The organism is Dinoroseobacter sp. S76, assembly GCF_049801095.1.
Classification (GTDB): Bacteria; Pseudomonadota; Alphaproteobacteria; order Rhodobacterales; family Rhodobacteraceae; genus Dinoroseobacter.
Window position 1 is genome coordinate 1 of sequence record NZ_JBNAGH010000011.1, and the last position, 82746, is coordinate 82746.

Here is an 82746-nt window from a genome sequence, read left to right on the forward strand (position 1 = left end):
GCGATAGCTCCGTTTCCTTCAGCGCAAGATCCACAACCTTGCGCTTCACGTCAGAGGGCACCCGATTCCAGACGTGATTGGGCTTGGGAGATTGATCCGCCAGCCCAGCCTCACCGCGCTGCAGTATCGGTCATACCAACGGTAGAACGTGGTGCGAGGGATACCCAGCTTAGCCAGTGTTCGACGCGCCGACAGATGGCTTTCTTCCACCAGCCGAATGATCTCCAGCTTCTCTGATGCGGCATACCTCATTCGTGGTCGCCCCCATCCCCGAGCATGCTTTTTTTGAGAAGACGCAGCTCAAGCGTCTGTTCAGCGACCACTTCCTTGAGGTCCTTTGCCTCGCGGCGCAGTTCTTTGACCTCATCACTGTTCGCAGCCCGCGCTGTGTCCCCGGCCAAACGCTTCTTCCCGGCCTCCATGAAGTCCTTGGACCATTTGTAATACAGGCCCTGGGATATGCCTTCGCGACGGCATAGCTCCGCGATACTGTCCTCGCCGCGCAGACCATCCAGCACGATCCGGATCTTCTCTTCGCTCGAATACTGCTTGCGCGTGGCGCGCTTGATGTCTTTGACGATCTTCTCGCCAGGGCTCTTCGTTGTCTTTCTCATCGTCCACTCCTCGGTGGTTACGATGAGCAACAAACTCTCTCTTAGCAAATGACCCTGTTTGGACCCATAGGCACTGACGTCAGACAGGCGGGCGGGATCCTGAACGTGGGTGGTTCCGCGGTCGGGGCCATCGAGCATTTCTTGGCCGTTCAACTCGGCAAACTGACAGGCAAAAAGGTGAACCGCATTCCCTTCGACGGAGATGGCGAGGTTGTTGCCGCATACTGTCGAATTGGACCGGTTTTGCGATCACCAATCCGGGGCCGGTCCCCGACTTCATCGATACCGGGCAACTGGCAGCGCTTGCTATCCATACGGCGGAGCGTTCCGAAACCCCGCCCTATGTGCCGACGTTCTCGGAACAGGAAATCACCCACAGCCCTTTCAGCGGCGTGACGGCACCGGTCAACATCTCGGACGAGGCGAAAGCTTATCTCGTCGAGCCGATGACCGACCTCAATTACAACGCGGCATGGAAGACCCAGAATCTGGCGCCGAACTCGGTCTCTCCCGGGCTTCTGACTGGCACCGAGTTCGGAACCTACTTCGTCGAAGCCAAGGCGGTTTACTGCGAGACGCTCAAAGAGGTTGGTTTGATCAACTGATCATCGATTGAACGAGGAACTCCCGATGAAATGGTCGGAACTCATTCCGCGTGCAGGCCTCGTCGTATTCTCGGGGGGCTTCTCAAAGACTGTCTCGCACTCGATTACAACTCTGATGGTGGCTTCGGCCAAGGCTTTATCCGGCTGAAGCTTGCGCTCATAACCATCTTTCTGGCTGGTGCTGTCGGTCCCCAAATCCGTCCTGCGCAAATGCGCAGGACGCGGAGGATGACACAGGGCCAACCGATCTCGGATCGTTCATGCCCCTGTCGGAACCATGGTCCTGCTCTTTGTTGCTCCCCCTTGCTGCTCTGACAACGGTGGTTTCGGCAGTGTTTTGAAACACGCCCCGCTCAAGGCAGCAGGCTTGACGGCGATGACGCTCGCAGTCATCGCAGCGACCTTCAGCCTGTGACTGAGCATCCCGGTAGTCTGAGCAAAGCGCCCAATACATGTTTGATGCTCTCTCACGTCTGGTCGGCGGCTTTGCAGAATTTTTTTTCACTCTACAAAGTGCTACTGATCCTTGACGTAGTGCCGTCCTTCGTTGCCTGTTCAGCGTAGATTCCCAGGAAGTATTTCCGATGCATCGCCTTCTGCTTGAGCTGCGGCAACACGGGAGTGTCCCGGATCGTTTTCAAGGGGTACTCGCCTCTTCGGAAGCCGTTTGACTTGGCGGCATCGAGGACGGCTTTGATCCGCTGTGCGCGACGCTTGGCCGTCTCGCGCTTTTCAGTCCAGGTAGGGAGCAGGACTTGGAGCACTTCTGGCTGGCTGGCTACTGAAATCGGCAAGCGTCAATCTTGGGGAGGCATACTCGGCGAGCGTATTGACCCGCTGTTGGCCGTTCGTTGAGTTCGCGCCAGCTTCTTTGTCAGCTTTCCGCTTAGGGCATCCACGCAGTACCGCGTTGTCTACCACGCAATGATTTGGATGAAGTTGGCATGCGGCGGAGACGAAGTCCGCAATTAATTCAGCGTAAAAAACGGAAAATATTTTAAAATATCATAGTGCGATGTACTTCATGCCACATTTCATACCACCCTCTCTTTCCCTGAGTTGCGCTGCTTTTCTTCAAGACAAATGGTGTCCAAATGAAACAGTGTGGAGCAGAGTAATCACCCGCGCCTAATCGTGGACAAGGTTCGTTTTGCCGCTTTCTCTAGCTGACCTGCTTAGAGCGGAAGTGACCCTGCGAACCGGTCAATAGATCAAGCGTGGCAAGCTGGATTTAGGCTCGGTCTATATTGCAACAAGATCGCTACCTACTCCCGACGCCCGATACGCGTTCAATCGTTGCGGTGCAGACGGCTCTCCATTGCGCCGAGAGCACAATCCTTCAATCCAAGCCGCACTCCCTACTGCTGCGCCTGGATGGTCCAGAATTGCTTGTCGAATTGGGTCGTGGCTTCTCTCAGTGGCTTCAAGAGTAAGACGCCAGCCGCCAGTATATGTCGGCAAATACTGCCTGACATGTGCCGCCTTTGCGCGACAAAGAGCGCGCGCCAAATTAGTTTGATCTCGCTCACCTCTTTGGTGAGGAACAACAAGCCAAGGCTTGCGCGCAGACAGGACCTGAGAAGCCGCCACTGCGCTCGCTGTCGAAACCACGATATCGGCAGCTGCCAGCTGCTCTGCGATCGGTGCCTCCTTGGCAAGGACCTTTAGGGGGTCCGGCCGTTCTCTGTGCAGTTCGGACATCCCAGATCCAGCGACAATCCAGAGATGATCTGGAGTTGCAGCAGCACCAGCTGCAAGCGCAGCTTTAGACGGGAAAGACATGCTCGTCTCCGCAAGGGCGAGAACAACCCTTTTGTCCATCGGAAGACCGAGACGCTCTCGCGCGACCCGGCGCGCGGGTCCTTGGCCAACACGTTCGAGACCGGCGGCAAAATGTGTCTTCCAATACAGGTGCGTCGGCCAGACATCTTGCGCGAGCGCCTCGTGACACGGGACCAAAATTCCAACGGCATTCAGATGTGCTTCCTGATGTGCGGACCCCAAGCGCAGGTCGGCTGGGGCAAATGTCACATAGGGGACAGAAAACGCCCGCGCAAACTGGACGATCTGAGATCCGGCTTCGGCGATAACGAGCCCGGGTTTCGCGCAGGCGAACCAACTGGCGATCTTTGCCAGGCCGTACGATACATTAGAGGATTTGAATTCTTCGATATTGAGGGTCCACAGCCCTTTTGATCCTGTAGCGACGTGCTCGCATGGCTTGGTAAGCCTTGGCACTTCGACAATCTCTGCCCTGCCCGCGATCCCAGACACACGCGTTGCATCTGAACAGAACACGGTCGCTGGCTGGTGCGCGGGGAGCGCGTCAATGATCCGGCACGTGCGGAGGACTTGCTCAGGCCGTTCCGGACAGAGGAAGAAGCCAACCGGGCGGGTGGTGGAAGGCAAGGGGCGCACGGGGTGATTGTGGAAGTCACGCATTTCGATGCTCCGTATTTGGATCGCAAATGTTTCGGACAGGCTCAGGCTTCGGCGTGAGTACGGTCGGGAGGTGCTTCTCAAGACGATCCCCCTCTTGCGGCCACAGCAGAGCGAGGAGGTTGTGACCGGTTCTGAGGCGTTGATTACCTGATGCTCGGCTGCAGGGGCGGAAGGAGGGCGAGTCTTTTCTCTGACAGAGAAAAAGAGGCCCTTGCTCGCCCGAGAGACGGGGACTGTGGAACAATCGGCTTTTCGTGGCCATCCACCCTCTGGGCGGCTTTTGTCTGCGACCATCTGATCTCACTCTGTCGCGCTAATGCGATGCGCATCGCGCCTGTGAGACGTGAATGCCTGTCGGCGGGGAAAGGTTCCCGCAAAATGGCTAATTCGTCGAAAGGGTAAAACTAGATCAGCAAACCCGCATCCTGCGTTTGACGCCCTTCGCAATAGGCTTAGGCCTGATCATTCCCCAAGGCCGACGGAACTTGTCACACGACATATGCGTTAACTGATCATGAACCGTGTCAAACACATCCGACCCGCTCCGGAGCGCCCCGACCAGACAACGCGCCCGGCTCTGTCCGCTGCAAGAACCGAGTGCGCCAGGAGCAAGTCTCGCTCAGCATTTGTTCTGTTGCCGGTATAGGAGCAAGCTCGTGTTTGCCCAACGCAGTTCCACAAATGACAGTTGCCTTGCGACCCGCTTGAGCCGGTATGTTGCGCTGACCCAAGACGAGGCCAAGTTCGTGGCCCGTATGGAGCGGGATGCCCGCCCCATGACACGACGGCAGAGCATCTTCGAGATCGGTGATGTCACCAACGAGTTGCACGTCATCAAGTATGGATGGGCCCTCGTCTATGGCCAACCTGTGCGCGGGCGGCGGCCAATCATCCATATCTACCTGCCTGGTGACGTTATGGGCATGGCTGAGCTGTCCCAACCCCACGCAAAACATGCGACCGTGATGCGAACCGACGGTATGGTTTGCCCTTTTCCGCGCGCAGCACTTGTCCGGATGTATGAAGAGGTGCCTCGTCTCGCGGCGTTGATCATGGCGTTGAACAGCCTTGAGCACCATGGGCTGCGACAAAGGTTTGCCGCGTCCACGAGCCTGACCGCGGAGGCACGGCTGCTGCAGTTTCTGGTCTCGCTGAAAAACCGCCTCGATGCGGCTCAGACCCTGGCGACGTCGCGGTTCTACATGCCGCTCACCCAGTCTGAAATTGGCGATCACCTTGGGCTGACCTCGATCTACGTCAACCGGGTGCTCAAACGTCTGAGTGACCGGGGGGTGCTGACCCTTCGGGACAAACACGTACAGCTTTTGGATATGCAGAACGTAGCGCAGGACGTAGACCTTCAGAATGAATGGCGTGAAATCGACCAATCCTGGTTTCCCACTTAAACCAGTTTAATAGGTTGAGCAAAAGCGCTGGCGCGCGCGCGCCGGGGTCTAGCAAATCAGAGGATGACCACTTTGATGACCCCGCGGCCGCAACGTCGGCGCTGGCCTAGCGCGCATGACAGCTTGCGACAGCGGCTCAAGCGGGACACGTCCAACCTCCACATGGATCTCGATAGGGTCGTCGGCGCGATTGATTTCGCGTCAAAGGCTGGCCTGACACGGTTTCTCGTTATGCAGAGGATCATGTTGGGCATGCTTGGTCGCCACGGATTGGGTGACCTGGCTAAAGGGACCATCGTGGAACTGGCGCTCAGAGCGAAATTCGATCTCCATCGGCTTTCGGCCAGGATCCCGTTTCAACCGAATTTGCTAAGCAATGACCTTGCCGATCTTCACTCGGAAGCCGTGGACTATGTCGTGCTTGGGTCACGCATTGGCGCAGAGCATCTCAAGCGCCGTTGGAAGGTCTCACGAGATCCAGAAGTCCAGGCCGCACGGAGTTTTTTGACTGCACCGACCGATACAGAGCTTTGGCGCAGCTGTGTACGTGACTTGCAAGGCAAGGCAGCCCAAGGGGCCCATGCAGACCGGGTCGTGGATGACGCCCGTCGGCTTTTCAGCGGTTTCGCTCAAACTGCAAGTTGCGATCCCCATTACAAGGAGACAGGCAATGACCGATCCTGTTGAGCTTTATGCGAAGGGTGGCGTCGATCTGACGACGTGTGATCGCGAACCCATCCACCTTCTGGGCCGTGTTCAGGATTTTGGCTGCCTGATCGCAATCTCTTCGGACTGGATCGTTGCCCACGCCTCAGAAAACTGCAGTGACATTCTCGGGCTGGAGCCCGCGCAGTTGCTCGGTGCGAGCTTCACGGACATGTTCCCACGGGACACCGTCCATGCTCTGCGCGGTCGGATGCAGGCGCTTACGCGGGGCGAAGGGGTAACCCATCTCTTTGGTCTCGACCTGCTGGATGATGGTCGGATCTTCAACGTCTCCATCCACCGTGCGAACCGCTACCTCGTGCTCGAGTTTGAGACGGCGGACCCGGATGAGGCGGGGGCGCGGCAAGACGCTTTTTCGATGGTCCAGGCGTTGATCGGCCGGGTTCAGAGACACCGTGATCTCGACAAGATGCTGAAGGAGGCGGCGACCTGCCTGCGGGTGCTGCTCGATATCGACCGGGTGATGGTCTACCGCTTTGAGGCGGACGGCTCTGGGCGTGTCTTGTCGGAATCGCTGCAAAACGGGGCCGAGTCGTTCCTTGGCCTGCGCTATCCCGCGTCAGACATCCCCAAACAAGCCCGGGCGCTCTACACGCGCAACCTCTTGCGACTGATCAGTGATGCGCAGGCAGAAGGGCATGCCATCGTGCCCCCCAGCAGCCCGGATGGCGAAATTCTTGACCTCTCGCTCGCCCAGACGCGGGCGGTGTCACCGATCCATCTCGAATATCTGCGCAACATGGGGGTGCGGGCTTCACTATCAGGGTCGATCCTGCGGCGCGGCGAGCTTTGGGGGCTGTTCGCGTGTCACAATATGACCCCCTTCCATATCGGATTTGCTAAGCGCAACGCGGTCGAACTGTTCGTTCAACTCTTCAACTACGAGCTGGCGCAGCTCGAGGTGGAGACCGAGCGCGAGGACGAGGCGCGCGCGCGGGAGCTGCATGATCGGCTCATGGCGCAGATGTCCTCGGGCCAGAACCTCGTGGACGTGTTTGACCCTTTGGCACAGGAGCTGCAGGACGTGATCGCCTATGACGGGATCGCGATCTACTCGGACGGGACCTATATCTCGCGGGGATCGGCACCGACCGAGGAGGAGTTTCTCGGTCTTGTGCGTTTCCTCAACCGGGCCCAGTCCTCCGAGGTGTTTTTTACGGACCATCTCATCGGCGGGTACCCGGAGGCCGAAGGGTTCCTCGACCGCTCAGCGGGCTTGATGGCGATGCCGATCTCGCGGACCCCGAGAGACTACCTCGTGATGTTTCGGCGTGAGGTTGCACAATCCGTGCTCTGGGCTGGGAACCCGGAAAAACCGGCAGAGCTTGGCCCCAACGGGATACGCCTGACCCCACGCAAGAGTTTTGCAGCCTGGCGCGAAACGGTCCGTGGCCATTGCGCCCCTTGGCTGTCGGCGGAACGGCGAGCGGCAGAGACCTTGCGGGTTACCTTGCTCGAAGTGGTTCTGAAAATGTCGGATGCCATGAATGAAACCCGCAAGAAGGCAGATGAGCAGCAGGAGTTGCTGATTGCCGAGTTGAACCACCGGGTCCGCAACATCCTCAACCTCATCCGTGGTCTTATCTCTCAGAGCCGGGGCGAAAGCCGGGATGTTGACGCCTTTAGCGATGTTCTGGACCACCGGATCCACGCGCTCGCGCGCGCTCATGATCAACTGACGCGCAAGAACTGGGACTGGGTCCCTATCCGCAGCTTGGTGGATACGGAAGTCGAAGCTTTTCTCAGCAGTGAATTTCACCGGGTGACCGTAGCGGGCGACCCCGTGGACCTTTCGCCGCCGGCATTCACCACCATGGCGCTGGTGCTCCACGAGCTTGTCACCAACTCCGTAAAGTACGGCGCTCTGAGCGTCGATTCCGGGACGGTTGGGCTGGATATCGCGCTGTCCAAGGATGGCGGATGCAGTCTGCATTGGCGCGAGATCGGCGGTCCCGTTGTGCAGCCGTCGAAAAGCCGGGGCTTCGGGACGACAATCATCGAGCGTTCGGTGCCCTTCGAGTTGCGTGGCAAGGCCGAGATGCGGTTCAAGGTGACTGGGTTGGAAGTCGACTTCTGGCTGCCATCAAGCTACGTCCGCGCGAGTTCGGTAGAGACGGCAATGCCTCCTGAACAAACCTCTCAGCCACAGGTCGATGTGGCCTTGATGGGCGAAGTGCTCATTCTCGAGGACAATATGATCATCGCTCTGGACGGGGCGGATATGTTGACGGAGCTCGGGGCGGAGCAGGTCCACACGGCTTCGCGTGTGGCCGAGGCCCTGAACATCCTGAAGACGCGCGAGATCACCTTTGCGATGCTCGACATCAATCTTGGCAATGAGACGTCCATTGCGGTGTGCAAAGCGTGCGAAGCGGCGGGAGTACCGTTTGTCCTCGCCACTGGATATGGCGGTGCCGTGGACACTATCGACGCCTTCCCCGAGGCTGCCCTCGTCACCAAGCCTTTCAGCCTCGATGCCTTGCGCATGGCCATACCAAAATCACAGGACCTGGCCGCCCGTCACAGAGGCTGACGACGAAAATCGAGCGCTTGGAGGTGCCGGCTTACCAGCCTGAAGCGTGCGGCATCTCGTGCGCGGACCGCCTCGCTGCGTCGCGCGCCTGTTCGGTCAGGTCCTCCTTTAGGAGGGCGACATTCCGCTTGTTGGACTTGAAGCTCGCATCAAAAATGTCCCCGAAGATCGGCACGCTGCCAACAAGCAGGTCGAGACCACTGTTCAGCCCCATGCGCGCGAGGGTGGACTTGCGGGCGCCCAACCTGTGCCCCTCATAGATCACGTAGATCGCGGGGCCGATGGTGACCAGATCACCCATCCCCGGGAGCAGGCCAAGCACACTGTCCCACCCGAACCGCCAGCCCAGCCCCGGGATCCGGAACCGCGCATCCAATGTATCGGCCATGCGATCCAGACGCGCAAAACGCATGTCACCGGGATCAGGCACGACCATGCTCGCCCGTTCGCGCAATAATCCAGACGGCGTGGACGATGCCGGGGATGTAGCCCAGCAGGGTCAGAAGGATGTTCAGCCAGAAATGCTTGCCAAACCCCACCTGGGTAAAAACGCCCAAGGGCGGTAAGAGGACTGCGAGAATGATGCGTACAAGGTCCATGGGTCACTCCTCTGTTTTGGGAACGTTCAGAAGGCAAACGCCTGAAACAGGACACGGGTTCCCGCGCGATCCGTTCTGACGCTTTCGTTGAAAACGGGCGCGTGGCTACGCCTGAGTGGTCAAGTCGAGCACCCGGTGTTGCCCGATATTGGGAGACATCCTGTCCGTGGACAGCGCCGCACGTACCATCTTTGCCCCCAGAAGGACCGGGTTGGCGTCGCTGGCCCAGATGGCGGCTTCGCGGGGGCTGAATTTCAGCAAGGTCACCTTTGGATCATCGCGGCCTTGTTCGAACCAGGCGGCGACGGCAATGCTCCAATAAGCATCAAGTTTTTCGTCGCTATCATAGACCACGAGGCTCCCGGTGAGGCTCGCGTGATAGTCGAGCTTCTCGGACTGCAGCACAAAGCGCGCCAACCCGCCATGACCGACAGCCGCAACAAGATCCGTGTCGGCTGAGGTGATGAACCACAAGGCCTCGGCCTCGCGATCGGCAAAATGCGTCATGGGTTGGGGGTGCTGGCCGCTATCGGGCAGCCACAGCATCCCGACCCGGTTGTCTTCGAGTTGGGACCAGAGCGTTTCCAGCGCGTCCTGCGGAGTTTCAACGAGGTCTGACATGTCTCAACCCTCGGCTTTGCGCGTTTGCAGTTCCTTTTCGGCGACGGGTGCGGCCGCTCCGTATTTTGCCTCCAGAAGGCTCTGCCATTGATTGCGGTCGGCTGCGGCACGTGCGTTGAGCCGTGAGGTGGCCTGGATCCGGTTCTTGATCTTGCTCCATTCGCTTTGAATCTGGTCCCAGTTCATCTTGCGCTCCTTTGCGTAACGTGACTGAGATACCAACCCCGCAGGCACGCGGGCGGTTCCATCATCCGCGGTCAGACAATGTCCTCGGTCACGCCGGGCAGGGGAACACGCATGTCGGGCAGTCGGTTCGGATCATGGGGGACAAGGAAGCCGAGCCTGTTGCGCGGGGCTCGCTCCGCGTTCTCCTCTGCAGCGGTTTGCCACCAGGTTTGAGCCTGTCCCAGATCCAAGGCCTGGGGCGGGGCTTCATCGCTCCACCAATGGGCTGAAATCGCCTTGCGTAGGCTCAGAATCCGCTTAGGCTCCCGGAGCGCGACAGCTGCTTCCGTGTCCCAGCGCAGGGAGCGGCCATTGAGATTTGCCGAACCGACCAGAGCAAACCGGTTGTCGGCGATGAAGATCTTCGAATGCACATAGATGATCGGTGCCCCAGCCAAGACATGCAGACCCTCATGCGTCGTTCGGGTTTGGCGCACCGGGCTCAGAATGCTCATGCGCGGACCGAAGGCCTCAGAAACACGTTTCAGCGCCTGATGGCTGAGCCAGAGCCCATATCGCGCATCGAGATCCCGGTTCCCTTCAAATGCGACGTCATCGGGCAAGGCAGGCAGAACAAGGATCAACCGCAAGTGGGGCTTTTCCATTGCCGCGCGTGCCAGGGCGCGCGCGATCCTGCTGGAGCGGAGGAACTGGGTTTCGATATAGATCAGCTCCTCTGCATCCCGAATGCCTGCCAGGTGGTCCGCCTCGATTTCCCGGAGCACTGTGCGAGGAGAGAGGTGAAAGCTCTGCAACGCCCGCGGTTTGGACAATGTCCGCCGGATATGGCGCAGCCGGTTGGGCGGGGTTTGCCCGTGGGTTTGCGCGACAAAGCCCGCGAGATGATCCGCCGCTTCCGCCGCCTCCGGGCCGCGCATCAAGAGCTGCACATCGGTCCAGGTGTCTTCGGAAGCGCGGTCGTGGTCTTTCGTGTCAAACCGCCGCTCATTCAGGTCAAGCCCACCTATATAGAGCCAGTCGCGGTCGACCACCGCGAGTTTTTGATGCTGAGTGACGGTGGCGAAAGGGGGTGTCTTGCCCGTTGAGCGCTTGGCCAGAGGGCCCAGCACGGCGCGCCATAGCGTTCCCGCCCGAGCAGGGTGCAACGCCGCCCGGACAGACAGCGGCGCATCCGAGCCCGCGACCTCGCGCAGACCTGCGGCTATTCTCAGGGTCGCCATGGAAAGCGCGTGCAGGTCGGCTCCCATCACCGGGTCAAAGTCACTGACAACCAGATCGATTTTCACGCCCTGGGACAATTTGTGAGCCAACAGGTCGAACCAATCCTCGCCAATCTCCTGTGCCGCAGGGCTGCGCAACTTGGTCCTCAGGTCGAAGATGCGAAAGCCCATCGAGATCTCGCGGTCCGCGCCTAGCACCACGGTCTCGAAGGCAGGCCAAGCCTCCTCGGCGGTGATGAGCACTTGGAAGGGCGGGATCGCCTCGCCGGGCTCAGACATCGTCCCGAACGAACTCTGTCGGTTGGAACCGGACAATCATACGGTAGCGCGCATCGTCCTCGACGACCTCTTGCTGCCCTTCGAGTTGGGTGACAAAGGCGCGCATCAGGCGGGACCCGATCCCGGTGCTCTTGCTGTGATCCACATCCACCAGCGCAGCTCCCTTGGTGTTTTCGACAGACAGAAGAATGTCTTTGGGACCGTCACGCTCAAGACGGATTTCGATCTCAGGATCGCGACCTTCCGGCGCGCCAATATACTTCACTGCATTCGTCAGCATTTCCGACAACACCATGGACAGGGGGACCGCCTGATCCGGGTAAAGCTCCATCGGTTCCAGATGCCGGACGATCCGGACCTTCTCTTGCCCGGTGCCAGCCAGACTGGCGACTTCGCGCACCATCTCTTCCGCCAGACCGGCAACGTCGACCGTTGTCATATCCGGGGTCGTGTAGAGCGTCCGATGAATGGCGGCGAGGCCCTGAACCCGCCGCTGCAAACCTTGCAAGACCCTTTTGGCCTCGGGCGTTTGGACCGCCCGAGCTTGCATGTTCATCATGGAAGCAATCAGCTGAAGGTTGTTCTTCACGCGGTGATGGACCTCGCGCAACAGAACCTCCTTGTCATGCAAATCCTGTTCCCGTCTTGCTTCCGCTTCGGTCAAGATACGGGTCATTCGATTGAAGGCGCGCTGCGCTTCCTCGAATTCCTGCGACGGGTTGTCGAGGTTGAGCATGGCCATGTTTCGCTCACCCAAGGCGAACCGGCGCATGGCATCGCGCAGATCTCGGAGATGCCGGATGACCAGGCGATGGAGGCCGAAAAAAGCGACGATTACCCCCGCGCACCACATCAGTATGGGAAAGAGGATGGTCAGCAGGCCCTGCCCGGGACCTTGACCGATGCTCAAGGCCTTCACGGGCCAACTTCCGACCACAACGACTTCCTCTTCCAGCAGGGTGAAGGTCGCGAACACCCGCGGGTCTCCGTCCTGGGTTGTGCCACGGAACGTGGTGCCTGCCATCGCGCGCAACTCGGCCAGGGAGTAGTCTTGGGGCAAGTAGCTTTCCGCCCCTTCCAGCCCGCCGCTGGCGGAAATGATCTCATCGTTCCTGTTCAGGACAAGTGTGCGTGCGGCGGTGTCACCTTCAGTCTCGGGAAGCAGATTGTTGACGATCCGATGCGGGATCGACATGGAGATGTACCCCAGGAACGCGCCTTTTCTGACGATCGGAACATTGGCGATCATGACGGACTGCCCGCTCACCTCGCCGGACTCGTTGACTGCAAAATTCAGCCTCTGCGAGGCCATGGCCTTTGCAAAGCCGGGAAACCCGGAGAAATCGAAGCTGCGATCCGCGCTGGAACACTCCATGATGCCATCAAGGGGCAGATAGCCGACAAAGGCGAAATGCGGGTTCTGCGCAATGAAATCACCCAAGATCTCGTTGCATTGATCCATATCTTGAGAGAGTGGCCCGATCGCAGCGCCGAGACCGTTGCCCGCGCTCACAGCTTCGATCAGGATCCGGCGTTCAGCGGCCACGGCCCGCTCGGTTTCCGCAATTAGAGCCGAGCGCGCGAGATCATCCGCGCGCTCCACCACGCTGCGGGTCTGGTAGAGCGAGATCATGCCCAAAGGGAACAGCGCCAAGGTGACCAGCGCAATGAGGCGCGCCGGAAGGCCACCGAACAGGGATTGCAATGTCATGGTCAGGCGGCGCTTTGGTTCCCGGCCACGATACCATGGGTGACGCTGTCGGTCATTTCCAATGCGTCCTCCTCGGAGATTTCAAGGAGATCCGTCAAACGGTTCCGCGCCCGGTTAACGCGGCTTTTTACAGTGCCGACCCGGACACCGCACATCTCGGCAGCTTCTTCGTATGAAAACCCACCGGCACCGACCAGGATCAGCGCTTCGCGTTGTTCATCGGGCAATTGCGCGAAAGCTTCGTTGAATTCCCGCATCTGCAGGCGACCGTCATGATCCGGCTTTTGCGCCAGAGTTGCCGCAAGTTCGCCTTCACCATCTTCGACCTCGCGCTTCCGCTTGCGCCGCATGGAATAGAACGTGTTGCGCAAGATGGTGAACAACCATGCGCGCATATTTGTCCCCACCTGGAACTTGTCGATGTTCGACCAGGCCTTCACCAGGGTGTCCTGCACGAGGTCATCCGCCGTCGCGGAGTTCCGCGTCAGGCTATAGGCAAAGGCGCGCATCGCACCAAGGTGCTCCACGAGTTCATCGCGCGGATCCGGCTCTTGAGTGGTGCTCATGACTTATCCTCCGGCTCGGAGGGCGCTTTGTCCTGAGCTTTCAACTGCTCAAGCAATTGCGTCAAACGATCGGGGACCTGTTCGTTGAGCACATCGCTATATGCCTTCTTCAGGTTCTCATCGATCTGAGCGTCCAACGTTGAATTTCGTCTTTTCTGCATCAGGTTTTGCTGTGTCACAATATATGGCCCATGCGCTTTTTCATGGAACCACAACGCTGGGCCGCGCGTTTGGTTCCAGACCTAGGTCAAAAAAATAGCACGCCCTGTGGCGCTTTCAAAAGATGAGGGGATCAATGTCTCAGACCGCAGACACTTCGCTGTCAGACCAAATCGGTGCAAACCTGCCTTACTTGCGGCGCTATGCCCGTGCCTTGACCGGCAACGCGACGTCCGGCGACACCTATGCGGCCGCAACACTCGAGACCATCCTGGCCGACCCATCGCTCTATGATGCGGAGTTCGGGGCCAAAGCGGCGCTGTTTCGGGTCTTTCATGCAATCTGGTCCAGCAGTAGCGCTCAGATAGAAGACACCGAGATCGATGGAGGACCGGCTGGCACGGCATCGATGCGTCTCAATCGGTTGACCCCGAACACCCGCGAGGCTCTTCTGTTGCATACTGTCGAGGGGTTCGACTTTACGGCTCTGGCCTCGATCATGGGCCGGCCACAGGACGAAGTGAGCGAGCTGGTCAATATCGCCTACTCGGAGATGGCCAAACTGATCAGCGGCAAGGTCATGATCATCGAAGACGAGGCAATCATCGCAACGGATCTCGAGGGCATCGTGTCCGAAATGGGCCATCAGGTGACAGGGGTTGCCCGCACCGAAACGCGCGCGCTGGATTTGGCGGCGATGGAAAAGCCCGACCTTATTCTGTCGGATATCCAGCTTGCGGATCATTCCAGCGGCATCGATGCGGTCAATCGCATCTTGGAACGCGATGGCGACATGCCGGTGATCTTCATCACGGCCTATCCCGAGCGGTTGTTGACGGGCGAAGGGCCCGAACCTGCATTCCTGATTTCAAAACCGTATACGGAGGAGCAAGTGCGTTCGGCTGTCAGTCAGGCGATGTTCTTTGCCTCAACAGAGACGTTGAAGGCCTAAGTCACGGACAGCCCACCTTCTGAAAAGCCCCGCCATCTGGCGGGGCTTTGTTCGTTTCTGGCGCTGTTACTTGCTAAGCGCCCGCAGCATCCAGGCCGCTTGTTCGTGGAATGCACTGCGCTCGGTCGCGAGATCCTCGGTCACAGGATCGTGGCGCCCTTCCACCAGCTCCACCAGAGCGTGAAGGCGATGTGCGAGCAACTCATGGTCTGCGGCAAGGCTCTCGACCATCTCCTGCGCCGACATCTTCTCATGTGCATCCTCGACGCGGGACCGCTCCATCAGCGATTTGAGCTGCATGGGAGCGAATTCGCCAAGGGACCGCATGCGCTCGGCCAGCTCGTCTGCGGCCGAGAACATGTTTTCATATTGCTCCTCCGTCAGCTTGTGCACGGAGTAGAACATCGGCCCTTCGACATTCCAGTGGATCGCGTGGGTCTTGAAGATCAATCGGTACGTGTCGGCGAGTACATCAGCGAGGGCGCTCGCGATCGTGTTCGTGTCGCGCACGCCGGTGGACACCTCATCGCTTGTGGGGATGACTTTCAAAGCTTCGGTCATTTTGGTCTCCTTTCCGTGTTCGGGGAGACAACGTGCAAGACTTCCGCAAGTTCCGAGCTCAGGCCGCCTTTCTCGCCCTCGGAAGTCCGCCCCCGGCATCGTAGTCAACCTTGACCGAAATCAGGGTGGGACCGGCACTGTCATGCGCGGCTTTCAGCACCTGTGCGAGATCAGACACGCCGCTCACAGGAGCATGGCTCCAGCCAAAGGCTTCCGCGAGCTGTCCCCAATCGGGCGTCCCAAACCGAAATTGCGGGGCATCGGCACCCGCCTTTTCTTGGTGCGCGTCGATCAGACCATAGCCACCATCCTCCCAAACCATGACGGTCAGATCGAGCCCGAGACGCGCGGCGGTTTCCATGTCCTGCACATTCATGAGCACATCTCCATCGCCGCAAATCGCGAGCACACGCCCCTCGGTTTGCAGTCGCGCCGCGGCGACCGCCCCGGGCAGAGCCAGTCCCATACCTGCGAGCCCGTTGGGAATGATCACCTGTCCGGCCCGTTTCGGCGAAACGTGACGCGCCACCCAGAGCTTGTGCAATCCGACACCCGACAAGACCGTGTCCCTTGGCCTGAGCTGCGCTGTGATCTCTGCGCAGATGTCCTGCGGTGCAATGGGGCCGGTCTCCGTCTCGGTTTGGGGGCGACGCAAGGTTCGCCGCATGCCCTCGCGCACAGCTGAGAACGTTCCCGGCATGTCCCAACGCTGACCCCTCAGGCGCGTGCGCAAGCCTTCAAGGGTTGCAGGCAGCGCTCCTGTCACCTCCGCAACGAGAGGCCATCCTGCATCGGCGGGGGCCGGGCTTTGTCCGAGGTGGACAACCGGAGTTACCCCATCCCGCGTGAGGTGATCGACGGGGTATTCTATGGGGTCGTAACCGACCGACAAGATAAGATCGGCAGCGTTGAGCCCCATATCGACATAGTCCCCTTCGGGTTGCCCAACCGTGAACAGCGTGAGGGGATGATCCGCCGGAAGGATCCCCTTGGCCATGAAGCTTGTCACAACCGCAATCCCCGTCGCTTCGGCAAAGACGCGCACCTGATCGGCCGCTTTTGCGCGCAAGGCCCCTGCACCGACAAGGATGACCGGCCGTTCCGCTGCGCGCAGCCGGTCAGCGGCGAGGGCGAGGGTCGCGTTGTTCGCGAGCGGCAGAGCGGGGAGCGCCACGGGATGGAGAGGTACTGAGGTTTGCGCACTGGCGACATCCTCGGGCAGACAAAGATGCACGGCGCCAGGCTTCTCCGCTGTCGCAACGCGGACGGCCTCGGCCACTGCGCCGGGGATGGCATCCGCGTCGAGCAGGGTTCTGCTCTGCTTCGTGATCGGAGCAAAGAGCGCTTCAAGGTCGATGATCTGGTGGCTTTCCCGCCCCAAACGGCTCAGCGCCCCTTGGCCGGTGATCGCGACCAAAGGAACAAAGTCCAGGGTCGCATCCGCCACCCCGGTGACAAGGTTGGTCGCACCGGGCCCGAGGGTGGCGAGACAGGCCGCAGGCTGTCCCGTCAGGCGACCATGCACCCCGGCCATGAACGCCGCGGCCTGTTCATGGCGACAGAGAACGAAGTCCAGATCGCTTTTGGCCAGAGCCGCCATCAGGGATGTCGTTTCTTCGCCGGGCACTCCGTAGACCGTGGTCACGCCTGCCTCGCTAAGAGCTTCGATCAGGGCAGCCGCGCCGGTTCGCGTTTGCGGTGTTGCCTGTCCCACTACACCACCCCCTGTGCCGAGATCGCCTTGGCCAACCTGCGGAATCCGGCGATATTTGCCCCCCGTCGGTAATCGATCCCACCGGGCACGCGACCCTCGTGTGCGACCTGTCGGTGGATCTCCGTCATGATGTCCCGAAGCGCCGCGTCCACCCGTTCGGGGGTCCAGCTCTGCCGCATGGCATTCTGGCTCATCTCGAGACCGCTGACGGCAACGCCCCCGGCATTGGCCGCCTTGCCCGGGGCGATGATCACGTCCTTTGACTGCAGGGTCGTTGCCGCCTCATGGGTCAGGGGCATGTTGGCTCCTTCCGCAACAATCGTGACGCCCGAGCTGACAAGCTGCGCGGCCTCCGCGCTGCCGATCTCGTTTTGGGTGGCGCATGGAAGCGCGATATCCGCCTCGATTTCCCAAGGCAGAGCGTCGGCCTTGTAGCGCGGGCCCAGGGACGCGGGCGGATGCGCGATGTCCTCACCCCGCGCTTTGCGTATCCGAACCCAGTTTACGGCCTCTGGCGTCAAACCATCCGGCGCGTAGAGGGTGCCGCCCGTATCCGACAGTGTCAGTACCTTTGCGCCCAGCGACATCGCCTTGAGTGCGGCATGGGTCGCCACATTCCCTTTGCCAGAGATCAGGACGCGCTTGCCCTCAAGCGTCTCCCCGCGGTCATGGAGCATACAGGACAGGAAGTAGATCAGCCCAAACCCCGTCGCCTCGACGCGGATTTCGGATCCTCCAAAGCTCAGGCCCTTGCCGGTCAAGGCACCACCAAAGGACTGGCGGTGCTTGCGCCAAGCGCCAAAAAGCCAGCCAATCTCGCGCGCGCCCACATTGATGTCACCCGCCGGAACGTCCTGATCCGGGCCGACGAATGGCGCCAACGCGCCCATGAAGGCTTGGCAAAATCGCATAATCTCACGCTCTGATCGACCCCGCGGATCGAAGTCGGCGCCGCCCTTGGCGCCCCCCAAGGGCAGCCCGGTGAGCGCGTTCTTGAAGCATTGCTCGAAGCCCAGGAACTTCAACGTGTCGAGATCCACGGAGGGGTGGAAGCGCAAACCGCCTTTGTAGGGCCCAATCGCATTGGAGGTCTGAACCCGCCAGCCACGATTGATCTGTACCTGACCGGTGTCATCCTCCCACGTGATGCGGAAGGACAAAACGCGATCGGGCTCGGCCAGACATGCCAAAACCCGCGCAGCGGCATAGTCTGCATCGTTCTTTTCGACCGTCAGCACATCCCGCGCGACGCCCTCGACCGCTTGGTGAAAGTTCGGCTCCGCTTCGGGCTGTGCGGCGAGGCCGCTCATGAAGACTTCGGTGAGCGCATCTTTGCGGTTCATGGATACTCCGTTCCTGAAGTTAGGTTTCGTCCGATGGCTGGCGCTGGATGGATTGCCTTTTGCGCCAGTTGGCGACGTGCAGGGCGATGGCGAAAACCGAGAGACTTGCAAAAACTGCACAGAGAATTCTTGCAATGCCTGCGGAAGCTTCTGCGATCTCCGTGAAACCGAAGATCGCCGATACAATCGCTGAACCGGCAAACAAAGCGGCCCAAATCAACATCTCTCTTCCTTTCCGAGCACCCGACACTCTGCGTCGGCAACGCGGGAAAAGAACGATGGTTCCGGGAACTCTCACGGATGTCGGGCGTTGCTTCCTCAAAGGAGATTGCAATGACCTTGGTTCGCCTCAGGTGGCCGCCCGCATCTCGGCGCGATCCACCGGATGCATTTTCTGCGCCTGCGTGCGCTCAGTCACCTGTTCTCGAGGGCTTCTCGAACATGCTCGGCCGAAAAGGGTCGCAAGAGTGATCTGAGACCTTGCGCCTGCGCTGAGACGGGCTCGGCATCGATCAAGACAATCGTGCTTTGGCTGTCCCGGAGAGACCCGATCAAACCGCTCAGGTCCGTGGCCTGAATGGAGGCACCCAAGAAGGCGACTTCCAAGCTCGTCCGGTTTGCCCGTGCGACGTCGAGCGCGGCGTCAATGCTCCTGCATATTGCGCTGGTCATGCCAAAAAAGCTCTCCAGCATTTCCGCAAGGTCCTGCGCCTCCAGGGCATTTGTCGACAAGATCAGTGCGCGCGGCGCAGGTGACATCGGGCTTCTCCAGATCGCCGTCCGTCTCGAGTTTCGCAGATCCCCAAACACCTCGCATTAAACTATGACATACAGGAACGCTCAAAATGACCATCGATTGCACGGCCTGTCCGCTTCGCAAAAAACCGCTCTTCACCAAGATCGGCGCGGATGAAGTCGCGTTCATGCGGAGATTCAAGACCGGTGAGATGAAGGTGTCCGCGGGAACACAGCTGCTGATTGAAGGGTCGAATGCTGCACAGCTCTATACCTGTCTTTCGGGCCATGGCCTACGTTACAAGACACTCGCCGATGGCAGTCGCCAGGTTGTCAGTTTCGTGCTGCCCGGTGACTTCATCGGGTTGCAAGCCAGCGTCATGGGACAGATGCATCATTCGGTGGAAAGCACCACGGATATGACGCTTTGCGTGTTCAATCGCACGGAGATTTGGACCCTGTTCAAGTCCTACCCCGAGCGTGCCTATGACATGACCTTCCTGGCCGCGGTCGAAGAACGTTTCCTTGGCGAGGCCCTTGCCAGCGTAGGACAGAAAGGGGCGCTGGAAAAAATCGCGTGGGCGCTGTTCCGATTCTTCTCGCGCGCAAAAGCGATTGGTCTTGTCCAAAAGAGTCAATGCGCGCTGCCCTACAAGCAGCAGGACCTGGCCGACGCTCTGGGGCTTTCGCTGGTCCATACGAACAAGACCTTGGCAGAGTTGCGCCGCAGGGGGCTCGCGGATTGGCGGGAGGGCAAATTGACGGTTCAAGATGAAGACGCGCTTGCCGCCTGTGGCATGGTGGACGAGATGGATGTCCCCGCGAGGCCACTTATCTGACCCCCGCGGCTGCAAACGCGCGTCAGGGCCATCGAGACGTGGGCTGGCTGCACGCCACGAAAAAGACCTCCCCCGAGGGGGAGGCCAAGTAGAAAGGCAGATGATTGGAAGGGGATGTACCATCTGCCAATGGGCGGCTGAAGGGCAGCGCAGCCGCAACCTGTGAAACCGTTCCTAGGCAGAGCGCTGCGCGCTGCGCGGACCGAAGAACAGCCAGATGAGAAAGCCGAGCAGCGGCAAGATCAGAACCAACAAACACCACAAGACTTTAGCGCCAGTGCTCGCGGTTGATCCGATGATCGACACGAAGGCCCAGATATTCAGGATGAGGAGGATCAACCCTCCGATGCCGGTGATTTCGATACCCATAAGGGGCTCCTTTCTTGGATGTCAGGCCGCGCTCAGTTCGGTGCTGCTCTTGAGCACCTGACTGCCATCGGCTTGTTCGATCAGCAGGGCCGGGTCCTCGTCGTACCCGTTGCGCGTCACGTCAGTGCCCTTGATCGTTTTGGTGATTTTGCGGGTGTAGATCTGGGTGACTTTGCCTGTGGCCGTGCCATTGCCCCAGTTCCACTCAACGCTCTGTCCAACTTGAAACGCCATGGCTGTCCTCAATGATTTCGCAGAGCGTCGATCAATTCCGCCTTGCTCATGTCCGAGCGCCCCCTGATGTCGAGGTCCTTGGCCCGGTCATAAAGCTCGGCTTTGTGCCACTCCTCATAGGGAGGGGCGGTCCCGCCTTTGGACGCGGGGTTTTCCATGTGACCCTTGTCACTCGCGGCTTGTGCATTCGCGATGCGCGCGGCTTTTTCCTTGGACGCACCTTCGCGGCGCAGCGCCTCGTAAGTGTCATCGTCCTTGATCTGATGTCCGTGTTTCGACATTGGGGTCCGATTTCTTTCGCAGGGTGATGCCCGGCACTCGGGTAACCAACGCGCGCAAGCGCCAAATGGTTCCCCTAGGCGCAGTCGAAATGCTTTGCGGCGAGCGCGTCCAGGGCGTCGGGCGGACCGGCGATCAACAGGCAATCGCCCGGCGCGAGCTCCGTATCGGGAGCGGCCAGCGTTTCCTGCCCATCTCGGATCAGCGCCACCGGCAGGACAGTCTCCGGCAGGGACAGGGCATCCAGCGTTCCGGGGGGTGCATCCTCCGGGAAGGTCATCCGACGCAGGCGAAGTTCGTTCTGAAGGCTGATTTCCTCATCGATCTCGGACTTCTCCTCGAGCCCCTGACAAATGCTGTCCGCAACCGTGGCATGGGGCGTGATCACATCGTCCAATTGCAGCTCGTGGCAGACATCCAACAGTTCTGGCGACACGATCTGCGGGATCACGCGCCCATAGCCGATGGACCGGGCCACGAGGGAGGCCAGGATGTTGTCATCGGAGGCATTCGTGAGCGCGATCAAGCTGTCCTCTTCGCCGGAGAATGCTTCGCGCAGGGTTGTCGGCAGCGTGCCGTCGCCCTCGATCATTCCGCAATCCAGCCGTTCGGACAGACGTTCCAAGCGGTCACGGTCGCGATCGATCAGGACCACTTCGTGATTGAGTTCAATGAGCCGTTCGGCCGTGGCGATCCCGAACTTGGACCCTCCGACAATGACGATGCGCATGGGAATTACCTCTGTCTGAACCATGTGCGCGGCAGAACAAGCACGAGCACGGCAATGAATTCGAGCCGACCGAGCCACATGGCCAGGGTCAGTGCGAGTTTGAGATCGGGGCTCAGATCGGCACTGACCACACCTGTGGAGAGCCCGACCGTGGAGAGTGTCGAGATCGTGTCGAACAGCGCAGGTAGCGCCGGATGTCCATGGGCGAGAAACAGGGTCCAGACTGCGAGCATCGTGAGGACATAGAGCACTACCAGCCCCATCAGGCCGATCAGGGTCGCATCCGGGACGGGCCTTCCCCGTCGCCGGAGCGGGGCCACCGCTCGATCCGGCAAGCGCGCCGTGAGCAGGCTGTGGCGCACAGTGCGCAACAAGACACCCACCCGCATGAGCTTCAGGCCCCCCCCCGTGGAGCCGACATCCCCGCCCATCACCATCGCGACCACAAATAGCAACAAAAGTGGTCCGCCAAGAGGCATGGCACCGGTGGAGAAACCAGCCGTCGTCACCCCGGAGATCAGGTCGAGAAAGACCTCCGGGCCCAACTCGACGGTTTGAGGGAGCAGCAGAACCAATCCAGAGGCGATCAAGAACAGGAGAGCGCGTAGCATGCGCTGCAAGGCCCCCAGACGCCATGCATCCTGAAACCTCGCGCGCAGCAGATAGACGTAAAACAGAAGGGAAATAGCGCCGACCAGGCAGGACAGGATCACCATGGACTGTCCCACGAGACTGTAGCTCGCCAGACTGTCGGAGCGCGGCGCGAAACCGCCGGTGGAAATCGCCGACAACGTCAGCACAAGCGCTTCACCAGGATCTGGTATGACCAGAACCGTCAGAAGCGTCAGGATCACGGTCAGCCCGAAATACACCCCGAGCAGTTGCCGGGCCTGCAGTCGGGTCGACGAGATGCGGTCTTCGTTATCCATCCCGGCATCGCCAAGCTTGCGCGCCGACAGTCCCGGTGACACGAGCAGGGCGAGCACTGCCGTGGCCATGGCCAGCCCGCCGCACCACTGCATCCACGACCGCAGGACATGGGCAGAAAACGGCCAGCTGTCCGGATCCTGTGCGACCGAGAGACCGGTTGTCGTGACCGCGCTCATTCCCTCGAACAGTGCATCGAGCGGGGCCATGCCAAGCGACATGAAAGCCGGGATCGACAGGACCGGCACCAGCACAAAAAGCAACGCCACGGTCACCATGGCCTCCACCTTGCGCAGATCGCTTGGCAGGGCACGCCCATACGTGGCCAACCAGCCGAGGCCCGCGAGCACCACCGCCCCCATCAACCAGGTCGCCAGGTCCCACGCGCCTTCGACAGCAGCCCATATCGCCGGGGGCAAGAAGACCACGACGCAGGTGGGCGCATGTTTCGAAATGGTAATGAGCACGGTTGCGAAGCGCGCGCGCTGGATCAGCGTATCACTCCCCGCACCACTGCCGCGGGCGATCGAATTCGATCCCGTCATGGGGTGACCATTGGGGCAGGGGGGTATGAGCCATACATCGGGCGACCAACGCCTGTATCACCGCGTGGTTCCATCCTCTTCGGAACAAAGGGACCACGTCATCGGTTTGTCTTGTGACATCCACCACCCAGGACCCACACCATGTCTCAGACTTCCGATCCCGCGACAACGCGCGAACCGTTGACCGAAACGCCACAAGAGCAACGCCTTGTTGACCAGGCCTCGGCCATGCCCTCCCGCCTTGTGTTCGAAACGATCCGCCAGAGCGGAGAAGAGGAACTGAGCCGTCCGAATGCGGCCCTCTGGTTCTCGGGGATTGCAGCCGGTCTTCTGATCTCGTTTTCCGTTCTGGGCGAGGCGCTACTCCGCACCCATCTGCCCGACGCTCCATGGGCCTATATCGTCGAGAACTTTGGATACTCCCTCGGGTTCGTGCTGGTGATCCTCGGGCGGATGCAGCTTTTCACCGAGAACACGATCACAACGGTCGTACCCGTGCTCATCAATCCTTGCGAGAACCTCTTCCGGCGTACCGCACAGCTGTGGGGGATCGTTTTGCTCGCCAACGTGGTCGGCGCGTTCTTGGCGGGCGGTTTCCTTCAATTCGCGCCCGTGTTGAGTGCCGAAGTTGCCAGCGCTGTTGCCGAGCTCAGCGCTCATGCGACCGGCATGGGGGTAGTCGAAGGCTTCGCACGGGGTATTCCCGCAGGGGTTTTGATCGCCGCCCTGGTCTGGATGATGCCGGTTGCGCGCGGCAACGAGCTTTGGCTGATCCTGTTGATCACCTGGCTGATCGCGTTGGGAGACTTCACCCATATCATCGCCGGGTCAGTCGAGATGGCTTATGTCATGCTCGCGGGGGATCTGGGCGTTCTGAGCGCGGTCTTTTCCTTCTTCGTTCCGGTCCTGCTTGGCAATGTGGTTGGCGGGACGGCTGTGTTCACCATGCTGGCTTGGGCGCAAACCCGTGCCGAAGTTCCCGAGCCGGGCGCGTAGCCGCCCACGCTCCGCAAGACACGAAAAAAGACCCTCCTGCATCGCGGGAGGGTCTTTTTCTATTGGCGGGTCGGGTCAGGCGGCCTTTTCGACAGCCTCTGCATCCTGGTGGTCCGGGCCATCCTTGGCGAGGCTGGATTTCGGCGCATCCGGATCGGACAAGCGCTGTTCGACCTTGTGCTTGCTGGTCAGCGCGAAGGCGATCACGGCAAAGGCAGTTGCCAGAAAGAGAATGACGACAAGCTGGGTGATATCCATGACGGGTTTCCTTTTTGTGACGTTGTGCCGGATCAACGTCTGCTGGCGTGGCCCGTTCCCTGGGGGCAGAAAAAAACGCCGGAGCATGTGGCTCCGACGCTGTCATGGAAAAAATGCGGATCAGTTTTCGATCACCGCGCCCGTGCGACCGTCAATCCGCGCATCGGGTTCAACCGGCGGGGTGCCACGCTCGGCCAGAAGGAAAAGATAGCCGACCAGTAGGATCGCCGCGAAGGCGACGGCGGCGCCCATGCCCACAAGCGGGCCGATATGGCGCTTCTTTTGTGTTTCGAGGTCAGTATCGGGCGCAGACATGGGCTCTCCTTTGACGTTGTTAACTCTTGCCAAGGAAACGCACGGGCTGTGCTCTGGGTTCCGCACCCTGACGACAGTCTCTTCAGATCGCCGCCAGCGCGGCCTCTGTGACCGCCGGCGATTGCAGGCGCTGTTCCGCCCGGGCGCGCGCCGCCACGACGAGGGCTCGGAATAGCGCGCGTTGACGTTTGGCATAGAACAGATGCTCGGGATGCCATTGCACGCCTAGCGCGAACGGGTCGGTCACGCGCTCGATCGCCTGAACCATGCCCGCACGATCCTGCGCAGCGATCCGCATACCTTCGCCAAGCCTGTCCACCGATTGGCTGTGCAGGGCATTCACGCGCATCGGTTCCATCCCAGCGATGAACGACAGCCGGGTCTTGTCGCAAACAGTGACTTCGCGTTTTGGCAGGACAGTGGTGATCGGTTTGGCATCAGGATAGACGCTCCAGGCGTCTTGATGCAGCGATCCGCCCGCCGCGATGTTGAGCATCTGCGCACCGCGACAAATGCCAAGCACCGGGATATTGCGCGCAAGGGCTTCTGTCGCCAATCCATGTTCCAGGGCGTCGCGGGCCGGGTCGAGGCGCGCTGTCGTCTTGATCGTCATGCCGTAGAGCTCAGGCGAAATGTCATCTCCACCGCCGATGATCATGCCATCGACCGCGTCCAGATCTGCGGGGCGCCCGGCTCCCCATCGCACGCCTCTGCCTCCGACCAGCCAGAGGTTCAGGTTTATAAACGGAAACACCCGCCAACCGGAGCGGCTGGAGGTCGTGACACCGATCAGAGGACGTTTCATGAAGCAACTCGTGATTGGGGGATCAGGAGGTCGGATACGATGCGCGCCCACTTTCGGGACCCGCCGAACATCTGTTGACGATGCTGGGGCCATGCGGTGCAGAGCCTGTCCAGCAACTCCGGCGCTGCAGCCAGGGTTTCGACCGCGCGCCACATGCTCCACCCTTCGGCGAGCGACCAGTCGGCGTCGTTGAGCCGGCAATCGGGCATACGGAAGTGAAAGGCCGGGCGCGCCGCGACCTTGAAGGCATCGGGATAGGCCCGCGCATAGGCGTCGGGGTCATGGAACTTGAAGAGCGGCAGCAAATCTAGACCGTGATTGCGGCTCTTGATGGCAGCTGCGTAGTGAGCGCATTGGGCCCCGAAACCTGCATCTGGTTCAGCTACCAGCGCATCCACTAGGCCAAGTGGCCAAGGGTTCACAAAGGGCAGGATTCGTCGCGTGCCATCGAGAGGCAGGGTTGTGCGCAACCACGGCTCCAGCAACGCGAAGGCGAGGATCGTACGGCGCGTGAACGCGTCGTCGGGCGCATGGGCCGCGACATTTAGATGTACGCCAAAGCCGCGCAGCATGCTGCGACCGGTGCCTTCGCCGCCCGCGCGACGCAGGGCATCGCAGAAGCGGTCCAGCTCTGGCATCTGGGCCGGGGTCAGCGGACGGGTGATCACCTCAACCGGGATCACATCCCGAGCAAGTCCCAGCCCGGTCTCAACCCAATTGGACGGATGATCATGGGCGAGGGAGATATCCAACTCCACGCGGATATCGCCCAACGCGGTATCGTGCACCGTCGCCGCGTGGCGCGCGTGCGCCCCGAGCGATCCGCCCAGTTCATTGAGGATCAGAGCAACGACCTGCGCTTCGCTCAAGCCGGAAAATTCGAGCTCGACTCCGCAGCGGCGCGGCGTGCCATCCGGCATTTCGGGGAAGGGGAGTGCGGGAAAATGTGTCATACTCCGAAAACGCCTGAAGGCTCAGAGAGTTCCCTTGCCCGCCCCTCAGCGCTCGGCTTGATCGCCTCTGACGGGTGCCACGGGGATGGGCTCGTTAACGGTCAACGTTCTGTAGGGAAAGGGAATCTCGATCCCGGCTTCATCCAGCGCCGCCTTGACGGACGCCACCACCTGATCCCGGCTTGCCCGAATGTCCACCGGGCGGGAGCCAGTCCACCATGTGATCTCGAAGTCGATGGAACTCGCGCCGAACGCCTTGGCGAACACCTGAATATCCCGCACGTCATCCCGGACTAGATCCACCTTGCGCACCGCGGCTTCGATCACCTCTCGGGCGTCATCGACATTTTCACCGTAAGCCACACCGCAGATCAGAGTTGCGCGCCGGACGTCGCGGTCCGTGCGCACCGTGACCGGATTGTGGAACAATTCCGCATTGGGCACCACGACCAGCTGGCCGTCCGTCTGCCGGATATGTGTGTCCCGGATTGTGATGGCCTCGATCTGCCCTTCGACGCCTTCACAATGGATGTAGTCTTCGATCTGAAAAGGTTCGCGGAGTAGGATGAGAATGCCGGCGAGGAAATTCTCGAACGTATCCTTGAAGGCGAAACCGATCGCGACCGACCCGAGACCAAGCGTGGTCAAAGCACGCGCGGGGGTAACGGTGGGGAACACCACAGTGAGCGCGATGAGCCCCCCGATCAGCCAAAAGGTCACCGAGCTCAACAATTGCAGAACATCGATCAGGTTGCGTCGCATGCGGGCGCGTGATCCGATACGTCGGATGATGCCATGGGCGACCTTTACCGCGAGCGCGGTCAGCAACACCACACAGAGTGCGATACCGAGCCGCGGCAGGGCCGCGATCGCGGCCTGAAGCCAGCCATTCACTTGATCTAAGAGAGGGACGAGCGCGCCGTCGGGCACCAGTTCTGTGATCTGTTCCATGCTCTCTCAACGCAAGCGGCACGCTCGGCGTTCCCGATAGCCGCACTAAACGCAAAAAGCCCGGACGCAGAGGTCCGGGCTCTTGGGGCGGAATGATCGTGGGATTAGTTGGCGGTCACGGTGTTGGCGCTCTCGGTGTTCAGGAAACCGGTTTCGGCGCGCTGTTCTTCCTCAGGGGTTTCGATCTCGAGGGTGGGAACGGTCACAGTGGTCTCACCCACCGAGACATCACCCACTTCGGCCTCGAACTCCGGTAGATTGCCACCTTCGATGGTCACATCCGGCAGCGCGGCCTCTTCGGTCTGGTCGATATCGACCATGTAGACGGTCCCGGCCACAAGCATGACGGCAGCGACAGCGGCGGCAACAACATAGGGGGTTTTCATCGGGGTACTCCTTTGTAATCTCGTATATACTGGAAACGCTTTCGTCTTGATAACGTTCCCTTTTTTCGTGCTCTGATTCAGAAGAGGCGAGGTTTCGGATCAGCTGCGTGGACGCAGTGCGAGGCCGACCAGCACGCCCAGACCCACAGCCCCAGCCAGAGCTGCACCGGGATGTTCGCGCACGAACCGGGTGCCCTCCTCGGTAGCGGTTGTCACGGCGCGAGAGACTTCTGCACCCAAGTCATCGGTCACGCGTTGCAGGTCCTGAAGGTTCGCATCCATCTGGGCCTTGCTACGCTCCGCCATGTCGGAAAACGTCTCGGAGGCCTTATCCATGGTGGTCTTCTCACCAGCCTGGGCGGCTTGGGGCAGCGGCGGTGTATCGGTGTTGTACTCGGCGAAGGACATCATCTTCTCCTGTGTGTTGTTTCGCTGACAAAACGTGCCCGCTCGCGATTGGTTCCGACTTTCTCACACCGGGTGCCGGTCTGGGGATCCGGGAACCTTTGCCGCGGGCCGCACGTTGGGTGCCCGTAACCTCGAACAATTCTGAAAGGACCTCATCATGTTGGGTTGGGCTCTTACCTTCCTCATCGTTGCCATCGTCGCCGCTGTGTTCGGTTTCGGAGGTATTGCATCCGCGAGCGCCGGAATTGCACAGATCCTCTTTGTCATCTTCATCATTCTTGCGGTCGCAACCTTCGTCCTCCGCGCCGTACGGAGCTGACATGCGCAGACCCAGGACCGCAGGGCGGTCTGACTGAAAGCCCCATCTGGATGACACCAGATGGGGCTTTTTTAGGTCTGCTGGGGTTGCGGAGCGGGGGAATGCGACAGCCGAAATCGCGGCGACAGTGCCGCGTAGAGCCACAACAGCATCGGGAGCGCGACAATCGCGCCGATGGGTCCCCAAAGCCAAAGGCCAAATACGATCGCAATGAAGATGACGAGCGGGCTCATCCTCAATTGCTGTCCCACAACGGCTGGCGTGGCGAATTGTGCCTCGGTCAGATTGAGGCAGAGAAACGCAAAGACCGGCAACACTGTCATCGCGCCAGAGAACTGCATGAGGCCTGCGATCAGCAACCCGACCATCACGAGGATCGGCCCGAGATAGATCACGAAGTTTAGAACGCCTGCGGCAAACCCCCAAAGGATTGCGTTCTCAAGGCCAATCACGCTGAGAACAAAGGCCGTGGCAATCCCGAGCCCGGTATTCACAAGGGTTACAGTTGCAAAGTAGCGCGACACCGCACGATCTGCGCGAAAAAGCCTGTCACGGAAGCTTCCCGCGTTGTCGTAGAGGTCGTTGCGCGCCAGCACGAAGAAGAAGAGCGTGCCCACGAACACGAGCATCTGTGCGCCGAAGTTCGGGGCAAGCAACAGGGCATCCATCACGGTTGGCACGCTTTCCCCAAGATCGATTTCAGACTCCGTGCCCACGGTGCGCTCGATCTCGGCGCTCAGCTCCTCGATGCCCCGCAGAGCATTGGACAGCGTCTCGGCCCAGTTCTGCATCTCAGCGCGGATCTTGGGGAGCTTGGCCACAAGCGAGGATGTGAGAGGTTCCAGAGCCAGGAAGAACGCGACAATACCGAGGCAAGCCGTTCCGAGCGCGGACAGCGCAACAATGACCCGAGGAATGCCGTAGCGGCTCAGTTTGTCGGCTACGGGTGAGACGACAACGCCCACCACGAGCCCGAAGACGATCGGGGCAAGGATGGGCTTGGCAAGAAAGAGAGATGCTGCCCCTCCCATGATGGTGAGGAGGAGCAGCATGACACGCGCACTGCGTTCGGACAAAAGAAGGTTCAGCATCGGGTCATCCGCAACCGACAGCGCGGGGTCAGGTCAGTGGCTGGCATAGTGACCGTTCAGGTTCCGCAGCGGTTGCGCCCGATTGACATCTCCAGCCTGCGGATCGGCTTTGAGCGCGTCCATTTCTCCGCGCACAAGGTCCGAGGCTGCAGCGATCAACCGGTCGCGATGCGCGCCCAGGAGGTCGTCTTCGCGCCGGGTGCTGGGCAAGGCCGACGCAATCAGGGCGCCGATCCCGAAAGCCGCCGCGCCAAAGGCCAGCGGTTGGCGACCATAGGCGGCGCCGGCCTTGCGGGTGGCACGTTCGGCGCGTTCTTCGATCTTCATCTGGGTTTCGATCGCCTGGTGGCGCAGTTTCAAAACCTTGCCGCGGGCCTCGGGTGACAGATGCTCCAGCCCGGCATCCACAGCCGCTCGCAGGCGGCGCGATGATACGGCTGGTCGCCGCTCGCCCGTGGCAGAACTGCGGATCCGGGCATCTGCTTGGGCCACACGGGCGTCGAAGCCATCCATGGCCGCCTCGGGCGCCACGGCACGCCGCGGCGCGGCCGCCGCTCCGCGCGAACCGGCTCCGCTCAGCAGCAGGGCCAGACCCGCGCCAACAAGGGCGAAGGCCGCCGGGTTCTTCCTCGCTTCGCCCCAGAGCTGCTGACCGACTTCGAGCGCGTAGCCCTCAGCGGTACTCGACAGGCGCTCGGGGGCAAGAGTGTTACTCAACGCGTCGAGAGACTGTGTAAGAGCGGCGCGGTCATGGGCCAGGCGGCGCTCCATCTGGTCAAGCTTGTCTTCAGACATCTGTCGCCTCCTTGATCTCCGCAACATCGCGTTTGAGGTTTTCTGCCGTCCGCTCGGGCACAAGCGCCTCGGGCTTGAGACGCGCTTTGCCGGCAAACATCAGGGCAATCGCAACAACCAGCAGGACACCCGCGACGATCAGCGCGGCGGTGCCAAGGGTCAGACCCGTCATGGCAAGATAGTCGACCACCGCGGCGGCCAGCGTGTTCAGAGCCACAAGGGCTGTCAGTGCGGCGACGCCGATCATCGCAAGTCCGGTCCCGGCCCTGGACAGCGACGTGGTCAGCTCTGCCCGGGCCAGGGCGATCTCATCCTGAACGAGCGTTGTGAATTGGCGCAGCGCATTCACGAAATGCGACGGCGCCTGTTTGATCTCCTCCGAATGGCTCATGCGGCACCTCGCGCCGCAAGATCCACTGAACCGGTTGTGCCCCAGACATCTTCACTGCCATGGGGAGCAACAGACTCGGGATGGTGCGGGGTTGCGGGGCGTGCCTCGTCGTGGGGCGGGCGCGCCTTGAGGAACCGCGTTGCCGCAAGCCCCAGCAACGCCGCACCGCCAATGAAGATCGCCGGGTTCTCGCGGGCAAAACCACTCACGTTGCGGGCCAGCCGGTCAAGATCGGTGGTCCGGACCTGCGCGGCGACCTGCTCCAGCGCATCGGCCACCTGACCCGCCGCCTGAGCCTGGATTGTGCCTGCATCGAACTCTCGAGCGGCCGCATCCGCGGCGTTGGCCACCTTCTGCGTCTCGTCGGCAGCTTTGGCGCGCAAGTCTTCGGCACGACCCTGCATCTCTTGTGCAACCTGCGTCTTGGCTTCCTTGGCCGCATCGCGAACCTGCGCGCGCGCGGTGTCAGCAAGGGACGAAGAGGTCTCGGTGTCATGATGCGTCATGGCATCCTCCTGCTTGTTAACATTCACCGAGCTAACGTTGCCGCGAAGGATTGGGTTCCGAAATTGCGCCGAATGGGCTTCGCCGTCACAACCATTAAACAGAATGCGCCCGCATCGCAGCGGAGCGGGAAATACAGGAGTTGGTCATTCCGCAATGCTTTGAGACTCTCCGTTTCCTCCCTTGCTGACAGAAAACAAACACCGACCTGAACTTTTTCGGAACCAAGTTCGGGGGGCTCGTGTTGGGGATGCAAGTGGCACGGTGGATCCGGGCCACATGACAGTAACCGTAAAAGGAGTTTCACCGTGAAACGCATTCTGACCTACACCACCGCCCTGACCCTGCTGGCCGCGCCGGTGATGGCTGACACGAAAGTGGAGGTGACGGCTGACGCGAAAATGGATCTGGTGCGCGGCGTCCAGCAGACCCTGAACGACTACAGCATTGCCTTTGATGCCGACGCGCTCTCCATGGAGCAGCTGGCCGAGATCAAGGCGCTGGACCTGACCGAAGAGAATTTCACGCAGCAGCGTCTGGAACAGATCGTCGGCGTGAGCGCGTCCGACACCGCTGTTGACGGCTATGTTTCCGCACCGGACGTCGAGGTCGAGGTGGAGCTGCCGGAGAGCGACGTGGTGCAGGGCATCCTGGACGAATACGACATCGCGGTTGACGCAGACACTCTGTCCAATGAGACGAAGGCCGAGATTCTCGCCCTGGACACCGAAGACGAAAACTTCACCAAGGAACGCCTTGAGCAGATCGTTTTCGGGTAACCGAACTTCGGGGGGAGTGTAGTGTGTGTCCCCCGAATGAGCGTGCGAGTTTCATAACTTCAGTGCGCGGGGGCGTCCTTCGGGGCGCCCCTTTCGCGTGACGACTTACCAATCATGGAAGGAGCGCCTCGTGCGTGTTTTCGCCTGTCCTGACTGTGGGAGCCCGGTTTACTTCGAGAACTTGCGGTGCGGTTGTGGGTTTGAGATCAGCTACGATCCGGTGGCCGAGGCAATGGTGCAGCGCACCCGATCCTGCGCCAATCGCGCGGTGATCGCATGTAACTGGCAGCCAGAGGAAGATGGCGCGCTCTGCCCGTCCTGCGCGATGACCAATACGCGTCCGGACCTCAGCGTCGAGGGCAATGACGTCCTTTGGCAGCGGGCCGAAGCGGCCAAGCGTCAGGTCCTGTCTCAGCTGATGTCGCTTGGCTGGTTTACTTCGCAGGATCTTGGCGCGCGGCCAGTGTTTGACCTGCTTGCGGAGCAAACGGCTCAAGGCCAGATACAGCCGATGATGGGGCATTTGAACGGGTGCATCACAATCAATGTCGCCGAGGCAAACCCCGCAGAAATCGTTGCCCGGCGTGAGGAATTTGACGAACCCTTTCGCACGATGATCGGGCATTTTCGCCACGAGATCGCGCATTTTCTGTTTCTCAGATTGTCTGAGCTTCCAAATTTTTCGGACCGATTTCGGTGCCTCTTTGGGGATGAGCGAACGGACTACGCCCAGGCTCTGGCACAGTACCACGATGCTGGTGCGCGCCCGAAATGGCGGGAGGCGCACATCACGCGCTATGCGGCGAGCCACCCCCATGAAGACTGGGCTGAAACCGCCGCGCACGCGCTTCACTTACGCGACGTGGTCGAGAGCGCGGGCGCCGTCAATCTGGGGCCAAAAGCCATGCCAGATGACGCTGAGCACGCGATTGCCACAGCTCTCGACCTGACACTTGCGCTGAACCACGTGAACCGGTCCATGGGGCTTGGCGATCTCTATCCGTTTGTCGTTTCCCCAGATGTGCGTGCCAAGCTGCGCTTTGCCTTTAAGGCGCTGTCTGAAGGTCCTGTTCCTGATCGGACTGCGACCCGACCCGGCGCGCAGGGATGAGTCTGACCTCGCGGGAACGCTTGGGTCTCTGATGCGTTAACCCAGTAGCCTCAATACGGCGCATCAGATGGAAAACCAGATCAAAGGAGCTCAGCATGAATTGGGATCAAATCGAAGGTGAATGGAAGCAATTCAAAGGCAAGGTTCAGGATGAGTGGGGCAAGCTGACCGGCGACGAAATCGACCGGATCGATGGCAACCGCGAACGCCTCGAAGGCACAATTCAGTCCAAATACGGAAAGACGAAGGAAGACGCCAAGAAAGAGGTCGACCGCTGGCTCGAAGACGCCTGAGCCTTCAGCCTTGTTGTCAGCAAAAAAGAGAGCCGGATCACAGGATCCGGCTCTTTTTGGTTTGCGTTGGACGTGGCTTCTGGAGAGTGCTTCGTCTGCTACGACATTTGGGCTTCGCCGACCGTGTCCGCCATGGTTGCACCGCGCTTGCCCATGGGCTTGGGGGCACCGATCGTCGTGTCCACTTTGGTCTGATGCTCAACCTCGGCGTTCAACTGGCCGCCGATCAGAACAACGAAGGAGGTCAGCCAGAGCCAGAGCAACAGGATGATCACCCCGGCCAAAGCGCCAAAGCTCTCATTGTAGCTGGCGAAATTGGCGACATAGATCGTGAAGCCGACGGACGCGACGACCCAACCGATACTCGCGAAGATCGAGCCGGGAGAAAGCCAGCGCCACTGGGCGTTGGTCCGCGATGGACCAAAGCGGTAGATCACGGCAAGCCCCACGGTCAGAAAGCCGAGCATGACCAGCCACGCGGCGATCTGCGCGGCCCAGAAGGCAAAGCCACCGGACGACACCAGGGCCAGAACCGCTGGCAGGATGGCCAAGACGAGGCTGGCGAGTATTGCGCCCAGCACCGCCAGCGCAGTGATGCCGATAACCTGCAGCGTCTTGGTGGCAAAGCCGCGCTTTTCTTCTTCATCATAAGCGATGTTGAGCCCGACAAAGAGGGTATTTACCCCGCGTGACGCGGACCAGAGCGCGAGGCCGATGGAAACGGCAAGAGCCAACCCGAGACCATTGGATCTGGACACTTCAGTTGCCTGGCCGATCACGATTTCAAGCACTTCGGGCGGGACGATGCCCCGCAGTTGCTCCATTTGCGACAGGATCGTGCCCGGGTCGAGGAGCAATCCACCTATTGCCAGAACGGCTGTGATCGAGGGGAAAAGGGCGAGCATCGAAAAGAAGGCGACACCGGCCGCCACGAGGCTCAAGCGTTCTTCGACAATGCGGGTCTTGATCCTCAACAGGATATCGTACCATCCCTCAAGTGGGATCTCGGAGGGGCGATTGGCGTCTCTTCCACGTGTCACGACGGTCTCCCTTGCTGTGGCAATTCGGAATGAAGCTGCTGAACCAACGTGCAACCCGCCGCGTGGGTTCCCCGCAAGCGTCACCGGTTGCTGCGCTCTTAGGTCGGCACGGCAAGGCGCACGCATGCCAAAGGCGGCGCCGACGCCGCCTTTGCAGGGACTTTCAGAAGACTGATGTCAGTTCAGCTCGTTCAAGCCGCGAGATGCGCTTCGCCGACGAACTCCCAAGCCTTGGCGGCTTCATCCGCGGAGAAGGCCTTCGCTTTGACGGGAATGATCTTGTCCATGAAGGCGATCATTTTCTGAGCTTTGGACGGGGCACCAATCACGGCATAGCGGTTCAGTTCGCTGAGCGCACGGAACCGGGATTCGAGTACGTCTCCATCGAACAAACTGTCCCAATCGCTGCCGGTGAAGGCCGACAGATCGAGCAGCATATCGATCTTGTCATCATGCCGATCGAATGCGGCGTTCATAAACTCTGCCAGAGCCTCGGCTGCGTCGTCATCCATATGCCCCGCAACGCGAAACGCATAAAGCGTCGGTGACGCGGTTTCGATCTGGGTGATTGCTCCGTGTTGAAACATGGTCATGTCACATCTCCTGTTCTTGTGCTTTGCCAGATCAACGCCGGGACAGAGGGAAGGTTCCTTCACCTGCCGGCGCATCCTTGCACAGCGTGACGGACTAGGCCGCTTCGGCAGGTGCCGCGGTGGGAAAGACCTCCCCGGCCTCGTCGCGCTCGATCCGGGCCCCGAGGGCCAGGATTTCCTCCCGTGCGAGACAGGCCACATCCCAGGACGTGTTCGGGTCTGAACAGGGCAGCGCGAACCAGACTTCTTTGCCGAACACGTCCTGCCCCGCCACGCGCACATTGACCTTGGACAAGTCGCCCAGCTCTTCCGGGTCAAGCCCGGCCACGATCTCGTCGAACCCGGCTCGGAGCCGATCGACATCTGCGTCATGGGCGCATTTGATCTTGATGATACGCAGCATCTCGGGATCTTTCATCGTCCAGTTCTCGAAGGGCGTGGAGACAAACTCCTCCACCGGAACGACAAGGCGCGTGCCGTCCCAATCCTTCAGTTGCACATAGGTGAAATTGATCCGCTCCACATGGCACAGGTAATCTTTGTAGACGATGCGGTCGCCGATGCGCGCGGATTGGTTCAGTGCAATCTGCAAGCTGGCCATGATGTTCCCAAGCACTCGGCGGGCCGCAAAACCCAAGACAAGGGTCAAGGCACCGGCGGTCCCCAGCAGTGTCAGACCCAGGTTCTGAAAGAGGTTGGTTTGCGACAGGAACACCCCTCCGCCGATCAAGACGATAGCCACAGTGAAGGCACGGCGTGCGGCGGCCACTCTGGTTGCCATAGAGCGCATGTGCATCTGTTGGCGTTGGGTCAGATCGGTCTCATCAAACAGGGTCAGGCTGTCGAGCACGACATCCGCCACATTGACGACCAGCCAAAGCCCCGAGGCCAAAAGGCCAAGCCAGGCAAAGGGTGTGAGGATCGTGCTGATCTGTCCCGAGAATACCAACAAGTTGACCCCGGAAAACAGGGCCACGCCTGTCGCCACCGCCGTGGCTGCCGGCCCGCGTGACGCCGCAACAGCACGTTGCACCAGCGGGCTCTCGGCGCGGTCCCGGGCCCGGCCGAGGATGCGCCAAACCAGGATCGCGCAGGTCAATGCAAGTCCCAAAAGCACGGGGAGGCCGATGACTTCCCACCACATGAAACCAAATCCGGCTTGCTGCTTCAGAGGCGCTGGCAAGAGACGCTCCAGCGGCGTGGGGCCATACGCCGCGTAAAGCGCCGGGATGTCACCAACGGTCCGGCGCGACATCACCCAGACCGGCTCCCCATCCAGCGCCTGAACCCGGTCCAGACGGATGGAGGCCGGATGCCCCTGAACCTCCAATGTCCAGAGCAGCAGGGACTTCCGCGGCTGCCCGATCATAGGGTCCGAGGAGCTGCCGGACGTTTGCATGGCGTCCGGTCGGTCGACCACTTTGTCCCAGTCGATAACCGCTTTGCGACTGATCACAGTGAAGAGCTTGCGCGCCAGATCCGCGCCAACCTGGGCCTGCACGCTGGCGTCGAGGCCGTTGAGGTTCAGAAGATGAGCGGCCTTGGCCCAGTTCTCCTGCCGGGCGTGGAACAAAAAGCTTTCCAGGGTTGCACGGGGCGTTGTGCGATCAATTTCTGGTCCTGGGGCGGACAGACCGGAATTCAGCGTTTCCAAGCAGTAGGCAGGCGTATCACCGCAGCTCCCAGACGGGTGCTGAGCGACTGACGGGCCAGACAACAATATAACGGCCAATAGACCAAAAAAGACTTTGCGCATATCAGGACAACGGCCCTGAGCCTGCTTTGTTCCACTGCGCGGCCCAGAGGGGTTGGGGGGGCGGCGTCGCTGGCTTGTCCTCTGTCCGTACCGATCCGAGCCATGCTGGGGGTGCAGGCCACAGATCGCAGCTTGTTCAACGCGCTACGTCGGTCCTTCGGACCTCCTGCATTCGCGCGCGTTTGCAGCCATGCAGCCTAGCTGTCACTCATTTCTGCCAACTCATCCATGATCTGATCTTGCTCATTGCCGATCCGATAAGCGATCCGTTTGAGTTTGGTTTCCGCAAGGCGCCGCGTTTCCGGATCGAGGTCGTCCCGCCAAACAGACCAGACAGGGTAGGCGAATGCAGGCGCATCGGGCACGAGAAACAGCCGTTCAGTGTCCAGAAAGCCCTTGATGTGGCGCGCTGGCAGGTAAGCCGCAGCTTTTCTCCCGGCAACAAACTCGGCCGCCATAGCCCCAAGCGAGAGGACCAGGCCAGAATTGGAGAGCATCGGAAGCTCCAACGCGAGCGCGTGCAAGACCTCCGGGCCCCAATCCACATAGATGTAGTACGGCTGGATGTCTGAGATCGTGCCGGGAAATGAGGCTGCCAGCACAAGCTCTTCGTCGATCACCTTTTGAGCGGACAGACCCGGGCGCAGTTGTGGGCTGTACGAAAGGCCGACTTGCGCCACGCCCTCGATCAGGAACCGGGTTATGCGATCGGGCATGCCGAGTTCCGCGCGAATGCTGAGTTCCGGATTCTCAGCGCGCATTTCATCAAGCCACTGGAACCCCAACCGGGGCCAAAGAGAATACTGGGCCGCCACGCTGAGCGACTTCGTGTAGCCTTCGGGGAGTGCAATCTGCTGCCGTGCTTCTTCCCAGATTTTGATCATCGAGAGTGCATAGCGTTCGAACTCTCGGCCTGCCGCAGTCAGCTCAGCTCCCGCCTTTGATCTGTGAAACAGGGTCTTGCCCAACGCGTCCTCCAACCGCTGCACGCGCAGGCTCACGGCTGACTGCGTCACGAACAATCGGGAGCTTGCATGCATGAAAGACCCGGTTGAGGCCACTTCGAGGAAGGTGCGGATCAGAGCGATATCCATGAGGGCTATCCATGAGAATTTCTGTGATTAACCATATTTCCTATTCGTTTTTCTTGATTCTGGAAGTCCCTTAAACCGGATCCCCGGGACAAGCAGCGCGCTCTGAGCTCTTTCACAGCAATCATGGAGAACGAACTGCGGTGCGGCTTTCCCAAATGAAACGCGGAACTTGAACCGTCTGGATAGGAAACTCGGAAATGATCGTCATCTTTGCTCGTAAAGCTGTACTCGCAACTTTGGTCGCCGCGGCACTGGCTGTATCCGGGTGCTCGACGAACCAGGCCATCGACACCACTGTGGGCGTCGCTGCCGGTGCCACAAAAGTCGTCGCGAAGGGCGCAGTCGGCGCAGGCAAACTGGCCTATAGCGGCGGTAAATCGGTCGTCGGTGCGTTCAACAACTGACGATCGGTGAAGGATGATCAAGGTGTTTCGGAAAGCGCGCCACGCTCCGTTTCACCTTGTTCACCGGTCAAGGCGGTCACGAGGAGTTGGCTCGTACATCTCTGCACTTGGCCGGAGCCATTCAGGTGGTTGGGGGGAGACCTCACTCTCCCCATGATCGTGGTCCGAAAAGAACGCTCATCCGTCGAAGACGTGATCGCAGCAAACGCATTTGGCCCAGAGGGATCTGAAACCCGTCTTACACAATCGACCGTCCCGAGGTGAACGGATCAGAGCGGTATTTTTCTGCACGAGACATACATGTGGGTGATGTACTTTTGAGTGGTCGTCACCTCGGCAAACATAATTGACGCAGCCCCACGCTCTCACTTTTGCTTGCAAGGCCCGCGAGCGTGGGGCTGCGTCGCTTCGCATCCCAGTCTCCTGTTTTCTTAGCTATGCTTGGTTGCGACTCAGATCCGCCGTAGTCGCTATCGGCGATTAACGAGAGCTTCGAGATCAAAGACTCTTTGTACCGGCGATGGTTATCAGGTTGCGGCCGCGGTCGTGGATACGCTCCACCGCGGGGGGCAGCCGCGCTTTCGGCGTGCCACTTACCTCGATGGCGTTCTCGATGGCCAGCACCCCGGCGGCGATGTTGACGATCTGGGTCAGATCATCTTGCGCGGTATTGTTCAGCACATTCTCCGACAAGGCCACGACCCTCTGCGACACAGGCACAGTGATCCCCTCGAAACCGTCTATCTCGCGCAACAGACGTTGAATGCGTTGTAAGACCTGAGCTTCCCCAGTCGCATCGGTCTATGCCTCGATAAATCCGTCGGTTTCCACGGTGGTGCTCATCGGTGCTTGGGCTGGGGCAAGGCTTGCGAGGGGAAGCAAAAGGGTCAAAAAAGCTAGGAACAAGGCACGCGTCATAAGGATTTTTTCGCAATCATGAGGTCCAGGCCGGACTGGAGAGGGGGGCTCGTGCGCCACAGGCGGCAAAAAGGGGGCCAGTTGGCCCCCCTTTCTCATCTCAGCGGGGGGCGTTTTACTGCCACCACTCTTTTTCGACCGGCTGCTTGGCCTGAAGCTCTTCCTCCGAGAGACGCGTGACGAACACAAACTCACCGTCATCATCTGGCTGAGTCCGATTCAGATCGTTCATGTCGATCATCACATGCGCATCTCCAAGACCGAGGAAGCCCCCGACCTCGGCGATCAATCCGCGGATGCTGCCTTCGGGACCGACGACGATCTCCGCCACATTCCCGATGTTTTCCCACTCGTCGGCCACTTCGGTGTAGCGGGGCGTTACAAACCACTCGCCGGTGTCCAGCTCCGCGCTCACCGTGTAAATGTCGGCACCGATGATGTCACTGGCGCGCAGAAAATCGCTGCGATTGTCCAGATCGATCGGCGCCATCTGAGAGCTGTCTGCGATATCGTCCAACTCGCGCGTATTGCCCATCTCGGCTTTCGCGGCGAGCGTCTCGACGTTGTTCTCACCTTCGGCCATTGCACCTTCGACCACCCGCTTAGCATCGGCAGCCGCATTTCGGGTTGCTTCGACAGCCTCATTTGCGGTTTCGGCCACTTTGTCGCCTACCACTTCCGCAGAGTTTTCAACGCGCTCAGCAACGACTGCAGCGTCGGCCTTCAGCGTCTCGGTCACCGTGCCACTCGCTGGCTCGTTCGCGCCCGCGCCAAAGGCGAGAGAGGTCAACGCAGTCGTTGCGACAAGAGTTTTTGCAAACCGGATCATTCTACATCCTCCTTGAGATAGAAGCTCGTTCCAGGCGAGCCAGGTGTGCGTTCAACTCACTATCGGCAGATGAGTTCCCATGAGGGCCTTAAGCGCAACTCGGGTGTCGCTTGGGCAGCACAAAACCGGCTCTGCCCCGTCCGAGCGGACCAAACAGAATTTCATACCGATTGGCCGCATCTCCTAAGCTGGGATTTACGGACTGCCACCGCACATGGTCGGGCGACTTGAGCGAAAACGGCGTCTTGCGGGGAAGGCTTATTGTTCCGTCCACACTCCACTTTCATATGGCACGAAAACGTAGAGCTGGGTCGGTCTGGAGTATCCGGCACTTCAAAGAGCGTTTGTCGAGTGAACAAGATACGATTTCTTAGGGTCAGGCCCCATTGGTTTCAGCCTAGGGGCGTGTTTTACGGTTCGAAAACGAGCGGTGAACATGTCTGATTTTTTCTGGCTGACGGATGTACAGATGGCGCGTCTTGAGCCTTTTCCCCAAGTCCCGTGGTAAGCCTCATGTCGATGACAAGCGTGTTCTGATCGGAATTATCTTCATCAATCACAATGGCTTACGATGGTGAGATGCGCCGAGAGAATATGGCCCGCACAAAACGCTCTACAACCGTTGGAAGCGCCGGAGCGATAAGGGCATCTTTGCTCAGATGATGGTCGGCCTGGCCGCTGATCATGGCGAGCAGACGACGGTCATGATCCCTCTCGGGACATCACTGACGTGATGCCCTGCCGGGCAGTGATCGAAATCATGTTCGGCAGGTTGAAGGATTGGCGGCGTGTGGCGACACGATACAACCGCTGCCCGAAGGTCTTCCTCTCGTCCATCGCCCGGGCCGCCCTCGTCAATTGCTGGCTATGAGTCCCGACCCTAATAATCGCCTAGCTCAAAGCACGGATTGGCATGTCGCAAACCCTGCCCGACAGCCGTCAATAGCCCGTCTACAGATCAAATTTGTTGATCTGTAGGGCAGTCATTTGGTTTTGAGTGAGGTGTCTGGTGGTGGAATGCTGATCGGCAGGCAGGGAGCTGGCACAGTCAAGCGCCGGACTGAATGATCGGATTTGATCGCCTGCCTCGGGAGGAGAAGCAATGACATCATCAATTCCGCACGACCCGCCTGCCGGTATGGACCGCCGGGCGTTCTTACGGCTCGTCAGCAGATACGGGTTCACCGCCGCAGCGGTAGCAACCGCGTCCGGGGCATATATGTCGAGCGCGGCGCTGGCACAATCGGTCTCGGAAGAGCGCGAACGCAAAGCCGCCGCCGAGCATACGATGATTGTGGCCACGCCCTATGTCTTGGGCGCGTCGCGGAGCGTTCCGCTGATGCAGCTCGATTTCAAGGAAAACATCCAGAACATGACCAACGGAAAGGTCTATGTTCGGCTGGCCCCAGGCGGTGAGCTCGGAGTGGGCAGCTCCCTTGCCCAGAGCGTGCAATCCAACACGATCCAGGCTGCGCAGCATTCGCTCGCCAACTTCGCGCCCTTCGCGCCGATCGTCGATCTGGTCAACATTCCCTACTGGTGCGGCAAGAACCAGCAGGCGGTCAATCTGGTGAACTCGCAGCAATGGGCCGATCTGGTCAATCCCAGCATCGAGGCGCGCGGCTTCAAGGCCCTGTGGTATGTCACCATCGATCCGCGCACGATTGCGCTGCGCCGAGGCTTTGACCAGCCGATCCGGACGCCGGATGATCTTGCCGGGGTCAAGATGCGGATCCCGGGCTCCGAGATCCTGTCGCAGCTCTACCGTCTGCTCGGCGCGAACCCGACGCCGATTGCCTGGGGTGAAACCCCGAGCGCGATCACGCAAGGCGTGGCCGATGCGCTGGACCCCTCGGTGCAGGGGCTGCAGATCTTTGGCTTTGACGCGATCCTGTCCTGGGTCACCTTTGCCCAGACCGTGCCGAACACGCAGGTCTATTCCTGCAATCTCGACTGGTTCAACGCACTGCCCGGCGACGTGCAGGAGGGGATCCTCTTTGCATCGGAAGTGACCGCGCATCAGAACCTGTCCAAGGTGCCTGCGGCGCGCGCGTTTTCCATGTGGGATCTCAGTCAGGCGGGGGTGCAGTTCTACGTGCCCAATGATGACGAGATGGGCGAATGGGTCGCCCGGGGCGGACATCAGTTGCCGGACTGGGACCCGTTCAAGATCGAGCTCGCAGGATCCATCGCGAATTTCGAAACACTCAATGAGGCGGCGAACACCCGTGGGAAATACGTTGTCCACGACGTTTGAACGCGTCGGGAGCGGCAGGACCCGCGCGGTCTGTGGCTCCCGCTTCCAGATCCGTGAGATCGCAAGAATGCCATGGTCATGATGGCCCCTTTGACCGAGCAGGATCGTGTCGTGATCATCGGCGCCGGTCATGCCGGGGGGCGCGCGGCAGAGCGACTGCGCGCTCACGGGTTCGCGGGAGGGATCACTCTGGTCGGCAAGGAAGACGTCGCGCCCTACGAGCGCCCGCCTTTGTCGAAATCGGTTCTGCTGCGGTCGGGATCCGAAGCGGACACGTATTTGCAGGACCTTGCATGGTACGCGGGGAACCGGGTGACCTTGCGCCTGGGCCAACTGGTCACGCGGATCGACCGGGACGCGCGCAAGGTCTTCCTGCTGGATGGCGAGACGTTGCCCTATTCCCGGCTCATAATCGCAACGGGCGGGCGGCTTCGCGACTTGCCCGTGCCGGGGGCAGATCTGGACAATGTGCTGTCCCTCAAGACGATGGCCGATGCAGTAGCGCTCCGCGCCCGGCTCGACACCGCCCGGCGGCTGGTGGTGATTGGTGGCGGGTTCATCGGGCTCGAAGTGGCGGCCAGCGCGCGTGCTCTGGGCTGCGAGGTAACGGTCGTGGAGGCAACTGAACGATTGATGGGCCGCGCCGTGCCAAAAGAGATCGGCGCGCGCGTGGCGGCGGTCCACGAGGCGCGCGGCACGACAGTGATGCTGGGATGCGGGGTGCAGGCCCTGATCGGAGAGACCGCAGTGAACACTGTCGTTCTGGCGGATGGCCAGAGACTCGCGGCAGATCTCGTGGTGGTCGGTATCGGAATCGCGCCGGAAACCGGATTGGCCGAACAGGCGGGTCTTGAGACCGCGCAGGGCATTCTCGTTGATGACCAGTGCCGGACCTCGGATCCAGGGATCTTTGCCATCGGCGATGTGGCCTGCCACAGGGCGCGCGCCGCCCGGCCGGTGGAAAGCTGGCAGAATGCCGAGCAGCAGGCGACACGGGTCGCCGCGGCCCTCATGGGATGCCCGGCGCCCGAGCTAGAGCCGCCCTGGTTCTGGTCCGATCAGGGGGATCTCAACCTGCAGATTGCCGGCACCCCGGTGCACTGGGACGGCGCCATGTCCCGCGGCCGCATGGCAGAGGGGTCTCTTCTGCTGATCCAGATGGACGGCCAGCAGGTGACAGGCACGATCGGGTTGAATGCGAAAAAAGACATGCTGTTGATGCGCAAACTGCTCAAGGCCGGATGCCCCGTCGACGCCGACAGCCTGACGGATCCGGAGCAGCCGCTCAAAAAGACCGTGATGGCGGCGCTGCGAGCCTGAGCGCGCGCGGCCACGCGGTTCGACCGAAGACTTAACTGATCAGGGATCATCACCATGGCAAAGCAGACGCTGCTGGAGCTGAAAAACCGGGGCTCCGCCCCTCAACTCACCATGGTGCACGTCTCCTCGGCTGAACAGGCCGAGGCGGCAGAGGCCGCCGGGATCGATATGCTATGTGGGCCCTTCCTGCCCCAGACGCGGACGTTCCCGGCGGCAGCGCCGAACACGATGTATCGGTTCGGTCTGAAATACGGGCAGTATGTCTCGGCCGATCAATGTCTGCGCGCGGCCTTTGACGCGCTCGAATGCGGGGCGGACATCATCTACACGGCCCAAAGCCTTGAGTTCGTCGAGGCGATGGCCAAACAGGGCATCGCGGTCTGCGGGCATCTGGGCCTTGTACCCCCAAAGGCCAGTTGGACAGGCGGGCTCCGCGCTGTGGGCAAGACGGCCGAACAGGCCCTGACCCTGTTCCAGCAGATCAAGGATCTGGAGAATGCCGGGGCCTTCGCCGTCGAGCTTGAGGTGGTGCCGGACCGCGTGGCGGATGAGATTGCGCGACGCTCGTCACTGGTCACGATTTCCATGGGCGCGGGCACAGGCTGCGATATCCAGTATCTCTTTTCCAGCGATATCCTCGGCGAGGCTGGCCCGCGCGTGCCGCGCCACGCCAAGGTCTATCGCGATTTCAAGGCGGAGTATGACCGGCTCCAGCAGGAGCGCATCGCCGCCTATCAGGAGTTCGCACAGGATGTGCAGTCCGGCGCGTTTCCGGGGCCGGGCAATCTGGTGCGGATCTCGGACGAGGAATACGCCAAGCTGATGGCGCATCTCGCGTAGTTTACGCGTCCTTCGCGGCCATCGACTTCAACCAGCGAATGAACCGGTCCGCCAGATCGGGCGAGGACGACTGCGTCCGGTAATAGAAGCCAGGCCCCTTCAGCGCGATATCGAACGGCTGCACCAAAAGGCCCGCGTCCCGCTCAGGCTTGGCGAACCGATTGGCGAGCACGACGCCCAGCCCATCCGCCGCGGCTTTGATCCGAACGTTGGAATCGGTCATGCACAGGCTCTGGATGGTTTCGGGCTCAGCCACCCCGGCCAGGGCCAACCAGTCCGACCAGGGATCCAGATGGGGGGCCAGCTTCAACAGCGGGTATTTGAGCACATCCTCGGGCCGGTTCAGGGTCGCGGCGATCTCGGGCGTGCAATGGACGGTCATGTCCGTGGGAAACAGCAATTGCGCGGCCTGTTGCGCGGCCGCGTTCTTGCTCCAGTAGATGACCACATCACTGTCTTCGGCGCCCTTGCGCATGTCGTGGTCGAGATGGATGCCGACATTCGGATTCCGCGCCGACCAACTGGACAAACGGGGCGACAGCCAGCGCAGCGCGAGATAGCTGCTGAGCGTGACCGAAATCGTGCGTTTTGCGCCGATGCCAAGCTTGTCGACCCCCTCCTGCAGTTGTTTCAGCGCCGCCGCGACCACAGGCAGGAACTCTTCGCCATCCTTGGTCAGTGCAATGCGACGGGTCAGCCGCTGGAACAACAACACACCGAGATCGCTTTCAAGTTTTGCAATCCGGTAGCTGACCGTTGGTTGGCTGAGGTTCAGCTCATCCGCCGCCAGATTGAAGCTTCCCAGGCGTCCAGCGGCCTCGAAAGCCCGCAAATTATTGATCGAAGGAACGTGCCCACCCATGCCGTTTTATAGATTTAATTCCTTGATCCATCAAGCCGCGTTTTGACTTTGATCGCTGTGCCGGCCCGTGAAACCTTGAACCATCGCAACTGAGACAGACAACGAAAAGGAGGCCTGGACATGTCATCTGCCACTCCAGAGTCAGGGCTGGCTTTCGGCCGGGATCAGGTGATCTCGAAGAAAGAGCTCAAGCAATACATGAAACGATCCGACCTGCCGGGTCTGATCAACTTCTTCGGCCATATGGGCGTGATGATCTTCACGGGGTTTCTCGTCTATCAAACCCTCGGAACATGGTGGGTCGTGCCCACCATGGCGATGCACGCGGCAGTGCTCGCGTTCCTCTTTGCCCCCTGCCATGAATGCAGCCACGGCACGCCGTTCCGGACCCGCTGGCTGAATGAGGCAGTCTACTGGGTAGTGTGCCTGATCTACATGGTGCCGCCGACCTTCTTTCGCTACTACCACGCCACCCACCACACCTATACGCAGATCCGTGGCAAGGATCCGGACATGCTGCCCGAGCGGATGACCGTCGTGGATTACATGGTGTATGTGTCTGCCTATGCGTTCTGGAAACGTGGCTTGATCTGGATGTTCAAACACCCGTTTGGCAAGATCGCAGAGTCCCAGAAATACTTCATCCCTGAGAGCGAAGTGCCCCGTGCCACCCGCGAAGCGCGGATCATTCTGGCCATCTATTTCGCCGTATTTGTCGCTTCGATCTACTTCCAGAGCCTGCTGGCCCTGTGGCTGTGGATCGTACCGCGCCTGGTGGGGGAGCCGCTGATGCGCTGGATCCGCTTGTCGGAGCATGGCGAATGCGAGGAAGGCCCGGATCTGCGGACCAATACCCGCACCACCAAAACCTCGCGGCTGGTCTACTTCCTGTTCTGGAACATGCCATATCACGCCGAGCACCATCTCTGCCCGATGGTCCCCTTCCATGCGCTGGGGCGGATGCATGAGGCGGTGAAGGACAAGCTGCACCCGGTGGGCGAGAGCTATCCCAAGGTGCATGGCGAAATCCTCGAGAAGATCTCGAACAAGCAGGGCGTCACCTGGGAACACCCCCAGACGTCGTCCTAGGGCCCGCCCCCGCACCAGCCGGCGACCCCGTCGGCTGGTGCGCGCGCAGCAACCTTCCATAGAAAACAAGGGTCACAGAATGTCGGAATGGATCCAGGCGTGTCACACGTCGGAGATTGATGAAGAGGACCTGATCCGTTGGGATCACGGCGACAAAACTTACGCGATCTACAACACCCCAAAGGGGTTTTTCTGCACCGATGGGATGTGCACCCATGAAGCGCAGCATCTCGAAGAGGGGCTGGTGATCGACGATGTGATCGAGTGCCCGCTCCATCAGGGGCGTTTCAACCTGATCACCGGCAAGGCGCTCTCGGCACCGGTCTGCGAAGATCTGGCGACCTACGAGGTCGATGTGCGCGATGGCGTGGTCTTTGTCCGTGTCTGAGGCGCAAGCTGTCACCCACCGGACCGCCCGGCGGGTGCGGATCTGTGCCGATGGCTGATCCCTTCGATCTGACGGGCAAGGTCGCCGTGGTGACCGGGGCGTCCTCGGGCCTCGGTCGCCAGGGTGCGCTTGCCCTGGCGCGACGGGGGGCCAAGGTGCTGGCGGTGGCCCGGCGGGCCGACCCCCTGCGCAGCCTCGAGGGGGAGCGTATCCGCGCCGTCCCCGGGGATGTGGCGGATCGAGCCGGCCTCGACGCGCTGGTCTCTCGTCTCACGGCGCCTTTCGGCGCGCCGGACATCGTCGTTCATGCGGCGGGGCTGAACTTGCGTCAGATCGCTGACGACGTCACCGATGAGGGGTGGGACCAGACCCTCGCGGTGAACCTCACAGCGCCCTTTGCGCTGTCCCAGCGTCTGGTACCGGCCATGAAGGCGCGCGGCTGGGGGCGGATCGTGAACTACGCCTCGGCCCAAAGCACAAGGGCCTTCCCGGGGGGCATCGCCTATGGCGCGAGCAAGGGGGGTATCGTCCAGCTCACGCGCGCCATGGCCGAAGCCTGGTCCCGTTACGGCATCAACGCGAACGCGCTCGGACCGGGCTTCTTCGAGACGGAACTGACCGAGGCGGTCTTCGCCGACCCGGACCGGGCCGCCCGGAATGCCGCTCAGACCTGCATTGGACGGAATGGTCGGGACGGCGATCTCGACGGGCCGTTGGTGTTTTTGTGTTCGCCGGCGTCGAATTTTGTCACCGGGCAGCTCCTGATGGCCGATGGGGGCTTTACCGCGAAATGACGGCGCCTGCCTCCCAGGGCGCTACATGGTGGGGGGAGATCAAGACACCAGCTCCCCCCAAATCTCGCGTCCATTGAGCTTCTTCGACGCCCCACTTCCCTGATCTTTCCAGCCCTCTACGTTCAGCGGAGTGTTTGGTTGCTAACCTCAATCAATCCAGGACTTGCGTCTTCCGGTCGCTTCACCAGTGTCTGTGTAGACATCACATGCGCTCTCAAAAATCTGGGTGCCGGATGAAACTGCCCTTCATGCAAGGCCGAACGTCCGCAGTTTGGGCGTCCTGCGGCCATTAGATCGGCCGCAGCATGTTCGCCGGACGCACATCTCGCCTCAGGCGTGAACGGCCCTTGCCTGCCGTTGACCACCTCATCTTGATGCTGCGGTCACAGCCCGCATTACTGACGTTCGCCGCTACAGCAAAATCAGTGGATCATCGAATTCACGAAGCGCGGACGAATCTTGCATACCTTTGTTCCTGTTGAACTGCTGCTACAGATAACTGAAGAAGAGCTCCAAGTTAGCCATCAACGGTTGTTTTTTGCACGTGCTCATCCCATGTGCACACTATCTGAAATGGAGATTTCATGTCCCGGTAAGGAGGGGAGGCAGCGCGCCTCCCGGAGCATATACAACACCTGAAACACTGCCGTCCCTTTGTAGCGGACGGAAGGTCTTGATGCGCTCACTCGCTTCCTACCGTAAGCGCCCAAACCTGAATTGGGCCAGAGACATGAAAGTGCACACCCTATGACAAGGGATTACTCAGACTTCCTTCCTCGACGCGCGTGCGACGCCGGATCACATGGCAAACTCAGCCCCCTCCAGGCCTTGGGGTGGCAACCCTTCTTCGCCCAACAAATCAGTGTGGACGATTTGTCCGCGACACCTCCCGTTCGCGTCGTTGAAGTGCATCGCAGTGGGCTGCACACCCTTGGTGACAACATTGATACTGTACTTCCTCCCAGATCGGATGTGACCGTCGGGGATTGGCTGAAGCTGGATCCATCGCACCCGCGATCCAGTCGGGTTCTTGAGCGCGCAAGCCTCATCAAGCGGCGCGCGCCCGGCACAGACCGGCAGGAACAGCTGATCGCGGCGAACATTGATACGGCCTTTATCGTGACGTCCTGCAATCAGGACTTCAAAGTGGCCCGGCTGGAGCGTTATGCCGCCCTGGCGTTTGAGGCACGGATTACGCCTGTCATCGTCGTCACAAAGACCGACCTCGTGGCGGATGCTCAAAGCTACATCGACGCGGCACGCTCTGTGTCGGAGATGATCGACGTGATCGCACTTGATGCACGCGGTTCTGCCCCGAAATCCGAACTTGCGGCCTGGTGCAATCCTACCAAGACGGTGGCGTTTCTGGGCTCTTCCGGCGTTGGGAAATCGACGCTGACCAATGCCTTGCTCGACAGCCAATCTATCGAGACCCAGGACATTCGTGAGGACGACGCAAAGGGACGGCATACAACAACGAGGCGCGAGCTTCATACGATGCTCAATGGTTGCCTGATCCTGGACACTCCAGGCATGCGGGAATTGCAGCTCACCGATGCGGCGGAAGGGATCAACGATCTTTTTTCTGACATTCAGGAATTGGCCGCGTGCTGTCGCTTCAACGACTGCCAACACGAGACCGAGCCGGGATGCGCTGTTCTGACGGCTATAGATGAGGGCGTTCTCGATGCCGGTCGGCTTGGCAGATGGCGCAAGTTAATGGCGGAGGACGCGTTCAACTCCGCAAGCCTTGCGGAACGCAGGTCTCGCGACAAGGCGTTCGGAAAAATGGTGCGCGGCGCTAAAAAGATCAAAGATGTCAGGAGGTAGGACGATGACGCAGTCGAAAGCGGGTCAAATCGTATGGCACGACCTTTTCACATCGGACAGGGCGTGTTCGATGGCATTCTACCAGCACGTCGCTAACTGGACATATGAAATCGAGCGGGCGACGGATTTTGCCTGGGGTGGCGGCGAGAAGGATTTCGTCCTTGCCCTATCCGGTGACGAAGCGGGTGCGGGGTTGGCCGAGACGCCTCCGGAGCAGGAAAATGGCTGGATCGCTTACGTCGAGGTTCCTGATGTGGACGTGGCAGTCAAGCGCGTCGGGACGCTCGGAGGCGAGATTGCTCAGGAGCCGTTCGAGGTGCCGGGTGTCGGGCGCAATGCACTCGTCCGCGATCCGCTCGGCGCACTCGTGGGAATTTCGCTGTCTCGGCATAACTTTCCAGTGCCGCGCCAACAGTTCGGCCCGGAAGTGTACGTCAACAACGGGAATGAATTCCCACAGGCGTTCTACGCCAAACTCTTCGGATGGCAGCTCTCCCCCCAGCGAGACAGTGAATGCGTCGCTCTACTCGGTCGTTCGGGCGATCTGGTTGCGATCCAACATGTCGCGACTTGGCAATCAGGTTCAAACGCTGCTTGGGTCCCGTGCATCAAGGTTGCTTCAGTCCCCGATGCCTGCCGAGCTGCGGAAACCCAAGGGGCGCGGCCGGCTTCAGTGGATATGAATGAAACCGGTCAAGTCCATAACCCCATCCTGTGTGATCCAGACGGCGCGCCGTTTGCTTTTGGCATCGAATAGACGACCACTTTCTAGCAACTCGCCAATTCTTCACAGGAACTGCAGAGCAGATGTTTGTACGTTCTGCAGCATCTGTCGCTCAGGAATCGTTGCCGCCATGAGAACAACCGCAGCATCTTATCGGATTGCACGGATCGTGGCGATGAGGACGGCCCAGAGCTGCTGTTCAAGCAGACCTACCCTAAGGGCCGGTGTCAGCCGAAACCGTACCTTCCTGCGTACCTATTTTTTGGGATCATGCATCAAGGGAACAATGTGATGCCGCGTATAGAAAGTGCAGCCGGAATTGGCACATTTGTGTTCAGTTCTAAAATATAGACGTTGACCTTCGATATCTTCGGAAACGACAACATGGTCATTTGCGGCGACAAGTCGTTCCTTCCAAGTTTGCAGGACATTTCGACTATCGCCTTCTCGGTGATAAATTATCAGTTCGCCGTGATCACGGTCTTCCATAGCAGTGCCGTACCTAGTCGACAGTTGCTGAAACCCGTCATCCAGCCATCCATAATCCGAGTGAACCTTAGCTTCACCCAGCCATAGAAAGTTGCCACTTGCTCGTACCACAAGATCGCAATGGCCGTTCACGTCTTCCTCACGTCTTGCGGGAATACCACACACAGTGAGCATGTCTGCCAAGTGACGTGTCAGTGTGTTCTCACCCAGTTTCTCTTTGTCTTTCCTGGCATCCACCAATCTGCCATAAAAGTCCGCCAAAGCTTCTTCTATCAGCTCTATGCGCAGTTTCGAGCACTTCGCGATCTTCCACCGCAGTCCTCGCAACCCCTCGTCATCCCCGAAAATGTTCAGATAATCTCGAACTGAAAGATCTTCGGCCCCCATCTTATGCGTCACTCCGCAAAGAATAGAAAAACCTGACGTGTTCGAGAGGATCGTCAACCAAGTCCCCGGTTACAGGATGCACCAACTTGCCCGTGAAAAGCAGGCCTTGAAAATCCTCGTCTTCCAAGTGCAACTGACCTTCGTCGTCGTCATCGAGATATCCATGCATTTCCAGTATTGCGCCCTCGAAGGTACACAAGACGCTCAATGCTGGTAAGACTTCCTCGGCCCGCGAACCCTTCTCAAGCCTTTCCCGAAAGTAGGACAACCCAAGATGCCGTCCGTCTCCGGGCCGAATTTTCGACAGGATATCAGTTAACGCCAAGCATACGGCTAGCGTTTTAGGCTCCAACTCCGACGAAGCCAGACTCTCCCTGAACTCTCCAATATCCATGCCCATACGCGATATCGTTCAGTGCTCAAGTTTGGCCTTTTTGCCGAGCCGTTCAATAGCGAACTCGTAATCAGACGCGCGTACGCAGTTTTTAATCAGAGCGCCAGATATCAACGGGTCCTTACTGTTGCCACCAGACGGACCGGATGCGGCCAGTGTCACGGAAGGTATGAAAGTCAGATCATCTTCCCGAAAGCCCCACTCCACTGTGATCCTGTAAATCGCGATCGCATCTACCGCTTCCTTGCCAGCAACATGGTACGCTTCGGTTCGCTGATCGGCGTCCCTCCTGCGGCGAGGCATCTTTTCGTCTTTGATCGCTCCCGTAGTTGTCTGGAAGGTCATCTGTGTGACCGTACCTTCCGTAGCGTCGTCATAGAACGGACGAACAGCAGGGAAGAGATTTACTGACCCCTCAAGTGAAGCCACCCCCCACGAATTCACTTCGTCCTTGAGGCGAGAATGCAAAGCATGAATATCCGCTTCAACGATGCCGCGAGGTGAATCCACCCGAACTTCCAAGAAATCGCGATGGTGCGGCAGCCACACAACATGGTACATCTGCACCGGCCTACGGGCGAGGCCTATGACCTCTTCGTACCTGCCACGCATGTCTTCTGGTTGTCCGAAGTCTTCGAATGAGATTTCTTCCCTCGTCTTCACCCAAAGCAAGGAAGAGAAAAGAATGCCCACGCCATCTTCGTTGCTTTCAACCCGAACGACATTCAGGTCTCCCGTACCGTCAGACAATACATCGTCGGGAACCAAATAGGGATATGCCTTCGCAGCAGGCGCTTCGCTAAGTTCAGCCTCTACAATTTTTGCTTGCAGTGCCGAGCGCTGAGAGGGGTCAACCGGGTACAATTTGGTGAACTTTTCACCGCACAAAAGATGCTCAACCAGACAGTCTTCGAGCTTGCCGTACTCAACTTCTACGCCGGTCTCTTCTACCTTTTTGAGAGTTTGATCCCACCCGTGGCCGGTCGCTACTCCCCCCATCCGAAGAAGCATTCGTGCATTCGTCCACGTCATCCTGTGACGCATCGTTCTCAACGTTTCTTTCATCAATATACTTCAACCAGCCTCCGTGCGCGTTAAATAATTTATAGGAGAAGTATTTTCTGGACACCACCCACCACAGATTAAGAAACTGCAGACAGTAATCGGAAGATTATTCAGGTGAGGAAAAATTTTTTTTTGGGCACAGATCACGCGTATTTTTCACTCTATGCGCATAGCTGGCATTTGAGGCAAATGCAGCGAATTTCCGGTTTCCGCCCATTATGCTGATTTCCGCTCCTTCTTCCTGTTTTGATTTTTCAGCGTCTGCGCGCGGTCAGTTCTTTCATCACTCCGTCGACCAAGGCGATCTTCTCGGCGTCGCTGAGGGGCATTTGCGCCACCTGCCCGGTGTGCTGCGAGGGGGGCTCCAGCAGGTCGAAGCGCTGAGCGTCGGTCAGTTTGCCGTAATGCGTGTCGGTGATCTGTTCGTTCTCATGGCCCATGTTTTGCGACCAGGCCTTGCGCTCGGCGGCTGTCAGCGCGCGTTTGTCCCGCTCGGCGGCGATGGTGTGTTTGGCCGCATGCGGGCTGTACCTGGCATGGTGGTTTCGGCACGCCACGCGGAAGGCATGGGTCACCGCATGGGTTGAGGTCATCGCTGGGACAGGCCCAGGGCCAAGCCCCGAGGCTTTGCGGTAGCCCGTGAAGGCGCGGTCTTACGGGAAGAGCGCGTCCTCTGGCGCAGACCCAGCCCGCCGCATGAACGCCACCCAATCGCAGACCGCCTGCCCGAACGCCTTCGGGGTCGGGAACCAGGCGATCACCAGGCTCTTGCCGTTCTTGGTCCGGGACGCGCGTCCGTCCTGGATGATCCTCCGCGTCGCGCAATCCACATCGCCAAGGCGCAAGGAGATCAACGCATCTGCGCGCAAGGCTCCCAGAAAGGCCAGGGCAAAGATCGCGCGGTTGCGCAGATCGATAGCGCGGTACTTTGGCATCTGCGCCAAGAGCGCTTCGGCCTCTGCCAGGTCAGGGTACGTTCTGGGGGCGCGCGGCAAGGCCCTGGCATAGACCGCCCGGGGCATGTCCAGCGCATCCGGCAGGTCCCGGGGCAAGGACCGATAGCCCTTCCGCTTGCCAAGCCATGCGAGGAAGTCCTTGAGATGAGAGACGAGATGCTGAACCGTTGAGGGCGACTTCGGCGTCTCCGCCCCCGGCTTCAAGGCCGCCTTCAAGTGGTCGCGGAAGCCATGGCCATCCTCCAGCGTCAGCGTCGTGAAAGGTTTGCCGCCGAGGAAGCGCTCGAACTGCCGGATCGCCGAGAGATGCCGATCCAGGGTCTTCTCGCTGAACTTCCCCGCATAGCGCTGCCATTGAGAGAGGATCGCGTCGTTTTGACCGTCGGGACCAGCGCCGGGTTTCCCAATACCAGCGGGGACCGAGGTCTTTTCTTCGTGTGCGGAGTCCCGCTTGGTATTGGGATCGAGCATCCCGGCAATTGCCGTCGAATGATTGGGGTCTCCGAACCTGACAACCCTTGCTGAGCAGTCCGGGCAGACCGCCTGCCTTATGTGCATGCCCGACGCTGTGCGCCTGAACTGGATGGTGTTTGGGTCCGGCAAGACCGCCAGTTTGCAGGCGAGACATTTGAATTCGCCCGGGCGCAGCTGGGTGCGCGCGCGGGCGCGACGCGCCCTATGGAACGCCTCCACCGCAGAGCCGCGGAATAAATTGTATTGCCCGCGCACAGAGGGCGTCAACCCGCGGCGCACCCAGTTCGAGATCGTGTTCCGGCTCACGCCGTACACCATCATCAGGTCCTCGACCGAATAGACCCGATGCCTCTTCAAGCGGATGCTTTTGTAAGATCGAGACATGGCCAGCCCCCAGCCCGCGTCATTCGGACCCCTGACGGATTGCTCGCCGTGGGCACAAAATACGCCGAACTTGCCGACGCCGCCGATCCTTTACTGGCGAAGGAACAAGAGAAGATCGACGCCGCCATCCGGTCTGTCGCGTCCCATCAGGAAAAGATGGTGAAGGCGATGGACGAAGCGTTGGTCTGCAACAAGACGGCCACTGATGCGCCCCTGCGTAGCGACATGCGCGCCCACCTTCGTGTATTGGGCCACCACAAGGCTTCCTATGAAGCGATCAAGGCGGCGACGAACAAGGACAAGACACTGGTCTATGTCGTGCTGACCAGTCCGCCTGCACTGATGGGATTGAAACCCGATGACATCGAAACCGTGCGCAGTGAAGCCCGGAAGTCGTTGAACCCAGAACTGTTCAAGGCCCATGCCGAGGCGGGAAAGGTGATTGAACGGATGATCGTCGCCAGCAAGGCCATCGGCAAAAAGCGCGAAAAGGTCGCGTCATACCGGATCGCCGATCAACAGGCCGCGAACGACGCATTGAAAGCGCTGCGCAGCACGGCCCGCGCATAACAGCATCGCGCTTGGGGGGTTATGCGGATTTTCCCCCAGCGCTTATCCACGAGGGAACCCATACCCCTTGTGCGTAGGCGTCGATGATGGTTCAGGTTCCGGCTTCCCGGCTGTCATCGACGCCTCTTTTCCTACGTCGAAGACTGCTATCGCTGTGCAGTTTCACCGAAACCATCCTTCATAAGCGCTTCGAGCATGGGACAAGCAACACTGCCATCCTCACAGTTTTGCGATAGGCTTTGAAGCGCATCTCGTAGCCGCAATAGGTTGGCGATCTTAGCGTCAATGTCCGCCAAGTGATTTTCGGCAAGGTTTTTCACCTCTCCGCATGACCGCGCATCCTCAGCGGCAAAAGACAGGAACGTGCGGATGATATAGATTGGAAAGCCCAAATCCCGGCAGCGCCCAACGAAGCGAAGTCGCGCAATCTCATCTGTGGAATAGAGCCTACGCCCGCCTGACGATCTGCCCGGCTTTGGAACGATGCCTTCGCGTTCGTAATAGCGGATGGTCTCCACGTTCAAGCCACTTTGTTCAGACGCCTTCCCAATGGTGAACATTTCGCTTGCTCCTGTAGTTACTACAGGAAGTAGATATACACTATGGACGCAGTGAACACACAAGAATCCAAAGGCAAGGAAGGCTTTGCAATGCGGCTGGCAATGCCACTTGCAACCTTGCTGGCCCTTTTGTCGGCTTCTTGCTGTGTTCTGCCGATTGGGCTGTCGATCCGTGGCTTGGGTGGGGCATGGCTCACGATGCTTGGACCGTTCATCGCCTACCGCGTTTTCATACTATCTGGGATTGCGGTCGCGCTAGCTTGGGCATGGTATCGAGTGTTGCGGGTGCATCCATGCGCCTCTCGCAGGCGATCTTCAATCATCTGGGTAAACCTCGCCTCATTCGCCTTCCTGATCGCAGCATCATCACCGCTTTGGGAGGCTTCTGCCCAACGGTTTATGTGGGATTTGTGGAGGTCTACACGATGAAGAACAAACTTCTTGTCGTTGGACTGACCGGAACCGCGTTGGCGGCATTGTGCTGCTTTACGCCGCTCCTGCCGATTGTTCTGACGACGCTTGGGCTGACCGGTCTGCTTGGCGTCCTTTACAACGATGCTGTTTTGTTGCCGATGCTTGCAGGTTTTCTCATTCTGACGGGGTACGCTATATGGCGACAGAAGACGAAAAAGTAGTTCTGGAATCTACTCTCACCTGCCCCTCATGCGGGCATGTTGAGACGGAGACCATGCCAACGGATGCCTGCCAGTGGTTCTATGAATGCAAAGCCTGCAACATCGTCCTAAAGCCACTCGAAGGTGATTGTTGCGTTTACTGTTCTCACGCGACGGTGCCCTGTCCGCCGATCCAAGAGGGCAAGTCCTGCTGCGCATAGCCGACTTTCATCGCATCGCAGAAGCTTGGTAGGTTTCAGCTCACAGCCGCCACTTTCCGGGTTGGAGCAAAGGTGGACGGTAAGGTTCTATGAGCGAAATACCGGTGGCTGCGTCTCGGTTCCGAAAACACCCAATACACATTGTGGCAAAAGTATCACAAAGTTTCCACCCCCAAGCGTACCCCAAGCGCCTGATTGAGAATATCCGTGCGGCAAATCACCGCCAAAGCGTTTGGCGGTAATTACCTGATTTTAAACGATTTTTTATGGCGGAGACGAAGGGATTCGAACCCTCGAGACGGTTTCCCGCCTACTCCCTTAGCAGGGGAGCGCCTTCGACCACTCGGCCACGTCTCCGCTGACCCGTCTATCAGCGGGGTGTGAGGGAAAACAAGGGCAAATCACAGCCGTTGGAGAAAATGGCGGCTGTGACGAGGTTTGGAGGATCATTCGGCTGGCGCAGGCTCTGACTTCTGCGGGGTTTGGTCTGGATCCGACGATTGATCGATTGGGCCTGTGGAGGTTTCACACCGATGCCCCGGGCGTGGCCGGAGGCCGGGGATCCTCAGCCAGACGTGTTTCCCGAACTGGAGTTCGAGACCTGAATAGCAAAGAGCCAGGATCGCTACGCAGGCCGTCAAGGCCACGGCGACAAAGATCCAGATGGGAAGGGGGGACAGAATTTCGACCATGACAGGTCCTCCTCAAGCTCCGAACACACACGGCTCAACTGGCGGGCGCCAGCATGGACCGCTTTGGGACGGTGACCGGGCGAAGGGTCACCTGAGGGCCGTGTGGCGCCCCGGGTTGGCGGGGAATCACGGCGCGTTCGTAACTGCTCACCCCACGGTCCGATGCCAAGGGCACCGGGGGATGAAGCTTCGGTAACAGATTTGAGTCCGTCCCGGCGGCCTGCGTCGTTCAGGTGTTGAAGAGGAAGTGCAGGACGTCGCCATCCTTGACGACATAGCCCTTGCCCTCAGCGCGCATCTTGCCCGCCTCCTTGGCGGGCTGCTCGCCCCCCAGTTCGACAAAATCGTCATAGGCGATGGTCTCGGCGCGGATGAAGCCGCGCTCGAAGTCGCCGTGGATCACACCCGCCGCCTGAGGCGCGTGGGTGCCCTCGGGGATCGTCCAGGCGCGGGCCTCTTTGGGGCCTACGGTGAAATAGGTCTCGAGATGCAAGAGCGCATAGCCCGCCTTGATCAACCGGTCGAGGCCAGCTTCCTCGAGCCCCATCTCGGAGAGGAACATCTCGGCTTCATCTGCTTCTAGCTGGCTGATCTCTTCCTCGATCTGGGCGGAGATCACCACATGGGCCGCGCCTTGCTCGGCGGCCATGGCGGCGACCGCGTCGGAATGGGCGTTGCCGGAGCCTGCATTGGCCTCATCCACGTTGCAGACATAGAGGATCGGCTTGGTGGTCAGGAGTTGCAGCATCCGCCAGGCTTTGGCGTCCTCCGCATCCACCTCCACCACGCGCGCGGGCTTGCCATCCTCGAGCGCTTCCATGGCGGCCTTCATCAGACGCTCCTGCTGGACCGCTTCCTTGTCGCCGCCGCGCACCTTGCGGACGATGTTCTGCAGGCGCTTCTCGATGCTTTCCATATCGGCGAGCATCAGCTCGGTCTCGATGGTGGCCGCATCGGCGATCGGGTCCACACGACCCTCCACATGGGTGACGTCGCCATCCTCGAAGCAGCGCAGCACATGGGCGATGGCGTCGACCTCACGGATATTGGCGAGGAACTGGTTGCCAAGGCCCTCGCCCTTGGAGGCGCCCTTCACTAGCCCGGCGATGTCCACAAAGGTCATACGGGTGGGAATCACCTGCTTGGACTTGGCGATCTCGGCCAGCGCATCCAGGCGCGTATCCGGCACGGCCACCTCGCCCACATTCGGCTCGATCGTGCAGAAGGGGAAGTTCGCGGCCTGCGCGGCAGCCGTTTTGGTCAGCGCGTTGAACAGGGTGGACTTGCCCACATTCGGCAGCCCGACAATTCCCATCTTGAAGCCCATGGCGTGCGTCCTCTGCCAGATCTGGTGTCGCGGCTTCTTAGGCGGAAGGCCCCGGCGCTGCAAGCGCGCGGGCCGGGTGATGCGCCACGGCCCATTGATTTCCGCCCCGGTTTTCGCCAAACCCCCTTGGACAGGTTCAAGCGAGGACAGGATGACCCGGATCGACGACACATTTGCGCGCCTCAAGGCCGACGGCAAGAAGGCCTTCGTCGCCTATGTCATGGGCGGAGATCCGGATTACGAGACCTCGCTGGAGATCGTGCGCGGCTTGCCCGGCGCCGGGGTGGATATCATCGAGCTTGGGCTGCCTTTTACGGATCCCATGGCCGATGGTCCGACCATTCAGTTGGCCGGGCAGCGCGCCTTGGAGGCCGGGCAAACCCTCGACAAGACGCTCGATCTGGCGCGGGGGCTGCGCGAGACCGACACGACGACTCCGATCGTGATGATGGGCTATTACAACCCGATCTATTCCCGCGGGGTCGAGACCTTTCTGGCGCAGGCCAAGGAGGCCGGGGTCGATGGCTTGATCATCGTGGACTTGCCGCCGGAGGAAGACAGTGAGCTCTGCCTGCCGGCGCAGGCGGCCGGGCTGAACTTCATTCGTCTCGCCACACCCACGACGGACGATAATCGCCTTCCCACGGTGCTGCAGAACACGTCGGGCTTTGTCTATTACGTCTCGATCACCGGGATCACGGGTGCCGCGCAGGCTCAGGCCGCGGATGTTGCGCCAGAAGTGGCGCGGATCAAGGCGGCGACGGATCTGCCGGTGATTGTCGGCTTCGGGGTTCGGACGCCCGAGCATGCGGAAAGCATTGCGGGCACTGCCGATGGGACCGTGGTCGGCTCTGCCATCGTCAAGATGGTCGAGGAGGGCAAACCGGTGCCGGAGATCCTGTCCTTCGTCTCCGACCTCGCCGCAGGCGCCCATCGCGCCTGAGTCGCGCGCAACCGCACATCTTCATGGACCCGTAGCCCCGGCGCCCGCGCCAGGGAGCGCTGCATGGTGGCATAACCGCGCATTTCCCCGGCTGCGGCCGAAGAATCCGCGCGTGGGCAGGGGTTTCGGGATAGGTTCGGGAGGCAGGGCGAAATGTCGCCTTTGCCTCACCTTGCGAGTCGCGCGCATTTAGTATACCGCCGCATACAGTCCGTCTTTTCCCGGTTCCGGACCAGTGCAGGAGCCGGTGTTCAAGCTCTAGCCAACACTTATGTGGGGATCCCAATGAGCCTCTATTCCGAATACCTGAATGAGATCGAAACGCGCAAAGAGCAGGGTTTGAACCCCAAGCCGATTGATGATGGTGCGCTGACCAGCGAGATCATCGCGCAGATCAAAGATACGGGGAACGCCCATCGCGCTGACTCCCTGCAGTTCTTCATCTATAACACGCTGCCCGGCACCACCTCTGCGGCACGCGCTAAAGCCGACTTCCTCAAGGAGATCATTCTGGGCGAGGTCGAAGTGGCCGAGATTGCGCCCGCCTTCGCCTTTGAGCAGCTGTCCCATATGAAGGGTGGCCCCTCGGTCGAAGTGTTGCTGGATCTGGCCCTAGGCGCGGATGCCGGGATCGCGGCAGAGGCCGCCGAAGTGCTGAAGACACAGGTTTTCCTCTATGACGCGGACACCGCGCGCCTGAAAGAGGCGCTGGATGCGGGCAACGCCGTGGCCAAGGACATCCTTGAGAGCTACTCGGATGCGGAGTTCTTCACCAAGCTCCCCGAGATCGACGAGGAAATCGAAGTCGTCACCTATATCGCCGCCGAAGGGGATATTTCGACCGATCTTCTCTCGCCCGGCAACCAGGCGCATTCCCGCGCCGACCGCGAGCTGCACGGCAAGTGCATGATCTCGGAAGCCGCGCAAAAGGAAATCGAGGCCCTCAAGATCAAGCACCCCGAAGCGCGGGTCATGCTGATCGCCGAGAAAGGCACCATGGGTGTGGGCTCCTCGCGGATGTCCGGCGTGAACAACGTGGCGCTCTGGACCGGCAAACAAGCCAGCCCCTACATTCCCTTCGTGAACTACGCGCCGATCGTGGCGGGCACGAATGGCATCTCGCCGATCTTCCTGACGACCGTCGGCGTGACCGGTGGCATTGGGGTCGACCTGAAGAACTGGGTCAAGAAAGTCGATGAGAACGGCGACGTTATCCTGAACAATGACGGCAACCCGATCCTCGAGCAGAAATACTCGGTCGAGACCGGCACGGTGCTCAAGATCAACACCAAGTCGCAGAAGCTCTACGCGGCTGACAGTGGCGAGGAGCTGGTCGACATGTCCGACAGCTTCACCCCCCAGAAGCAGGAGTTCATGAAGGCGGGCGGGTCCTATGCCATCGTCTTCGGCAAGAAGTTGCAGACATTTGCCTGCGAAGCGCTGGGCATCCCGCTGAAGTCCGCCTTCGCGCCGTCCAAAGAGATCTCCCATGAGGGGCAGGGCCTCACGGCGGTTGAGAAGATCTTCAACGCCAATGCGCTTGGCGTGGCCTCGGACGCGCCGCTGCATGCGGGCTCGGATGTCCGGGTGAAGGTGAACATCGTCGGCTCCCAGGACACCACGGGCCTGATGACCATGCAGGAGCTGGAGGCCATGGCGGCCACCGTCGTCTCGCCGATCGTCGATGGCGCCTATCAGTCGGGCTGTCACACGGCCTCGGTCTGGGACCTCAAGGCGCAAGCCAACACCCCGCGTCTGATGAAGTTCATGAATGATTTCGGGCTGGTCACGGGCCGCGACCCGAAGGGCGTCTATCACTCCATGACGGACGTGATCCACAAGGTGCTCAACGACATCACCGTGAGCGACTGGGACATCATCATCGGCGGCGACAGCCACACCCGCATGTCCAAGGGCGTGGCCTTTGGCGCGGACTCGGGCACGGTTGCCCTGGCGCTCGCCACGGGCGAAGCCTCCATGCCGATCCCGGAATCGGTGAAGGTGACCTTCAAGGGCACGATGGCCGATCACATGGACTTCCGCGATGTGGTCCACGCCACCCAGGCCCAGATGCTCGAACAGCATGGCGACAACGTCTTCCAGGGTCGCGTGATCGAGGTGCATATCGGCACGCTTCTGGCAGACCAGGCCTTCACCTTCACGGACTGGACCGCCGAGATGAAAGCCAAGGCGTCGGTCTGTATCTCCAATGACGAGACGCTGATCGGCTCGCTGGAGCTCGCGAAATCCCGGATCCAGATCATGATGGACAAGGGCATGGAGCATGACAACGGCACGCTCGCGCGCCTGATCGCCAAGGCCGATGAGCGGATCGCCGAGATCAAGTCGGGCACCAAGCCCGCGCTGGTTCCTGATGCATCCGCCAAGTATTTCGCCGAGGTGGTCGTCGACCTGGATGCGATCAACGAGCCGATGATCGCGGATCCGGATGTGAACAATATCGACGTCTCCAAGCGCTACACCCACGACACGATCCGTCCGATCTCCTACTACAACGCGGAGAAGAAGGTGGATCTGGGCTTCGTCGGCTCCTGCATGGTGCATAAGGGCGACATCAAGATCGTGGCCCAGATGCTGCGCAATCTCGAGGCCGCCGAGGGCAGCGTCGAGTTCAAGGCCCCCCTCGTGGTGACCGCGCCGACCTACAACATCATCGATGAGTTGAAGGAAGAGGGCGACTGGGACGTGCTGCAGAAATACTCGGGTTTCGAGTTCGACGATGCCGCGCCCAAGCAGACCGCGCGCACGGAGTATGAGAACATCCTCTATCTCGAGCGTCCGGGCTGTAACCTCTGCATGGGCAACCAGGAGAAGGCCGCGAAGGGCGACACGGTGCTGGCCACCTCGACCCGCCTGTTCCAGGGCCGCGTTGTGGCCGATAGCGAGACCAAGAAGGGCGAGAGCCTGCTGGGCTCGACCCCGGTCGTGGTGCTCTCGGCCATTCTGGGCCGCACGCCCACGGTGGAAGAGTACAAGACCGCCGTCGAAGGGATCGACCTTACCAAGTTCGCCCCGCCGAAAAAGGCGCCGATCGACTCCCTGTCGGTCCATTACTGAGGACTTGCGCTGATCCGGGTGCCACTGCGCCAGGATCCGCCTCGCTTTGCCCGCGCCGTTTCGGCGCGGGCTTTTTCGTGGTACACTCCCTTTGGGCGCTCTATTTGCCCGGTGCTTTTTTTGAAGAGTTATTTGGAGAACCATCATGAGAGTTTTGTCTCTTGGCGTGGGCTGTTTCCTGGCCTGCGCATTGCCGTCCCTCGCCTGCGATCTGCCTGAAACCCGACCCAGTCACCTGTCATTTGAGCCTGCAGCGGGGTTCGATACCGAGAAATTCGCGAAGCGTGTGCGCCGCGAATTGGGCGATGGCTTCATGGGCTACGCCGTCTCTCTCCGCGATGTGGGCGGCGATCTGATCGCGCAGATCAACGCCGGCTATGCCCGCACCCCCTGCGAGCCCGGCGGCGCGCAGCGGTTCAACGGCAAGACCCAAAGCCCGATCGGCTCGGTCAGCAAAGCCTTCACCGCGGCCCTGGCCATTCACCAGGCGGAACTGCTGCCAGGGCTCTCGCTGGAGGATCCCTTCGTCGACTATCTGCCTGAGAAATGGCGGGCCCAGGTTCACCCGACCTTGGCCCGGGTGACCTTGCGCGAAATGCTCCAGCATCGGGCCGGGTTCGCCCATTCCGGCAAGACGCTGTTCGGCCATGACTATGGCTATCTCGACCGGCTTCGGCTCGGCGAGGAAAGCTACCTCGTGCGCGCGGCAAACCTCGCCAAGGGCGAGAGCGACTGCGTCCCCGCCCCGAGCTTTGTCATCGAAACGCTCCCCCCTGCGGTAACGGGGGCATCCGAAACCCAGAGGATCGACTGGTCCTTCAGACGTTGCTACGCCAATGCAAGCCTCGCGCTCTGGAACTACTCCACCGCGTCCCTGCATCCCGCCACCTGGGCCCGGATCGAGGACACGCTGAACACGGAGATCCCCTATGGGATTGCGGTGCGGCGGACAGCGCAACTGCAATACCGCAAGATGGCCCGGGAGAAGATCTTTGAGCCTGCCGGGGTGATTGCGGGGTGCAACCGGCCGCATCAGACCGAGAATTACGCCCATGTGTATGATGACCGCGCGGACGAGCGCGGGCGCGATCCGACCGGCGAGGAACAGAAATGCGCCGTGGGCGGGTGGCTGATCTCGACCCAGGGGCTGACCTCCGCCCTGCACCGCATTGTCCACACCCGTGACGTTGTGGACGACAACTACAGCGCCATGTTTCTCAAGAGCAGCGCTCGTCTCGTGTTCTCGAATGCCGAGACGATGTCCGACGGTGTCGCCGTGCGCCATGGGGGCAGCCGCTGGGGCGGCAAGGCCAAGGCGGTGATATTTGCCTTGCCGAACGGGATGGTGGCTGCGGGGATCGTGAACTCCTCGAAGACCGGCGATGGCGTGGGGGTGGAGGCCGCGATCCGGGCGGCCTACGAAGCTGCGCTGCCCTGATGGGGCTTGTGCGCTTCAGGCTGTTGAGGCGGTCTGTTCCGCTGCAGGCGCCTCCTGATCCTTGCACGCTCGTTCGTCGAAATGCGCCGCGAGCCGCTTGGTTCCGCGAGGTGGGGCGGTCATGTCCTGCCCCAAGGCGCTGAGGAAGAACAGTGCCGGTCCGTGGATATGGGCCGGTGTCACCCAAGGCAGCAGCTTGATCGCTGCGCCCCGGATCCAGTCTGGCAGGTGCGTGATCCGGGCCGGGCGCCCTAGGGCGGCGAAGGCCGCTTCGGCCAGCTCTGTCTGGGTGAAGATATCGGGTCCACCGACCGGGACAAACTCCCGGTTCTCGGCAATGGCCGCTGCGATCTCACTGGCGAGATCTGCGCCGTCAATCGGGTTCAGGCGCAAGGTCCCATTGCCAAAGAGCCAGACCCGTCCCGCCCGCGCCATGGCGAGAAAGTCGCCCATATCCGAGAAGAACCCCGAAGGCGCGATGATGGTCGAACGGATGGGCGCCGCCGACAACCGCTCGGCAAAGGCTTGCTTTGCGGCGGCCAGGGGGACATTGGGCATCTTGTCGGCGTTCAGCACATGGACATAGGCGAACTGCGGTACACCGTTGGCGAGCGCCTCGGTCAACAGGTTCAGGTTCGCCTGATAGTCCACATCCCAATAGCCCAGCCCATCGCGCTGGCGTGTGATCCCGAGGCTTGAAACCACGAGGTCGACGCCTTGCATGATCCCCTTGAGACTGTCCGGATCAGTGGCCTCCCCTTCGAAGAAATCATGGGCGGGCAGGTTTGCGGCTCGCGCCTTGGCGGCGTTGCGCACGAGGGCGCGCACATGCCAGCCATTGGCTGCGTACTTCTCCACTATATGGCGGCCGAGATAGCCGGTCGCCCCAGCGACAAGAACGGTTTTCATATCAATCTCCTTTGAAAATGGCGGGCTAGGCAGCCTTGAGGCCCAGTTTGCGGACCTGATCCTGCCAGCGGGAAATGGTTGAGCGGCTTGGGTGGCTCGCCTCGGCAAACTGGCTGACGCGGGTCGGCTTGATCCCGACGAAGCCAAAGATTTGGCAGCGCAGCTGGGTCAAGATCGCGTTGTGATAGACGAGGCGGAGCAGCCAGCTCTGGGTGTCCGACGTGAGCAGGACCCGGGCCGTGCGCCCGGCAAACATCGGACGTGGCAGGCCAAACCGGCGGCTGCGTGTGTCGAAAGCGCGGCCGGGCAGGAGCGCCCGGTCAAAAAGCCCCTTGAGTTTCGCCGGGAGCCCGCCCCACCACATAGGCGTCGCAAGCACCACATGCTCACTCCACTCGATATCGCGCAGCACGCCGTCCAGAGAGGGTTCGAGCGGCTTGAGGGTCTGGTACCCACCTTCGCCAAAATCGCTGTCGAATGACAGATCCGGCAGATGGGCGATGCGAACCTCGTGGCCCGCTTGGGCGGCGCCTTCGGCGTAGCTGAGCGCGAGGGCGCGCGAGAGGGAGGTCGCGCCGGGGTGGCCGTTCAGGATGAAGATACGTTTGGTCATTGGGCGTCTCCGACATTCGATCGCGCGACAGTCTCGAGGGTGAACTGGCAGGAGGCGGGAGCCGGGCTGCCAATCAAGGCATCGCTCAAGCGGAGAAGCGCGGCGGGGCTCTGCGCAGCATCGGCGCTGCAGACTGTGTCCTCTGCATAGCCCGAGGTCAGGGCGATCAGGGCCGTGAGGGTGAGGGTTTTCAGGTTTTCCATGGGTTTGACTTTCACGAGTGGGCGCTGTCAGGGCTGGGGGCGTAGGGCTCTTCGCGCACCGCATGGCCCATCACCATCTTCACGAAGAGGCAGGGGATGACCCATTCGAGCCCGGGGCCCAGGGGCAGCAGGTCGATGGCTGCGATCATGGCGAGCACGGTGAGGAGCGTGGCCATCGCGCGCTGCAGATAGAGCGGTGTGGCCAAGGTCAGCCAGACGGCCAATTGCAAGAGGGCGTACCAGATCAGAGCGGCTTGAACGGATCCTCCGAGCAGCCAGGCCGCCAGGATCGGGTGAATATGCAGCGCCGTGAAGATCGGCGCGGATTTCACTGCGCGGATCGTGACTCCTTCCCGAGGTTTGGCGGGTGTGTGTTCGAAACGCTTGCAGGAGTTGAGCATGTTCGCCGCAGCCCCACCGCCAATGTCATAGGCAAAAAAGACCAGCACGGCCCATTGCCAAGGCGCGCTGATCGGCAAGGCGCCCTGGGCCGAGGCCCAGACCAGCAGGGCGGTGACAAGGGCCGCGCCGCCATGGCCGAGCCAGCGCTCGGCCCGCGTTGCGCCGCTGCCGATCAGCGGGTCCGTTGCGCCGGAATACGCCCACCGGATCGGGGGCAGGGTGGAGGGAGAATACGTTGACATGATCAATCCCTTCATGACTGGACGTTCGGTCAAAATCCTTGAGTGAAAATCGGGCGCTCAGAAGCCGTGCAACCCCTTGGCCCATTGCAGGCCGATCATCGCGCCTTTGAGCCGTGGCAGCAGGTAGAGCGAGAGGGCGATGGCCAAGACCGACAAGCCCGATGCCATCACGGCCGGATGCAGATCCCAGAGCCTGTAGAGCGGGACCATCGGGGGCACCACGATATGGCCTACGATCACGATGGTCAGATAGGCGGGCCCGTCATCCGCGCGCTGCACGCTCAGGTCCAGCCCGCAGGCCTCGCATTGCGGCGCGACCGCCAAGCGGCCCGAGAAAAGCCGGCCTTTGCCGCAGCGCGGGCAGGTGCGCCGCCAGCCGCGCAAGAGGGCGGGTTTGGTCTGTCTCTCTGTCACAGTCTCCATGAGATCCTCCGAATCGTTTATGACTGGATGGTCGGTCATGTATGTGGTTTATGACTGGACGTCCAGTCATAAACGTGGAAGACTCCCTCGAAACAGCATATCAAAGGACAAGATGCCAAAAATTGTCGACCGGGAAGAGATGCAACACGCCATTCTCGATTCCGCCATGAAGGTCTATGCCAAGCGCGGCTATCACGCTGCCACCATTGCCGATGTCGCCAAAGAGGCCGGGCTCGGCAAGGGGACGCTCTATCTCTATTTCAAGAACAAGGAGGCGATCGCCCTCGCCATGGTCGAGCGGCATTTCAAGGGAATGGAGGATCGGTTCTTTCAGACCGAGAGCCCGGAGACGCTCGATGCCTTTGCCCGCAGCCTCTCGGAGACCATGAACATCCCCGATGAGCAGGCGCGGTTTATTCGCGTGTTCTTTGAGGTCTTCGGCCCAAGCTTCGCCTCGGACACATTCAGCGCCAAGGTCGCGGATTTCTTTGACCGGCTCGGGTCTCATTATGCGGATCACATCCGGCACTTGCAGGCCATAGGTCAGATCCGGACGGATGCGGATGCCGCCAAACTGGGTCGGGTCTTTGCCAGCCTCATTGACGGCATGATCCTGCATAAGGGCCTTTTCAGTATCTCCTCCGCGCGCCATGACGCCTTGCGGCGCGAGGCGCTGGAGATGTTCGTGCGGGGTCTCGTGGCCTAGCCCGCTCAGACCGGGAGCGGGCCCGTCATGCTCTCGAGCACGCCATCCCGGCGGACCAGCTTATGCCAGAGTGCGCCCGCCAGATGCGCCAGCAACAGAAGCGGCAGGATGGTCAAAGCCAGTTCGTGCAGGCCGATCATGGCCGCAAGGACCACGCCGCTCAGAACCGGGGTGGCATAGGCAAAGGCGATGCCCAGCCCGGACAACACGACCCCGAAGACGCCGACATACAGCCCGGTGTGAACGAGGCGGGCTGCCGAATGCTCCCATCCCGGGGCGCTCTCCGGCAAGCGGCTCGCCCCCGCGACGACCTTGGTCCAGATCAATCGCAGCAGGAACACCACGCCCAGAGCCGTGGCAAAGCCGATTTCGAAGCGAAAGAGCGCGGGATCGGCGAGCTGAGTGACAGAGTCCAGCCCTTAGACATAGCCGAACGCCAGCAAGGTCGCCGAGACCCAGTGCAGGGTCTTGGTCACAAATCCATGGGGCGCGGCGGTCCGGGTCATCTCATCTCTCGTTGGCTTGGGAAGAACAGGGGGCGGTGGCGCCCCCATGGGTCTGGGGCTCTGCTTAGGCAGAGGGGGTGGTCTCGGCCTTGGCCAGCTCGTCCTCGGCCAGCTTCGTCACGAAGGGCGCGGCCAGAATGCCGAGGCCCAGGGCGATCAGTCCGCCCATGGCCAGCACGGCCAGAACACCAAGGCCCAGCCCGGCCAACGCGCCGCCCACCAGCAGAACAACAGCGCCGGCGAGGATCGAGGTCATCTTGTTGAAGAAAGAGGTCATATCAGGGTCTCCAGTCATCTCTGTGTTTCGATGAAACTGATATGGAGGCCCGCTTTTACGGAGGCCTGACCGCAAGTTTACAATTCTGCAAACTTCAAACTGACCCGCAGCCCGCTCGGTTGGTTCTCGGCCAGAACGAGCTTTGCGCTATGGCGGTCGGCCACAGCGCGGACCAGGGCGAGGCCAAGCCCGCTGCCATCGCTCTGACGCGCGGCGTCGAGTCGGACCATGGGCTTGATGATGTCGCCATAGTGGGCCGGATCCACGCCCGCGCCATTATCCGCGACCCCGATCTCGGCCCCACGGGCAAAGAGCGTGATCTCCTGCCCGCCATAGACCAGTGCGTTCTGGATCAGGTTGGCCATGGCCTGGATCAGCATCTGGCGATCCGCCGTGACCGTTGCAGACCCTGCGGTGTCGAGGATCGGGCGCTTCTCCTCCTCCTCGATCACGGGGCCAAAGATCTCGGCCAACTCCTCCACAAGGGCGCCCAGATCCACGGGTTCGAATCCGTCGCGGCCTTGTCCGGCCTCGATCCGGGCCACGCGCATGATCGTGTCGAAGATGCCCGATAGCCGCGCGGCCTCCTCCAGGGCGGCACCCCGTTCCGGCCCCTCTGGCAGGGCTTCCAGCCGGGCGCGCAGGCGCGCGAGGGGCGTGCGCAGGTCATGGGCGAGGCTCGCGCTGAGATTACGGGTCTGGGCGACGAGGCGTTCCAGCTCAACCGCCGTTTCGTCCAGTTGCCGGGCGATATCGTCCAGATCGTCCACGGTTCGGGTGCTGCCCGTGCGCGCCTGCAGGTCACCGGCGGCGAGCCGGTCCAGCGTAACCGTGATCGTCATCATCCGTCGTTGCGCCACAAGCCCGATACCAAGCCCCAGCGCGAGGTTCACGCAGAGCACGAGTGCCGCCGTGACCCAGAGCACACCGCCCAGAAGCTCCAGCGCTTCGTCGCTGTCATCCAGCGGCAGCGCCAGCAGCACGGGCGTCCCACCGCTATCGGGCGCGACCATCACGCGCCACTCCTCGGAGCGGCGGAAATCATCGCGCAGGCTGACCGTGCCGCCACCCCGCGCTGCGACGCGCGCAAAGGCGGGCGGCAGATCGCCGAGCGCGTCCACCGGGCGGACGATGACGGCGAAGGACTCGCTTGGCACTTCGTTGATCTGCATGGCGGCTGCAAGCCCGGCGAGGGAATCGTCGATCCGGCGCAAAAGCGCGTCGCGCCCAATGCTCAGCGCGATCAGGATGGCGATGACCATCCCAAGCGTGAAGATCCCCGACAAGAGCAGGGTGAGCCGCAGGGTCGAGGACCGCCGCAGCCAGCGTAGCCTGTCGATCAGGCTAGCGACCAAAGACATATCCTTCGCCACGCCGGGTCCGCAAAAGCGCCTCTTCGAACGGTTTGTCGATCTTGGCGCGCAACCGGCTGATATGGGTCTCGACCACGCTGGTCGTGGGGTCAAAGCTCATATCCCAGACCTGCTCCAGCAGCATGGTCCGCGTGACGAGCCGCCCCGGGCGCCGCATGAAATACTCCAGCAGTTTGAACTCTTTGGCCATGAGCTCGATCGTCTGGCCCTGCCGCTCGCAGCGCCGCGAGAGCAGATCGAGACTCAGATCGCCAAAGCGTAGCACGGTCTGCGCCGCCGCACTTGGCTCCGCCCCTTCGCGCCGCCGCCCCAGCGCGTTGACCCGCGCCGAGAGCTCCACAAAGGCAAAGGGCTTGGTCAGGTAGTCATCGCCCCCGGCCTCGAACCCTTCGACCCGCGCGTCGACCTCGGCCAGCGCTGTCAGGAAGAGCGCAGGCGTGGTGTCCTTCGAGGCGCGCAGGGATTTCAGCACCGCGAGCCCGTCCAACCCAGGGACCATTCGGTCGAGAATCAGGAGCTCGTATTCCGTGCCCATGGCCGCCATCAGTGCGTCCTTGCCATCAGTGAAATGATCCACCGTATGGCCCTCCTCGCGCAGGCCGCCCGCGATCCAGGGGCCCAGCTGTTTGTCATCTTCGAGAAGCAGAATGCGCATACCGTTCCCTAAGCCGGATTGCGGCCAAGGGGAAGTCTGCGCAGGGCGTTCCGGGGCAGATCTGGATCCGGCAGTGCCGCCGGACCCGAAGGGCAGGAGCGTCATCCCTCCTGCTCGATTTCAAGGATCTCGCCGGTCTTTGCCGAGATTTCGATCTCCGTCTCGGTGCCGTCCGCGGACAGGATCTCGATCTCGTAGATCAGCTGGCCATCATCCCGCTCCAGCTCGGTCTCTTCCACGGTGCCCGGCACTTCGGCGAGCGCGATTTCGATCGCTTGCGCTTCCGTCAGGCTGGCTTCGGTGCCCAGGCTATGGGCCGAGACGGTCGTCATCAGGCTGGCTGCGCCCAGCAAACCGATCAGGGCGCCAGCGGTCAGGGTCTGCGTGTTCATGGTCTCTCTCCTGTGTCGGGGAAGGCCCGTCGCCTTCCGATGCACTGAAGATGGGGGGGCACTGTTACGCCCCCCTGAGATCCAGTTTACAATTCTGTAAGGACGTCTTGGGGGGCGCTAATGCCCGGTCAGCGCGGAGAGCAGGCCAAAGATCCCCACCGCAATCAGGCTGAGCGCCCAGACCAGATCGAGGTTGAACCAGGTCTTCGACAGAAACTTCAATCCGAGCCAGAGATAGATCCCAACGGCCACCACGCCGCCCGCAAAGGTCATGGAAAACGTATGGGCGAGCGCCACGAGAAAGGCGGTAGTGATATTGTTGCTCATCAGGCTTTGCGCCGCCAGATGCCCGGTTTCATCCGCGCCGATGGCACAGATCCCCAGATAGATCGGCACGAGCATGAGCCCCGCCCCATGGGCCATGGCCGCCAGAAACGACCAGAGCGCCAGCCGCGCCGGATGGACCCGGGCCAGAAATTTCGGGTGGCGCCGGTTGATCAGCAGATAGACTCCCATGGCGATCACGAGGATCCCGGCGCCGACGCGGATCTCGACTTCCCACTCCACGAGAAAAATCATCATCGAGAACGGCAGCAGGATCCCGATCATGGCGAGGAAATGCCCCGCCGCCAGCATGGCCAGCGCCTTGGGCAGGGCGCTGTGCTTGCGCTCCATCAGGGCGGCCGAGACCGCAAGGGGCCAGCCCATCCCGGGATTTATGCCGTGATAGAAGCCGGAGAAAATGACAGCCCACCAAAGGGCTGTCACCGAAGTCATGTCATCCATGCGTCAGACGGATGGGTAGCAGAAACTGTCAGTGGAACAGTCACCGCCCTCGAGCCGGATCTGGTGCGAGCGCAGGCCCTTCGGGAAATCGATGTAGAAATCCTTGTTCAGGGTCAGGCCGCCATTCTCGCCCACATCGGCCATGACCATCTGCCCCCCCTCGTCGTTCGGGTAGAATTGATCATCCCATGTGGAATAGAGCGAGTTGGTCCAATAGACCCGCTTGCCGTCCCGGCTGATCTCGACCATCTGCGGGCCATAGACAAAGTCCTTGCCATTGGGGTGCTTGGTGCCCCGGGCGATCCCGCCCAGCTCGACCTTGCCCGCGAGAACCGGGTTCATCGGGTCCGAGACATCATATTGATGCATCTCGCCCAAGCCCCAGCAGGCCACATAGAGATACTTGTCATCAAGGCTCAGGTCGATATCCGTGACCAGCGGTGGCACGGCGCCAAACCCTTGCAGGAGCGGCGGCAGGTTCTCGGGATCCTCCGGGCGCGGGTCGATGGTGATCGTCTTCTTCGACTGCCACACGCCGTCGTCATCCCGCCACCAGGTGAAGATCGCGCCTTGCAGGTTCGTGGTGTCGACCACCACACCGCAGAAGCCATAGGACTTGGTCGGGTCATGGGCGGGTCGGATCTCCAGCGCCATCTGGTAGTTCTCGCCAAAATCCATCGTCTGGATGTTCTTGCGCGCGCGCAGGTCCCAGAAATGGATCGAATGGCCGTATTTGTTGCTCAGCAGATCCTCGGGGACGACCCCGTTCTCGAACTGCGGCGGCAGGCCCCATTCCGAGCTGACCATGTAATCCTGAGGCAGGTTCCACCAGAAATCGTAGTGCTTGTCCTGCTTGCCCCGATCCATCTCGTACTGGCCGATGATCTCGAAGGTCTCGCAATCCATGATGAAGATGCCCGGAGGGCCATCGGTGCCGTCCTCACCCCCGCCGCCGAGGCAGGAGACATAGATCCCCTCAGGGCCGCAATGGATCGTGTGCGGGCGCGAATAGCCGGTCTTGGCAAAGAGCTCCTCGGGCTCGATCGTCTTGTGGATCTTGGCCTTGAGCGGCTCTTTGACATCGATGACATAGATCCGCGAGGACCGGATCCCGGGCACGATCAGATAGCGCCGTTCGAGGAAGGCATGACCTGTCAGAGGCGAGAGCGCCGAGGAACATGCATTCCAGCCAAAGTGGTGAAACTCATCGCCCGTGTTCGGCACGATCACCTGATGCACGATCTGGCCATAGGTCTCGGACTCGGGCTTCAGGTCGATCACCGCGATCCCGTCCGATTGCGAGCCATCGGGGCTGAGCATGACGGTGAACGCGTAATTCTCGACCGGGGCTTGCATCGCCAGCTTGGGCGAGGCGTGAAAGGTCGGGTCTGGTCTTAGGTTCATTGATTTTCCTCCCTGATCATCAATGCAGTCCGGTCGTCCGGATCATGTGTTGGGGGCGGGGCCCCTTTGGAAACTTGGTGTCTGCGTCAAACCTCCGCGACATTGCAGAGCTGGATCGCTCCGCTGACTTTCTCGGACAGGGCCTTCAGCTTGGCGCCGATCTCCATCCTGGCCTCGGTGCCAAACCGGCGGACCGGGCCAACGGCGCCGATGCTGAAGATGGCGCCCACCGTCCCGATCGAGACCGGGGCGGCGACGCTGGCGATGCCGATATCGATCTCCTGATCGCAATCGGCGAACCCGCGCTCGGCGATGAGCGCGAATTCCTGGCGCAGGGCCTCCTTGGTGGTCTTGGTGTGCTCGGTGTATTCCTTCAGGCTGTTGGACAGGATGTCCTCCTGAAAGGCGGGCTCCGCAAAGGCGGCAATCGCCTTGGAGCAGGAACACGCATGCATGGGCCGCACCCCGAGCCCGGGATGAATGAAGGCCCGCGCCGGATCATGGGGCGTCTCCACATGGATGATCTCGACCTTGCTGTCCCGGAACCGCGCCAGAAACACCGTCTCGTTGTAGCTGTCCGCGGCCGAGCGCATCAGCGGCGCTGAGCAGCGCCGTACATCCACATCCGATTTGCCCAGAAGGGCGATCCGGATCATCCGCTCGCCGATCACATAGCGCCCATCCCCGCCGGGATCCTCGATCAGGTGCTGCTCGAGCAGGGATTGGGTCAGGCGATAGCAAGTGGGCTTGGGCAGTCCAGTCGCGCGCTGCACTTCGGTCACCGAAACCGGGCGCCCTGCGACGGCAATGACCTCCAAAAGGGTGACCAGACGGTCGAAATGCATGCTGCTGTGCCTATCGCCAGATGAGACCTTGTCTCATTTGGGGGGACTTTTGTGAGTCCATTCAAGCATAAATTTTGAGCTGTGGCGAAAATTATCCCTGATTTCCGCCAAAGAAATGACCTCTGTTCGTTATTATGCGTGATTTTTGAGGTGTTTGGTCCGCTGCAGGCTCGGTTCCGGGATTAGCCCAGTTCGAGGGAGGTGACCGCGAATAGGGGGGCCTCGGGGCTTTCGAACGGGCCACGATACATCCGCGCCGTGCGGAAGCTGGGCGCCATTCCGAGGGTTTCGCAGATCTCGGTCAGGGCCGTCGCGCTCTGGGGCACATCCACGATCAACTCGGACCCGGCCCAATCGGCAGCCTGGGCCAGCAGGGCCTGGGCGATCTCGGTGTTGTCGGCTTGCAAGGGGCCGACTTTGGCACCTTCGCCACAGCGGCGCACGGTGCAGAGGCCCGCGATCTGCCCGGCCTGCTCAAAGACAAAGGTCTGCCGCGTCTCTGCCGGCAGGAACCAGGCGCTCAGATAGGTGGGTTTCTCCGTGCCCGAGGCGGCAGCCTCCCGCGCGATCAGTTGGGGCAAGTCTCCGGAGCCCGCCGGGCGGATCGCCGCGTGGCGCTGGGCGGGGACGGGGCCCGAATACCGGGTCGTACCGCCCGCATGGGCAAAGCCCGAGGCCGCGTAATTCGCTTGCTGATCCTCAACCCCATCGAGCCCGACCGTCCGCGTGCCCGCATGTTTCAGAGCATGGGTCCAGAGTGCCAGTCCGATCCCCTTCCCCCGATAGTCCGGGCGCACGATATAGAGCCCGAGAAAGGCGTAACCTTCGTTGTGGTTCACCACCGAGATCGCCGCGACAGGCGTGCCGTCCTCCTCGGCCAGAAAGAACCCTTCCGGATCCGCCTGGAAAAAGGCCGCCGCATCCTCGAGCCCGGGATTCCAGCCCTCTTCGGCGGCCCAGCCCAGGATCGCGGTCAGGTCTTCTTCGGTGGCGGTGCGAAAATCGGTCATCTCAGCAAAGCGTCCTTGAGCGAATCCGTGCGATTGGGCTTGGCCCGCAGATCGAGCTGCGAGACGAGATCGAGCAGGTGCCCCGCCATCAGCTCCTCGGCAGTGTCCCCATCATGGCTCGCCAAGGCCCGCACAAGCGCATGATGCGCGTTGCTCTCGCAGAGCGCCGCGCGCCGCTGCCAGTAAAGAGCGATCACGAGGGAAGAACGCGAAATGAGCTGCTGGATAAAGCCCTCGATGGTCTTTTGGTCCGCCATCCGGGCGATGATGCAGTGAAACTCCCCGGAGAGTTTGAGGGCGAGCCCGGCCTCATCCCGGTGCAGGGCCGCATGCTCCCGTTCGATATGATCCTCCAGCGCGGCAATGTCTTGTGGGGTCGAGCGCTCGGCCGCGGCACGCGCGGTGCGGGGCTCCAGCAGGGCGCGGGCCTCGAACACTTCGCGCGCCTCCTTGATCGAGGGTTTGGCCACAAAGGCCCCGCGATTGCGCTGGATGGTGACGAGCCCGCCATGCTCCATCGTGCGCAGGGCCTGCCGCACGAGGGTCCGGCTGACCCCGAAGATCTCCCCCACCTCATCCTCGCTCAGCTTCGTGCCCGGCGTCACGCGATGCTCATGCACAGCTTCGGTCAGCTGGGCGACGATGCCGTCGACGGAGGATACGGGGCTTGAGGACATGGCAGGCATGGAAACTCTCCTGCCCCGAGATTGGCGGGGGACAGGCGGCGGCGCAACATTGAACACGAGGAAGGTAAAAATCGTATACAATCTCTGCACAGATATTGAACAATAATTCGGTGCCTTGCCCTCACGGGGTCAAAACCCTGCCTTCGCGTGGCTCGTTCGCGAAAATCCTTAGAGTTTGTGAGCCGGGCTGGTGAACCTTTCCTCGACGCCACGAGGATATCATGAGCCAAGATCTGGATCTGGAGCTGTTCAATCTCACCAAGCGCTACGGCAAGACCGTGGCGGTGGACGCGATTTCGTATCATTTCGATGCTGGGACATATGCCTGTCTGCTGGGGCCGTCGGGCTGCGGGAAGTCCTCGACTCTGCGGATGATCGCCGGGCATGAGAGCGTCTCGGATGGCGCGGTCCTGCTGGCGGGGCGGGACATCTCGCATCTGCCGCCCGCCAAGCGCGGCACGGCGATGATGTTCCAGAACTATGCTTTGTTCCCGCATCTCAGCGTGGTCGAGAATGTCGGCTTCAGCCTCAAGATGCAGGGGGTGGATGCCGCGACCTATCGCGCCCGCGCCACCGAAATGCTGGAGCTGGTGGATATGGTGCCGCTGGCGGACCGGTTGCCCGAGCAGCTCTCGGGCGGGCAGCAGCAGCGCGCGGCCCTCGCCCGGGCGCTGATCACCGAGCCGCAGGTTCTGTTGCTCGACGAGCCGCTTTCGGCGCTTGATCCGTTCCTGCGGATCCGGATGCGGAGCGAGCTGAAACGGTTGCAGCGCGAGCTGGGGATCACCTTCATCCATGTGACCCATGGGCAGGACGAAGCGCTCGCGCTGGCCGATGAGATCGTGGTGATGAACAACGCGGTGATCGAGCAGGCGGGCAAGACCCGGGCCGTGTTCGATGCCCCGAAAACCGCCTTCGTGGCGCGCTTCCTCGGTTCCCATAACGTGGTGGCAATGCCCGAGGGCACGCTCGCCATCCGTTCGGACGCGCTCAAGCTCGGGGCGCCGGACGCCGCCCGGCTGCCGGGGACGATCACCAATATCGAATATCAGGGCACGCATGTGGCACTGACCGCGATGATCCCGGGGGATCAGGAGGTCACGGCCTTGCTGTCGGATAAGGATTTCTTCGGGGACCCGAAGGAGTTGGGAGAGGCCGTCGGCCTCGACTGGGAGGCCGCGGCGGCGCACGCCCTGGCCAGTTAACAGACGCATAGCACAGGGAAACTGCCATGACGACGATTCCAAAGATCCGCTATTCGCGCCGGTCCATGCTCAAAGCAGGTGGCGCGGCGGTGGCGGCCGCCGCGCTTCCGGCTCCAATGGTATGGGGACAGGCCATCAAGGATGTGACACTGCGCCAGTTTGGCACCGGGGTGTCTAACCTCAATGAAGTGGCCGACAAGGTCAAGGAAGACCTCGGCTTCACGCTGGAGATGACGGCGCTCGATTCCGACAGCGTGACCCAGCGGGCGGCGACCCAGCCCGACAGCTTTGACATCGCCGATATCGAGTACTGGATCTGCAAAAAGGTCTGGCCGACCGGTAACCTGCAAGCGATGGATACCTCGAAGATCGCCAATTACGACAAGATCGTGGGCACGTTCCGCTCCGGCAAACTGACGCCCGACAGCGTGATTGCCCAGGGGACCGCGCCCCATACGGTCGGCTTCACCTCTGGCCCGAACGGCAAGGATTTCGTGGCCGAGGAGTCCGGTTGGATGACCTTGATCCCCACCATCTACAACGCCGATACGCTGGGCATTCGCCCGGACCTGATCGGCCGTCCGATCAAGAACTGGTCCGAGCTTCTGAACCCTGAGTTCAAGGGCAAGGCCTCGATCCTCGACATCTCGTCCATCGGCATCATGGATATGGCCATGGTCGTGGAATCCATGGGCGAGTACACCTATCCCGACAAAGGGAACATGACCAAAGAAGAGATCGACATGACGCTCGGCATCTTCACCGAAGCCAAGCGGGCCGGTCAGTTCCGCGCCTTCTGGAAGTCCTTTGACGAGAGCGTGAACCTCATGGCCTCGGGCGAGGTCGTGATCCAGTCCATGTGGTCGCCCGCCATCACCGCCGTGCGGTCGCAAGGCATCCCCTGTGTCTACCAGCCGCTGGAAGAGGGCTATCGCTCCTGGGGCGGCGGCATCGGCCTGTCCAAGTCGCTTTCGGGGATCGAGCTCGACGCGGCCTATGAGTACATCAACTGGTATCTCTCCGGCTGGGTTGGCGGCTTCCTGATGCGTCAGGGTTACTACTCGGCAGTGCCCGAGACCTCCAAGAACTTCATGTCCGAAGACGAGTGGGGCTTCTGGTTCGAAGGCAAGCCTGCCGCGGGCGATATCACCAACCCGTTCGGTCAGGTGATGGAGAAAGCTGGCGCCGTGCGCGACGGTGGCTCCTTCTACGACCGTATGGGCGCTGTGGCCTGCTGGAACGCCGTCATGGACGAGAACCAGTACATGGTGCGCAAGTGGAACGAATTCATCGCGGCCTGATGCGTGATGACGCCGGAGGGACCAGCCCCTCCGGCACCCTTCTCGACAGTTAATCGAACCGAGGCACCGTGCGGAACAACTCCCTCATAGGCTGGCTGCTGGCCGCCCCCCTGACCCTCGTGCTGGCGGTCTTTCTCGTGGCCCCGATCGTGATGATCGTCGTGGTCAGCTTCTGGGGCGCGACCGAGTGGTCGATCTATCCGGCCTTTCAGTTCGACAATTACGAGTTTCTGCTTTCCTCGGATGTCACCTATCGGGTGTTCATCAACACGTTCAAATACGCGGCGATCACCTGGGTCTTTACCCTGCTGATCGGCTTCACGGTGGCCTATTATCTGGCCTTCCATATTCGAAGCCTGACCTGGCAGATCGCGCTCTTTCTGCTCTGCACGATCCCGTTTCTAACTTCGAACATCATCCGCATGATCTCCTGGATCCCGTTTCTCGGACGGAACGGGCTGGCCAACTCGACGCTGGTCTCCTGGGGCGTGATCGACGAGCCGCTGGAATGGCTGCTCTTCAGCGATTTCAGCGTGATCCTCGCCTTCGTGCATCTCTATACGCTCTTCATGGTGGTGCCCGTGTTCAACACCATGATGCGGATCGACAAATCCCTGATCGAGGCTGCCGCCGATGCGGGCGCCTCCGGTTGGCAGACCCTGTGGCATGTCATCATCCCGCTCACCAAGCCAGGCATCATGATCGGCACGATCTTTGTGGTGGCGCTGGTGATGGGCGACTTTATCACCGTGCGCTTCATGTCGGGCAGCCAGTCCGCGAATGTCGGGCGGATGATCCAGAACGACATCGGGCTTTTGCAGTATCCCTCGGCCTCGGCCACGGCGGTGATCCTGCTGATCACGGTGCTCCTCCTGATCGGGACGCTCCTGCGCTTTGTCGATATCCGGAAGGAGCTCTGAGATGGAGCCGCGCCCCAAGTCCTTCTATGTCCTGACGGTCTTTTTCGTCATGTTCCTGATCTTCCTCTATGGCCCGACCCTGACCATCGGCATCCTGTCCTTTCAGGGGCCGGGGGGCGGGCTGACCTTCCCCATGCGCGGCGTGTCGCTGCACTGGTTCCGCGACCTTTTTGAGCAGCAGGCTGTGGGCGATATCTGGGGATCCTTCTCGCGTTCGCTGGTGCTGGGCCTGATGGTGATGGTCACCACCGTGGTCGTCTCGGTCATGGGCGGGCTGGCGTTTCGCAAGCGTTTTGCCGGATCGACCGTGCTCTTTTACCTGCTCATCACCTCTCTTGTGATCCCCTCGATCCTTGTCTCCCTTGGGGTCGGGCTCATCTGGTCCCAATCGGGCTTGCCGGTGCATTGGGCGAGCTCGGGCTTTGGGGCGCAGCTCACCTGGACGCTGCCCTTCGGGATGCTGATCATGTTCGCCGTCTTCAACCGGTTTGACCGCAGCTATGAGGAGGCCGCCCGGGATCTCGGCGCGACCCCCTGGCAGGTCATCCGCCATGTGGTCCTGCCGATCATCGCGCCCTCGCTGATCGGGGTCGCACTCTTTGGCTTCACGCTGAGCTATGACGAGTTCGCCCGGACCCTCCTGACCTCGGGCAGCCACAACACCCTCCCGCTTGAGATCTTCGGGATGACCACCAATGTCACGACCCCGGTGCTCTTTGCGCTGGGCACGCTGACCACGGTCTTCTCGCTGCTGGTGATCGTGCTCTTCCTGCTGATTGTCTGGCTCACGGGTCGACGGCGCGCGCGCCAGGGCTCCGATGCGGGCCAGGGCATGGTGTGATGGCGATCACCATCATCAATCCCAACAGCACGGCCTCGATGACCGAGGCGATGGTTCGCACCGCCCGGCAGGCCGCGCCTGAGCTCGCCTTTGAGGGCTGGACCTCTGCCAAGGGCCCGCCAGCGATCCAGGGGGAGGCGGATGGCGCGATCGCGACGCCGCCCTTGTTGGAGCTTGTGGATGAGGCCTCCAATGCTGGGGCCGAAGGGATCATCATCGGCTGTTTCGACGATACTGGCCTCGCCCAGGCGGCGGCGCGCGCGAATTGCCCCGTGATCGGGATCGGGCAGGCGGCCTATCACTTCGCGGCCTTGCAGCAGTGGCGCTTCAGCGTTGTGACGACATTGGCCGTCTCGATCCCGGTTCTTGAGGGCAATATCGCCACGCTCGGTCTGGGACAGCATCTGGCCCGGGTCCGCGCCTCGGAGGTCCCGGTGCTCGCGCTGGAAGCCGACCCAGAGGCTTCGGGGCAGGCGATCATGGCCGAAGCGATCACCGCCGCCACGAAGGATGAGATCGACGCCCTGATCCTCGGCTGCGCGGGCATGGTGCATGTGGTCGCCGAGGTCACCGGCGCGCTCGATATCGAGGTGATTGACCCGGTTGCCTGCGCGGCGCGCAGCTTTTCCTGGCTGATCTGAGCCTTCGTGCGCTGGTCAAGCGGGGCTTGAGGCCGGATACTCAGGCTTTGTACCGCGCCGCGAAAGGAGTTCCCGATGTCCGACCAGCCCCCCGTGCTCCACATGCTTTGCGGCAAGATCGCTTCTGGAAAGTCAACCCTGTCGCAACAGCTTGCCGCCGCCCCGAAGACCGTGCGGATCGTCGAGGATGACTGGCTCGCCGCGCTTTTTGCGGAGGAGATGCAGACCCCGCGCGATTTCATGCGCTGTTCGGCCAAGCTGCGCGGGGCGATGGCGCCCCACATCGTGGCGCTGCTGAAAGCGGGGATGTCCGTAGTGCTCGACTTCCAAGCCAACACGCCCGAGGCGCGGGCCTGGATGCGCGCGCTCTTCGAGGAAGCCGGAGCCGCCCATGCGCTGCACCTACTGACGGCCCCGGATGCGCTCTGCCTTGAACGGCTCAAAGCGCGGAATGCGGGTGGGGACCATCCCTTCGAGGCCACCGAGGCTCAGTTCCATCAGGTGACCAAGTATTTCCAGCCCCCCAGTCCGGAAGAGGACTTCACAGTCATCCGCCACGATCCGCCTGCGTGAAGCTCCTTGGCACGGTCCGTGCCCCAAGACCATCAGGGACTGTTGTCGCGAGCCGTTTGCACCGATTGGGTCAGCCCGAAGCGTTCCAGAAAGACGAGCACCAGCCGCTCATGGGGCGTCAGCTCATCGCGCTGGGCGATCACTTGCCGGGCCAGAGCCGGCTCGTCCGTGATCAGACCATCGACGCCCAAGGACATCATCGACAGCATTTCCAGAGGATCATTCACGGTCCAGGCAAAGACCTTCTTGCCCGCGCCATGGGCCTGCCGCAAAAGACGCGGAGTGACCAGAACCGAGTTGACCGCCACGAACTCCCCCTCGAGCCGCGCAAGGTTGCCGATGGCAGTGGCCGCCAGCACACCTGATGGCCAGTCCGGGCGCAACTCTTTCATCTTGGTCACGGCGGGGTATTTCAGGGACATGGTCGCCACCTGATCCGCCATGCCCGCGGCTTCGACCAATTCGATGGTGCGCGCCTCCAAAGCCTCATCATGGCCGTAATACTTCAACTCAATGAGCAGATGCGCCCGGTCCCGCACAAGCTTGAGCACTTCGGCGAGGGTGGGCACGCGCTCTTCGGCAAAGCTTTGATCAAACCAGGAGCCGATATCGATCCCGGCCAGATCCTCCGCCGTGGCATCCCAGACCTTCAGATCCACAGCCGAGAGCTTCATGAAGTCACTGTCATGCATGACGATGACGGTGCCATCCGCGCTCTCCTGCACGTCGATTTCGACCCAATCGGCTCCGGCCTCCACCGCGCCTTGGACGGAGGCGAGCGTGTTTTCCGGAAAGTCCCCCGCAGCCCCGCGATGGGCGATGACCAGAACCTCGCCCTCGCTTTGAACTTGCGTGATCAGGGCATAGGCCGAGCCGAGACCGATCACCACGAGCGCGCCTGCGGCCAGCACCAACCGCCGTGGCGACAAGAGAGCTGGCATCTCGGAGGGCGCGTCCGGGGTGGTGATTGGCCCGTCATAAAGGCGTCCGAGGATCCGCGCGAGGGCCCCTATGGCAATAGCCGCCACCAGAAACCCGGCAATCGCCCAGAGCGAGGTCAGCACCAGGGCGAGGGTCAGGCGCAACTCGAACGCCCCGCCCTCCATCTGGGCGCCCAGCCGCAAGAGCCCGACAAAGATCGCCCCCACAACGAGCACGAGCGCAGTTCTGATCCCGTACCAGATCACCAGATTGATCAGCAAAGAGAGCTTGCGCCCCTGCATGGCCGCCCGGCTCAAGCCAAAGCTTGCATGGGCGGTCGCGCCGCCGAAGAGCACAAAATGCAGCGACAGCGCCCAGGCCAGAAGTTGGCTCAGCAAAAGCGGCACCGCAACAACCGCCAGACCGACGCCAATGGCCACCGCGCGGACAAATTCCGGCGGGTGCTCGGTAAGGTAGAAATTGACGTCATAGGCGCCCAGCAGGTGCTGCGTGCTGAGCACACCGATCAGTGCGAAGGGCCCCACGATCAGCAGGATCCTCAGGACCAGTTCGGCGGCATAGCGCATGAGCCGTGGGGCGAGGCCGATCACCTGACGCAAGGCACGCGGGATTGCGCGCAGGCCCAGTTGCTCGGGCGAGCGCAGATCGAGCGTGATGGCGGCAAAGCCGATGACAGTCCCCACAAGGACAAGCCCGGCCACCGCGAGGAAAAGCGGAAAGCCCAGAGGGGAGAGAATGAAATAGGCGATGTCCTGATCGGTCAGCGCGCCTTGCCCGGAGACGAGAATTGCGAGCTGCACGGCAAGACCGAGAAGTGGTGCGATCACCGCGAAGCTGAGCAGGCGGACGCCGAGCACCACGGGGATGACAAACCCACGATGGGCCCAAGCGTTGCGATAGGCAGGAAGGACATTCATGGCCCCACTACGCAACGGCGCGGGCCCGTTTTGCAAGGCCGAAGCGTGCGATGGGAGTGTGCAGGGCGCCAGCGTCTGGGCAGAAGAGGTCAGGAGGGGACGTTGTTTTTGCTGGAGGCAGGGACTGCGTCCAAAAAAAAAATCGACCGGCCCCCTGGACTTTGGGGGGCCGGTCCTTCGCGACGCACCTGGGGATTTTGTCCATGTCAGGGGTCCGTTGGGGGGCTGTCGGGGACGGGTGCTTTTGTCGCGTGGGCGGCCCGGACGGGAGGGACCGGGCGTTGTGTCTGGGGGGCTCCCCGCCCGTTGGGAGGTATCCGGGCGGGGGTTTGGGGGATGTTAAGGATTACTCGTTAGGAGAACCCTTGGCGCCTTTGATCGCGGCCAGCTCGGC

The 82746-nt window shown here is 61.0% G+C and carries 93 protein-coding genes, 1 tRNA gene and 2 pseudogenes; 35 read left to right on the plus strand and 61 right to left on the minus strand.

The features are described from left to right. A pseudogene (locus ACP153_RS19890) lies at positions 1-614 on the minus strand (transposase); the annotation flags it as partial. Between the two features lie 344 nt (positions 615-958). Between ACP153_RS19890 and ACP153_RS19895 the strand changes: the two are divergent. Then, positions 959-1219, plus strand: a complete 261-nt coding sequence (locus tag ACP153_RS19895) for a hypothetical protein (protein ID WP_424972763.1) — start codon at positions 959-961, stop codon at positions 1217-1219. Positions 1220-1725: 506 nt separating this feature from the next. On the opposite strand, the gene ACP153_RS19900 is transcribed toward ACP153_RS19895, so the two are convergent. Next, complete coding sequence (locus ACP153_RS19900; protein WP_424972764.1) at positions 1726-2013, minus strand: phage integrase central domain-containing protein; 288 nt, start codon at positions 2011-2013, stop codon at positions 1726-1728. A 2304-nt stretch (positions 2014-4317) separates the two neighbouring features. Between ACP153_RS19900 and ACP153_RS19905 the strand changes: the two genes are divergently transcribed. From ACP153_RS19905 to ACP153_RS19915, 3 genes are all read left to right on the plus strand, one after another. Next, positions 4318-5067: a Crp/Fnr family transcriptional regulator gene (locus ACP153_RS19905; protein WP_424972765.1), complete on the plus strand. Its 750-nt coding sequence runs from the start codon at positions 4318-4320 to the stop codon at positions 5065-5067. 63 nt (positions 5068-5130) lie between these two features. Continuing rightward, a complete protein-coding gene (locus ACP153_RS19910; RefSeq protein WP_424972766.1) occupies positions 5131-5754 on the plus strand; it encodes a hypothetical protein in 624 nt (207 codons plus the stop codon). Further along, positions 5738-8326, plus strand: coding sequence for an HWE histidine kinase domain-containing protein (locus tag ACP153_RS19915; protein ID WP_424972767.1), 2589 nt, complete (start codon positions 5738-5740; stop codon positions 8324-8326). Before ACP153_RS19910 ends, ACP153_RS19915 begins: the two co-directional genes overlap by 17 nt. A 31-nt stretch (positions 8327-8357) precedes the next feature. Here ACP153_RS19915 and ACP153_RS19920 read toward each other — a convergent pair whose 3' ends face one another. The 8 genes from ACP153_RS19920 to ACP153_RS19955 all read right to left on the minus strand — a co-directional run bounded on the left by ACP153_RS19920 (position 8358) and on the right by ACP153_RS19955 (position 13687). Then, positions 8358-8762: a DUF4112 domain-containing protein gene (locus ACP153_RS19920; protein WP_424972768.1), complete on the minus strand. Its 405-nt coding sequence runs from the start codon at positions 8760-8762 to the stop codon at positions 8358-8360. Beyond that, positions 8749-8925: a YqaE/Pmp3 family membrane protein gene (locus ACP153_RS19925; RefSeq protein ID WP_424972769.1), complete on the minus strand. Its 177-nt coding sequence runs from the start codon at positions 8923-8925 to the stop codon at positions 8749-8751. The genes ACP153_RS19920 and ACP153_RS19925 overlap by 14 nt, the downstream gene beginning before the upstream one ends. Positions 8926-9030: 105 nt before the next feature. Next, positions 9031-9546, minus strand: a complete 516-nt coding sequence (locus tag ACP153_RS19930) for a pyridoxamine 5'-phosphate oxidase family protein (protein WP_424972770.1) — start codon at positions 9544-9546, stop codon at positions 9031-9033. Positions 9547-9549: 3 nt separating this feature from the next. Continuing rightward, positions 9550-9732 (minus strand): hypothetical protein, encoded by a 183-nt coding sequence (locus ACP153_RS19935; RefSeq protein ID WP_424972771.1) that lies wholly within the window; start codon positions 9730-9732, stop codon positions 9550-9552. A gap of 71 nt (positions 9733-9803) precedes the next feature. Then, positions 9804-11231: a phospholipase D family protein gene (locus ACP153_RS19940; protein ID WP_424972772.1), complete on the minus strand. Its 1428-nt coding sequence runs from the start codon at positions 11229-11231 to the stop codon at positions 9804-9806. After that, a complete protein-coding gene (locus ACP153_RS19945; RefSeq protein WP_424972773.1) occupies positions 11224-12942 on the minus strand; it encodes a sensor histidine kinase in 1719 nt (572 codons plus the stop codon). The genes ACP153_RS19940 and ACP153_RS19945 overlap by 8 nt, the downstream gene beginning before the upstream one ends. Before the next feature lie 2 nt (positions 12943-12944). After that, positions 12945-13508 (minus strand): RNA polymerase sigma factor, encoded by a 564-nt coding sequence (locus tag ACP153_RS19950; protein ID WP_424972774.1) that lies wholly within the window; start codon positions 13506-13508, stop codon positions 12945-12947. After that, complete coding sequence (locus ACP153_RS19955; RefSeq protein ID WP_424972775.1) at positions 13505-13687, minus strand: NepR family anti-sigma factor; 183 nt, start codon at positions 13685-13687, stop codon at positions 13505-13507. The genes ACP153_RS19950 and ACP153_RS19955 overlap by 4 nt, the downstream gene beginning before the upstream one ends. 116 nt (positions 13688-13803) lie before the next feature. Between ACP153_RS19955 and ACP153_RS19960 the strand changes: the two genes are divergently transcribed. Continuing rightward, complete coding sequence (locus ACP153_RS19960) at positions 13804-14619, plus strand: response regulator (protein ID WP_424972776.1); 816 nt, start codon at positions 13804-13806, stop codon at positions 14617-14619. 66 nt (positions 14620-14685) lie between these two features. Here ACP153_RS19960 and ACP153_RS19965 read toward each other — a convergent pair whose 3' ends face one another. From ACP153_RS19965 to ACP153_RS19985, 5 genes are all read right to left on the minus strand, one after another. Continuing rightward, the gene (locus ACP153_RS19965; RefSeq protein ID WP_424972777.1) at positions 14686-15180 is read right to left on the minus strand and encodes a Dps family protein; all 495 of its coding nucleotides are present in this window, start codon (positions 15178-15180) and stop codon (positions 14686-14688) included. A gap of 58 nt (positions 15181-15238) precedes the next feature. Next, complete coding sequence (locus ACP153_RS19970) at positions 15239-16894, minus strand: acetolactate synthase large subunit (RefSeq protein ID WP_424972778.1); 1656 nt, start codon at positions 16892-16894, stop codon at positions 15239-15241. Further along, complete coding sequence (gene gdhA / locus ACP153_RS19975; protein ID WP_424972779.1) at positions 16894-18237, minus strand: NADP-specific glutamate dehydrogenase; 1344 nt, start codon at positions 18235-18237, stop codon at positions 16894-16896. Before gdhA ends, ACP153_RS19970 begins: the two co-directional genes overlap by 1 nt. A 19-nt stretch (positions 18238-18256) precedes the next feature. Continuing rightward, on the minus strand, positions 18257-18460 hold the full coding sequence (locus ACP153_RS19980; protein WP_424972780.1) for a DUF1328 family protein: 204 nt from the start codon (positions 18458-18460) through the stop codon (positions 18257-18259). A gap of 191 nt (positions 18461-18651) precedes the next feature. Further along, positions 18652-18996, minus strand: coding sequence for a hypothetical protein (locus ACP153_RS19985; RefSeq protein ID WP_424972781.1), 345 nt, complete (start codon positions 18994-18996; stop codon positions 18652-18654). A gap of 86 nt (positions 18997-19082) precedes the next feature. On the opposite strand from ACP153_RS19985, the gene ACP153_RS19990 reads away from it, so the two are divergent. After that, a complete protein-coding gene (locus ACP153_RS19990; protein WP_424972782.1) occupies positions 19083-19811 on the plus strand; it encodes a Crp/Fnr family transcriptional regulator in 729 nt (242 codons plus the stop codon). A 174-nt stretch (positions 19812-19985) separates the two neighbouring features. Here the strand turns inward: ACP153_RS19990 and ACP153_RS19995 are convergent, their stop codons facing one another. The 5 genes from ACP153_RS19995 to ACP153_RS20015 form a co-directional block, all read right to left on the minus strand. Then, positions 19986-20180: a PLDc N-terminal domain-containing protein gene (locus tag ACP153_RS19995; RefSeq protein ID WP_424972783.1), complete on the minus strand. Its 195-nt coding sequence runs from the start codon at positions 20178-20180 to the stop codon at positions 19986-19988. A gap of 21 nt (positions 20181-20201) precedes the next feature. Beyond that, on the minus strand, positions 20202-20414 hold the full coding sequence (locus tag ACP153_RS20000; RefSeq protein ID WP_424972784.1) for a DUF2945 domain-containing protein: 213 nt from the start codon (positions 20412-20414) through the stop codon (positions 20202-20204). 8 nt (positions 20415-20422) lie between these two features. Beyond that, positions 20423-20695, minus strand: a complete 273-nt coding sequence (locus ACP153_RS20005) for a DUF7218 family protein (RefSeq protein WP_424972785.1) — start codon at positions 20693-20695, stop codon at positions 20423-20425. A 74-nt stretch (positions 20696-20769) separates the two neighbouring features. Beyond that, positions 20770-21423, minus strand: a complete 654-nt coding sequence (locus ACP153_RS20010) for a potassium channel family protein (RefSeq protein WP_424972786.1) — start codon at positions 21421-21423, stop codon at positions 20770-20772. A 5-nt stretch (positions 21424-21428) separates the two neighbouring features. Continuing rightward, positions 21429-22895, minus strand: coding sequence for a TrkH family potassium uptake protein (locus ACP153_RS20015; RefSeq protein ID WP_424972787.1), 1467 nt, complete (start codon positions 22893-22895; stop codon positions 21429-21431). Positions 22896-23036: 141 nt separating this feature from the next. Here ACP153_RS20015 and ACP153_RS20020 point away from each other — a divergent pair, with 141 nt between their 5' ends. Beyond that, positions 23037-23891 carry a formate/nitrite transporter family protein gene (locus ACP153_RS20020; RefSeq protein WP_424972788.1) on the plus strand — a complete coding sequence of 285 codons (855 nt, stop codon included), beginning with the start codon at positions 23037-23039 and terminating at the stop codon, positions 23889-23891. 75 nt (positions 23892-23966) lie between these two features. Here ACP153_RS20020 and ACP153_RS20025 read toward each other — a convergent pair whose 3' ends face one another. The 7 genes from ACP153_RS20025 to ACP153_RS20055 form a co-directional block, all read right to left on the minus strand. Continuing rightward, a complete protein-coding gene (locus ACP153_RS20025; protein ID WP_424972789.1) occupies positions 23967-24149 on the minus strand; it encodes a hypothetical protein in 183 nt (60 codons plus the stop codon). A gap of 120 nt (positions 24150-24269) precedes the next feature. Next, the gene (locus tag ACP153_RS20030) at positions 24270-24464 is read right to left on the minus strand and encodes a hypothetical protein (protein ID WP_424972790.1); all 195 of its coding nucleotides are present in this window, start codon (positions 24462-24464) and stop codon (positions 24270-24272) included. An 82-nt stretch (positions 24465-24546) separates the two neighbouring features. After that, positions 24547-25269 (minus strand): gamma-glutamyl-gamma-aminobutyrate hydrolase family protein, encoded by a 723-nt coding sequence (locus ACP153_RS20035; protein ID WP_424972791.1) that lies wholly within the window; start codon positions 25267-25269, stop codon positions 24547-24549. After that, positions 25266-26222 (minus strand): amidoligase family protein, encoded by a 957-nt coding sequence (locus ACP153_RS20040; RefSeq protein ID WP_424972792.1) that lies wholly within the window; start codon positions 26220-26222, stop codon positions 25266-25268. Before ACP153_RS20040 ends, ACP153_RS20035 begins: the two co-directional genes overlap by 4 nt. A gap of 45 nt (positions 26223-26267) precedes the next feature. Continuing rightward, the gene (locus tag ACP153_RS20045) at positions 26268-27173 is read right to left on the minus strand and encodes a mechanosensitive ion channel family protein (RefSeq protein WP_424972793.1); all 906 of its coding nucleotides are present in this window, start codon (positions 27171-27173) and stop codon (positions 26268-26270) included. Between the two features lie 104 nt (positions 27174-27277). Then, the gene (locus tag ACP153_RS20050) at positions 27278-27559 is read right to left on the minus strand and encodes a hypothetical protein (protein ID WP_424972794.1); all 282 of its coding nucleotides are present in this window, start codon (positions 27557-27559) and stop codon (positions 27278-27280) included. Between the two features lie 99 nt (positions 27560-27658). Next, positions 27659-27967, minus strand: a complete 309-nt coding sequence (locus tag ACP153_RS20055; protein ID WP_424972795.1) for a hypothetical protein — start codon at positions 27965-27967, stop codon at positions 27659-27661. Between the two features lie 157 nt (positions 27968-28124). Here ACP153_RS20055 and ACP153_RS20060 point away from each other — a divergent pair, with 157 nt between their 5' ends. After that, positions 28125-28286 carry a DUF1328 domain-containing protein gene (locus ACP153_RS20060; protein ID WP_424972797.1) on the plus strand — a complete coding sequence of 54 codons (162 nt, stop codon included), beginning with the start codon at positions 28125-28127 and terminating at the stop codon, positions 28284-28286. 71 nt (positions 28287-28357) lie between these two features. Here the strand turns inward: ACP153_RS20060 and ACP153_RS20065 are convergent, their stop codons facing one another. Genes ACP153_RS20065 through ACP153_RS20080 form a run of 4 tightly spaced genes read right to left on the minus strand, consistent with a single transcriptional unit; the run spans position 28358 to position 31069 of the window. Beyond that, on the minus strand, positions 28358-29377 hold the full coding sequence (locus tag ACP153_RS20065) for an AI-2E family transporter (RefSeq protein ID WP_424972798.1): 1020 nt from the start codon (positions 29375-29377) through the stop codon (positions 28358-28360). Between the two features lie 33 nt (positions 29378-29410). After that, a complete protein-coding gene (locus tag ACP153_RS20070) occupies positions 29411-30172 on the minus strand; it encodes a hypothetical protein (protein WP_424972799.1) in 762 nt (253 codons plus the stop codon). After that, positions 30165-30563 carry a phage holin family protein gene (locus ACP153_RS20075; RefSeq protein WP_424972800.1) on the minus strand — a complete coding sequence of 133 codons (399 nt, stop codon included), beginning with the start codon at positions 30561-30563 and terminating at the stop codon, positions 30165-30167. The genes ACP153_RS20070 and ACP153_RS20075 overlap by 8 nt, the downstream gene beginning before the upstream one ends. Next, positions 30560-31069 (minus strand): hypothetical protein, encoded by a 510-nt coding sequence (locus tag ACP153_RS20080; protein ID WP_424972801.1) that lies wholly within the window; start codon positions 31067-31069, stop codon positions 30560-30562. Before ACP153_RS20080 ends, ACP153_RS20075 begins: the two co-directional genes overlap by 4 nt. Before the next feature lie 306 nt (positions 31070-31375). On the opposite strand from ACP153_RS20080, the gene ACP153_RS20085 reads away from it, so the two are divergent. The 3 genes from ACP153_RS20085 (at position 31376) to ACP153_RS20095 (ending at position 33250) form a co-directional block, all read left to right on the plus strand. After that, entirely contained in the window at positions 31376-31846 is a 471-nt protein-coding gene (locus ACP153_RS20085; RefSeq protein WP_424972802.1) for a hypothetical protein, read from the plus strand. 130 nt (positions 31847-31976) lie between these two features. Further along, complete coding sequence (locus ACP153_RS20090; protein WP_424972803.1) at positions 31977-32957, plus strand: zinc-binding metallopeptidase family protein; 981 nt, start codon at positions 31977-31979, stop codon at positions 32955-32957. Between the two features lie 95 nt (positions 32958-33052). Then, positions 33053-33250 (plus strand): CsbD family protein, encoded by a 198-nt coding sequence (locus ACP153_RS20095; RefSeq protein ID WP_424972804.1) that lies wholly within the window; start codon positions 33053-33055, stop codon positions 33248-33250. Between the two features lie 98 nt (positions 33251-33348). Here the strand turns inward: ACP153_RS20095 and ACP153_RS20100 are convergent, their stop codons facing one another. The 4 genes from ACP153_RS20100 to ACP153_RS20115 form a co-directional block, all read right to left on the minus strand. Beyond that, positions 33349-34290, minus strand: a complete 942-nt coding sequence (locus tag ACP153_RS20100; protein WP_424972805.1) for a YihY/virulence factor BrkB family protein — start codon at positions 34288-34290, stop codon at positions 33349-33351. A gap of 191 nt (positions 34291-34481) precedes the next feature. Continuing rightward, positions 34482-34883 (minus strand): STAS/SEC14 domain-containing protein, encoded by a 402-nt coding sequence (locus tag ACP153_RS20105; protein ID WP_424972806.1) that lies wholly within the window; start codon positions 34881-34883, stop codon positions 34482-34484. Between the two features lie 94 nt (positions 34884-34977). Continuing rightward, a complete protein-coding gene (locus ACP153_RS20110) occupies positions 34978-36456 on the minus strand; it encodes a mechanosensitive ion channel family protein (protein WP_424972807.1) in 1479 nt (492 codons plus the stop codon). Positions 36457-36836: 380 nt separating this feature from the next. Continuing rightward, positions 36837-37733, minus strand: coding sequence for a LysR family transcriptional regulator (locus ACP153_RS20115; protein WP_424972808.1), 897 nt, complete (start codon positions 37731-37733; stop codon positions 36837-36839). A gap of 197 nt (positions 37734-37930) precedes the next feature. Between ACP153_RS20115 and ACP153_RS20120 the strand changes: the two genes are divergently transcribed. Next, on the plus strand, positions 37931-38137 hold the full coding sequence (locus tag ACP153_RS20120) for a hypothetical protein (RefSeq protein ID WP_424972809.1): 207 nt from the start codon (positions 37931-37933) through the stop codon (positions 38135-38137). A gap of 498 nt (positions 38138-38635) precedes the next feature. On the opposite strand, the gene ACP153_RS20125 is transcribed toward ACP153_RS20120, so the two are convergent. Together ACP153_RS20125 and ACP153_RS20130 are read right to left on the minus strand one after the other, a co-directional pair. Next, positions 38636-38890 carry a hypothetical protein gene (locus ACP153_RS20125; RefSeq protein WP_424972810.1) on the minus strand — a complete coding sequence of 85 codons (255 nt, stop codon included), beginning with the start codon at positions 38888-38890 and terminating at the stop codon, positions 38636-38638. Positions 38891-39170: 280 nt separating this feature from the next. Then, complete coding sequence (locus ACP153_RS20130; protein ID WP_424972811.1) at positions 39171-39884, minus strand: PRC-barrel domain-containing protein; 714 nt, start codon at positions 39882-39884, stop codon at positions 39171-39173. A 436-nt stretch (positions 39885-40320) separates the two neighbouring features. On the opposite strand from ACP153_RS20130, the pseudogene ACP153_RS20135 reads away from it, so the two are divergent. The 4 genes and pseudogenes from ACP153_RS20135 to ACP153_RS20150 all read left to right on the plus strand — a co-directional run bounded on the left by ACP153_RS20135 (position 40321) and on the right by ACP153_RS20150 (position 44301). Beyond that, positions 40321-40755: pseudogene (locus ACP153_RS20135) on the plus strand (transposase). Positions 40756-40986: 231 nt separating this feature from the next. Further along, positions 40987-42141: a TRAP transporter substrate-binding protein gene (locus ACP153_RS20140; protein WP_424968777.1), complete on the plus strand. Its 1155-nt coding sequence runs from the start codon at positions 40987-40989 to the stop codon at positions 42139-42141. A 78-nt stretch (positions 42142-42219) separates the two neighbouring features. After that, positions 42220-43461, plus strand: a complete 1242-nt coding sequence (locus tag ACP153_RS20145) for an NAD(P)/FAD-dependent oxidoreductase (protein WP_424972812.1) — start codon at positions 42220-42222, stop codon at positions 43459-43461. A gap of 54 nt (positions 43462-43515) precedes the next feature. Then, a complete protein-coding gene (locus tag ACP153_RS20150) occupies positions 43516-44301 on the plus strand; it encodes a 3-methyl-2-oxobutanoate hydroxymethyltransferase (protein WP_424972813.1) in 786 nt (261 codons plus the stop codon). Between the two features lies 1 nt (position 44302). On the opposite strand, the gene ACP153_RS20155 is transcribed toward ACP153_RS20150, so the two are convergent. Continuing rightward, a complete protein-coding gene (locus ACP153_RS20155; RefSeq protein WP_424968780.1) occupies positions 44303-45163 on the minus strand; it encodes a LysR family transcriptional regulator in 861 nt (286 codons plus the stop codon). 120 nt (positions 45164-45283) lie between these two features. On the opposite strand from ACP153_RS20155, the gene ACP153_RS20160 reads away from it, so the two are divergent. The 5 genes from ACP153_RS20160 to ACP153_RS20180 all read left to right on the plus strand — a co-directional run bounded on the left by ACP153_RS20160 (position 45284) and on the right by ACP153_RS20180 (position 50021). Continuing rightward, positions 45284-46252, plus strand: coding sequence for a fatty acid desaturase (locus ACP153_RS20160; RefSeq protein WP_424972814.1), 969 nt, complete (start codon positions 45284-45286; stop codon positions 46250-46252). 79 nt (positions 46253-46331) lie between these two features. Beyond that, a complete protein-coding gene (locus ACP153_RS20165; protein WP_424968782.1) occupies positions 46332-46640 on the plus strand; it encodes a Rieske 2Fe-2S domain-containing protein in 309 nt (102 codons plus the stop codon). Positions 46641-46690: 50 nt separating this feature from the next. Beyond that, positions 46691-47434, plus strand: coding sequence for an SDR family NAD(P)-dependent oxidoreductase (locus ACP153_RS20170; RefSeq protein WP_424972815.1), 744 nt, complete (start codon positions 46691-46693; stop codon positions 47432-47434). 747 nt (positions 47435-48181) lie between these two features. Then, positions 48182-49264: a ribosome small subunit-dependent GTPase A gene (rsgA, locus tag ACP153_RS20175; protein ID WP_424972816.1), complete on the plus strand. Its 1083-nt coding sequence runs from the start codon at positions 48182-48184 to the stop codon at positions 49262-49264. Between the two features lie 4 nt (positions 49265-49268). Further along, on the plus strand, positions 49269-50021 hold the full coding sequence (locus tag ACP153_RS20180; RefSeq protein WP_424972817.1) for a VOC family protein: 753 nt from the start codon (positions 49269-49271) through the stop codon (positions 50019-50021). A gap of 222 nt (positions 50022-50243) precedes the next feature. On the opposite strand, the gene ACP153_RS20185 is transcribed toward ACP153_RS20180, so the two are convergent. The 4 genes from ACP153_RS20185 to ACP153_RS20200 form a co-directional block, all read right to left on the minus strand. Continuing rightward, the gene (locus tag ACP153_RS20185; RefSeq protein ID WP_424972818.1) at positions 50244-50921 is read right to left on the minus strand and encodes a hypothetical protein; all 678 of its coding nucleotides are present in this window, start codon (positions 50919-50921) and stop codon (positions 50244-50246) included. Between the two features lie 355 nt (positions 50922-51276). Further along, positions 51277-52290 (minus strand): hypothetical protein, encoded by a 1014-nt coding sequence (locus ACP153_RS20190; RefSeq protein WP_424972819.1) that lies wholly within the window; start codon positions 52288-52290, stop codon positions 51277-51279. A 287-nt stretch (positions 52291-52577) separates the two neighbouring features. Beyond that, positions 52578-52916 (minus strand): hypothetical protein, encoded by a 339-nt coding sequence (locus tag ACP153_RS20195; RefSeq protein WP_424972820.1) that lies wholly within the window; start codon positions 52914-52916, stop codon positions 52578-52580. Between the two features lie 60 nt (positions 52917-52976). Further along, positions 52977-53750, minus strand: coding sequence for a tyrosine-type recombinase/integrase (locus ACP153_RS20200; RefSeq protein WP_424972821.1), 774 nt, complete (start codon positions 53748-53750; stop codon positions 52977-52979). An 85-nt stretch (positions 53751-53835) separates the two neighbouring features. Between ACP153_RS20200 and ACP153_RS20205 the strand changes: the two genes are divergently transcribed. Further along, positions 53836-54093, plus strand: coding sequence for a hypothetical protein (locus ACP153_RS20205; protein WP_424972822.1), 258 nt, complete (start codon positions 53836-53838; stop codon positions 54091-54093). 92 nt (positions 54094-54185) lie between these two features. Then, positions 54186-54707 (plus strand): hypothetical protein, encoded by a 522-nt coding sequence (locus ACP153_RS20210; RefSeq protein WP_424972823.1) that lies wholly within the window; start codon positions 54186-54188, stop codon positions 54705-54707. 146 nt (positions 54708-54853) lie between these two features. On the opposite strand, the gene ACP153_RS20215 is transcribed toward ACP153_RS20210, so the two are convergent. Next, positions 54854-55267, minus strand: a complete 414-nt coding sequence (locus tag ACP153_RS20215) for a MerR family transcriptional regulator (RefSeq protein WP_424972824.1) — start codon at positions 55265-55267, stop codon at positions 54854-54856. A 266-nt stretch (positions 55268-55533) separates the two neighbouring features. Between ACP153_RS20215 and merF the strand changes: the two genes are divergently transcribed. Then, entirely contained in the window at positions 55534-55902 is a 369-nt protein-coding gene (gene merF, locus ACP153_RS20220) for a mercury resistance system transport protein MerF (protein ID WP_424972825.1), read from the plus strand. After that, positions 55878-56102 (plus strand): GDCCVxC domain-containing (seleno)protein, encoded by a 225-nt coding sequence (locus ACP153_RS20225; protein WP_424972826.1) that lies wholly within the window; start codon positions 55878-55880, stop codon positions 56100-56102. The genes merF and ACP153_RS20225 overlap by 25 nt, the downstream gene beginning before the upstream one ends. 267 nt (positions 56103-56369) lie before the next feature. On the opposite strand, the gene ACP153_RS20230 is transcribed toward ACP153_RS20225, so the two are convergent. Together ACP153_RS20230 and ychF are read right to left on the minus strand one after the other, a co-directional pair. Next, positions 56370-56459: transfer RNA gene (locus ACP153_RS20230), tRNA-Ser, on the minus strand. 564 nt (positions 56460-57023) lie between these two features. Continuing rightward, a complete protein-coding gene (gene ychF / locus ACP153_RS20235) occupies positions 57024-58121 on the minus strand; it encodes a redox-regulated ATPase YchF (protein WP_424972827.1) in 1098 nt (365 codons plus the stop codon). A gap of 151 nt (positions 58122-58272) precedes the next feature. Here ychF and trpA point away from each other — a divergent pair, with 151 nt between their 5' ends. From trpA to ACP153_RS20250, 3 genes are all read left to right on the plus strand, one after another. Continuing rightward, positions 58273-59064: a tryptophan synthase subunit alpha gene (gene trpA / locus ACP153_RS20240; protein WP_424972828.1), complete on the plus strand. Its 792-nt coding sequence runs from the start codon at positions 58273-58275 to the stop codon at positions 59062-59064. A 285-nt stretch (positions 59065-59349) separates the two neighbouring features. Next, positions 59350-62142 (plus strand): bifunctional aconitate hydratase 2/2-methylisocitrate dehydratase, encoded by a 2793-nt coding sequence (locus tag ACP153_RS20245; RefSeq protein WP_424972829.1) that lies wholly within the window; start codon positions 59350-59352, stop codon positions 62140-62142. A gap of 145 nt (positions 62143-62287) precedes the next feature. Beyond that, on the plus strand, positions 62288-63580 hold the full coding sequence (locus tag ACP153_RS20250) for a serine hydrolase (RefSeq protein ID WP_424972830.1): 1293 nt from the start codon (positions 62288-62290) through the stop codon (positions 63578-63580). Between the two features lie 15 nt (positions 63581-63595). Here the strand turns inward: ACP153_RS20250 and ACP153_RS20255 are convergent, their stop codons facing one another. From ACP153_RS20255 to ACP153_RS20275, 5 genes are read right to left on the minus strand one after another with little or no spacing between them, the layout of a single operon-like run. Then, positions 63596-64489, minus strand: coding sequence for an SDR family oxidoreductase (locus ACP153_RS20255; RefSeq protein ID WP_424972831.1), 894 nt, complete (start codon positions 64487-64489; stop codon positions 63596-63598). Between the two features lie 25 nt (positions 64490-64514). Next, positions 64515-65102 carry an NAD(P)H-dependent oxidoreductase gene (locus tag ACP153_RS20260; RefSeq protein WP_424972832.1) on the minus strand — a complete coding sequence of 196 codons (588 nt, stop codon included), beginning with the start codon at positions 65100-65102 and terminating at the stop codon, positions 64515-64517. Next, complete coding sequence (locus ACP153_RS20265) at positions 65099-65305, minus strand: hypothetical protein (RefSeq protein WP_424972833.1); 207 nt, start codon at positions 65303-65305, stop codon at positions 65099-65101. Before ACP153_RS20265 ends, ACP153_RS20260 begins: the two co-directional genes overlap by 4 nt. 11 nt (positions 65306-65316) lie before the next feature. Next, positions 65317-65949 carry a hypothetical protein gene (locus ACP153_RS20270; RefSeq protein WP_424972834.1) on the minus strand — a complete coding sequence of 211 codons (633 nt, stop codon included), beginning with the start codon at positions 65947-65949 and terminating at the stop codon, positions 65317-65319. Between the two features lie 57 nt (positions 65950-66006). Further along, a complete protein-coding gene (locus ACP153_RS20275) occupies positions 66007-66372 on the minus strand; it encodes a DUF983 domain-containing protein (protein WP_424972835.1) in 366 nt (121 codons plus the stop codon). A 112-nt stretch (positions 66373-66484) separates the two neighbouring features. Between ACP153_RS20275 and ACP153_RS20280 the strand changes: the two genes are divergently transcribed. Further along, entirely contained in the window at positions 66485-67078 is a 594-nt protein-coding gene (locus ACP153_RS20280; protein WP_424972836.1) for a TetR/AcrR family transcriptional regulator, read from the plus strand. A gap of 5 nt (positions 67079-67083) precedes the next feature. Here the strand turns inward: ACP153_RS20280 and ACP153_RS20285 are convergent, their stop codons facing one another. The 10 genes from ACP153_RS20285 to ACP153_RS20330 form a co-directional block, all read right to left on the minus strand. Then, positions 67084-67494, minus strand: coding sequence for a cytochrome b/b6 domain-containing protein (locus ACP153_RS20285; RefSeq protein WP_424972852.1), 411 nt, complete (start codon positions 67492-67494; stop codon positions 67084-67086). Between the two features lie 154 nt (positions 67495-67648). Beyond that, entirely contained in the window at positions 67649-67861 is a 213-nt protein-coding gene (locus tag ACP153_RS20290; RefSeq protein WP_424972837.1) for a hypothetical protein, read from the minus strand. A 77-nt stretch (positions 67862-67938) separates the two neighbouring features. Then, entirely contained in the window at positions 67939-69222 is a 1284-nt protein-coding gene (locus tag ACP153_RS20295) for a sensor histidine kinase (RefSeq protein WP_424972838.1), read from the minus strand. Beyond that, positions 69206-69889: a winged helix-turn-helix domain-containing protein gene (locus ACP153_RS20300; protein ID WP_424972839.1), complete on the minus strand. Its 684-nt coding sequence runs from the start codon at positions 69887-69889 to the stop codon at positions 69206-69208. The genes ACP153_RS20295 and ACP153_RS20300 overlap by 17 nt, the downstream gene beginning before the upstream one ends. Before the next feature lie 101 nt (positions 69890-69990). Then, positions 69991-70281 (minus strand): PepSY domain-containing protein, encoded by a 291-nt coding sequence (locus tag ACP153_RS20305; protein ID WP_424972840.1) that lies wholly within the window; start codon positions 70279-70281, stop codon positions 69991-69993. Between the two features lie 117 nt (positions 70282-70398). Then, positions 70399-71067 (minus strand): hypothetical protein, encoded by a 669-nt coding sequence (locus ACP153_RS20310; protein WP_424972841.1) that lies wholly within the window; start codon positions 71065-71067, stop codon positions 70399-70401. Positions 71068-71070: 3 nt separating this feature from the next. Continuing rightward, positions 71071-72471, minus strand: coding sequence for a selenium-binding protein SBP56-related protein (locus ACP153_RS20315; RefSeq protein ID WP_424972842.1), 1401 nt, complete (start codon positions 72469-72471; stop codon positions 71071-71073). Between the two features lie 86 nt (positions 72472-72557). Further along, positions 72558-73316, minus strand: a complete 759-nt coding sequence (locus tag ACP153_RS20320) for an IclR family transcriptional regulator (RefSeq protein WP_424972843.1) — start codon at positions 73314-73316, stop codon at positions 72558-72560. 182 nt (positions 73317-73498) lie between these two features. Beyond that, entirely contained in the window at positions 73499-74326 is an 828-nt protein-coding gene (locus tag ACP153_RS20325) for a GNAT family N-acetyltransferase (RefSeq protein ID WP_424972844.1), read from the minus strand. Further along, on the minus strand, positions 74323-75012 hold the full coding sequence (locus ACP153_RS20330) for a GntR family transcriptional regulator (RefSeq protein ID WP_424972845.1): 690 nt from the start codon (positions 75010-75012) through the stop codon (positions 74323-74325). The genes ACP153_RS20325 and ACP153_RS20330 overlap by 4 nt, the downstream gene beginning before the upstream one ends. Before the next feature lie 221 nt (positions 75013-75233). On the opposite strand from ACP153_RS20330, the gene ACP153_RS20335 reads away from it, so the two are divergent. The 6 genes from ACP153_RS20335 (at position 75234) to ACP153_RS20360 (ending at position 80493) form a co-directional block, all read left to right on the plus strand. Then, positions 75234-76217: an ABC transporter ATP-binding protein gene (locus ACP153_RS20335; RefSeq protein ID WP_424972846.1), complete on the plus strand. Its 984-nt coding sequence runs from the start codon at positions 75234-75236 to the stop codon at positions 76215-76217. A 35-nt stretch (positions 76218-76252) separates the two neighbouring features. Then, complete coding sequence (locus ACP153_RS20340) at positions 76253-77518, plus strand: ABC transporter substrate-binding protein (protein ID WP_424972853.1); 1266 nt, start codon at positions 76253-76255, stop codon at positions 77516-77518. Positions 77519-77586: 68 nt separating this feature from the next. Beyond that, positions 77587-78438: an ABC transporter permease gene (locus tag ACP153_RS20345; RefSeq protein ID WP_424972847.1), complete on the plus strand. Its 852-nt coding sequence runs from the start codon at positions 77587-77589 to the stop codon at positions 78436-78438. A 1-nt stretch (position 78439) separates the two neighbouring features. After that, positions 78440-79279 (plus strand): ABC transporter permease, encoded by an 840-nt coding sequence (locus ACP153_RS20350; protein ID WP_424972848.1) that lies wholly within the window; start codon positions 78440-78442, stop codon positions 79277-79279. Next, a complete protein-coding gene (locus ACP153_RS20355; RefSeq protein ID WP_424972849.1) occupies positions 79279-79920 on the plus strand; it encodes an aspartate/glutamate racemase family protein in 642 nt (213 codons plus the stop codon). Before ACP153_RS20350 ends, ACP153_RS20355 begins: the two co-directional genes overlap by 1 nt. Before the next feature lie 75 nt (positions 79921-79995). After that, positions 79996-80493, plus strand: coding sequence for an AAA family ATPase (locus tag ACP153_RS20360; RefSeq protein ID WP_424972850.1), 498 nt, complete (start codon positions 79996-79998; stop codon positions 80491-80493). A gap of 32 nt (positions 80494-80525) precedes the next feature. Here ACP153_RS20360 and ACP153_RS20365 read toward each other — a convergent pair whose 3' ends face one another. After that, positions 80526-82352: a glycerophosphodiester phosphodiesterase gene (locus ACP153_RS20365; RefSeq protein ID WP_424972851.1), complete on the minus strand. Its 1827-nt coding sequence runs from the start codon at positions 82350-82352 to the stop codon at positions 80526-80528. Positions 82353-82746: the final 394 nt, after the last annotated feature.

Bases quoted from the DNA above. Each gene is read 5' to 3' on its own strand.
- ACP153_RS20130 (WP_424972811.1), bottom strand. From the start codon at position 39,884: ATGATCCGGTTTGCAAAAACTCTTGTCGCAACGACTGCGTTGACCTCT.
- ACP153_RS20350 (WP_424972848.1), top strand. From the start codon at position 78,440: ATGGAGCCGCGCCCCAAGTCCTTCTATGTCCTGACGGTCTTTTTCGTC.
- ACP153_RS19915 (WP_424972767.1), top strand. From the start codon at position 5,738: ATGACCGATCCTGTTGAGCTTTATGCGAAGGGTGGCGTCGATCTGACG.
- ACP153_RS20275 (WP_424972835.1), bottom strand. From the start codon at position 66,372: ATGGAGACTGTGACAGAGAGACAGACCAAACCCGCCCTCTTGCGCGGC.
- ACP153_RS19995 (WP_424972783.1), bottom strand. From the start codon at position 20,180: ATGGGTATCGAAATCACCGGCATCGGAGGGTTGATCCTCCTCATCCTG.
- ACP153_RS20035 (WP_424972791.1), bottom strand. From the start codon at position 25,269: ATGAAACGTCCTCTGATCGGTGTCACGACCTCCAGCCGCTCCGGTTGG.
- ACP153_RS20265 (WP_424972833.1), bottom strand. From the start codon at position 65,305: ATGGAAAACCTGAAAACCCTCACCCTCACGGCCCTGATCGCCCTGACC.
- ACP153_RS20180 (WP_424972817.1), top strand. From the start codon at position 49,269: ATGACGCAGTCGAAAGCGGGTCAAATCGTATGGCACGACCTTTTCACA.
- ACP153_RS20195 (WP_424972820.1), bottom strand. From the start codon at position 52,916: ATGACCTCAACCCATGCGGTGACCCATGCCTTCCGCGTGGCGTGCCGA.
- ACP153_RS20030 (WP_424972790.1), bottom strand. From the start codon at position 24,464: ATGTCTGCGCCCGATACTGACCTCGAAACACAAAAGAAGCGCCATATC.
- ACP153_RS20250 (WP_424972830.1), top strand. From the start codon at position 62,288: ATGAGAGTTTTGTCTCTTGGCGTGGGCTGTTTCCTGGCCTGCGCATTG.
- ACP153_RS20070 (WP_424972799.1), bottom strand. From the start codon at position 30,172: ATGTCTGAAGACAAGCTTGACCAGATGGAGCGCCGCCTGGCCCATGAC.
- ACP153_RS20140 (WP_424968777.1), top strand. From the start codon at position 40,987: ATGACATCATCAATTCCGCACGACCCGCCTGCCGGTATGGACCGCCGG.
- ACP153_RS20040 (WP_424972792.1), bottom strand. From the start codon at position 26,222: ATGACACATTTTCCCGCACTCCCCTTCCCCGAAATGCCGGATGGCACG.
- ACP153_RS20145 (WP_424972812.1), top strand. From the start codon at position 42,220: ATGATGGCCCCTTTGACCGAGCAGGATCGTGTCGTGATCATCGGCGCC.
- ACP153_RS20050 (WP_424972794.1), bottom strand. From the start codon at position 27,559: ATGAAAACCCCCTATGTTGTTGCCGCCGCTGTCGCTGCCGTCATGCTT.
- ACP153_RS20025 (WP_424972789.1), bottom strand. From the start codon at position 24,149: ATGGATATCACCCAGCTTGTCGTCATTCTCTTTCTGGCAACTGCCTTT.
- ACP153_RS20005 (WP_424972785.1), bottom strand. From the start codon at position 20,695: ATGTCGAAACACGGACATCAGATCAAGGACGATGACACTTACGAGGCG.
- ACP153_RS20290 (WP_424972837.1), bottom strand. From the start codon at position 67,861: ATGACCTCTTTCTTCAACAAGATGACCTCGATCCTCGCCGGCGCTGTT.
- ACP153_RS20150 (WP_424972813.1), top strand. From the start codon at position 43,516: ATGGCAAAGCAGACGCTGCTGGAGCTGAAAAACCGGGGCTCCGCCCCT.
- ychF (WP_424972827.1), bottom strand. From the start codon at position 58,121: ATGGGCTTCAAGATGGGAATTGTCGGGCTGCCGAATGTGGGCAAGTCC.
- ACP153_RS20155 (WP_424968780.1), bottom strand. From the start codon at position 45,163: ATGGGTGGGCACGTTCCTTCGATCAATAATTTGCGGGCTTTCGAGGCC.
- ACP153_RS20015 (WP_424972787.1), bottom strand. From the start codon at position 22,895: ATGACGGGATCGAATTCGATCGCCCGCGGCAGTGGTGCGGGGAGTGAT.
- ACP153_RS19925 (WP_424972769.1), bottom strand. From the start codon at position 8,925: ATGGACCTTGTACGCATCATTCTCGCAGTCCTCTTACCGCCCTTGGGC.
- ACP153_RS20020 (WP_424972788.1), top strand. From the start codon at position 23,037: ATGTCTCAGACTTCCGATCCCGCGACAACGCGCGAACCGTTGACCGAA.
- ACP153_RS20335 (WP_424972846.1), top strand. From the start codon at position 75,234: ATGAGCCAAGATCTGGATCTGGAGCTGTTCAATCTCACCAAGCGCTAC.
- ACP153_RS20095 (WP_424972804.1), top strand. From the start codon at position 33,053: ATGAATTGGGATCAAATCGAAGGTGAATGGAAGCAATTCAAAGGCAAG.
- ACP153_RS19965 (WP_424972777.1), bottom strand. From the start codon at position 15,180: ATGACCGAAGCTTTGAAAGTCATCCCCACAAGCGATGAGGTGTCCACC.
- merF (WP_424972825.1), top strand. From the start codon at position 55,534: ATGGTATCGAGTGTTGCGGGTGCATCCATGCGCCTCTCGCAGGCGATC.
- ACP153_RS20215 (WP_424972824.1), bottom strand. From the start codon at position 55,267: ATGTTCACCATTGGGAAGGCGTCTGAACAAAGTGGCTTGAACGTGGAG.
- ACP153_RS20315 (WP_424972842.1), bottom strand. From the start codon at position 72,471: ATGAACCTAAGACCAGACCCGACCTTTCACGCCTCGCCCAAGCTGGCG.
- ACP153_RS20010 (WP_424972786.1), bottom strand. From the start codon at position 21,423: ATGCGCATCGTCATTGTCGGAGGGTCCAAGTTCGGGATCGCCACGGCC.
- ACP153_RS20305 (WP_424972840.1), bottom strand. From the start codon at position 70,281: ATGAACACGCAGACCCTGACCGCTGGCGCCCTGATCGGTTTGCTGGGC.
- ACP153_RS20330 (WP_424972845.1), bottom strand. From the start codon at position 75,012: ATGCCTGCCATGTCCTCAAGCCCCGTATCCTCCGTCGACGGCATCGTC.
- ACP153_RS20105 (WP_424972806.1), bottom strand. From the start codon at position 34,883: ATGACCATGTTTCAACACGGAGCAATCACCCAGATCGAAACCGCGTCA.
- ACP153_RS20360 (WP_424972850.1), top strand. From the start codon at position 79,996: ATGTCCGACCAGCCCCCCGTGCTCCACATGCTTTGCGGCAAGATCGCT.
- ACP153_RS19985 (WP_424972781.1), bottom strand. From the start codon at position 18,996: ATGTCACCTGCGCCGCGCGCACTGATCTTGTCGACAAATGCCCTGGAG.
- ACP153_RS19940 (WP_424972772.1), bottom strand. From the start codon at position 11,231: ATGTCTGAGCCCGGCGAGGCGATCCCGCCCTTCCAAGTGCTCATCACC.
- ACP153_RS20280 (WP_424972836.1), top strand. From the start codon at position 66,485: ATGCCAAAAATTGTCGACCGGGAAGAGATGCAACACGCCATTCTCGAT.
- ACP153_RS20165 (WP_424968782.1), top strand. From the start codon at position 46,332: ATGTCGGAATGGATCCAGGCGTGTCACACGTCGGAGATTGATGAAGAG.
- ACP153_RS20255 (WP_424972831.1), bottom strand. From the start codon at position 64,489: ATGAAAACCGTTCTTGTCGCTGGGGCGACCGGCTATCTCGGCCGCCAT.
- ACP153_RS20325 (WP_424972844.1), bottom strand. From the start codon at position 74,326: ATGACCGATTTTCGCACCGCCACCGAAGAAGACCTGACCGCGATCCTG.
- ACP153_RS20120 (WP_424972809.1), top strand. From the start codon at position 37,931: ATGATCGTCATCTTTGCTCGTAAAGCTGTACTCGCAACTTTGGTCGCC.
- ACP153_RS20080 (WP_424972801.1), bottom strand. From the start codon at position 31,069: ATGACGCATCATGACACCGAGACCTCTTCGTCCCTTGCTGACACCGCG.
- ACP153_RS19980 (WP_424972780.1), bottom strand. From the start codon at position 18,460: ATGTTGATTTGGGCCGCTTTGTTTGCCGGTTCAGCGATTGTATCGGCG.
- ACP153_RS20170 (WP_424972815.1), top strand. From the start codon at position 46,691: ATGGCTGATCCCTTCGATCTGACGGGCAAGGTCGCCGTGGTGACCGGG.
- ACP153_RS20270 (WP_424972834.1), bottom strand. From the start codon at position 65,949: ATGTCAACGTATTCTCCCTCCACCCTGCCCCCGATCCGGTGGGCGTAT.
- ACP153_RS19935 (WP_424972771.1), bottom strand. From the start codon at position 9,732: ATGAACTGGGACCAGATTCAAAGCGAATGGAGCAAGATCAAGAACCGG.
- rsgA (WP_424972816.1), top strand. From the start codon at position 48,182: ATGACAAGGGATTACTCAGACTTCCTTCCTCGACGCGCGTGCGACGCC.
- ACP153_RS20225 (WP_424972826.1), top strand. From the start codon at position 55,878: ATGGCGACAGAAGACGAAAAAGTAGTTCTGGAATCTACTCTCACCTGC.
- ACP153_RS20190 (WP_424972819.1), bottom strand. From the start codon at position 52,290: ATGACGTGGACGAATGCACGAATGCTTCTTCGGATGGGGGGAGTAGCG.
- ACP153_RS20320 (WP_424972843.1), bottom strand. From the start codon at position 73,316: ATGCATTTCGACCGTCTGGTCACCCTTTTGGAGGTCATTGCCGTCGCA.
- ACP153_RS20000 (WP_424972784.1), bottom strand. From the start codon at position 20,414: ATGGCGTTTCAAGTTGGACAGAGCGTTGAGTGGAACTGGGGCAATGGC.
- ACP153_RS20075 (WP_424972800.1), bottom strand. From the start codon at position 30,563: ATGAGCCATTCGGAGGAGATCAAACAGGCGCCGTCGCATTTCGTGAAT.
- ACP153_RS20365 (WP_424972851.1), bottom strand. From the start codon at position 82,352: ATGAATGTCCTTCCTGCCTATCGCAACGCTTGGGCCCATCGTGGGTTT.
- ACP153_RS19945 (WP_424972773.1), bottom strand. From the start codon at position 12,942: ATGACATTGCAATCCCTGTTCGGTGGCCTTCCGGCGCGCCTCATTGCG.
- ACP153_RS19990 (WP_424972782.1), top strand. From the start codon at position 19,083: ATGACCATCGATTGCACGGCCTGTCCGCTTCGCAAAAAACCGCTCTTC.
- ACP153_RS20115 (WP_424972808.1), bottom strand. From the start codon at position 37,733: ATGGATATCGCTCTGATCCGCACCTTCCTCGAAGTGGCCTCAACCGGG.
- ACP153_RS20065 (WP_424972798.1), bottom strand. From the start codon at position 29,377: ATGCTGAACCTTCTTTTGTCCGAACGCAGTGCGCGTGTCATGCTGCTC.
- ACP153_RS20355 (WP_424972849.1), top strand. From the start codon at position 79,279: ATGGCGATCACCATCATCAATCCCAACAGCACGGCCTCGATGACCGAG.
- ACP153_RS20205 (WP_424972822.1), top strand. From the start codon at position 53,836: ATGCCCGACGCTGTGCGCCTGAACTGGATGGTGTTTGGGTCCGGCAAG.
- ACP153_RS20245 (WP_424972829.1), top strand. From the start codon at position 59,350: ATGAGCCTCTATTCCGAATACCTGAATGAGATCGAAACGCGCAAAGAG.
- ACP153_RS20055 (WP_424972795.1), bottom strand. From the start codon at position 27,967: ATGTCCTTCGCCGAGTACAACACCGATACACCGCCGCTGCCCCAAGCC.
- ACP153_RS20160 (WP_424972814.1), top strand. From the start codon at position 45,284: ATGTCATCTGCCACTCCAGAGTCAGGGCTGGCTTTCGGCCGGGATCAG.
- trpA (WP_424972828.1), top strand. From the start codon at position 58,273: ATGACCCGGATCGACGACACATTTGCGCGCCTCAAGGCCGACGGCAAG.
- ACP153_RS19920 (WP_424972768.1), bottom strand. From the start codon at position 8,762: ATGGTCGTGCCTGATCCCGGTGACATGCGTTTTGCGCGTCTGGATCGC.
- ACP153_RS20045 (WP_424972793.1), bottom strand. From the start codon at position 27,173: ATGGAACAGATCACAGAACTGGTGCCCGACGGCGCGCTCGTCCCTCTC.
- ACP153_RS19960 (WP_424972776.1), top strand. From the start codon at position 13,804: ATGTCTCAGACCGCAGACACTTCGCTGTCAGACCAAATCGGTGCAAAC.
- ACP153_RS19930 (WP_424972770.1), bottom strand. From the start codon at position 9,546: ATGTCAGACCTCGTTGAAACTCCGCAGGACGCGCTGGAAACGCTCTGG.
- ACP153_RS20310 (WP_424972841.1), bottom strand. From the start codon at position 71,067: ATGGATGACATGACTTCGGTGACAGCCCTTTGGTGGGCTGTCATTTTC.
- ACP153_RS20300 (WP_424972839.1), bottom strand. From the start codon at position 69,889: ATGCGCATTCTGCTTCTCGAAGATGACAAACAGCTGGGCCCCTGGATC.
- ACP153_RS19950 (WP_424972774.1), bottom strand. From the start codon at position 13,508: ATGAGCACCACTCAAGAGCCGGATCCGCGCGATGAACTCGTGGAGCAC.
- ACP153_RS20060 (WP_424972797.1), top strand. From the start codon at position 28,125: ATGTTGGGTTGGGCTCTTACCTTCCTCATCGTTGCCATCGTCGCCGCT.
- ACP153_RS20200 (WP_424972821.1), bottom strand. From the start codon at position 53,750: ATGCTCGATCCCAATACCAAGCGGGACTCCGCACACGAAGAAAAGACC.
- gdhA (WP_424972779.1), bottom strand. From the start codon at position 18,237: ATGAACCGCAAAGATGCGCTCACCGAAGTCTTCATGAGCGGCCTCGCC.
- ACP153_RS20295 (WP_424972838.1), bottom strand. From the start codon at position 69,222: ATGTCTTTGGTCGCTAGCCTGATCGACAGGCTACGCTGGCTGCGGCGG.
- ACP153_RS19910 (WP_424972766.1), top strand. From the start codon at position 5,131: ATGACCACTTTGATGACCCCGCGGCCGCAACGTCGGCGCTGGCCTAGC.
- ACP153_RS20260 (WP_424972832.1), bottom strand. From the start codon at position 65,102: ATGACCAAACGTATCTTCATCCTGAACGGCCACCCCGGCGCGACCTCC.